This window comes from Rhodococcus sp. MS13 (assembly GCF_013277835.1).
GTDB classification, from domain to species: Bacteria; Actinomycetota; Actinomycetes; order Mycobacteriales; family Mycobacteriaceae; genus Rhodococcus_F; species Rhodococcus_F erythropolis.
On record NZ_VBTL01000006.1, the window covers coordinates 1 to 115,343 of the forward strand.

The window sequence follows — 115,343 nt, forward strand, 5'->3', positions numbered from 1 at the left end:
GGTGGCGTCATGGTTACACGTATGGCGGGCATGCCGGTGCTGCTGCGGCGGCGATGGCGAACCTCGACATTCTCGAGCGTGAGAATTTGCTTGGGGAGTCCAAGCGTCTGGAGGCGTCGTTGCATACGCATCTGCAGCCGTTGGCCGAGCATCCGCGGGTGGCGGAGGTTCGTAGTGGGCTCGGTGCGGTCGCTGCGGTGCAGTTGGCTGATCCGGCGGAGGCGTTGCTGTTCGTGAAGACGTTGCGTGAGCACGGTATTTCGGGTCGCGCGGCGGGTCAGGGTGCGATGCAGATTTCGCCGACGTTCGTGATGACCGATGATCAGGTCGCGGAGATGGCAGCAGGGATCCTCGCAGCCCTCGGCTAGGTACCTCGTTTTCCGTTGACAGACATCGTGTTACGGAATCATTAAGCCGAAGAAAATGTTTGGACCCTTCGCGGCGCGGTCCTCATTTCGGTCGAAACTGTCTCCAGCACTGACGATGACCCCTGCCCGCGTCATCTGCCACCATTGTTGCCAATCTCGGCGAGTGGGTTCTGGCAGATTGTCATCACGTCCAAATCTGATTGCTGCATTAGCGTTTCACTCCAGACACGGTGTTTGTGAGCTGGGGCACAAAGCATTTCGAACACCTTCCTCCTTCGCGAAAGGTCTCGTCATGCCGATCTGGACGTTGCACGGAGACGGAAAGAACATCGGACCCGGTGAAGTGGTCGCTCCCGGCGAGCGACTCAGTTGGGGAAGAACCATCGGGTTGGGTGGCCAGCATGTCGTGTCGATGTTCGGCGCGACGTTCGTCTTCCCGATCATCATGGGGCTCAATCCTCAACTTGCCGTGATGATGTCGGGCTTTTGTACGCTCTTTTTCCTCCTGGTGGTCAAAGGACGCGTCCCCAGTTACCTCGGTACGTCGGCGGCCTTCGTCGGCGGCGTTGCCGCTATTCGTGCTCAGGGTGGAACGACGGCGGAAGTGACCGGTGCGATTCTGGTGTCGGGGTTGGTTCTGGGATTCGTCGGCATCGCCATTCACTTTCTCGGCGGTGGCGTCATCAGTAAAGCGCTACCGCCGGTGGTCACCGGCGCTGTGGTGATGCTGATCGGTTTCAACCTGGCGCCCGTTGTCGCGGGGTTGTACTGGCCGCAGGACCAATGGGTGGCACTGATCGTGATGGTTGCCCTGATCGTGATGAGCGTTGCGCTACGCGGCTTCCTGGGACGTATCGCCATTCTCGTCGCGCTGGTTTTCGGCTACATCTTCTCGTGGGTCCTCGACCGGGTCTCCGGTCCGATCACGTCCGCCGGCGGTAGTGGAGCACCCACCGAGCACTTTCGTGTCAACTGGGATTCGGTGCACTCGGCGTCATGGTTCGGGTTGCCGCCGTTCTCGGACGAAGCCAACGGAATCGTCGGTATCCACGCTCCCTCGTTCAGCCTCACGTTCATCGTTCTGGTCCTTCCCGGTGTCATCGCACTGGTCGCGGAAAACGCCGGTCACGTCAAGGCCGTCGCCGAGATCACGGGCGACGATCTCGACCCGTACATCGGACGCGCAATTGCCGGTGACGGTTTTGCCACCGCCATCGCCAGCGCAGTAGGCGGCTCTCCCACGACGACACACGCCGAGAACATCGGTGTCATGGCGGCCACTCGGGTGTACTCGACCGCCGCGTACGTGATCGCGGGTGTCATCGCGATCCTGCTCGGCTTCTCCCCCAAGTTCGGGGCGGTCATGGCGGCGACTCCCGGCGGCGTTCTCGGCGGAATTCTTGTGGTTCTGTTCGGCATGATCGGTCTGCTCGGCGCCAAGATCTGGAAAGAGAACGGTGTCGACTTCGGGAATCCGCTGAATCTGATGCCGATCGCCGCCGGTCTGATCATCGGTATCGGCGACACGGCTCTGAAGTTCAGTGACACGTTCTCACTCGGAGGCATCGCGCTCGGCACCATCGTCTTGATCGTGATGTACCACTTCTGCCAGTTCGTCGGGTCCAGGAACCCCGAACTGAACAGGCCGGAGCCCGGCAGGCGACCGGGCTCCACGACGGGTCCGGATACGTCAGATGACGAACGGGAAGAGCCCGTGGCGCAGCTCACGTGATGCCAAGTTGAATGTATGCCAGGTATGACCCGTGACCGTTGTCACATCTGCACAAAACGTGAAGTGACTCATAGAGGCAGGATTGAGTAATGAAACCGTCGCCGCTGACTTATCACCGACCGTCCTCGGTCGAGGACGCGTGCCGAATCCTCTCCGAGGTCTCTCACGAGGGGAAGGTGCTCGCCGGTGGGCAATCGCTTGTGCCGCTGCTGTCCATGCGCCTCGCCGCGCCCGCCCACATCGTCGACATCGGATCGATCCCGAACCTCGCTTCGGTGACCTCGTCCGAAGACGAAGGAGTGCGGTTCCAGGCCCTGGCCACGCACTCGGTGCTGGCGGCCGACGAAGGTGCTCGTCGAGTTCAGCCTCTACTGAACCGTGCTCTGCAGTTGGTAGCGCACCCCACGATCCGTAACCGCGGGACGAGCGTCGGTTCCATCGTCCATGCCGACCCGTCGGCGGAGATGCCGGCAGTCCTGACACTGCTCGGCGGCAGCGTGACCGTCCAGTCGGTGCGTGGCACCCGCGAGATCGCGTCGACGGATCTCTTTGCCGGTCCTCTCGAGTCGAGCCTGGAATCGGACGAGATCGCGGTGTCGGTGTCGGTGCCCGGCGCCGAACCCGGAGTGGGGACCGCCATCGACGAGATCGCGCGTCGTCACGGTGACTATGCACTGGTCGGCGTCGTCGCCCGGATTCGCGTGGTCGACGGTCTGGTGGCCGAAGCGCACATGACGTACGTGTCCGCCGGAGAGCTGGGGCAGGTCGTGGACTACACGGACGTGCTGGCGGGGGCGTCCGCGACGGATCAGCGAGACCCGCGATGGCGCACTCTCGGAGAATGCGCCCGCGCGCAGATAGATACCGAGGCAGACATTCACGGGACGGCGGCGTACCGCTCGCAGTTGGTGTCCGCGCTCACGGCGCGGGTCGGCTTCGCGGCGGCAACGGATGCTCTCAGTGAGAACGCAGTACTGGCAGGAAAGTGGTGACAATGTCCAAAAACGATCGCTCCATCGATGATCAACTTGCCGAGTTGGCAGCAGACACCGGTGAGCACCATGTGGCCGTGACGTTCACGCTCAACGAGGTGACGAGCACCGTCGTTCTTCCCTCCCGCACCTTGGCTTCGGATGCCATTCGTCACCACCTCCGTAAGACGGGCACGCACGTCGGTTGTGAACACGGCGTGTGTGGTGCGTGCACCGTGCTGCTCGACGGAAAGCCGGTTCGGTCCTGCCTCGTCCTCGCTGCCAGCCTCGAAGGTCGATCGATCACGACCGTCGAAGGCCTCGTCGAGCCGGACGGTACTTTGCATCCGGTTCAGCAGGCGTTCAAGGATTGTCACGGTCTGCAGTGCGGATTCTGCACACCGGGATTCGTGACGACCATCGCGGCGTTTCTCGAGGAGAACCCCAATCCCACACGTGAGGAAGCAACCGACGCGATCGCGGGAAACCTCTGCCGTTGTACGGGATACCAGAACATCAGGGCGTCGGTTCTGCGCGCAGCCGAGATCAAGCGTGAACGGGCCGGGCAGTTCCCGCTCGGAATCGACGACGCGTCCACTCGGGAGGCGTTGGATCGCAAGGTGCGGGGAACGACGAATCCCGTCGGAGGACGGGCGGGTAAGGCATGAGTACTCCGGTCAAACCAGCAAAGCGCAACGGGGCGAAGCACCCGGCTTCCGATCATTCGACGGCCGATCATTCGGTTGCCGACGACGGCAAGTTCTTCGGTAAACCGATTCCGCGCGAGGAAGATACGCGTCTGCTCAGCGGTCAGGGGCGATACCTCGACGATCTGGGCCACAACGCGCTGATCGCGGCATTCGTCAGGTCGCCGCACGCTCATGCGCGAATCATCGACATCGACATCGACCAGGCGCTGGAAGTGCCTGGTGTGCATGCCATCTACACCTACGAAGATCTCCTGGCCGACACGCCGGAAATGGCGGAGAACCTGCCACTGCTCATTCCGCATCCGGGAATCATCGCTCCGCGCAACGGGTATCCCCTCGCGAAGGACGAGGTGAAGCATGTCGGCGAAGCCATCGCCATGGTGGTCGCCGACAACCGGTACATCGCCGAGGACGCTTGCGCGAAGATCGACGTCACCTACGAGGCGCTGAAGCCTGTAGTGGGGATCGACGTCGCTCGCACCGCCGCCAACGCCGTCCACGCCGACGTTCCGGACAACGTCGCCGCTCACCTGCAGCACGGGTTCGGAGATCTGGATGCCGAACTGGCCGCCGCGCCGCACCGACTGACGCTGGATCTCGAAATCGAGCGTTCGGCTTCCATGCCGATGGAGGGCAAGGGTGTCTACGCGCGCTGGGACGGCGACGAGAACACCCTCACGTTCTGGACCTCCACCCAGACCTCCACGTCCGCCCGCGCCGCAATCGCCGCGCGATTGGGGATGGCGCTGAACAAGGTTCACTGCATCGCTCCTGACGTCGGCGGTGGATTCGGCGTCAAGATCGTTCACCCGTGGCCCGAAGAAGTGATGATCACGTGGGCCGCTCGACGCCTCGGCCAGGCCGGCATCTCCTGTGAGGTGAAGTGGGTCGAGGATCGCCGTGAGCACTTCATCTCGAGCGCGCACGAGCGTGGGCAGATCCAGAAGGTCGACATCGGATTCGACGACGAGGGTCGCCTGTTGGCGTTCGACTTCACGTTCTGGCACGACAACGGTGCCTACCTGCCGTACGGGATCATCGTCATGATCAACACCGCGACGCAGGTTCTCGGGCCGTACAAGCCGAAGTCGTTCCGGGTCAACGCCTATTCGCTGTACACCAACACGGTCATAGTGACCCCGTACCGAGGTGCCGGACGTCCGCAGGCCGTGTTCGCTATGGAGCGATCCATGGACGCCATCGCCAAGTACCTGAACAAGGACAAGATCGCGGTGCGGGAGGCGAACTTCATTCGCCCCGAGGACATGCCGTACGACTTCGGCCTGATGTTCCAGGACGGACGCCCGTTGATCTACGACACGGGCGACTACCAGGCAGGCATCGACAAGCTCAAGAAGCTCATCGACTGGGACGGATTTCCCGAGTACCAGAGGAAGGCTCGCGCCGAAGGGCGGTCGGTCGGAATCGGTATCGGTGCGTACGTCGAGGGAACCGGCCCGGGACCTTACGAGGGTGCCCACGTCGTGGTCGAGACGTCCGGAAAGGTCAAGGCGGCAACAGGCTTGACGACGCAAGGCCAAGGCCATCAGACCGCGTTCGCCCAGATCGTTGCGGACGATCTCGGAGTCAATGTCTCCGACGTCGAGATCGTCACGGGTGATACCCGCCGGTTCGGTTATGCCGTAGGCACTTTCGCCTCGCGTGGGGCGGTCATGTCGGGTTCGGCCTTCCATGTCGCGGCGCAGATGGTCGCGGAGAAGGCGAAGAAGATCGCCTCCGGAATCTTGGATCTGCCGGAAACTGAACTGGAACTCCGGGAAGGCCACGTGTGCAAGATCGGCACCGAAGCCGGTGTGGAAGGTACGTCCGTACCGCTGAGTGTTGTTGCCGTGCTGTCGAACCCGCTACGATATGCGTTCGACCGTGAGTCGAAGCTGGCCACCGGTTTCGCCAAGACCGACACGGACATGTCGAAGCCGCCGATTCCCGAGGGTGAGCAGCCCGGTCTGGAAGCAACAGGCTACTACTCGCCGCCCAGTTCCACCTTCGCTTCGGGAGTGCACGCGGCGATCGTCGAAACTGATCCCGTGACAGCCGAGATCACGGTCCGTCGTTACGTTGTCATCCACGACTGCGGGAACGTGATCAACCCCCGCATCGTAGAAGGCCAGGTCATGGGCGCAGTTGCGCAAGGTATCGGCGGCGCACTCTACGAGCGGATCGTCTACGACGAGCACGGGCAGATGCTCAACGCGTCGTACATGGACTTCTTGATGCCGTTCGTCACCGAGATGCCGGATTCGCTCGAGATGGATCACACCGTCACGCCGTCAGGGCTCAACCCACTCGGAATGAAGGGTGCCGGTGAGGCCGGTGTGATCCCCACCAGTGCCGTCATCGCGGCCGCCATCGAGGACGCCGAAGGAATCTCGATCACGTCCATGCCCATTTCACCGTCCGAACTGTTCGAACTTCGACTCGCACATGCGGGTTCGTCATCAGAGGAGAATTCATGAGAATCGCCGGCACCGCGCAGTTGACGGCACCTCGCGAAGAGGTCTACGACAAGCTCCAGGACGGTCGTGTACTGGCCGCGACCATTCCCGGTGTGCAGTCGCTCGAGCAGCTCACGGACAATCACTACAAGCTCTCCATCATGGCCGGAGTTGCGTCGATCAAGGGCGTCTACGACGGCGAGGTTGTTCTGTCGCAACAGAATCGGCCCAATTCGTTTGTCATGACGGCTTCGGGGGCTGGTGCTCCCGGCACGGTGAAGGCGGACGTCACGGTCACCTTGACGGAGAACGAGGGTGGCACGCTGCTTTCGTATGACGCCGATGCCGTGGTCGGCGGGATGGTCGGCGGCGTCGGGCAGCGCATGATCACCGGTGTAGCCAAAAAGATGGCCGGGGTGTTCTTCAAGAGCATCGACGGCGTCATTGCCAACGGCATCCCCGAGAAGGTCACTGCCGCCGTGGCGGCGGCAATACCGGCAGTGGCGGTCGAAGGCGCGCCGGTGATTTCCGGAGCTGTTGCGGCACCGGCGGTTCTTCCGGTCGCTGCACCGACAGCGGGTGGCACAGATGCTCGCACGGTGATGGTCAGCGCCGTCGTCGGCGCAGCCATTGCTTTGTCAGGTGTTGCTATAGGCGGATTCCTGGCGCGTTCTGGTTGTCGCGAGTAGTTCACTCAGGTGTCAACAGCTGATTCACGATGAGGGAAACGCCCCGAACCGACCAGGTTCGGGGCGTTTTTCACGTCCGCGTAACCCATGGGGGCGCCGGCGAAGATCCGCTCGTGATCGTGCGCCGAACCTTGGTCCCCCGATTCGGCGAATTGTGACAAAGAATCCGCCCTTCTGAACCTGTGGAATAGCACTACACGTCAGGTACGAGCCACTCACCGGCTAGGCCGCAACCGTCGATCGGTACCAGACGAGACGAGCCAAAGATCTCAGGAGGAAGCGTGGAACCCAGGAAGATTCGGGTCGGTATCGATACCGGCGGAACGTTCACCGACATCGTGGCAGTGGACGACGAAACCGGCGCCATCGTCACCACCAAGACCCCGTCCACCCCGGCGGATCCCGCCGAGGGCTTTCTCGCCGGTATCGAGAAAGTGCTCGCCAAGCTCGGCGAGAGCGGCGACTCGATCGGTGCGGTCAGCCACGGCACGACCGTTGCGACCAACAAGCTGCTCGAAGGCAAGGTCGAGAACCTCGGCTTCATCACCACCGAAGGCTACGAGCACGTTCTCGAAATCGCTCGTCAGTCGGTGCCGGACGGCTACGGCAACTCGTACTTCTGGGTCAAGCCCGAACGCATCGTTCCCGCCGATCGTGTACGCACCGTCGGTGGACGGCTTTCCTTCGACGGCAGCGAGATTCGTCCGCTCGACGAAGAGAGCGTTCGCAGCGCAGCGCAGTTCTTCAAGGACCGCGGCATCCGGACCATCGGCGTCTGCCTCATGCACTCGTACGCCGATCCGACGCACGAGGAGCGCGTTCGCGACATCCTCTTCGAGGTCTTCCCCGATGCGACGGTGAGCATCTCGAGCCAGGTGCTTCGTGAGTACCGCGAATACGAGCGGTCCATCACCACTCTCGTCGACGCCGCGGTCAAGCCGAACATCCGAAACTACGTGAACAACATCGCGAATCGTCTGCGTGAGTTCTCGACCACCGACGGCGAACCCCGCGACATACCGTTCTACGTCATGAAGTCCAACGGCGGTGTCCTGTCAGCCAAAGAGGTTGTTCACCAGCCTATTACGACAGTCCTGTCGGGACCGGCTGCCGGAGCTCTCGGTGCTGCGCTGATCGCCGATGCGGCCGGCGTCGAGCAGGTGTTGACCTGTGACGGCGGCGGAACATCGACGGACGTCACCGTCGTGGTTCGCGGCGAGCCCGCGCTGACCACCGAAGGGCGAGTAGGCAACTACCCCTCGAAGATCCCGATGATCGACGTCGTGACCGTCGGCGCCGGCGGTGGCTCGATCGCGTGGATGACGCCGGAACGCACCCTCCGAGTCGGCCCTCAGTCGGCGGGCGCCGATCCCGGACCGTTGTGCTACGGCAAGGGCGGCAGCGAACCGACCATCACCGACGCGCACGTCCTGCTTGGCCGCATCCCACCCCATCTGCTCGGCGGCGAAATTCCCCTCGACACAGAACTGGCACGCAAGGGCCTCGAAGAGCTTGCAACACAGCTCAGTCTGGGCTTCGAGGAGTGTGCGGTCGGTGTCCTCGAGGTTTCGGCGTGGAACCAGGCCAACGCCCTGCGTCAGATCACGGTCAAGCGTGGCCTCGACGTTCGCGACTTCACCCTCGTGACGTTCGGCGGCTCCGGCTCCCTGCTCGCCTGCCGTCTCGTCGACATCCTGGGTCTGAAAGACGTTCTTGTCCCGCTCAATCCGGGTAACGTCTCCGCGTTCGGTCTGCTGACGGTCGATGTCCGCAACGACTACGTCCAGACGCATGTCAGTCGTCACGACCGGTTGAAGGCTGAAGACCTGCAGAGCCAGTTCGACGCGTTGGCCGGCGAAGCCGAGATCGCGCTCGCCGAAGAGGGTTTCGACGAGACGCAGCGCAAGTACTCCCGTACTGCGGATCTGCGTTACCTCGGTCAGGCCTTCGAGGTACGCGTCCCGGTGGCGGAAGGTACCGTCACGGCGCAGATCATGGACGACGCGGCCGAGGCGTTCCATCAGGCGCACCGCGAACTGTACGGCTACGACTTCCGGGGAGACCCGTCACAGCACGTGGAATGGGTCAACCTGCGCGTGAGCGGCATCGGCCCGATCAAGCGTCCGACGCTCAAGGAGATCCCCGCCGGCACTGGCGCCGACACCGCCCGAACCGGTTCGCGGCAATCGTATTTCGACAGCTGGGTCGAAACTGCTACCTACGACCGCACGCTGCTCGGTGCGGGTGACGTCATCGAAGGACCGGCCGTGATCGAGGAGTTCAGCTCGACTGTCCCGATCCACCCCGGATTCTCGGCACGTATCGACACCTTCGGGAACATTCGTATCTCGAAGTCTTCCGACTCGAACGGAGTGAAGTGATGACCGCCATTCTCGATGCTGCTGCTGCCACCGCGGCCAAGCCGTACCGACTCACCGCTACCGACGGCGCGTCACCTGATCCGATTCTGGTCGAGATCGTCGCCGGTTACCTCGCCAGCGTGGAAATGGAAGTCGAGACCTCCATTTCGCGCACCTCGCGTTCGCCGATGATCCGTGACGCTCACGATTTCCGCGCCGGTATTCACGACCGGAACCTCCGCAAGCTCACGGGCCGTTCGTATTCCGCCCTGGTTCATCCGATCGCCCGGGACTTCCCACTCGAGACGATGAAGCCGGGAGACGTGTATTTCCACAACGACGTCTACCTGTCCGAAGGTGGCATCGGCCATCTCCCCGACCTCTGCGTCACGGTGCCTGTCTTCGCCCGCGTCACTCCCGATGCCGAGCCGAAGGTTGTTGCGTTCGTTCAGGCATTCGGTCACCACGACGACATCGGCGGTTGCTGCCCCGGCTCCATGCCGTCCGGCGCCACCACGGTGTACGAAGAGGGTTTGATGGTTCCGCCGATCAAACTGTGGGACCAGGGAGTTCCCAACGAGGCGGCGCTGCGCATCATGACGCGTAACTCCCGCATGCCGGACGCTCTCGCAGCTGACCTCGACGCCGAGTGCTCGGCGTGCCTGATGGGTGCGCGTCGACTCACCGAATTGTTCGAGCGCTACGGCGTCGACACCGTCGAGTCGTGCTTCGACGCGATGATGGACGCGACCACCGAGACGTACCGCCGCGAGATCCTCAGCAAGATCCCGGTCGGTGAGTACACGTGGGAGGACTACGCCGAGCACGACGGCGTCGACGAGCCGATGCTCCACATCCAGCGCATCACGCTCACGAAGACGCGGCCGGAGGACGAGGGCGGCGAGCGACTCATCCTGGACTTCAACGGAACCGGACCGCAGGCAAAGGGCCCGATCAACCACTGCGGTGACTACGCGGACGGAAACTTCCTCATCAAGTGGTTGGCCCCGATTCTGCGTAACCTCGCGGACACCCCCGAGCGCATGGCCGAACTGGATGTCAACGAGGGCGTCGTACCGCTGATCGAGATGAAGTTCCCCGAAAAGGGAACATTGATCACCCCGATCTTCCCTGCCCCCACCAACGCTCGCACCTTTGTCATCCTCCGTCTGCTCGGAGTGCTGGCCGGCGTCGTCGCCAAGGCTGTGGACGGCAACATGCCCGCCGACCAGGAGACCATCAGGTACACCGGTGTTTACGGTGAAGACTTCGAGGGTCACTCGTACCTCATGCGTGAGGTGCTCGGCGGCGGTTCGGGCGGACGCTACTACGCCGACGGTGAGGACACGATTCACGTCGTTCCCGATTCACGGAACCTGCCGACCGAATTCACCGAGAGCCGTTTCCCCTTCATCGTCGAGAAGCTCGGTCTGGCCATGGATTCCGGCGGAGCCGGACGCTACCGCGGCGGCCTGGGATACGAGAAGCACATCCGGATGCTCAAGGATGCGCACTTCATGTCCATTGCGGATCGTTCGATCCTCGCCTGCTGGGGAGTCAAGGGCGGCAAGGCCGGTCGGCCGTTCTCCGTGGTCCTGGATCCGGGTGGACCGAACGAGCGTGAGTTCGACGCTCTGACCGATGCCGAGCCGATCAAGGCCGGCGAGGTCGTACGGATTCGCACCACCGGTGGTGGCGGTTGGGGAGATCCACTGGAGCGCCCGATCGAAGAGGTCTTGCGAGACATTCAGTGGCGCAAGGTTTCCGTGGAGGGTGCACGCGACGACTACGGTGTTGTCGTGATCGAGGGTGACGAGCCGTCGGTGGACGAGGCTGCTACCACGGAGCTACGGGATCAGTTGCGCTCGGAGCGCGGTGAGAACGAACCCTTCTTCGATCGGGGTCCGGGCTACGCGCAGCTTTCCGGTGGCGCCACCTCAGCGGTCTACGACTACGTCTAGGACGGAAAACTCTCATGGAGAACGGAATTGCTCGCGGCGCCGACATCGCGGTGATCGGTGCCGCGGGTAAGACCGGTGAGGCAGTCGTCGCTGCACTGCCGCCGAGCGTGACAGCTCGGCGACTGGTGCGAAAGGCGCGTGTCGACGGGGACTTCGAGGTAGAACTCGAAACGGGAAGAGGGCTGCGCAAGGCCCTCGCCGGGTGCCGAGGGGTGTACTTCATTGCTCCGAACGTCCATCCCGACGAGCCGGCACTGCTTCGCAATGCGCTGACGGCAGCGGCTTCGGCGGGGGTGGAGCACTTTGTCTATCACTCCGTTGCGTGGCCGTTCAGCCCGTCAATGCCGCATCACCTGGACAAAGCCAGGTGTGAGGACGAACTGCATCGTTCTCCCTTGAAATGGACTGTGCTGCAACCATGTGCGTACGCGCAGAATTTCGAAGCGGTACTCACGGGTCGGTCAGAGACCATCGTCGTGCCGTACAGCGCGGACACGAGGTTTTCGTTCGTGAGTCTGGCGGACGTGGCAGCTGTTGCCGCGGTCGTCCTGAGCGAGGGCCCGGGCGAGCATCACGGAGCGACGTACGAGGTGGGGGGCCCGCAAGCTCTGAGCGTCATGGAGGTGGCACAGATGGTGGAGAAGCAGACGTCACGTACCGTCGCGATAGAACAGATCAGCGTGGATCAATGGCGTGAACAGATCGGCAGCGGCCTGGATGTCAACGCCAGCTCACGACTGGCGGCGATGTTCGAGTTCTACAACCACCACGACTTCCTTGCGGGCAGTGCTGCCGTGGAACTGCTTCTGGGTCGCCGACCGATGGGCGTCGAGAGCCTGATTCGGTGATGCTTGCTACGCAATGCCTCCTGCCGCCCAGACAACCAGTGGGGGCAGGGCGGCGAGGATCAGGCAGACCGTTCCGTTGAGCCACTTGTGTTCCACCGTGACGGCGGCGAACTCGCGCAGAATAGCGCTCGGCAGGTAGTACCGGGCGGTGTGGGAACCGATGACTTCTGCGTCCAGATCGAGGCTTCGGGCAAACGTTGCGGTTCGGAGTATGTGGAAGTTGCTGGTGACCAGAACCATTCGAGGCTTCGTGGTGTCGGCGCGGAGAAGGTCCCTGGTGTACTCGAGGTTCTCGAGCGTGGTGGTCGAACGGTCCTCTAGCATCACGTTCTCGCGCGGGATCCCGTGATCGACGAGGTAGACGCACATTGCCTCAGCCTCGCTGACCACCTCGTCCGAACCCTTCCCGCCGCTGACGACCAACAGCGGTGAACGTCCTTCGCGGACCTCGGCGCGGAAGACGTCCGCGGCCTTGTCCAGACGGCTGGCCAGCAGGGGCGTCACGTCGGCACCCGAAAGCCCGGCGCCGTGCACCACTATCGCGTCCATCCCGGGCTGGTACTTCTGGCGTCCGTACACGTAGGAGTAGAGCAGAAAGCTCGTGAACAGAAACCCCAGGTACGACGCGACCAGGCTGAACGATCCGAGAACGACTGCGAGCCAATATCTCTGCGTCAGCAACGCTGATGCGAGCAGTACGTAGGGAACGAGCAGTCCGAGTCCGGCGACGAGGGAGAGCAGGTTCGCCACGCTGAATCCCTCGCGCCGCAGCATCGTGACCCCGTTGACGATCAGGAATCCTGCAAGCAGGAGCACCAGCAACGGCGAGAGCAGAGCGATCGTCGCGATGACGAACGACGGGATCTCCGTCCCCGGTGCACCCGACTGCAGCATCCACAGACCGGTGAAGATCACTCCGAGAAGTAGATAGACGCCGTTGCTCAGCCTCCGCCGATCCTGCCTGAACCGGTAGCCGCAGAATCCGAGCAGGGCGAGGCCGATGAGGAGAAGGATCACGGAGCCAGACTAGGCGAGGTGCCCACTACACGGGCGCCACCGTTTTGGACTGCTGGATCGCGGACAGCACCCTGGTACGGCACTCGATGAACAGTGGGTCCGCCTTGGTGGTCAGTTGATCTCGAGCTCCGGTCAACGGGACGTCGACGATGTCCTGCATCAATGCCGGCGTTCCGCCGAGTACGACCACTCGATCGGACAGGTACACCGATTCGTCGACGTCGTGGGTGACCAGGAGGACGGTGATACCAAGATCACGTTGAAGCGTCAGCAGCAGGTCTTCGAGTTCCGCGCGGGTCTGCGCATCGACCGACGCGAAGGGTTCGTCCATGAGGAGTACCTGCGGCCGATAGGCGAGAGCGCGAGCTATCGCTACTCTCTGCTGCATTCCGCCGGACAACTGCCAGGGGTAGGAACGCGCAGCGCCGCCTAGACCGACAACGGCGAGTGCATCGGTAACCCTCTCGTTCTGAACCTTCCGCGCCAGACTGTTGCCCCGCAGCGGCAGGCGAACATTCTCGCCCACTCGAAGCCACGGCATCAGTGTGCGTCCGTAGTCCTGTGACACGAGAGCCAGAGTGGCCGGCGGTGCATCGATCGCGATCCCGGCGATGCGGACCTCACCGGTGGTCGGCTTCTGCAGACCGGCGATGCAACGAATCAGCGTGCTTTTGCCGATGCCGGAATGGCCGACGATGCAGACGATTTCTCCCGGTGCGACCGTAAGGTCGATCCCGCGGAGCACTTCGCGGCCGGTGGGGCCGCCGTAGGTCACCCCGAGGCCGCTCAGTTCGACTGCGGGTATCGATGCCGCAGATTCTGTGGATGACATCAGTTTCCTTTCACTGCGAGAGCGTCGTGGGTCCGCGGCTGCCATCTGAGCAACCATCGTTCGATCACGCCGTATCCGAGGTTGAGCACGTATCCGATGATTCCCAGCAGGAGAATTCCGGACCACATGTCCGCGATGGCGAATGTCTGTTGCGCGACGATCACGAAGTGACCGATTCCTGCAGTGGAGACATACATTTCGCTGCCGACCATGATGACGACACCGATCGCGAGACTGGTACGGATACCGACTGTTATCTGCGGCATCGCTCCGGGGAGGAGTACCTGCGTCACCAGGAGGGGTGTACGGATCCGGTAGCTGCGCGCCACCAATCGGATACTCGGGTCGATGGAGCGAATGCCGTCGAGGGTGTTGAGGAGTATCGGCCAGACCGCGCCGAAGGCGATGGCGGCAACGTTACCCGTCGAACCGGTTCCGAAAACGATGAAGAGGGCGGGCAATACGGCCAGCGCCGGAATGGCGCGGAAGAACTGGAGAAACGGATCGGCAATATCGGCAGCCAGCGGGAACAGGGCCAGCAGGAGACCGGCGCCGATGCCGACCACCAGTGCCACGGCGAGACCGAAGGCAAGGTTGGTCAAGCTCGGTACGACGTCGTGGGCGAATCCCGGACCGAACCAGTTGTCCACAAACGCTTTCCAGATACGCGACAGTGGCGGGAAGTAGGGTGACTTGCTCGACTCCGAACCGAAGTACCATACGACGACGATCAAGATCGGCAGCCACAACTCCCACGCGAGGAGTCGAAGTCCTGACATCATCTTCACGTCGTCATCCTCCTCGGGATGTAATGCCAAGCAAGTAAACGATTCTCGATCGCCATCACGGCGAAGGCGAGCAGCATTCCGAGTAGTCCGGCGACGATGATCAGTGCGAACATTCGATCGGGGACGGATTGGCTCAGCAGGATCTCCTTACCGAGTCCCGGCACGCCGGCGATCAATTCTGCACCGATGGTCAGCAGCAAGCTCAGTGTTGCCGAGATGCGAATCCCGGTGAAGATGTAGGGCATCGACGCCGGTGCGACGACGAGAGCGAGTCTGCGCCACAGCGGAAGTCGGAAGGATCGTGCGGTCGCCAGCAGTTCCGGGTCGACGTTGCGCACACCGTGAATCGTCTGGAGCAGAATCGGCCACACACTTACTGCCACGATCAGCGCCACCGCCATCCGTTGCGTCGGGCCCATGATCAGCAGAAAGAGCGGAATGATTGCGAGCGGCGGAACGGTTCGGCAGAAGTCGATGACGAAACGGGAGGAGACCGTCAGGAACGGGTGCGCGGCGAGCAGCAGTCCTGCCGGGATCCCGACGACCAGGCACAGCGCCAAACCGATCGCTGTGGTGGTCACCGTTTGTCCCAGTGATGTCCACAACGAGGATGTGCCGAGTTCGTTCACAAGGGCCACTGCCACGTCGCTGAACTTCGGAATACCTTTGACGTCCTCGTCGCCGAGCATTCCGAAGATCTGCCAGGCGGCTGCCAACGCGAAGAGCGTCAGCAGCCGACCGAGCAGAACCTGCCTGCGGCGAGTCTGCAGGGTTGTCAAGGCGGACAACTCAGTTGGCCGGGGTCAGCAAGGAATCGGCCTCGACCGAATCCGTCAGTACCCCGTACTTGACCAGCAGTTCGATCTCCGTGCCGAGAGCACCCGGTTCCACTACTGCGACGAACTGAGGATTCTTGCTGTTGGCCAGCATTTCGAGCGGAATCTTGGCTTGTGTCGAGAGTGCAGCCTTGACGGCGCCCGGATTCTGATTGGCGTAGTCGACGGATTTGGCAAGCGCCGTGCGGAATTTGGCGAGTGAGTCCGGGTTCGCGTCGACAAACGATTCCGAAGCGACCAGCGAGGTCCCTGGCACACCGGGCGCGGCCAAGGGGAAGGGGTGGCCGAGGATCTTCAGCCCCGAGTCGGTTGCTTTGCTCAGGAACGGATCGATGAGGAATGCCGCATCGGCTCCGCCAGTGGAAACAAGGTCGCCGAGGTTGGGCATGGGCGCCTGAATGAACGAGATCTTGTCCGCTGCTCCACCGGACTTCTCCACCGCAGCAGAGATGACTGCCTCGCTGACGGACTTCAATCCGCTGATCGCAACGGTTTTGCCTTCGAGGTCACGGAAGCCGCTGATGGAACTGTCTTTGGCGACGACGAGGCCGGACTGGTCGACGCCGTCACTCGCGGCAAAATTCGTGAGTCCTCCGACGATGGTGACGGGCATGTTCTGGCTGCGTGCCTGAATTGCGGCGGCGGCGGTCGTGGCCGCCATATCTGCATTTCCGCTGAGCAGCAACGGAATTTGAGCCGAGGAACTAGCACCGCCCTCGACGAGTTGGATGTCGAGTCCTTCGTCGGTGAAGTATCCCTGCTCCATTCCGAGCCAGATCGGTGCGAAGTCTGCGATCGGCTGAGGTGCGATTCGAATCGTGGTGGTCTGGGTGCCCCCGTCGTCGGAGGCCGTGGCGTCGCTCGAGCAGCCGGTCAGTGCCAATGCTGCGGTCGCGACCGCAGCTAGGGCAACAACTCTGAACCGTGGTGTCGACCGAAGGGTATGTCCAACCGTCATGTCCGAAAGCCTCTCGCTGGGAAAGATATGACTTCCTTGCCGGTAATCCGGTGGGAAGGTGAAGACGCTCAAAGAATTCCGTACGCCGGAACGATTGTTGTGACTATAGTAATTTCCAAGACGAATGCCAAGGGTTTTCCAAGAACACGAGATTTCGGATCGCCGGGTACATCCACGGCACCGGGAGGGGATCGGATGACGAAGGGTTCTGCGTCCGCCGTCGACAAAGCGCTGGATCTACTCGAGGCCATCGCGCGCTCGACCACGCCGATGAAGCTCAGCGAACTGGCAGAAGAAGTCGGGATGCTCCGCCCGACTGCGCACCGAGTGCTCGGAGAACTCGCGAACCGTGGTTGGGTCTTCCGCTACGACGGTCGCTATCTCCCCGGACCGGCTGCACTGCAGGTTTCCCACGAAGCGGCAGCGCACTCGTTGGCGGCCTTGTGCGATCCGACCATGCGGGTGCTGTCCGAGAGCACCGACATGATGGTGAATCTGCAGGTTCTCGAGAGCGGCGGAACGCGGATCATCGCGGCGCTGCGTCCCGAGAGACTCAAGATGATCACTCGGATGCTCGGGGATCTGCTTCCGCCGCACCGGTTCGCGGGTCCGCTCGCGTTGGTCGCGGCACTCGAGGACAACACCCGGGCGCCCTACCTGGCGATGGTGGAGAAGAGCGGCTATCCACTGGAAGGCCCCACCGGCTTTCTCGCCGACATAGCCGAGACGCAGAAAACCGGATTCGCCGTTGTACACAAACGATCTCAGGACATCATCGGTTCGGTCTCGCGTGCAGTGTCTTCCCGCAAGGGATCTCCGCTCTGCGCGTTGACGGTGATCGGGTTCGATACCGACTTCGATGCGAAAACGACGCGAATGGTCGAAGAACACCTGCTGCGGGCCACCGATGAAGTGCAGCAACTCCTCACTGACCACACTTCGGGCAAGCGCCCGTCCGACACAGGAGAAGAAGGATGATTTCACGGACCGAGGGCTTCATCACCGTCGCAGACGGCGAACGGGTCTGGTACGAGACTGCCGGCGAAGGCCCGGATCTGATTCTCACGCACGGTCTCGGCGGCAACGCCGCGGTCTGGTACCAACAGGTACCGTACTTCGCTCAGCATTATCGGGTAATCAGCTGGGATCAGCGAGGATTCGGCCGGTCCACCAACGAAAAGGGCAACCACGGCCCGGTAGCGGCAGTCTCGGATCTGATCGAAATCATGAACCTGTTGGAGGTCGATCGAGCGCACGTGGTCGGCCAGTCGATGGGCGGTTGGGCCGCATTGGGGACCGCGATCGCTGTTCCGGAGCGGGTGGAGTCGGTAGTCCTGGCCTGCACGACCGGCGGCATTCCCGTCGGATTCGGTCCGGACGGCGCACCTCCCCTCACCGCGGCGCCCGTCACGGCGCGGCCACTGGGGGAACACCCCGCTGTGGGCGGACGGTTGCCGAGCTTGGACATGGCGAGGGCATACCTGTACCAAGCTCTCGGCACCTTCGGTCATCGCCCACCTGACACCGAGTTCTTCCGAATTCTCAAGGCCCACAACTACTCGCCGAGCGATCTTGCCGCGGTGACGGCGCCGGTTCTGCTGATCGCGGGTGAGCTGGACGATTTGATGACACCCGAGCGGATTCGCAGCGCCGCCGAGTTCCTGCCCCACGCCGAAGTGGTCGAACTTGCCGACCGCGGCCACTCCCCCTACTTCGAGGACCCACACGCGTGGAACGAGTTGGTGGCGCACTTCCTGGCCGATGTTCGTGCCCGCCCAGTGCGCTGAAACACCAACTCGTCACGCATATTCCAACTCCGAGGAGATCTAATGGATTCATCTCAGACCGTCGAGTTCATCCCACCCGCTTTCGATACGCCGTTCTCTACCGGAGTGCGCGTCGGAGACGTTCTGTATCTGTCGGGTCAGATCGGCATGCTCCCGGACGGGACTTTGGCCGACGGCTTCGAAGCGCAGGCTCGACAGACCATGGAGAACATCGTGGCTTCGCTGATCGCTTACGGTTCCGGCGTCGAAGCAATCTTCAAATGCACTGTCATGCTTGACGACATGTCTCGTTGGCAGGAGTTCAACAAGGTCTACCTCGAGTACTTCCCGGCGTCGAGACTGCCGGCCCGCAGTGCGTTCGGAACAGACGGACTGGCGCTGGGTGCGCACATGGAGGTCGAATGCATGGCGTACACACCGCGGGTCTGACTGCTCGCGGGCACTAGCCGTCCCAATCCACACGTTCAGCCAGGCGCAGCAATGTGCGTCGGCGCGTAGTGCTGGTTTCGCCGATGTGAGCGATCCGGCCGTAGATGTGGGCGCGGAAGTTCTCGATACCGTCCCGATTCTGTTCCTGCGCAGAAGTACTGGCGGCATTGTGCAGCAGGGCACGCAAGCGATCGTAGTCGTCACGCGGATACGACGGTTGGTCGTTGATCACCAATCCGGTGAGGTGTTGGCGTCGATGAGGGCGCATCACCTTGGTCTTTCGTGGATGGATGGCAAACCCTTCGTCCCTGGCGATCTGCTCGACCGTCCAGAGGAGGGTTCCGACGTCGGCTACTTCAATTCCGGAGAACGCGAGGTCGTCGGCGTATCGGGTGTAGGTGAGCCAGTTCGCTTGTGCGAGTCCACTCAAGCGGATGTCGAGTTTGCGTGCGACGAGATTCGCCAGTGCAGGCGAAGTTGGCGCGCCTTGCGGAAGATGCGCGGTGCGTAGCTGTGATGCCTGTGCATACGGTAGTCCGCGCAGGGTATCGGCAGGTGTTGCAACAGTGCACAATCCGGTGAGAACTCCTGCCACTGCGGGTGGATAGCCGAGGGCTGTGAAGACGGCGTGAACGCGGCTGCCGCTGATCGAGGGGAAGAACTGCGCGAGGTCCACACCGATCACGATTTCCGACTGTGCGTGCGGCGCTGCAAAAGTCAGAGGGCTTCGACCACGGACGAATCCGTGTGCCGCGTCGTGTGGGGGCACCAGGTCGAGTATGCGGCGCAGAATCTTGCGCTGAATTTCGCGCAATCGAGGTTTCGGTACCTCGAGGAGGCGAGCGCCGGTCTTCTTGCTGATCTGCATGGGCCGGTAGTGGCGTAGCGGTAGGGGTTTCGTGCGGAGCCATTCCCCTCGGTCGGCAAACCACTCGAGTTCGGAGATCGTCAGATCCAGTGAACGAGCCAGGTCCACACTGGTGTTGTAGCGGGGAACGTCGAACCGCCACACCGAAGATTCATTGGTGTCCAGTGAGAGAGGAACAGGCCGCAGGCGAGGTAGTTCGCGAAGCAATCGGTACAGCGTTTGCGGTTCGAACGGTGGGGCGGGCATGAGGTCGAGAACGCGCACGGCCAGGAGCGTCGGGGAAACGCCGAAGACGGTTCCGAATGCCTCCTCGAGGCCGCTGAGGGTCCACGGAGCGTCAGCAGCCGCAACGGCCAGACGACGCGCCAACTCGGGATCGAGCTCGAAGTCACGCATGATTCGACTCCGGGATGCGACGGGGCGGGGTGACCAAATCCTTTGTCCGGTGCGGCGGCAAGCACGCGGAGCGTGCCGAACGCCGGTGGACGCAGTATCCAATTCTTCTGGCCGACCCAGGGGTTACCCCTGAGACTGGTCGCGTGGACCAACTCTCACCCACGCGCCGCCGCATCCCTTCACAATGGCAGACCGTTCGGTATCTGTCACGTGTGAAGCGGATCTGTCAGGTGTGGGTTCTCAGATCGACGAACGATCCGAACCGACGAACTCGCTGATCCACGGCACGACTGCTTCGCGGACGGTGACCGCCTTCGGCAGTAGTCCGTTGCTCAGCAGGAGATCGGCCGCGCGCTGCTGCTCGTCGAGGAACTCGTCGGTGACCGGGTTGACACCGAAAGGACGTCCGCGCAGTGCAGCTTCCCAGGCATCGATGCTCGCGGACCCGCCACGCTTCTCGATGTCGTCGACGAAGATCTGCGCGGCTTCGCGGGGGTTGGCTTCGATCCAGGCGTCGGATTCCTGCAGGGCCTCGATGATCGCCTGGAGGGCTTCCGGGTTGGTATCCGCGAAATTGCGCCGGGTGAACCACAGTGAGGGGTGGCTGAAGAGTCCGTCGGTGGCGATCAGCGTGCGCAGTTCGTGGTTCGCTTCGATGTCGGTCAGCCCCGGGTACGCTCCTACCCAGGCATCGATGGTGCCGTCGACGAGGTCCGCTCCACCACCGCGCACGTCGGTATCGACGGGGACGATGTCGGACCAGGTCAGCCCCGCCTGATCCAAGGCGAACAACAACAGTGTGGTTTGCCACGATCCGTGCGCGATGCCGACGCGCTTGCCGCGCAGGTCCTCTACCGTGTTGATCTCGGACTCTGCCTTGACTACCAGGCGCCCGTTCTCCACGCGGGGGCCGGAGATTCCGATGTAGACGAGATCGCGGCCCTGAGCCAAACCGGTGACGGGCGGCGTGAAGCCGGTTCCGATCACGTCGTATCCGCCCTCCTCGAACAGCCAGTCCGAGTGCAGGGTCGGCAAGGCGTTTTCCGGGTTCACTGCAGGCTTGGCGGGAAGCTCACGCAGGTCCACCCACTCGACGTCCGGGAGACGACGTTCGAGGATTCCGGTGTGGCGCAGTACGAACAGCGAATTGTTGTGTGGGAAGTATCCGACGCGAACGGTCATGAGATCTACGGTTTCCTGTTCTGAATCAGTGATGGGGGTGGCTAGATGAGGCCGCGTCGACGCGCCTCGTCGGCGAGTCCGCTACGGCCCCACTGGACGGCGAGGTTGGACGGATCGAATTCGACCGAACCGCCGAGGGTTTCGGCGATCGCCTGGAACTGGGCGCCTTCCTCGAGGAGGACGACGAACTTCGCGAGGTCGAGCAACCCGCTGCGGCCGATGACGTTGACCCCGCCGTTGGCTTCGAAGATCGCCACCAGATCGGGATCGCGTTCGAGACGCTCGAGAATGAACTCGCCTGCAGACCGGGATCGATCGATGTGCGGCGGAATCTCTCGGGAGAGCGTCAGCCTCTGCGAAGCCGCATATCGGATGGGTAGCGTCCGGTGTGTCTGTGCCCAACCGCCGAGCCACGGAGTGTGGATGTGGACGACGCTGGTGATTTCCGGATGCTGACGGAAGACTGACGCGTAGCCGGTGACAAAACCGGCCGATCCGTTGCCGGAGAGCACCTCTCCGTCGAACGTAGCAACAACCGGTGACACCGACGGATCGTCCGCCCACGGTCCCGGGTCGTTCAGGGCGACCGCGATTTCGGTGCCGGGAACGCGTTCGACGAAGTTCACGGTCCCGTTGGCTGCAACCGTTCCGGTCTTGCGGAAGACGTCGAATGCTTTGTCTGCTGCTTTGCGCGCTTCTTCGACGAATGCTGCGGTATCGGCGTCGAGTCGAGTTTCGGTGGTGGTCATCGAGTCTCCAGTCCAGAAGGTGTGATCGGGGTGCGCTGCAGGAGGGGAAGAACTTCTTCGCCGACGCGGTATGCCTCTTCGAGATGCGGGTTACCCGCGAGGATGAAGGCGTCGACGCCCAGTTCGCGCAGCTCGTCGAGTCTTTCGGCGACCTGTTCGTAGCTGCCGACCAGTCCGAACGCCGGTCCGCCACGGATGAGGCTGAAGCCACACCACACGTTGGGCTGCACTTCCAGATCTCGGTAACCGGTGATGTGTTCGGGCACCCACCCCTTGATGCGGGCGGCGCCCACCGAATCGCCCTGCGCTGCGCGGTCGGCGGCCCCCTTGTCGACGAAGGCCCAGCCTTTCTCGATCTCGGCCCACGCGGCTTCTTCGGTGTGCCGGGCAACGACGTCGATGCGTACGGCGAACTTCGGGGTGCGTCCCAGCTTGGCCGAGTTCTCCCGCACGCCGTCGATCTTGGCTCTCAGATCGGCGTACGGCTCCAGCCAGGAAAGGTAGTAATCGGAGTGCAGTCCGGCGGCAGCGACGGCTGCTGCCGAAGATCCGGAGAAGTACACCTCGGGAAACGGCTGGCCGGCAAGTCCGGGTGGAAGTGCAGCGCCGTGGGTTTGGAAGAAGCGACCGTCGAAGTCGAAAGGTTCGCCGTCCCACACACCCTTGAGGACATCGAGGAACTCGGATGTCCTGGTGTAGCGATCGTCGTGGTCGACTTTGTCGCCCCACCACAGCTGAGGCGCGCCGCCTCCACCACTGATGATGTTGTAAACCAGACGTCCGCCTGTTGCTCGCTGCAGACTGGCCGACATCCGCGCGGCCTGCACCGGGTGAAGGAACCCTGGTTGGAACGCGACCATGAATCGGTACGTGGTGGTCTCGGCGGCCAACGCTGCTGCGGTCGCCCACGGATCCTCGGTCATCGGGAAGGACGGCAGCAGTCCACCGAGGAAGCCGGCGGACTCGGAAGCCTTTGCCACTGCGGCCATGTGGTCGATGTAGCTGTATCCGTCCAACTCACCGCCGCGGATCGCGGGAGCGATGTTGCCCGGCCCGTATCCACCGGCGTCGCCGCGGTTGTAGCGACGCGGAGTACGCAGCGACGCGTGGTCGCCTTCCATCCCGATCCGCCAATAGAAATCGATGCTCATGCGGTGGCCTTCTCTTCTGTGGTGGCCTTCTCTTCCTTGCGGATCCGACCCTCGGGATCGACCAGGTGGAGGAGATGCTCGCCCGCCCGGTGCAGCTCTTCGATGTGTGGTCGACCGGACAAGACGAAACCGTCCACGCCGAGATCGCGATACGACGACAATCGCTGCGCCACTTCCTCGTAGCTTCCTACGAGGCCGATACTGTGCTCGTAGCCGATGCGGTCGAATCCGGACCACAGGATGCCGCCCCGATCGATCTCGAGTGCAGCGGAATCGGCCTCTCTCAGTTGCCGTTCGACGCGAGCCCAGGCTTCGTCGGCTGTCTCCCTCGCGATGATCGGGATGCGCAGGACCTTCTCGACGGTCCTGCCGAGTTCGGATGCTCGGTCGTCGAGGGTGGTGATCCGTGTCGACAACTCGTCACCGGCAAGGGTGAACTGATGGACATCGGCATGGTGGGCCGAGAGTTCCAGAGCTTCCGGTGAGTCTCCGGTCAGATGTACTCGGGGAAAACGGAGTCCCGACAAGATGCCTCGGAATCCGCCGCCGAGTACGTCGTAGTACTCGCCGTCGAAGTCGTAACCCGTGCCGCCGAATCCGCCGGGGAGAATCTGTTCCTCGTTCCACACACCGCGTGCGACGGTCAGGAACTCCGCGGCGCGCGCGTAGCGGTCGGCACCTCGAACCACGTCTCCGCGAGTAGCGGCATCTTCGGGGTCCGTCTCTACCTTCACTCGCCATTCGAGACGACCTGCCGACAGGCGCTGAAGTGTCGCCGACATTTTGGCGGCGTAGACGGGAGTGCCGAAAGTGGGGTGAAACTCCACGACCACTCGCGAATGACGCGTCTGACGTAGGGCGGCGGCAGCAACGATCCAGGATTCTTCGCCATTCGGATCGTACGGTGCGACAACGCCGTCGACGCCCGACAGTTCGGCTGCGAGAACGATCTGTGCCAATTCGTCGAAGGGCCCGAAGTTTCCGGGGCGAACATCGGTCGCGACGGTAGTCGGTCGCTGTGGCCCGAAGCCGCCGCGACTGTTCAGCGCGGCCACTGCCCGGCGTCCGTCACCGCGCGAGGGCAGCTCCCAGTAGACGTCCGTCATTCTTCTGTGCCCTTCTGCGCGGCGACAAGTGCGCGTGCCTGTTCCAGTGGTTCGTGCGCCACCCAGGACTGCAGGTCGAAGTCGGCGGCAAGGAAGCCATGCGCATACAGGAATTGTTTCTGCACGCCGAGCAGGTCCACACGCTCGTCCGACAGGCTCAAATGCAGTCCGGTGTGGAAGTTCTCGCCGTAGGCTGCCACCACACCTTCGGGCCCGGATTGTGTTTCGGTCTGCAGCACGGCTCGGACCTCGTCGATGTTGGCTGCGGCCCAGTCCGCTGCTCTCAGGCTCTCGGCGAGGAAACCGACGACGATGTCCGGGCGCTGTTCGAGTAGGTCGGCATGAACCGTGATCGGTCGTGGGGTGCCGTTGTTGACGCGATCACGTAGGGATGCAGTGGAATCGAGATCGACGGCAACGGCGAGGCCGTGTTCGCGGGCAACTTCCTGGGCGCGGGCGCCCTTGACGTAGATGGCATCGACGTCGCCGCGGAGCAGGGATTCGACACCCCACGTCGTGTTGCGGGTGGACGAGGCGGTGCGGACCTCGGGGGCTGCGGTCGTCGCAACCTCGACGAGGGTGACGTCGGCAAAACTCAACTCGCCCAGTCGAAGTGCGGAGGCGAAGCCGTGCAGGGCCATGGCGCGAGGAAAGCTCCTGGCCTGATCCGCAGCCCAGGCCGGGATACCGATCCGAGCGCCGGCCAGAAGACCTGCTTCGCGGATGTCGGAGTCTCCGCGCACCAGGATTGCCTGGGCCTCGTCGATCCAGGTGAGCCCGATGAGCCTCGTCGGAGAACCACTGGCACGCGCGGCCAGTGCGGGGACGTTGCCGCCTTCGCGAACGAGTCCGGAGAGATGGTGATCGAAATGACGCACTGCCAATTCCGGTCCGGCATCTTGCAGTACGCCGAAACGCACTCCGGATTCATTTGCCGTCCGGTCGAGCCAACCGAGACTGTTGGCGAGACCGCTGGCGGTGGGAACGGGGCAGCGGGTGTACCAGAGTGTGTCGATTGCGGAATCAGCGATCAATGTCATGACTGTCCTGTCCGTCGGGGAAGGTGCGGCCGACACCGAGTTCCTTCAGGAAACTCGCTCGGTAGCGCAAAGATTCGGGATCGTTCCGATCGCGGGGGCGTGGCAGGTCGATGTCGACGTCCACGGCAAACCCGCCCTTGTCGAGGATGAGCACGCGGTCGGCAAGTCGTACGGCTTCGTCGACGTCGTGCGTGACGAGTAGTACGGCCGGACGGTGGCGGGCGACCAGATCGCCTACCAAGTCTTGCATTTGGAGCCTGGTCAAAGCGTCGAGGGCCGCGAACGGTTCGTCGAGCAGTAATAGTTCAGGTTCGCGAACGAGAGCGCGCGCCAATGCGACGCGTTGGGCCTCGCCGCCGGAGAGGGTGGCCGGCCAGGCACGGTGCTTGTCCGCGAGGTTGACCTCGGAGAGTGCGTTGCGTGCATTGTCGGTCACCTGACGTGACCGTTTCTGTCCGACTGTGACATTGGCCAGAACTCGCTTCGACGGTATCAATCGCGGTTCCTGGTAGACGACCGTGCGGTCGCGCGGAACCAGCACCTCGCCGCTGTCCGGTGCTTCCAAACCGGAGAGCACTCGCAACAGGGTTGTCTTGCCGGTACCGCTGGGGCCGAGGAGAACGACGAACTCTCCGCGTGTGATCTCGAGGTCGATACCACCCAGAACAGTCTTGTCACCGAACGACTTCCGCACTCCGGTGAGTGAGACTGCCACTGGTGATCCGGCTCGTCGTTCGGCCGCAGTGGTGCCGGTCCGCTCACGCGTTGCCAACGGCGGGAGAGGTGCTTCGGTGGTCGGCAGCGAGCCGACGGTCGTGTTCGTCATCGCGCCACCGACAATCTCCGCCACGGCATGGAGTACCGCTCGATCAGCCTGACGACGGCGTCGAAGATGAGACCCAGCGCCGCGTACATGACGATGCACAGAACCATGTAATCGGTGCGGTTGTATTCCTGCGCCAGAGTGACCAGGTATCCGATGCCCTCACGTGTGCCGACCTGCTCGGCGGCGATCAATCCGGTGATGCTGAGCGACAAGCAGATTCGAAGCCCCATCAGAACACCGGGGAGGGCGGTCGGAAGAATCGCTCCGAACACCAGTCGCCAACCTGTCAGTCCGAAACCCTGTGCCGCTTCGACCATCTTACGATCGACCCCGCGCACACCGAGGTAGGTGTACGCGTACATGGGGGCGACGGTCGCGACCGCGATCAGGACCACCTTGAAAGTTTCGTCGATACCGAACCAGGCGATGAACAACGGAACGAGCGCGAGGAACGGAACCGCGCGGTTGATCTGCATGGTCGAGTCGATCAGTTCTTCACCGAGCGAGGAGAGACCGGACAGAACCCCGAGCACCAATCCGACGATCACACCGACCGAAACACCGAGTGCAGCACGTTGAAGCGACGCGAGACCGAAGTCGACCAACTGACCCGACTGGTACAGCTCGGCGAATGCCGTCCACACCGCCGGAGGTCCGGCCAGGATCTCTTCGCGGATCAGTCCGGTAGCGGATCCGATCCACCATCCGGCAACCAGCAGCGCGGGCACGAGGAAGCGGAGGGGGATCGAGACCCACTTGGGCCTGCTGCGATTGCGCCGGTAGCGGGGCGTTTCGAGTTGCGGATGTTCCACTGACGGCGACGCCGTTCGTGCGGGGCGGGTCAGCGTCACCATCGGGTCACTTCCCCTCGGTGGTGGGCGCTGCCGCTGCCGAACCTGCCACAGCACCCTGGAGGTCGAAGATCACATCGCTGCCCTTGAGCGGCTGCTGGATCACCTTGTTCTCGGCGAACAGTGTGGAGATCGATTCGAGGTCGGTGGCATCCGCTGCGGTCGGATAGCGGAAGTTGGTGATCTGGCCGCCCAGGGTGATCGCGTCGTCGAGCCGCTGTCCGGAGAGTGCACGCGGACCGGTCTGTTCGAAGACGTTCTCGAAGGCTGCTGGGTCGGCCTGCTGCTTCGCGGTGAGTTCCTGGGTGACCTCGAGGAACTTCTGGACAACCTCGGGATGGGCTTCGAGTACTGCGGTGCGGCCGGCGATGATGGTGCTGTCCACGGAGTCGATGCTCGCCTCGGTTGCGATCTCGACCGCGCCCTTGGCCTTCGCCTCCTGATACGGAATCAGGAACGATGCCCACGCGTCGACCTGCCCGGTGGAGAACGCCGACGCCGCGTCAGCCTGTTGCAGCGGAACGCGTTCGACGGAATCGATCGGCACTCCGGCCTGTGTCAGGGCCTTGAGCGTGATGTACTCGCCCTTACCTGCAGGGTTGACGGCGATGCGCTTGCCGGCCAGATCTGCGACGGTCTTGATTCCGGATTCCGGAGTGGCGATGATGCCGGCCTGGTCTTTGTTGTACGGGTCGGACGTGGCGAAGATGCGGACACCTACGTCCTTGGACAGTGCGCCGACGACGGGACTGTATGCGCCGGTTTGGATGTCGAGTTCTCCGCTGTTGAACAGTTTGAGGTTGGAGCTGAATCCCGGTGTGGTCTTGACCCATTCGATCTTTGCGCCCAGCGGTGCCAGCGCCTCGTCGTAGGTTCCGTCACGCTTGCCGACGGCGATGGCACCGGAGTTTCCGGGATCGAAGACTTTGAGCGTGAAGTCGGCGCTGGAATTGCCTGCGGCGCTGTCGGAATCGGAAGACCCACACGCCACCGCCAACCCGGCCAGCGGGATCATGGCGAGCGCAGCGGCAGCTCGTGGCAGTCGGCGGAAGCGGGACATGTATGTGGCTCCTTCAGGCGTTGATTCGTCAGAACTGACGACGATGACGCTATTGGGTGCCTGTCCGTTTTACCCCCGTTTGTTTTCTGGAGATTGGAAATCTTGACAACATCGGAAGTCTGTTCATCTGGGCTTTTATGGACCGTCGTCTGGTTCCTTTCCACCTGATGGAAAGGATGGCCGGACTGCTGGGTCCGTGTTAGCGTCCGATTCTCAGGTCGATCAGGCCACAGCGAAAGGATCGTTCGTGACGGACGCACGCGGCGCGGGAGTTCAGACGGTAACCCGTGCCCTGACCATGCTCACATGTTTTCGCAGTGGCGAAGAACTGGGAGTCTCGGAAGTTGCGCGGCGACAAGAGCTTGCGGTCAGCACCACGCATCGATTGCTGCAGTCGCTCGTCGACGCGGGGTTCCTCGAGAAGGACGACGCAACCAGTCGGTATCGCATCGGCGCGGCGCTGGCGGCATACGGACAGGTCTCCTACCGGCAGCATCGGATCTATCTGTCCGAGCCCTATTTGGAGCAATTGGCCGCGACGACAGGAGCATCCGCCTCCCTGGCAGTGCGAAGCGGAAGTGAGGTGGTGTTGCTCGGATTCAGCCGATGGCGCGAGGCCGACGGGCACGTGCTCCAGGGTGTCCGCCTTCCCTTGCATGCGAGCGCACTGGGGAAAGCCTTTCTGGCTTGGTCCGATGTCGACGATTCCGAGCTCGCTGCGCTGCCACGTGAAGCGACCACTCAGCGTGCGATCACCGATGTTGCCGGTATCCGCCGGGAATTGGAACTGACTCGTGAGCGAGGATACGGATTCAACGACGAGGAGTTGACCCCGGATTACCGAACGATCGGAATTCCGATCATCGATGGATCCGGCACTGTGCGTTACGCTCTCGGGCTTCGTGGTCCGGTCGAGCTGATGATCGACGAACGGATTCCGTTCCTCGCCGACCTTGCCAAGGTGACTGCGCGACAGATCGGTGAAGTGCTTCTCTGAACTGGCGTGAAGCGCTTGTGGCAGATCCGGCCGAACGTGATTACCGTTGAAGTCGAGGGCGCGATTGCACAATGGCTACGCGACGTGACCGCGTCCTCGCGAGCGTGGAGACGAGTGATGACGACGATCGGTGTCGTTGCCCTGCTGCTGGGCGTCCTGTTGATCGTGGTCGAGGCGCATGCCCCAACCGCGGGGGTGCTCGGTGTGCTTGGAGCACTCATGATCGGTGCCGGCGTCTGGATGCTTTTCACATCCGACGGTATCGGCCAATTGATCGCGATCCCGGTGACGGCGGGAGTCGCGGTAGTCGGCCTGGGCGTGGTGGCGGTAGCGAGTCGAAAAGCGCTTACCGCGCGCCGCGCTCCCGTGCGTACGGGGACGGAATCTCTTGTCGGTTCCGACGCGACCGTTCGCAGTTGGACCGGCGCGCAGGGTCAGGTCGAGCTTGACGGCGGATTATGGAGTGCTCGAATGGAATTCGGGTACGACGACTCCGTGCCTGCCGTGGGCGAATTCGTCGTCGTAGAGCAGGTACGAGGCCTGACTCTGAAAGTGCGCCGTCGTGAACCGTGGGAGCTGCCGCTATGACCACCGTGCTTGTCGTGTTGTCCGTGTTTGTCGTGCTGATTGCAGTCCTTGTGGGAATGTCGGTGAGAGTTCTGCGCGAGTACGAGCGCGCGGTGGTGTTCCGCCTCGGCCGATTGATCACCTTGAAAGGCCCAGGCCTGGTGATTCTGGTGCCGGCGATCGATCGCATGGAACGGGTCAGTCTGCGAACCGTCACGCTGAAAATACCGGTCCAAGAAGTGATTACCCGCGACAATGTTCCTGTGAAGGTCACCGCCGTCACGTACTTTCGGGTCGTCGACGCTGACCGTTCGATAGTCGAAGTCGAGGACTTTCTGGCCGCCACCTCACAGATCGCCCAGACCACACTGCGCTCCATCCTCGGTAAAGCTGAGCTGGACTCGCTGCTATCCGAACGTGAACGCCTCAACGAGGATCTGCAGAAAGTCATCGACCAGCAGACCGAACCGTGGGGCGTCAAGGTCACGACCGTCGAGATCAAGGATGTCGAGATTCCAGCCAACATGCAGCGCGCCATCGCCAGGCAAGCAGAGGCCGAACGTGAACGTCGAGCCAAGATCATCAACGCCGACGCAGAGTTTCAGGCTTCGGCCAAGCTCGCCGAAGCGGCCGAGGTGATCAGCCGCAATCCGACCACCCTGCAATTGCGATATCTGCAGACACTTCACGAGATCGGTAGCGAGAACAACTCCACCGTTGTCTTCCCCTTGCCGCTGGATCTTGTCCGGCCCTTCATGGGCGGCCACGCGGAGGTTTCCACAGCCACCCAAGAACATGCCCGTTCTGTCTGGAATGCGAAAGTTGTTGATTAGCAGCTAGTTTCATCTCGATATTCTCTTGTATTCGAAACTGTGTTCGAATATGATTGCTGCATGGACAGTCGGGATGCGTGGCAACTGGATGGCGAGGACCTCAAGAGTGAGGTTCTCGATCTGGTGCGCGCCCGGCACGAGTTGCAGTCGCGGATGGTGTTGCTGATCGTGGAGATGTTTTCCCGGGAGGTTCTCGGTGGGAAGGGTTTTCGGGCGATCGCGCAGTGGTTGCATGGTTCGACGAATTTGGAGATCGGTGAGTGCAGTCTGCTGGTCGGGTTGGCGCGGTTGTTGATGCTCGAACCTGTTGTCGGCGATGCGTTTCATCGTGGTGATGTTGATGCGTTGAAGGCACGTCAGGTGGCGTCGTTTTGTCAGCATCCGCCGAAGAATATGACCCTGGCAGATGTGGACAAGGCTCGCGGGATCTTGTTGGGGTTGGCGTCGAAGAACATTGCCGATTGTGATGCGGTGCGGGCAGCGATCCGGCGGATCGAGAAGCAGTACGGCAAGCGTGAGGACGGTGTTCCGGTCGGCGAGGATTCCGAACGGAACGAGTTCTACGCCTCGAAAGGCTTGTACGGGCGTGTGTCTGTGAAGGGCGATCTGGATGCTGTGAACGGGGCCCGTCTGATCACGTTGTTGTCGAGTCTGTCGGCGCCGACACCGGAGAAAGACGGCGTCAAGGACACCCGCACGCCGGCGCTACGACGGGCGGACGGGTTTTGCGAACTGTTGCGCCGGTACGAGCGGGCGGGGTTGGGTCCGATCGAAGGGGGCGTGAAACCACACATCACGGTGACCGCATCGGCGAAAGACATGACGGACCTGCAAGCGTTGAAAGACCTCCTGCCGTCCACGGAGGAACTCGGGTTCGCGTGGACGGATTGGGTGGGCCCGATCAGTATCGATACCGCACGGATGCTGGCGTGCGACTGCACCGTCACCCGAATTTTGTTGGATGAGAATGGTGTTCCGCTCGACTGCGGTAAGGAAGCGAGAACGGCAACGGTGCCGCAGAGGCGGGCGTTGGCGGTTCGTGATGGCGGTTGTGCGTTTCCAGGGTGCGGGACTCCGTCGGGGTGGTGCGATGCCCACCATATTGTTCACTGGGGTGATGGTGGCCCAACAGATCTCGACAACCTGATCTTGTTGTGCGGTCACCATCATCGGACACTGCACCACACCGAATGGCGGGTCGAGATCGGCCCCGATCGGAAGACGGTGTTCTACCCACCGATGTCGATCGATCCGCACCAGCATCCGATCGGCGGGAACAGCCCACCTACAGCAGCCTGAACGGGCGCAACTGAATACGTACACACCGGGGCATAGCCATGCCCCGGTGTGTACGGCGTGTGCGGTCAGAGCATCGTCGAGATATGGTCCGGAAGCGCGACACCTGAGTCGAGATCCTCGGACGGGATCGGTTCACCGAAGTGCGTGGCTGCGGGAACTACTCCAGCCCAAACGGTTTCGACACCAATGTCGGCGGCATCGTCGCCGGGGCCGCCGGTGCGGGCCTTGACGGAAGCCTCGTACAACGGCAGGGCAAGAACGATGGTTGCCGCCATTTCCTTGCGCGTGTGATCCCGCAAGTGTTGGGAACGTCCGGGAACCACCTGGTCGACGATCAGATTCAAAGCCTTCACTCGCTCGTCGCCGTCGGTCACGACTCGAGGTGATCCGATGATGACGCCGCTGCGGTAGTTCATCGAGTGGTGGAAGCCCGACCGCGCCAACACGAGCCCGTCGAGGATCGTGATGGTGATGCAGATTTCGCTGTCCGGAGCCAAGCTTCGCGAGGCCACCGAGCCGTGAACATAAATAGACCCGCCGCGGTCAGGGCCGTCGAGGTCGAACCCGTACGCGGTGGGAAACACCATGGGAACTCCGCCGACGGTCACGCCCATGTGGCACAGCTTCGCGGACTGCAAGACGTCGACGAGTGCCGCGCGTTCTGCGACGCCGTGGTGGCGGGCGCGCTTGTGCGTCGTACGTGCTGTCGGAGACAGCGGAATAGGTGCAGTGGGGGCAGGAGCAGGGGCAGCAAAGACAACGGAATCTGTCATGCAGACAATGCTGGTGGCAAAGTGGCTTCAAGTCATGGTCCAATCAGTGGAGACTTCGATAGGCCACTTCGATTTTCCACTTCCGAGAGGGTTCTGAATGTTTCTTCCTTCGGCGGTAGCCGTCGTCCTCGACCGGACAGATCGGCGGGCGCTCCCGATCCAGATTGCCGACCACCTCAGAGCGGATATCCGCAGTGGTAAGGCGGCAGTGGGTCTGAGGTTGCCCAGTTCCCGGAAGCTGGCGGCGGAGCTCGAGGTGGCGCGGGGCGTCGTGGAACGGGCGTATGAGCAGTTGATCGCCGAGGGTTGGCTTGTCGCTGTGCACGGCTCGGGCACCTTCGTTGCCGAGGCGCCCTCTCCCGCGGTCACTCCCACGACTACACCGAAGAAGACCGCCGACAAGATGTCACCCAGGGTGCAGCTCCGGCCGGGCGTGCCGTGGACGCCGCCGCGTGCATCGGCAGCGTGGCGGCGGGCGTGGCGTGACGTCGGGTCCAAACCGCCACCATTCGAGGATCCCGATCCTGCGGGTGACTACGAATTGCGTTCGGCACTATCGGAATTGCTGGCAAGAGCCCGCGGAATGTCGGTTGAACCCGAGAGAATCCTGATCACCTCAGGTGCCACGCATGGTCTCGGCCTCGCCCTGTCGGCTCTGCGTACCCGTGGTGCTGTTCTGGCGATGGAAGATCCCGGATACCGGTATGCGTCCTCGGCCGCAACAGCCTGTGGATGGTCGCTGCTCGACGTGCCCGTCGACGCTCATGGTCTCTGTGTCGACCAACTCGAAACGGCGTCGGAGGGCGTCCGCGGTGTGTATGTGACACCGTCCCATCAGTATCCGACGGGTGGGCTGCTTCCGGTAGGTCGGCGCAACCAGTTGATCGAGTTCGCACGCGCCCGCGACGTCGTCCTGTTCGAGGACGATTACGACTCCGAATTCCGTTACGACGTAGCGCCTTTGCCTGCGCTCGCCCAGTTGGCTCCTGATCGGGTGGTGTATCTCGGAACGGTTGCCAAAACGCTCGGCGCCGGAATTCGATTGGGCTGGTTGGTAGCTCCCCTCGACCTGGTCGACCGCATAGCATTACACCGCAAGCGAATCGGCGACTTCCCGTCGGTTCCGCTGCAGCAAGCACTCCTGTCCCTGCTCCGTGACGGCGAATGGGATCGAGCGGTACGTACCGCCCGGCGTAGGTACCGCGAGCGCGATCGGGCGGTCGAGGAAGCACTGTCATCGTTCGGTGAACTGCGCGGACTCGGCGCCGGCATGCACACGACGCTCATGCTCGACGCGGATCTGGCAGCCACCGTCGCTCGCGAGGCACTTGAACACGGCGTCGAAGTGCCCACCCTGGTCGAGTCCACCCGAACGCACGGAGACCCCGGTGGATTGGTCATCGGCTACGGGCGAGTGGAATCCGCGGACCTCGAATATGCGCTCGAGGTGATAGCCGAGTGCCTCGCACGTCACAGCGCGTGAAGTCTCGTTGATCGGGAGTGCGGCAACGGATGGGCGTGGTCCAGTTCTAGCGTCTGCTCGTGACGATCCGAAGCCAGACCTTTCCGCACCTGCTCGCACCAGGCACCATCGGCCCGATGACCGTGCCCAATCGCGTGGTTCTCCCTGCGATGGACATGAACCTGTGTGAAGACGGGGAAATCGAAAAGGGCGACATCGACCACTTCGTGGCTCGTGCGGCCGGTGGAACGGGTCTGATCATCACCGGTTGCTGCGCTGTTGCGTACCCGCTGGGCTGCACCAGCCGCAAGGAACCAGGGCTCTCGGAAGACCGGTTCATCCCCGGGCTCAAAGCGTTGGCCGACGCGGTGCACGACGCAGGCAGCAAGCTCTGTGTGCAGATGACACACCACGGCAAGGTGGCGCGCATCGATACCCTCGACGGCCGACCGCAGCTGGTCCCGTCCACACCGAAGCCGCCGGGTGACATGAGTGCGATGGCCGATTGCACGCCCGAAGAACTGGGCAAGATGGCTGCCATCAACGAGGGCAAGAGGGCGACCTACCACGAGGCCACCAAGGAAGATCTTGATTGGCTCGTCCGCATGTTCGCCGAGGCTGCCGGACGAGTGAAGGCGGCGGGCGGCGACGCCGTCGAGATTCACTGTGCCCACAACTACGTCCTCGGAGCGTTCCTGAGTCGGTACACGAATCAGCGCAGCGATGAGTACGGAGGTTCCATGGAGAACCGTGCACGCCTGGCTTGTGAGGTTATTCGGGCGGTCAAGGAGGAGGTCGGCGGTGCGCTTGCCGTCATCGTGCGTCTGGCCGGTCAAGAGTACGGCGAAACCGACGGGCTGACCGTCGACGAGGCTGCTGCGGCCGCCAAGATGTTCGAAGAGGCCGGCGCTGACGCCATTCACGTCACCGGTACCGCGCTGAATGCTTTTGCCAACTTCACCGACGGCCCCCTGCCCGACAAGGTCGGCTACTACACGGACAACGCAACGCGAATCAAGCAGGTGATATCGATCCCCGTGATCACGGTCGGACGTATGCTCCCCGAGGTCGGCGAGAAGATGATCGCGGAAGGTCGCACGGACTTCGCCGCGATGGGCCGCCAGCTCCTGGCCGATCCACAGTTGGTGAACAAACTCAAAGACGGTGCACCCGAGCGGGTTCGGCCTTGCATCAATTGCTACGTCTGCGTGCAGGAGAACTTCTGGGACGAGACCCCGCTGTGCGCGGTGAACCCTGCCCTGGGCAACGAAGCGCTGCTCCCCTTCGTTCGGACCAGCACTCCGAAACACGTTGTTGTGGTCGGAGCGGGCCCCGGTGGTCTCGAAACGGCTCGCGTGGCCGCTGAACGTGGGCACCGAGTCACGGTGTTGGACAAATCCGATCGCCTTGGCGGCACCCTGTGGTTCTCGAGCCTCACTACCCCGGACAACGGGCGTCTGCTCAGCTGGTTGAAAGTGGAAATCGAGCGTCTCGGTGTCGATGTTCGACTGAAGACCGAAGCCTCGGTTGCTTCGATCCGGGCACTGAACCCCGACGCCGCAGTCGTGGCCACCGGTGCAGTTCGTGAGCGGCCTAGTGTTCCGGGCGGCGACTTGCCGCACGTGCACACCGGTGATTCGTTGCGCGCGTTGATGACCGGAGCGGGAGACGTCTCACAGGTGCCGCCGTTCCTGCGGACGATGGCCAAGTTGGGCAAGCTGTCCGGTATCACCAAGAGCCCCGCGGCGATTCGAGCTGTGACCCGCAAGTTCCTGCCCATGGGTAAGGACGTTGTCGTGATCGGTGGTTCGCTTGTCGGACTCGAGCTTGCGGAGTTCCTGGCCGAGCGAGGTCGCAATGTGACGCTGATCGAAGAAGGCCAGCAGTTGGGTATTCCGATGGCGATGCCGCGCCGCTGGACGGCTGTGCGCCACGCCAAGCATGTCGGTGTGGACATTCACCGCAATTCTACGGTGCAGCGAATCACCAAGGAGCACGTCGAATTCCGTTCCGGTGACAAGACACTGACCGCTCCAGCCGACATGGTTGTCGTCGCATCGGGGGTGTCAGCGCAAGCGCCGCTGGCCGACGCTCTGATCGGCGTCGTCTCCGACGTGCACGTGGTCGGTGACGCGGTGAACGTCGACTACATCGAAGGTGCGATGCACACGGCGTGGAAAGTTGCGATGGATCTTTGACCCATCCCCTAGGTAGCGCTTTGTGCCGCAACGATGTCCGGCCACCATCGGGCCGCGACATCGGGGTGCGCGCGTAGTCGACTCTTGAGGGCGTTCGCCCCGTAGGAATCGTGGATCGGGTTGTTCGCGTCCACGGTGACGCCGGTGGCGCGCGCCGCCAGCTCGGGTGGTAGGTCGAACTCCGGGATCTGCGCTGCGTAGTTCGGGTTGAAGAAGAACGGCACCGAGATACGTTCGCCGTCGCCCTCGGGTGAAACTACCCGGTGCACAGTCGCTTTCAAGTAGCCGCCGGTAGCGACCTCGAGAAGTTCGCCGATGTTGACCACCAGCGCCCCGTCGATCGGCGGTGCGTCGATCCAATCGCCGTCGTGCTCGACCTGCAGACCGCCCTTGCCCGGTTCGACATAGAGCAGGGTCAGCACACCCGCGTCCTTGTGCCCGCCGACGCCCTGGGAGCCGGCACCTTTCGGGCGGCCCGGGTAACGCACCACCTTGATGAGGATCGACGGATCGTGAGCGAACGCGTCGTCGAAGATGTTCGCATCCTGGCCCAGGGCTACCGCCCATTCGCGTAAGAGGCTCAATGCGATCGAGGTGAGTGTGTCGTTCCACTCGGTGATGACGTCGCGGAGTTCGGGAAGGGCGTCGGGCCACTGGTTGGGGCCCTGCAGGATCTCCCAGGCCGGTGAGGTGTCGGTGCGCTCGGCTGCGGGCTGTTCGGCGCCGATGTCGATCTGCTCGCGCCAGTCCTGCTTGCCTTCGGTCAGTTCGCCGCCGAGCCTGGTGTACCCACGGAAGTGCGGGCTGCGGACGTTCTCGATCGCGAGCTTCTCGGCAGTCGGTAGCGCGAAGAACTCGCGGGCGACGGCGAGGAGGCGTCGCTGCAGTTCGTCGGGAATTCCGTGGCCGACCAGGTAGAAGAATCCGACCTCGTGGGTGGCCTCGCGGAGCTGAGTGCGGAACTGCTCGGCGGTGTCGGGATTCTGCGCAAGCGACAGATCGAGCACTGGCAGCGACGTAATCGACATGGGGTCCTCGATCCGTGTGATGGTTCTGATGTCCATCATTCCACGCTGATCGGCACCCGGACCCGCGCAGCGATTCGGCAGCCGCAGGCGTGATTACCCGCGCGGATGCGGAAACACCCTGCGGATAACAGAATCGGGGCCTTGCGCCGTTGGCGCAAGACCCCGAATCAGCGTGAACCTAAATCAGGCCTCGTCGGCCCGGCGTCTAGCTACGCCTCATCGGCTCCGATGATGAACGCTTCGAGCTCGATGCGAGCCTTGTCGTCGGCCATCTGGACCGGCGGGGACTTCATCAGGTAAGCGGAAGCCGGGTAAACCGGTCCACCGATGCCGCGGTCCTTGGCGATCTTGGCTGCGCGGACGGCGTCGATGATGATGCCGGCAGAGTTGGGCGAATCCCAGACCTCGAGCTTGTACTCCAGGTTCAGGGGAGCGTCACCGAAGGCGCGGCCTTCGAGGCGGACGTATGCCCACTTGCGGTCGTCGAGCCACTCCACGTAGTCCGAGGGACCGATGTGGACGTTGCGGTCGTGAACCTTGCCGGCAAGTGCGCCGGTCAGGTTGGACGTCACGGCCTGGGTCTTGGAAACCTTCTTGGACTCCAGGCGATCACGCTCGAGCATGTTCTTGAAGTCCATGTTTCCACCGACGTTGAGCTGGTAGGTGCGGTCCAGCACGACGCCGCGGTCTTCGAACAGCTTCGCCATCACGCGGTGGGTGATGGTGGCGCCGACCTGGCTCTTGATGTCGTCGCCGACGATCGGGACGCCGGCGTCCTTGAACTTGGCAGCCCACTCCGGGTCGGAAGCGATGAAGACGGGCAGGGCGTTGACGAATGCAACGCCTGCGTCGATCGCGCACTGTGCGTAGAATTTGTCAGCGTCATCGGAACCGACGGGCAGGTAGGAGACGAGGACGTCGACCTGAGCGTCCTTGAGTGCCTTGACGACGTCGACGGGCTCGGCGTCGGACAGCTCGATGGTCTCGGCGTAGTACTTGCCGATGCCGTCGAGGGTCGGGCCACGCTGAACGGGAACGTCCAGGGGCGGGACGTCGGCGATCTTGATGGTGTTGTTCTCGCTCGCGAGGATCGCCTCGGAGAGGTCGAAGCCGACCTTCTTGGCGTCGACGTCGAACGCAGCGACGAACTGCACGTCGCGGACGTGGTACTTACCGAACTTGACGTGCATGAGGCCGGGGACCGTCTGGGTCTCGTCGGCATCCTTGTAGTAGTGGACGCCCTGAACCAGGGACGAGGCGCAGTTACCCACGCCCACAATGGCTACGCGCACCGCGGTGCTGTTCTCACCCATGGTCGGGTTCTCCTTCTTTCCGGGATGTTCCTGTTGTCGATTGCTCGGCTGCGATCAATTCGTTGAGCCAACGCACTTCGCGTTCACTCGATTCGAGTCCGAGCTGATGGAGCTGACGGGTATAGCGGTCCAGCGATCCGCTGGCCCGACCGACGGCCTCGCGGAGCCCCTCACGGCGCTCCTCGACCTGGCGTCGCCTGCCTTCGAGGATCCGCATCCGCGCTTCTGCGGGGGTGCGGCTGAAGAAGGCGAGGTGAACGCCGAAACCGTCGTCGGTGTAGTTCTGCGGCCCGGTGTCGGCGACCAGTTCGGTGAACCGTTGCCGACCTTCCGGAGTGAGCTGGTAGACGCGACGCGCCCGACGCTTGAGCGTGCCGGTGGCAGTGTCGACGTCTTCCGAGATCAATCCGTCGGCTTGCATGCGCCGCAGTGCCGGGTACAGCGATCCGTACGAGAACGCGCGGAATGCGCCGAGCAGACCAGTGAGCCGCTTACGCAGCTCGTATCCGTGCATCGGTGACTCGAGGAGCAGCCCGAGGATTGCGAGTTCGAGCAACTGACAAACCTCCCGAGTCGTTGAACCTAACCGCTTGATGCGATAACCAACTATATCGCGCCGATATATAAAACCACACTGCGGCCCGATACGTGTACCAAGGTGTCACGGCTAGATCAGGGGGTGAACGGGTAGATCGACATGATTTCCCCGTCGAGGCCAGCGGTCAGGTACCCGCTTTCGTCGAGGTCGTTGCCGACGTGGATCTCGATGGTCGGCACGGTTTCGGTGCTTCCGACAGAGACGTACCGAGTGGTCGGATTTTGCACCGACGTTGTGGTTCCGGCGCCGTCGAGCAGGGCGATCACGATGCGAGGATCGAGCTGTGTGACGTCGATCTGTGTCACGCCGGGTTCGCGCGATCCTCCCGAAGTCGTGTCCTCGAGGTCGCCTCGGTAGTAACTGTCGAGGCTCTTGCGCTGCGCAGCAGGATCGGCGCGCGTTACGCGTGCATAAGTGGGATAGATGGTCATCTCGTCGACCAGTCCGCTGCCGTACTCCGTTTCGATGGCACGGAACATCGCCCCCAGGCCGTCGACGGTGTGCAACTGTGGCTCGGGGCTGGAGAAGATCGTGACGTCCGACGCCACATATTTGATTCCGAAGCCGATTGCCGACACCAGTGACAGAGCGATGATCGCAAGGGCGATCAAACGCGTGTCGAGCGAAGGTTCTTTCCGGAGAACAGGCAGAGACGCTTCGGTCTGCAGATCGGACGTCAAATCTTCGAGATCGCCGAGAGTGACAGCCACCGCGGCGAGTTCGGTCAATTCGTCGTGCTCGGTCGCCGTGAGTTGCCCGTCGGCGAAGGCGGAGTCCAGCACCGCGCAGGTAGCCTCGCGATCGGCATTGCGAGCGCGGGTGGTCCTGGTCAGATCGTTCGGCATGTCCGGGCCTATCGAGGAGTGAAGGGAGACAAGCGGATCGGGCGTCCGTCAGGCGTCAGGTCCATCCACCCGCTCGCGCCGAGGTTGTTGCTCACGTAGATGGAGACGCGTGGATCATCGCTCGACGAACTCATGCTGATGTGTGTGATCTCGGCGTCGGGGACGTTGAGATTTGCGGACACTCCTGCCAGATATCCGGCGAGTTTGTCGATGTCGACGGCAGCGAGGTCGAAGGTGGCAGTGCTGGCCGCTCGAGTCGACGTGCTGTCACGTGGTGTGAAACCGCCTCGAAAGTCGATGTCCTCCTCCAGATTCGGCGAGATAGCGGCGGCGCGAGTAACGCTTGCATAGCCGTCGTAGAAGTTGACGGAATCGATTATCGTCGTGCCGTACTTGGTGCTGTATTTTGTGATAAATTCCCCGATCCCGCTTGCGGTGACGGTGTTCAGTGTCGAACTCACAATGGGGGCAAGCGGTTCGACGTTTTCGTCTGCCGCCGGTGGAGGCGGTGGGGGTGAATCGTCGGCGGACAAGGTGAGGAACCCGATCAGGCCCGCGAAGACAACCGATGCGGCCGCGAGGTACCAGATCTTGTCGATACGACGAACTTTGGCAACTGCGTTGCGCAGCGTTGCTTTCTGCAGATCGCGGACCAGTAGATCGAGCTGGCCGAGGGTGGTCGCGGTCATGGCCGCAGCCGTCCGGTTCGCGTGCTCGTCGACCGTGATCTGGCCGTCGGACAGAGCCGTATCGAGAACGGCGCAGGTATCGGAACGGTCGACGTCGCGCGCACGGGTGCGCGTAGAGGTAGTAGTCGGGGACCCACTCACCGGCTCACCCTAGCTCCCGTACGGGTAGGAACGAGAGATCTCGCCCCACGGCGTGACCTCGATTCGTCCTTGGTGGCCGAGTCCGTTCTCCGCATAGATCGCGATCTCCGGGAGGCCGTAGTTCGCGTCCACGATCAAGTGCGTGATCGTGGCGTCCGAAACATTGACGTAGGCGCCGATGTTAACCATGTACGGCGCGAGCTTGTCGATCTGGATGGAACCGAGATCGAAGGTCGGCTGGCCCGTTCGCCGCGGAATGGATGTCACTTCCCGCTCGAAGCCGTCGCGAAAACTGATGGACTCGGTGAGGGCTGGAGCGTCGGGTACCGCCCGGCTCACCAGGGAGAAGTCGCCGTGGAAGCTGGCGTCATCGATGAACATGTCGCCGAACTCGTCGCGATACTTCTCGATAAATGCGCCGATACCCTCGGGAGTCAATGTGTCGATGTGTGCGATCAGTATCGGTTCGACGGTCGGCTCCGGCACCAGGGTGGTGGTCGGCAACGGTGGCGCGAGGGAAGTAGTGCTGGCATAACTGGCGGTGATGTCTTCCGAAGGCGTCAATGGTGAGCGACTCCAGGCCACCGCGGCGACCGCGCCGACGACGATCAGAGCAGCGCCACCGATGTACACGGCCTTGCGCGTCACCGACGTCCGAGGCGCCGTTGTGGTATCGATCTTCGGCACCTGCAGATCGTTGACCAGGCGCGCGAGCTCGAGCAGGGTTTTCGCGGACCTCGCCTTTTCGGTCCGTTCGAAGTAGTCCTCCGCGCTCAACTGCCCTTCGGCGTACGCGGCGTCCAACACATTGCACGTTTCGACGCGATCAAGATCACGAGCACGCGTCATCGGGGAACGGGAAGACTTCACAGGAAGTGATCGTAATGGCTGGTCGCCATGCGTCCGGACCGCAAAATGTGTTCATCGTGACCCTCCCGAACCGTCCGTGGCGGCACGGACGCACGTACGCTGGTCAGGTGCGGATACAGCGGCAAGTTGTGGACTACGCGCTCGCGCGTCGGTCTGTGCTGGCCGAAGTGTCTGCGGGTAGGACCGACGTCAAGCAAGTGTGTGACGCCGATCCGTACCTACTCAGAGCCGCGAAGTTCCACGGCCGGGGCAGCGACGTCGTCTGCCCCATTTGCCGCAAGGAACAGTTGACGCTCGTGTCCTGGGTGTTCGGCGACAAGCTCGGTCAGGTTTCGGGATCGGCCCGAACCTCGGACGAGCTCGCTCGGCTTGCGGAAACAGCAGAGGAGTTCACGGTGCACGTTGTAGAGGTGTGCCGTACCTGCAGTTGGAACCACTTGGTGCAGTCCTATGTGCTCGGCGCAGTACCTGCGCCGCCGCGACCGCGGCGAGCACGCCCACCAAGCCGGCGCACCGCCAGCGAGTAACGCCACACCCGAAGAAGGGCCCGATCGAAGTCTGCACGTGATCGGTCCGTGACCACTGGAGATTTGATTCGTGAGTTCCCCCAGCAACAACAACCCGGGAGGCAACAACCCGGGTGGCCGTCCCGTCGGTCCCAACCGTCCCGCCGGACCTCCTCAGGGTCGTCCGCCGCAGGGACGTCCGATGGGTCCACCACCGCAGGGTTCACCTCCGCAGGGACGCCCTCCGATGGGTCCGCCCCCTCAGGGTCGTCCGCAGCAAGGCCGTCCGATGGGACCCCCGCCTCAGGGTCGTCCGCCTCAGGGTCGACCTTCGGGCCCGCCTCCTCAGGGCCGCCCCGCCGGTCCCCCTCCTCAGGGTCGTCCGCCGCAAGGCCGACCTGCCGGCCCGTCGCCTCGAGATCGCGCCGCAGGCGCTCAGGCAAACGAACCGACCCAGCGCGTCGCGGCAGCAGCAGCGACCACCCGTACCAACGCGGGCACCCGCCCGCCAGTCGGACCTCCGCCGACGAAGCCGCCGACAGGTGGCTCCGGTGGCGGTGGCAACGACGGACAACCCCCGAAGGGAAGAAAGAGCACCGTGAAGAAGAAGTCCAAGTGGCGCACAGTTCGCCGCTCGGCCTACGTCTTGGTGGCGCTCGGTCTTGTTCTGCCCGTCCTTGCCTTCATGGCGGCGTACATCGTGCAGGACGTCCCCAAGCCAGGTGACCTCAAGACCAATCAGGTGGCGACGGTCTTCGCCGCCGACGGCACCACGGTGATCAGTACCGTCGTCCCGCCGGACGGCAACCGCGTCGAGGTTTCGCTCGATCAGGTACCGCTTCACGTTCGGAACGCCGTTCTGGCCGCAGAGGACCGCGATTTCTACTCGAACCCGGGCTTCTCGATCTCCGGTTTCGCACGCGCAGCCCGAGACAACGTCCTCGGTCGCGACAGTGCCGGTGGTGGCTCGACCATCACGCAGCAGTACGTGAAGAAGGCGCTCGTCGGCTCGGAGCGTTCGCTGACGCGAAAGATGAAAGAGCTCGTCATCTCCTCGAAGATGGCCAACGAGTGGTCCAAGGACGACATCCTCGCCGCGTATCTGAACACCATTTACTTCGGTCGCGGCGCATACGGCATCGGCGCAGCATCCAAGGCTTACTTCGGCAAGCCCGTCGACCAGCTGACCATCGAAGAAGGCGCCGTCCTGGCATCGTCGATTCAGCTTCCGTCGCTCCTCGATCCCGAGACCAACCCGACCGGCGCGAAGTCCCGTTGGGATTACGTGCTCGACGGCATGGTGTCCGCCGGCACGCTGGATCAGGCCGCGCGCACGCCGATGCAGTACCCCGCCTACATCCCGCTCGCCCAGGTCGACAACAGCAGCCAAGGCTCGACCGGACCCGAGGGCCTGATCAAGCGTCAGGTGCTCAAGGAGATCGGCGACGCCGGAATCAGCGAGCAGTTGCTCAACACCGAGGGCTTGCAGATCACCACGACCATCGACCCGCAGGCTCAGGCCGCAGCGGTCGAGGCAGCCCGTTCCAACATGGAGGGTGAGCCGGAGAACCTGCGCACCGCCGTTGTATCGGTCGACCCGAAGACCGGAGCCGTCAAGGCGTACTACGGCGGTGAGGACGGCGCGGGATACGACTTCGCGAATGCCGGACTTCAGACCGGTTCCTCGTTCAAGGTGTTCGGTCTCGCAGCCGCCCTGGATCAGGGAATCCCGCTCTCGCAGATGTACGACAGCTCGCCGCTGACCGTCAACGGCATCTCCATCGGCAACGTCGAAGGTGAAAGCTGCGGCACCTGCACCATCGCAGAGGCGCTCAAGCGTTCGCTGAACACCAGCTTCTACCGCCAGATGCTCAGCCTCGACGGCAACGGCCCGCAGGCAATCGCGGACATCGCACACCAAGCAGGCATCCCGAAGGACATCCCGGGCGTCGGCCCGTCGCTCACCGAGGCTGACGGTTCCGGTCCCAACAACGGCATCGTGCTCGGCCAGTACCAGGCCCGCGTGCTCGACATGGCGTCGTCGTACGCGACGCTCGCCGCATCCGGCACGTATCACGCACCACACTTCGTCCAGAAGGTCGTTGCCGCCGACGGCACCGTGCTGCTGGACCGCGGCGCACCCGCCGGTGAGGACCGCATCGACGCTGCCGTGGCGGACAACGTGACGGCTGCGATGCAGCCGATCGCGGCGTACTCGCGCGGTCACAACCTGGCCGGCGGACGTCTGTCGGCGTCGAAGACAGGTACCGCGCAGCTCGGTGACACCGGAGCCAACAAGGACGCATGGATGGTCGGCTACACGCCGTCACTCTCGACCGCGGTCTGGGTCGGAACTCCCGACGGTGAAGCGATCACCAACTCGGGCGGCGCGATGATCTACGGCTCGGGTCTGCCTTCGGACATCTGGAAGGACACGATGGACGGCGCCCTCGACGGCACCGACAACGAGAAGTTCCCGACGCCGGGCAAGATCAACGGCCAAGCCGGTGGTGTTCCGGAGTACACGGCACCTGCACCGCCCAAGACGTCGGCGCCGCCGACCACCGCACCGACGACGACGGAAACCACTCCGCCGCCCGTGGTGACGACGACGCAGGTCGAGGTTCTGCCAGGCATCACCATCCCGATTCCGGGCATCTCCCGGCCGACGACAACCACGCCGCAGGTACCAGGGGCAGGCGAGACCACCGAGGAAGAACCGGCAGGTGTGAGCCCCGGCCAGTAGTTGGAGGGTGGTCGGTTCGAAAGACGGTAACCTCGCGGAGTGGCCGCGAATGCTGATGATGCCGAACCGACCTCCCCAGCTCCGCTGGCCGAAGATCTTCGTTCGGCGGATTGGCGGGACGTTCCCAGTCGCAACGACGCGATGGTGTCTGCGCTGTCGGGAACCGTCGGCGGTCCGGTAGGTCGTCACGCACTGATCGGACGCACTCGCTTCTTCACACCGATGCGAGTGATCCTTCTGCTCGCCGTGGTGTTCTTGGCTTTCGGCTGGTTCGCGAAGGCCGGCTGTATTCAGCAGGCGCCGGTCGGCGAGAGCGGGCAGGTCGGCCTCGACTGGAGTGGCAGCCGTCAGTACGTGGCCATGTGTTACTCCGACACCGTTCCGCTGTACGGGGCCGAACGCCTCGATCAGGGAGCATTCCCGTACAAGACGTCGTGGGAAGAAGTACGCGGCGACGGTTCGATCCAGATGCGGTACATGGAGTATCCGGTGATCTCGGGGCTCTATCAGTACGGCGCGATGAAGGTCGCCAAGGCGTGGGATTCGATCACCTGGCTGCCGGGCGCGATTCAGGTGGCGCTCTATTTCAACGTCGTGGCGTTCGGGTTGGCGTTGGCGTGGCTGGTCACCGTGTGGGCGAGCACCCTGCTGGCCGGACGACGAGTGTGGGACGGCGCGCTCATCGCGTGTTCCCCGTTGGTGATCGTGCACGTGTTCACGAACTTCGATCCTCTGGCGACGGCGTTCGCGGCTGGCGGGTTGTTGGCGTGGGCACGCAAGCGGCCAGTGCTCGCGGGAATCCTGCTCGGCCTGGGCGGCGCCGCGAAGCTCTACCCGCTGCTCCTACTCGGACCGCTTTTCGTCCTGTGTCTGCGCGCGGGCAAGACGAGGGACTGGCTGGTGACCGCACTCAGTGCCGTCGCGGCATGGCTTGCGGTGAACCTGCCCATCGCCGCGCTGTACCCGCATGGTTGGTACGAGTTCTTCCGGCTCAACTCCGAGCGCGGGGCCGATCCAGATTCCCTCTACAACGTGATCGCGTCGTTCACGTCGTGGAAGGGCCTCGACGGTCCTCTCGCACAGGGCGAGTCACCGTCGAATCTCAACGCCGTCTCTCTGCTTTTGTTCGTGGCCGTCTGCATCGGTGTCGGATACGTCGCCCTGACGGCGCAGCGTCGTCCGCGCGTTGCGCAGTTGTGCTTCCTGTTGGTGGCGGGCTTCTTGCTCACCAACAAGGTGTGGAGCCCGCAGTATTCTCTGTGGCTGGTGCCGCTGGCCGTGTTGGCCTTGCCGCACCGCAGACTCCTGCTCGCGTGGATGACCATCGACGCCCTGGTCTGGGTTCCTCGAATGATGTATTACCTCGGGGTGTCCAACAAGGGGCTGCCCGAGCAGTGGTTCACCGGAACCGTCGTGATCCGGGACATCGCGGTACTCGTTCTGTGCGCGCTGGTGCTCCGTCAGATCTACCGGCCGTCGGAGGATCTCGTGCGGTACGGGTTCATCGACGATCCGGCGGGCGGTGTTCTCGATCAGGCTCCGGACAAACAACCTGCCTGGCTACCCGGTTGGTTGAAGCCGTCCAAAGCGAAGGAACCGGAAACCGTCGCGGTCTGAGGTCACCACTCGTCGAGGGTGGTGTACCCGTCCTGGACCGCGCGGGCGAACAACGCTGCCTTCGTGGGAGCCGGCCGCCCGACGTCGCTGTACTTCGTGCGTACCCGAGTGATGTGTGTGTTGACGGTGCAGACGCGTAGGCCGAGTGTCTCGGCGACCTCGGACTTGGAATCCGAACGAAGCCAGGCGAGAAGTACTTCGATCTCGCGGACGCTCAGCTTCGGCTTGTGCTTGCCGTGCTTGGGGTTGCCGACTCGGGACACGTTTGCCTCGATCTTCGGAGAAAAGCCGATTGAAGACATGCGCGCAGCGCCTTTCGACGGAGGGAATGGGCGTCGACTGCCGTATTTGCAGAAGGGCTGCTGAGATGGGGCGCGACTGAGAACGAGTATTTCGATCTAGGCGTCTCAGTGGAACGGACGCAACTCTCTCGATACAGAGTCCATACAACGGACAAATCTCCTACCTGCTCCGATAGAGTGCCTCGCTATGAACTCGAAGGCGGAAGCCGGTAGGCGCAATCAGGTCGATCCGGGCCAGATCGAGTCGCGTGGACAGTTTGCTGAGGCGCTCACGGCGTTGCGGAAGGCAGCCGGACTGACGGTCCGCGAAGCCGTCGAGCGTTCGGGTGGTTTGCACGGAACCGTCAGCGGATGGTTCGCCGGCCAACACCTGCCGACGCCGGCGAGTACCCCGATGTTTTTTGCGCTCCTCGAGGCCTGCGGTGTCGACTCCGAGGATGAGCGGCAGCGCTGGATCGGTGCGGTGCAACGAGTGAGGCAGCTGACGGCCAGACGACGCGGCGACGCCACCGTTCCGTATCGAGGTCTCGAATCTTTCCGACAAGAGGACGCCGAGTGGTTCTTCGGTCGAGACGAACTCACTGCCAACTTGGTCGAGCGGGTGGCGTCGGCGATACGAGGTGTCGGCCGCCGTCAGTTCATGGTGATCGGTGCTTCCGGATCGGGTAAGTCGTCGTTGCTGCGGGCCGGGCTCGCCCCCAAGGTTGCCGAGGGCGATTCGCGGTTCGACGGCTGGCGGGTGGAAATCCTGCAGCCGGGTACGGGAGGAATTCCGTCGTCGATTTCCGACGAACCAACCGTCTTGATCCTCGACCAGTTCGAGGAACTGTGGACGCAGTGCGACGGTGATCGGCGCGAGGAAATACTGCGGACTCTCGCGGAACTCGGTGAGAACACCATCGCCGTCATCGGAATGCGCGCCGACTTCTACGGGCTCGCGGCGGAGGAACCGCTTTTGGTGCCGCTGCTCGACGATTCGCCGATGGTGGTCGGGCCACTGACCGACGAACAATTGCGCGAGGTGATCGTCGAGCCGGCGATCAAGGCCGGGATGACCGTGCAGAGCGAATTGGTTCAGGTTCTGGTATCCGAGCTGACACCACGCGGCTCGCGTACGGCGAGCGACCCCGGAGCTTTGCCCTTGCTGTCACACGCACTGTTGGGGACCTGGCAACGGTCGACGCGTAAAACTCTGACCGTCTCGGATTACTACGCCACCGACGGGATTGCCGGAGCCGTCCAGCAAAGCGCGGAGGAAGTGTACGGCGAGCTCACAGAGCGGCAGCAGCAGTTGGCGCGCAGGATCTTCCTGCGATTGGTCAACGTCGACGAAGTGACGCAGACGCGTCGGCGTGCACCGCGCACCGAACTCTTCCTCGGTGACGACGTCGACGACGTGAACACCGTCATCGACCGGTTCGCCTTACGGCGCCTTCTCACCGTCGACGAAGAGACGGTCGAGGTTTCGCACGAGGTCTTACTGTCAGCGTGGAGTCGGCTTCGCGATTGGATCGACTCGGACCGCGCCGGCCTGGCGGTGCATCGCCGGTTCACGTACGCGGCGCAGGTGTGGGAAGACAGTGGACGCGACCCCGGTGCGCTGCTCGGACCCGCACGTCTTCACCTGACGGAAGAATGGCTGAACTCGGGTGAACTCGGTCTCCCACTGGAACCGAGTCGGACCCGCGCCGCCGACCTCAACGCCACCGAGCGGGAGTACCTCGCTGCGAGCATCGAGCATCGTGATCAGCAGGAATTTGCCGATCGCCGACGTACACGCGTTCTGCGACGGCTCGTGACTGCGTTGGCAGCCGCGTCGGTGATCGCTCTGGTGTTGGCGGTGGTTGCGACCGTCGCCGGTATCGGAGCGAATCGTCAACGTGTCCAAGCAGATACCGCGCGAGACGAGGCGATGTCGCGTCAGGTGGCCACCGAGTCGATCAGGATGCGCGAGCGGGATCCGTCGCTGGCGTCGCAGCTTGCTCTGGCGGCATTTGCGGTCAACGAAACGACCGAAGCCCGCTCGGCATTGCTGGATGCGTCGGGCGTTCATTCGGCTACTCGCATCATCGGACCGCCCGGCGCGATGAAGGCCCGGATAAACCCAGCCGGAACTGTTGTGGCGGTGGGTGGTTCGGATGGGAAGGTCAGACTTTATCCGATGGTCGACGGTGTGGCCTCAGCTGTTCCGCAGGCGGAGTTCCTCGGAGTCTCGGAGGGCACGGCCCTCTTTGCTGTCGCCTACAGCCCGGACGGACGGCTGCTTGCGACTGGTGGCGCCGGCGGCGCTGCGCTGTGGGACGTGTCGGATCCCGAGAATCCGGTCCGTGGAACTCTTCCCGTCGACGGTGAACGCGTAGTGCAGGACATGGAGTTCAGTCCAGACGGAACCAAGCTGGTCGCCGGTACCTCGACGCCCGACGTCCTGCGATGGAACATCGACGTTTCCGCGAATGCCGTTGCTTTGCCTGCTCTTCCGCACCCAGCTGACGGCATCGTCACCGCGACGTTCAGTCCTGACGGACGTTTCCTCGTGGCAGGCGGGCGTCAATCGACACTTCGTGTGTGGGACGTCGCGAAGTGGGGTGAGGAATCGGCGCCGATCTTCGCGACCGAGCCGAACGGCACCACCGTCCACTACCTCGGTGTCGCCTTCAGTCCGGACGGACGCGAGCTTGCGGCGGGAACCACTGGCAGGGAGGTGGTTCGGTGGGACATGAGCGATCCGGCGCGCCCCACTCCCCTGCCGGCACTGACGGGATTTTCCAGCTACGTCAACGAACTCAACTACGGCAAAGACGGAACACGTCTTGCCGCAGGAAGTTCCGACAACTCCGTGCGCGTGTGGGACCCACGAACCGGGGCGTTGATCGAAACACTTCCGGACAGTGGGGCGGTGACCACCGTCGACTACAGCGACGACGGCCGCAACCTGGTCACCGGAGGACTCAACGGTGTGACTCGCGTGTGGGCTCTACCGGGTCCGGTCTGGGCGGGACCTCGGGACACGATTTTCACCAGTCCCTTTGCCGCGGACGGCTCGCGTCTGGTGGCCGGCGTCGGGGCCAGGGGTGGCGCGATGTTGGCGTGGAACACCGAGGATCTCGATCGCCCCGCGGTGATGCCGGAGTTGAAACCGCAAGGGGACGACTCTTTCAGCGGTGCGTCGGCGGTGTCGGCAGACGGGAACCTGGCTGTGAGCGGCACCGGCGGCGGCGGTGCATATCTTTGGGACCTGAGTGATCCGGCGTCGCCACGGATCTACAGCGAACCCGCGGTGTACGTGAAGGGCATCGTGGCGGTCGTCGCGTTGAATCCCGCCGGAGATCTGCTGGCGGTGTCCTCGCAGGACGACAACAGCATTGCGTTGGTCGACGTTTCCGATCCATCGGAACCGAAGCTGCTGTCGTCGACCGATGTCGGCTCTTACCCGCAGATGATGGCATTTCAACCGGGCGCCGACATCCTAGCGATCGCGAACGCCAAGAACGAAGTGGATCTGTGGGATGTGTCGAACCCAGCGTCGCCCCGGGTGGCGGCGACGGTGGGTGGATTCGAAAGTTACGCACTAGCAGTGTCTTTCAGCGCCGACGGGACGTTGTTGGCCGCCGGAAGTGCGGATCACAGGGTCGCCGTGTGGGACGTACGCACACCGTCGGCACCCGAGGAGCTCGCTCGTCTTCTCGGTCCCGAGGGCGCAATCTATTCGATCTCGTTCAACCGCGCCGGTGATCGGCTCGCTGCCGGTGTCGGCGACGGAACCGTCTGGCTCTGGGATATCGAGACCCCCTCGCGGTCAACACGATTTGCGACGCTGTCCGCCTACCCGGGTCGCGTCAACGACGCTCAGTTCGCCGGCGAGAGTGACATGATCGCGGGCAGCGGGTCGGACAAGACCGTTCGCTTGTGGGGAATCGACCCCGACAGCGTCGTTGATCGATTGTGCCGCACCGCAGGATCTCCCATCACGGAAGCCGAATGGGAGCGTTACCTGCCCGGTGTTCCCTATCAGGATCCGTGCGCCGGCTGACGTGGGTCAGTTCATCCAGAACTCGAGCGCCGGTTCCCGACCCAGCTCGCCTCCGCTGCCGGTGATCACCAGTCCGGCGGAGGTGAGCTGGTACGTCACGTCCTTGTTGGTGACGGTGAATCCGTTGCCGGTGGGCGTCGGATCGTCGAGTTCGATGGTGGCGCCGTCGCTCAGCCGTTGACCCTTGTAGTAGTAGCGGCCGACTCCCGTTTCGCAGATGACGATTCGTGATCCGGTCGTGACGGCGATGGCGACGGCAGGATTGGTGGAGTTGCAACTGGGGCCGCCGGAGATGAAACCCTGACGGTCGGTGCCAGAGACGGTCGGCGCCGGACCGATCGAGGTTGTGACGCGTGGTGGCGTCGTCGTTTTCGGCGCTGTGGTGGGTGCACTCGGTGCCCGAGTCGTGGTCGTGGAGTACGAGTACGGCGTCGTGTAGGTGAAACTCCGCGAACTCGCGTCATTGGCGGCGTTGCCGAAAGCGGCGGCGAGCAGCCCGAAGAACGCGATCCACACGATCACGGCCAGGATGCCGAGTGCGGTGAAGATGTAGCCGATGATCAGTCCGGCAAGGGCGAGTCCGTCGCCTTCTTCGCCGGTCCGTTTGATCTGGCCGCGAGCGATGTGCCCGAAGACGATCCCCAACGGCGCGATGAGGAACGCGAAGACGAGGGCGAGCACCGCGAGTGTGTTCGTCGGGCGCCTGCCGTACGGATCGGGCTGCCCGTACGGAGCCGGTTGCCAATTCTGATTGCCCTGGTACCCGTACCCACCCTGATCGCTCATGAGGTGAATCTTGGCATGGACTTGGCCGAAGAGTGCAGGTGATCGCTAGTTTCGGGTACGTGTCTCGAGCTGAGGTGCGATGGTCGGCCAGTCTTCGTCGGTCATCGCGAACAGCGCTGTTGTACGCCAACTGCCGTCGACGCGGCGTCGGTGCTTGCGCAGCAGGCCCTCGAACTGAGCGCCGAGCTTTGCGATCGCTGCCCTGGACTGTTCGTTGAACTCGTCCGTGTGCCACTCGACGCGTACGGCCTCGAGCTGGTCGAAGGCGTGGCGAAGCAGGAGCAGCTTCGATTCGGGATTGATCCCGGTTCCCTGAACAGATCGCGACAACCACGTGTATCCGATTGCAAGACTGCGGTTTACCGGGTCGATCTGGTACATGGACGTAGTGCCGACCACGGCGTTCGTCGCGATGTTCACCTGCGCGAAGGCGATCCGATTCGGGTCGTCGAGGGCTGCAGAGATGTACCTCTGTGCCTGTTCCCGATCGGTGATGGGCGCTGCGGTCCAACGAAAGATCGCCGCGTCGTCGGCCGCCGCGAGCAGAGCGTCGGTGTGCGCGAAGCCCAGGGGTTCGAGTCGGACACGATCACCGGTCAGCGTCGGTGATTCGAACCATGATGCAGTCATCAGGCGTGCTCCCGTGAGTGAGTCGGAAGGTTGTTGTCGGAGTTCGCAATCTGATCGGTCCCACCGGCAAGCGGATACCGCAGTGGGACTCGCAGGAACAAGAAGAAGAACACGGCGAGCAGGACGACGTGGCCCCACACACTCGCCTGGACGACGGCTTCGTACTTGCTCGGATCGAGATTCATGTCCAGTTGGTAGAAGTACCGGAAGATGCCGATACCCAACGCCGCGTCGGCGATCAGATAGGCGACGATCCAGAACCACCGGATCTTGAACAGTACGAGGAACGGCAGGATCCACAGTGTGTACTGCGGTGAATTGACCTTGTGCAGCAACACGAATCCGCACAACATCGCGGCACTGACTGCAATCCACGGAAAGTAGCCGTCGCGGACGTATCGTCGCCAACCCAGATACATCGCGAGCGCGAACGAGACCAGGATCATGACCGGAGACAGGATGCTCACCAGTGCGTCGTAGTCGGCGTTGAGTTCGCGAACTCCGAAACCGTAGAACGGGCGCAACCCCCAGAACCACACCGAGTTGGTGGTGATGTCGGCGCTTCGCTTCTCCTGGAAGCTGAACGACGCGCGCCAGCCTTCGTAGGAAATGAGGGCGAACGGCAGGTTGACGAGGACGACGGTGACGATCGCCGCGCCCGCCGTCATCAGCGCCCCACGAACGTCGTAGCGCTTGCCTTCGGTGCCGCGTAGGAGCACATAGGCCATGAGCGGCAGCACGAACATTCCCGGGTACAGCTTCAAACAGAAACCGATCGCCAGGATGACGGCCGCCAGAACCGCGCGAGTTCGCAGTGGAATCCGCTCGAACGTCATCAGGAAGATCGCGCCGACGCTGGTGGCCACCACCGGGAGCTCCCAGTTGTGGAATGCGTACAGAACCAGGGGCGGAGTCGCCGACCACACGAGCGCGTACGCGCCGCTCATCTTGCCGAGCATCCACGCCGTGAGCAGTCCGAAAGGAGCCAGGATCAGTGCCGAGTGCAGAAGGAAATCGGTGTCGGTGTGTGAGCCGATACCGCCCAGCCACATCAGAATTCCGCTGAGCACCGGGTATTCGACGGTTCCGCCGGTCAGGAATCCTTCGGGCGTTATCCCTCCGGTGACAAAGGGGAACAGATGTTGATCGATTCCTCGTCCGAGCCAGAGCAACTGGATATCGGAGTAGCAGACGTCGATGTTCTTGTTGACGTCGAAGTTCAGGCTTCGGCCGTCGGGCGCGAACGGTGCACCGCCGCATCTGGCCTTGTTGAAATAGCCCAGCGCCATCGTCAGCCCGCACAATCCGACGACCAACGCCAGGATCGACGCCGGGGTCTTGCGGTCTGTTCGCATGATTCTCACCCTAGGGGGCGCAGTGGCTCGCGGGGTGATGCGTCTGCGCCACGCGTCGCGCATCGATCTGGTGGTCTTCCCGGAGGGCCGGGACGATTTCCCTGGTCAAGGCCCCTCGTGTAACCTACGAGGGTTGCTGACGCAACGACCCTCCTGCCACGGATAGTCCGTGGCCGTTTTCACTTAGTCCACAGGAGGTGATGAGGTCTTATGCGTCATTACGAATTGATGGTCATCCTTGACCCCAGCCTGGACGAGCGCACTGTCGCTCCTTCACTGGATACGTTCCTCAATGTTGTGCGCCAGCACGGCGGCACGATCGACAAGGTCGATGTCTGGGGTAAGCGTCGTCTCGCCTACGAGATCCTGAAGCATGCTGAAGGTATCTACGCGGTGATCGACATCAACGCCACTCCCGCCACCGTCGCTGAGCTCGATCGTCAGCTCGGTCTGAACGAGTCGGTTCTGCGCACGAAGGTTCTGCGCCACAACAAGTAATTACTGTCGGTAGCGAGCTCTACTCTCGCGCCCAACGGTCTTACATCAATGCAGGAGGAACCACATGGCTGGCGACACCATCATCACCGTCATCGGAAACCTGACGGCTGATCCTGAACTTCGTTTCACCCCGGCGGGTGCCGCGGTTGCAAACTTCACGGTTGCTTCCACGCCCCGCACCTTCGACCGTAATTCCAATGAATGGAAAGACGGCGATGCGCTGTTCATGCGTTGCAACATCTGGCGCGAAGCAGCCGAGAACGTCGCGGAGAGCTTGACCCGTGGTTCACGAGTAATCGTGAGCGGCCGGCTCAAGCAGCGTTCGTACGAAACTCGCGAGGGCGAAAAGCGAACTGTCGTCGAGCTCGAAGTCGATGAAATCGGTCCTTCACTGAAGTACGCCACGGCAAAGGTCAACAAGGCCAACCGTGGTGGCGGCGGTGGAGGCGGCAACTTCGGCGGTTCCTCCGGCGGATCGGGTGGCGGACGTCCGAGCGCTGCACCTTCGGGTGGAGACGATCCTTGGGGCAGTGCGCCTCAGGCTTCGGGCTCCTTCGGTGGTGCGGGCAGCGACGAACCGCCCTTCTGATCCGTACCTGATCAGGAACATCCAGAAAAGAGCAAAGACATGCCGAAGCCGCCCTTGCGCGACAAGGTTATGAAGAAGAAGGTCTGCACCTTCTGCAAAGAGAAGAACACGCAGATCAACTACAAGGACACGACGTTGCTTCGTAAGTACGTCAGCGATCGCGGAAAGATCCGTGCTCGCCGTGTCACCGGCAATTGCGTCCAGCACCAGCGCGACGTTGCCATTGCCGTCAAGAACTCACGTGAGGTAGCACTGCTGCCTTACGCCACCGTGGCTCGCTAAGGAAAGGGAGGAAAGAACATGAAGCTCATCCTCACCGCTGACGTGGACAACCTCGGTGCGCCTGGCGACACCGTGGAGGTCAAGGACGGCTACGGCCGTAACTACCTGCTCCCCCGCGGACTGGCAATCGTCGCCACCCGTGGCGCCGAGAAGCAGGTCGAGGGCATCCGTCGTGCACAGGAAGCGCGCGCTGTGCGCGGCCTGGATCACGCCAAGGAGCTCAAGGCAGCTATCGAGGGCCTCGAGTCCGTAACGCTGACGGTCAAGACCGCCGGTGGCTCGGGCAAGCTCTTCGGTTCGGTTACCGTCGCTGACGTCGCTGCTGCGATCAAGGCTGCCGGTGGACCGATTGTCGACAAGCGCTCCATCGTGTTGCCGAAGGCTCACATCAAGAACACGGGCAAGCACGCCGTGGTCGTGAACCTGCACCCCGATGTGGTTGCCAAGTTCAACCTGAACGTCGTCGGCGCATAGTCGACTGTTCGTCTCGTCGGGCCCCGCACACTTCGGTGTGTGGGGCCCGACGTTTTGTTTCGGGGTGCGGTGTGCCGCCTGACAGCGTCCCGAATCGGACCTGGGGATAACTCTCACACTGTGATGTTCGACTTGGTGATCAGTGACGAATCGGGCGAGGCAACACGCCCGACACGCCGACGCGCCGACTGTGGAAAAACTATTTTCATCAACAGGCCTGTGAAATTGTGGATAGCCATCTACCTGGTCTTTTGTGGTTGCTAGGCAAAGTAGTCCCCAAATGCTCCACAGGCGGTGCACACCGTGGGGCGGGAGTTTCCACAAAGCATCCACAGGTTTATCCATAGTCCGGTTTGTATGCGGACCTACTAGTCCCTAACGTCATCTCGGCGTCTATCTACAGCCCGGCCGAATGCGGCTAGGGGATGTCGGTGGGGGCAGGTACAAATGATGAGGGCGCTGCGGTTTCTGGCAGTGTCGTCGAGTGTTTTACGGGAAGGTCTCGCTTGTGGCTGTTGTAGATGATCGAGGACCTTCCGACTTCTCGGGGCCGGACTACCCGGGCCCTCCCGAGGCCGAGCCCGACCAGGAGTTCGGACGCCAGCCACCTCAGGACATGACTGCCGAGCAGTCGGTGCTCGGCGGCATGCTGCTGAGCAAGGACGCCATCGCTGACGTCCTCGAGGTACTGCGTCCGGGTGACTTCTACCGGCCCGCCCACCAGTCCGTCTACGACGTGATCCTGGACCTCTACAGCCGTGGCGAGCCCGCCGACCCGGTGACGGTCTCCGCCGAGCTCGACCGTCGAGGTGAGCTCCGCCGTATCGGTGGTGCTGCCTACCTGGTGACGCTGACCCAGACAGTGCCCACAGCCGCCAACGCCGCCTTCTATGCCGAGATCGTGGCGGAGAAGTCCGTGCTGCGTCGTCTCGTCGATGCCGGTACGCGCATCGTCCAGTACGGCTACGCCGGCACCGAGGGTCAGGACGTGGCCGAGGTTGTCGACCGCGCGCAGGCCGAGATCTTCGAGGTCACCGAGCGTCGGACCACCGAAGACTTCGTACCCCTCACCGAACTCCTCCAGCCCACGATGGACGAGATCGACTCCATCGCCAGCCGCGGCGGAATCTCCCTCGGTGTGCCCACCGGATTCAAGGATCTCGACGAGATCACCAACGGCCTTCACGCAGGTCAGATGATCATCGTCGCGGCTAGACCTGGTGTGGGCAAATCGACCCTTGGAATGGATTTTTTGCGTTCCTGCTCGATCACGCACGGCATGGCCAGCGTCATGTTCTCGTTGGAAATGAGCAAAACCGAGATCGTCATGCGTCTGTTGTCCGCAGAGGCAAAGATCAAGCTCGGTGACATGCGTTCCGGCAAGATGACCGACGACGACTGGACCAAACTCGCGCGTCGTATGAGTGAGATCAGTGAGGCGCCGCTCTTCATCGACGACTCCCCCAACCTCACGATGATGGAAATTCGCGCAAAAGCGCGGCGGCTCAAGCAGAAACATGACATTCGCCTGATCGTGATCGACTACCTCCAGCTGATGAGCTCAGGTAAAAAGGTCGAGTCCCGTCAGCAGGAAGTCTCCGAATTTTCCCGTAGCCTAAAGCTTTTGGCGAAGGAGCTCGAAGTTCCGGTTGTCGCGATCTGTCAGCTCAACCGTGGCCCTGAGCAGCGAACCGACAAGCGTCCCCAGGTCGCCGACCTTCGTGAGTCCGGATCGCTCGAGCAGGACGCCGACATGGTGATCCTGCTGTATCGCCCTGACGCGACCGAGCGAGACGATCCGCGTGGCGGTGAAGCCGACCTGATTCTGGGTAAGCACCGTAACGGCCCGACCGCGACAATCACTGTGGCGCACCAGCTTCACCTGTCCAAGTTTGTGGACATGGCCCGGGGATAGTGGCTGCCTGTAGATTCCGGATCTAAATGACAGATTCCGGACCTATATATTCCGTATTTGGCATAGTTACGTCCTATATGTCATTTTGGACTTGTTTTGGTAACGGTCGCGAAGCTCTTGCCGGCATGCAGTGCCGTTGTGTAGCGATAAACATCAGGTGGCTCGGTTGCCTTGGTTTTGCATCCGTGATTGGGGATGTCCGGTTGGGTGTGTTTAATCATCGGTGGTCGCATGCATGCCAGTGTCTGGAGAACTCAATACAGACTGGATCGGCGACCGTCAGGTTCTGTGGGCGACGCAGTGACCTCGAATGGCGATGGATGAACCTCCAGGCTTGCGCCGAATTAGCTCGCTATGCCGAAGCAAGTTTAGAGCAAATTTCGAATCAATTTGTTGCGCGCACTTGTCAATTACTTGCTTCTGCAACGCAATAAAGTCTATCGACAAGTGAAATGTCCCTTCTATCATAGGGATTGCTGAGTTCGGGTCGTGAATTTTGTTGGCCGGCTTGCTGAGTCGGCAGTATCCGGCATGATGATTTTTCTGGTTTAGGCCCAGATGGTGTGCTGTAATTGATTACAGCGAGGCTAGTCATGGACGGGTACGGCGGCGATCCAATCATTCGGATCTTGGATGGCGATTCGATAATTGAGTCGCCGTTGAGTTGTGTGTCGGTAGACGAGATTGCCGCCGCGCGCCCCATCCGCGCCTTGTCGTGGTACTCCGGTCAGCGGAGTTTCCCGGGGTGGTATTGGTCATCGACGGTGGGGGAGCATGTTCCGTACGACTCGCGTTTGGAGCTCGCACGGCTTTTGCTAGCCGACTTCGATTGCTCTGTGGAAATCATTGTTGCGCAGCCCTTTCAGCTTGTCGGGGAAATTGGGTGCAAGCTGTGTCGGCATGTCCCTGATTTTCTGCTGGTACGTGGGGATCGGACTGTCACGGTAGTGAACGTGAAGACTGCGATGGCACTTGAAAAAGCAAAAGTACGAAGAACATTCGAGTGGGTTACGAGAGTCTTGTCCGGACGGGGTTGGGATCACGAGGTGTGGACGGGAAGCAATTCGACGTTCCTCGCGAATGTGCGGTTTCTCGCAGGGTTTCGCCGCGAGCACTACCCGGTTGCCCTATTGGAGGCTATCGAAGGCGGAGCCCCAGGCCACAATTTTCCTGAAGCCGAACTGGCGGTCGCCCCTCGCTGGGATCGGAGAGAAGTGCGTGCAGCGATCCTGCACCTTCTTTGGTTGCACAGGCTCGTAGCCGATCTGGATGTGCCCTTGTCGACCCGCACTGTTCTGGAGGCGCCGCCATGATGGTCAGTACAGCTGCCTTGAGGATCGGAACGAGGATTCAACGGGATGGCCAGTTGTGGACTGTGGGAGAGTTGCATGCGAATCGTGTGCAGCTTCGATCCGGGTCTGCGGCGATTGTGGTCTCGGTCGATGAGTTGGTTGATGATCCGCATACCGGATTTGTTGATTGCCAGTCATTGGCGAGCAACGATATTGGCGCAACAATCGATGACCTGACCGCCGCGCAGAGGCAGCAGTGGCTGGAGGTGGTCGGTCACGTACACGAGGTGCTCACTGGATTTCGATCGGGCGAGGCCGCGGATGCTCGCGCTGGTGAACCCCGCAGTTGCTACCTCCCCGACGTCGAAATGGATGTAAGATACCGGGCGAAGGCCGAAGAGATCGGAAAATCAGTCAGGACGATAGCTCGCTGGGTGCACAAATATCGGTGCGAAGGTTCCGGCGCACTCGTCGATCACCGTCGCACCCGAGCGAAGGGGGTGCTCGACTCCTGCGATCGGCGTTGGGTAGAGATGTGCTCGACTGTCAGCGCGGAGTTGATCTCCGAAGCCAGTCATTCGAAATCCTACGTTCTGCGTATTGTCCAGGGCCGCTTGATCGACGAGTTCGGACCCGGCGTCGTGACGGTCCCGAAGAAGACAGCCGCATATCGCGCCCTTGATGAAATAACCAAGGGCACCAACATGTTCCGCGGAAGCGCGAGAGGTCGACGAGAGATCGCCACCCGCCCTGACGGGGTATACGGTCAGCTTCGAGCAACTAGGCTCGGTGAGTACGTCATTCTCGATACGACTCGTTTGGACGTATACGCCATGGAGAAGGTCACCTATCGCTGGGTGAATACCGAACTCACGGTTGCGATCGACCTGTACGGGCGGATCGTGTGCGGACTTCGGCTCGCGCCCATATCCACTCGCAGTATAGATGTCGCATCCGTGCTCTACGAGGTGATCTGTCCGCGCTCCGAGTCGGATCCGAAGGTCATGCCGTACATAGGGTTCCCCGAGTCTCTGCTGGTGCCGACTAGTTCCGAACCCGATCCTCCCGGCGCTGCGTCGATACCGATCGAGTGCGTCGTCATCGACCATGGCCGCGTCTACATGTCCCAGCACGTCAGGTCGGTCTTGGAGCGATTCGGTATTTCGATTCAACCGGTTCGTCTCTACCAGGGGTCGGACAAAGGACCATTGGAACGGTGGTTCCGCACATTGAGGGAAGGCTTGCTCGAACACCTCGACGGATACAAGGGCCCGGATGTGTACTCGCGAGGCAAGGACGCCGAAGTGGGTGCCTTCTACTTCGTAGATGAACTCGAGCAGATCATCCGGAACTGGATCCGCACCGTTTATCACCGACGCCCTCACAAAGGGCTGGTCCTTCCCTCGGCTCCGCGGCTGGAGCTTTCCCCCGAGATGATGTACGAGATCGCGATATCCACCACCGGGTTCCGCCGAATACCGACCAGTCCCGACGCCGTGTACGACCTACTCCCCATTTCATGGCGCAAGATCCATCACTACGGAATCGACTTCCACAAACTTATCTACAACGACGCTGTCCTCGTCGACTTCGCTAACGCGACAAGCCCATTTCGGGGTTCACATCCCGGCAAATATCCCATCCGATACGACCCCGGCGACATCAGCGCTATCTACTTCCAACATCCGCATCACCGAACTTGGCATCGAATCGAATGGATACACGCCGCCTCTGTACGGGCGCCGTTCAGTCTCGATGCGCTCGACATCGCACGCAAGTTAGCTACCCGCCGCCATCCCGACAGGTTTCCCGACGACAAGTTGGCGCTCACGGAACTACTGAGACGGTGGAGTCGATCAACAACGACAGATCGACGTGAACGCAAAGTTGCTCTGCAACAGTACGACGACTACGCGAGCCTACTGCGTCGCGATCTGGACACCCGCGACGCCGCCGCGTCGCCCATGCCCACAATCGCCGAGCAAATGGGCGAGCAGGTCTCAGACGATGACGATGCCGCAGACCTCGACGAAGAGAAGCTAAGCGAGGACGACTACTACCTCGACGCGATGGAGATCCTGGAATGAAAACCCAACGCAGACAGCAGCAAATAGAGCCACAAGCAGACCCGTCACCATTGTGCAGGAAAGAAGGATGGTCCCGCTGGGCCGAGGCGCCGGCCCCGAAGAAGCCACCGGTGTTGACGACCTCGGAGCTCAAAAGCCTGAGCAGCGACGAATTGTTCGAGTACGACGAGCGACGAAGAAATTGGCACGCGAATATCGGACCTCTGGCCACACCGCAAATGATCGAGGCCCATGAGTCTTTATGGGAGATCGTCGACAGTAACAGGCAAAGCGCTGGCCATCCGCGAGGCGCAGTCGCTATCGACGCGTATCCAGGTCTCGGTAAGACCACGATCGCTGACAGCTTCGGCTTCGAGTTCCACCGCATCCTCAAACGCCGCCATGGACCCCGCACGGATGCAGGGCACGACCGCATTCCGGTCTGCTGTATCGGTCTGACTTCGAACACGACCATGCGCCAGCTCAACGTCAAGCTGTGCAGATTCTATGGACACCCTGGAAAGACTGGGAGTGCATACGCTTTCGCCGATCAAGCATTGGACTGCATCCTCTCGTGTGACACTCGACTGGTCATCGTCGACGACGTCCATTTCCTCAACATGCGAAACAAGGACGGACTGGCGATCGTCAACCACTTCAAGTCGCTCGCCAACGAATTCCCGGTTACGTTCTTGTTCGTCGGAGTGGACCTGCGCGGCCGCGGGCTGATGACCGAAGGTCTCAGCGCTGCCGGGACTTCTCGCGCGCAAACCGCGCGCCATTGGACACGCATCCCCGTGCTGCCCTTCGAGATATCGAGCCAGGTGGGCCGCAAGAACTGGCATCGTCTGCTCTTGGGGATCGAGAAGAACATCGTTCTGTCGAATTCGCACCCCGGAATGATCGCGGACGAGTTGTCCAACTACCTCTTCGCTCGGAGCACCGGACACATCGGATCGTTGATGACCCTCATCACCAGAGGCTGCTACCGGGCCATGCAGAGCGGGGAGGAAAAGTTGACCGCCGATCTCATGGACCATGTCAAGAATGACGAGGCATCGGAGCAGGCGCGCCTTCAACTCCAATCGTCCTTCGATCTGGGGTTCTTGACTACGAACCCAGTTCAGCGCGGTCGTACACACCGACCTCGCCGCGGACAGCGAGGTAACGCAGCGTAAGTGCCGAAACGAAAAGCTCATGACTGCAATACCGCGCACGATCCCCATCCGATTCCAGCCCGTAGTAGGGGAGTCCCTCGAGAGCTGGTTGTGGGCCTACGCCCATCGACTGCGGGTCAAGCCAATCGAGTTGCTCGACGCACTACAACTCGTACACTCTCGCTTGAATACGTTCCCCGACTGCACAGTACGGTTGCTCCCTTCTGAGCTCAACGACCTGTCGACGATTACCGATATCGATGCCGGCATCTTCCGCGCAATGACTCTCGATCGATTCCACAAGCGGGTGCTGTTCGTGCGAGAGGACAAACCGCGATCCATCGACCGCTACCACCTCTGGGCTCGTCCCACCGGATCTCGATTCTGTCCGTACTGTCTGGCCGACTCGGGTGGAAGGTGGCAACTCGCTTGGCGACTTTCCTGGACATTCGCCTGCGCCGAGCATCGGTGCCTGCTCCTCGACCGGTGCCCGTCGTGCGGGGCCATCCCGCGTGGCTACCAGGGGGTCGGGTATCTCGTCGCGCCCGGTTTCTGCACTGCCAGGCTTGCCGGACAACATCGCTCGGCACGGTGCCGAACAAATCTGAAGAAAGTGAAGGCGCCGATCCTTCGCAGCGGGAGAGTGCTTCGCGCACAGGACTGGATCAACACACGAATTGACGGATCAGAGCCAGACTCCGCGGTTCGCGACGCACTTGTCGATCTCAGTTCGATAGTGGGAAGGATCTTCAACCAGCATCGCGCGGACCTGCTGTACGGCATCGGGAAACGGTTCGGTGACGCGTTCACCAATGCCGAGAAGTCCGGGAATATCAAGCTCCATCGGTCCACCTTTCCCATAGTCGATTCGACCCTGACAGCCGGTGCCCTCACCGTCGCCGTCGAGGCACTCGACGTGATCGATCGAGGAGAGACGTCGCGCGCGGTCAAGTCGATCGTCGCACGCGACCACGAGAGCCGGTGGGGCACCGCTCCGAGCAACTACTTCACGGAATGGAACTTCGGATCAGAGCGCTTGCGTACAGCAGTGATACAAGCCCACTCGGCGCGATTCACCAACGTGGACGGACTGCGCTATCGCATCGCAACTCCCACGCCACGCGTTCCCCGAAGTAACCGAGAATTCGCTGCCCGGCACATCAAGATCCCGCAGATGTGTTGGCGTAATACAGCACTCGCACTCAATCCAGGCGTGAATCCGAAAGTGTTCCGGCCCGCGCTGAGCGTTGCGCTGTTGCTCCCGGGTAGTCCTGGGCGCGATATCGCGCCGTTGTCGGCGAAACTAGAGAATCCTTTCGCCAGACGTGTCAGCCAAGTGCTCCGACAATTGAAGAAATGCACAGGCGCCGCCGGTGTGCAAGCGATCTGCGCGTTGGCCGACTACTTGGATTCGATCGAACCGATCATCGACTATCAACGTCGACGTCGACTAATCGGACCGAACTTGCTCCCACCAGGGAGGTGGAAACGATTGTGTGGCCGAGTCGGTTTCGAGTCAGGCGGTGACAGGCGAGAGAAACTCGCCCGCTCCTACCTCTACTCGCTACTGAGCGGCAACGCTCTGGATGCCGCTCCAGAGCCGTTCGGGTTCGCGAGACCCTACGAACGGGCGGGATACAACACCTTCGTCTATTGCATGACGTCGGAAATCTATGCAGCACTCAATGAATACGCAAACGAGTACCTTGTTGATCGCGGAATCGACGGCGAACCCCTCACATGGGAGCCGCCTTTCGAGGTTTTCTCCGGTCTCGCACTTCCCGGCCCCGGACCCGGCTCGCTCGACTGGCACACGGTGCACGAGCAGATCGACAACGGCGACCCAACCTGCTCGGTGCTCGCACACCGTCTCGGTACGAGCGAAGAGCACGTCCGCTGTCTCCTGGCCGATCATCCGCGTCCCCCGAAGCCTCCGTCGCCGAGGACAGTCGCATCTGCCTCCGCCCGCTACATCGAGGTGCAGAACGCGCTACCGCCTCGAGTGTTTGTCGACCTCGCACAAGACGGATGCACGTCCGTTCGCGGGATCTCGGCGCGCACAGGTATTAGCCGCCAACTAGTCGCGCGCAGGATGCGTGAGATCGGAATCGCAGTTCCTGAACCAGGAGGCCGCGCCAGAGTGATCGTCAACCGAGAGTGGTTGTGGCGGAGATACATCGACGATCATCGCACCACCGGGCAGATCGCGACTGAACTTGGCGCCACACCGTCAACGGTACAAAGGCTCATCGCCTCGCATGAGGTCCCGATGCGGCCACGCGGAGCGGCGAGCCATATCGAGCATCTCCGAATCCGCGACGATGCACCCCGGGGCTATCCCGAACCGCTCCGACTCACCTTGACCGGGGAAGGCGCGTGGACCCGGCTCGCACGGTTGGATGCCGTTGCGCGCTGTCGCTCATTCAGAGGCGCAGCGGCAGCCCTCAAGGCCGATCAAAATGTGTTGTCGACGCAAGTAGCACGACTTGAAAAGGAGACACGGTGCAAACTCCTCGAGCGCAACAACGGAATTCACTCCGTGGTTCCGACACAGAATGGGCGGAAACTGCTTGCACAGCTTCACCAATTTCGGCCCGACAGAAGTAGGCCTTGCGAATCGATCACGCAAAGTGTCTAAGCGCCGTCGTCAACTAGTTGCTAACAGGTTCGTCGACATCTGTGAACAGTTGATGCATGCGATGCCTGTGTCGCTGACGCGAGGCGTCCTCAAGAGGTATCAAAAAGAAGACCACACAGTCGCGATGCCGGCACGCGCAACGATCGTCCAACGTGTCCGCGCCGATTCTCCCAACGAAGACGCCGGTGAGTGGTTTGGTGCACAAGTCAGCGGCCGCGGCGGCGTCACTAGCTTCGATCTCTGACTACGGGCGGACGCCGATGCCGTGCTCCTCCAGGTAGTAGTCGAGTTCAAGGAACTGGAGTACTTGTTTGCGGATCTGCTCAATGTTCATGCCATTGTCGGGCCGGGCCGCGTACTCGACACGGTCCGCCATCGTGGAGATGCCTGTCAGGTCGGCCAAGTTGCAACCGGTGGCCATCGCGACGGCGAGTAACTCGTTCGCCTTCGCAGGCCGCGTGCCGGCGATGATGCGGGAGAGGGTGGCGTGGGAGATGCCGGCCTTGGCAGCGAGTTGACGTTGGCTTGTGAAATGAGCGGCGCGCCTTGCCTCCTCGATCCGCTCGCCGATCGAGAGTGTGGTCATGGCGGTAGCCTCCTCAATTAACTAGTCGGCAATCGAGTTCAGGGTAAGCGCACCGATGTCATCACGGCAAGAAAACGTGCGCTCCCCATCACGCGACTGTCCTAGGGAGACGTCAGGCGTCGTGGATCGTAGTGCAACTAGCGGATCGGGCGGTGCTGTTGGGGCCCGCCTCACGAAGGCCGCCACAGCCCCCAGCGCGGTGTGGCGGCGATGAACACCCGCCGACAGTTCCCCGAGGCCGAGACAACAGTCGCGCTATGTCACCGATGACAGCCTCAAATGGGACTGCCGCTTGCGGCAATATGTAGCGGTGCGCATATTTCGGGAGCTCCATCAGAACGACGACGATCCCTTCCGCCGCGAGACGAGGCGAAATCCGTCGCCGACGAAGGATGAGGGTGATCTGTTCATCCACCGACCGAGCCCGCGCAAGCTCCGGATCCTCGTGGACGTTGAACACCTTCCCGCGGATACTTCCACGCCTGTGGGGTTGTTCGAAACACTGGTCAGGCATCGACGAATCTTCCACCTCGATATCGCGGCCAGTTCGATTACTTCCACTGCTTGGTCGTCGTCGGTCGAGCCTGGGCGGATCAGTGTCCGTGACACGACCGCGAGTGCCGGAGCCTTCAGCTATCCAGGGCCGCAGTACAGTTGGTCTATCGACGACGAGGACGCTCATCCAGATGGATCTTCGACGTTGGGTCATCGAGGCTCGACTCATCCGCTCAAACAGATATGGGACACAGCGGAGGTCTACCGGAAACTCCCTCTTCGGGACCGCATCGAGTTCAGGTTGAAGGACGCGGTCACACTGACGATCATGGCCGAAATCGTTCGGGATGCCGGCTTCGACATCCTCGTTTCCGAGGCGCCCGCGGCACGCTGTGGAATGTTGCCTGTCCACGACCGGGCCGTGACGCTGTCCCGTGCCGAAGCGGTCCCAGTCATCGCGCATTATCTGCGGCGCCAGCACATCTTCCTGTTCGATCCCCACTCGAATGCGCATTATTCGCGTCACGACTTCTATCAGCAGTCGGTCCACACGCTGGCGCCGGCGTTGAAGGGTTGGGAAGAGCGCTTCGGCTTCGAGACATCAGGTGTGGGTGCGGATGTGAGGGCGAGGTACCTCACTGCAGTTAACCGCCTGGCTCGTGCACTAGAGAGTCGCGACGACATCATCTGGAGCTTGGGTAGCCATCTCGTAGAAGCGGTGCGCGAAGACTGCCTTGACGACTTCGACCATCTGTTGCTCATGCTGTGTGGTGGTGTGGATGTGATGGCGCGAGCGTTGCATTTTGCGCTCGGATTGGACGTGGAGAAAGTACGTTCGGCCAAATTGCATGTTGTCTCCGCCGGCTCCTGGTACGCGAGCAATATCGTAGAGCGCTACGGTTCAAACCCCGCCGAGCGCAATACGTTTGCGGAGCTAAGCCGACTTCAGGCTGACCTGCAGGTGATTTTCGAGTTGCGAAACTCGGTCCACAATGTGCGGATCCGGATTGTGTATGCCCTCTTCCTCGGGGCCAGGTCCTCGACGGATAAGGGCGGATCGCCGTACTCCGCTCATATCATGGCGGACATCGTAGACAGGATCAAAGCGATCGGACCCGACGTTATGTCGGAATGGGGGCTCCAAGAAACCGCTGATCGAGGCGCAGTGGCGGATCTATGGGAGCTGGCGGACAAGGCGGTAAGGACGGCGTTCAGTTTCTTGGATCTACTGAGCAGTATCGTCCTTCGCAATCCGCTGCCTGTATCGGCGTCGACTTTCTTGTCCGGGCCCGCTTTGGCCTCGCCTCGACCAGGGAACTATCTTGAAGCTGCCGGAGAACATCTGCCAGTCCTGCTCGGATTTTCGAATGTTCGTCGCGGCGCTATTGACTTGTCGTCGCAACCCCGCGTCGACGAGGGCGAGAACGTAATTGGAGAATCATCAGCCGCCGAATCTGTTGTAGGACAATCGGGCAGCCTCACAGTTCTCAGCGTGCAGGAGACGTGGTGGAGGGCCCATATTCGGTTATCGATCGCCACGCTTCGTGGTGCACATCGGATTGGGTCTCCGGATATCGAGGGAGCCTCATGGGCTCACGAGGAGTGGATCAATGATGCTCTCGAAGCTGAGAGGCGTCACAGTGGACGAGAGTGGCCCGATTCGATGACAATCGCGCGGACTGTTATCACTAGTTACTCGACAGATTTCGTGTGATTCTGACTGAGTCCACTGATCCCCGTGATCCGTGAACTTCGTCGTTCTGGCCATCGAGCTTGCAGTGGGTTCTGTCGGCGAGTCGACAGAGCCGAAGTGCTGCAATCTTTTCGCCGGCGAGTGCAAGTTGGATGATTTCTTCGGGGTCGCCTGCAGTGGATGATGCGAGTGTGAGTGAGAGGCTCGGTCGTTGCAGATCGCTGCGACCGATGTCGGGGAGGTGGCGTTCTTTACAACGGCTACGGATCCCTCACCCTGATCGCTTCCGTCTAACCGCCCCCCGACGGGTCCATGCACTCCACTACCCGCCCCCAACGACGCGATCCTCGACGGCGGCTGGACGCCACCAGCTGTGCGCCGCGCCGACTGAGCTAGACGCTTCGCGTATTCCGGCACGGAGTGCTCAGAAGGAATCGGAGCCGTCGTTCAGAAATAGTGCTGCGAGACGGCGCGCCAATATTCCCGCTGCCGGCTACTCCGAATGAGTGAAAAGCGAAGCAAGGAAGAAGATTCCTCTACCGGATTAGGATCATCCTTGTCGTTGCGATGTCAGGAGAGGGCGCACAGGGCCTTGTGAAAGTCGTTTGACCAGCGTGGTTCCGTACCTGCTGACCGCGATCACGGTCACGGTACCGACAACAGCCCCGACGAGGAGACCCGCGGCGACGTCGTGCGGATAGTGGGCACCTACGTAGACGCGGGAGAAACCCATGATCACCGCCGCCGCGGTAGTGACGAGCCCTAGGCGTCGATCTACCAGGAAGAATGCGGCCGCCATCGCGGCTGCGACCGCAGCGTGATTGCTGGGAAAGCTGTAGTCCGTGACGGGTGGACATTGTTCGAGCAGAAATGTTCCTGGAAGTGCATAACAGGGACGTTGTTCCGAGACCAGCCATTTGATGCCGTCGTTAACCAGGTAGGCGCTCACGGCGGCGATCGGGACACCAATCGCCGCGGCCATCACGGATGGCGCGGACCGCCGGCCGATCCACCATGCGGTAAGGATGAGGACTGCGAACAACACCATGCCCGCACTCGAGTAGTCCACCATCGGGGTGTTGAGCCAGGGTGTATCCCGTGCGAATGTGGTCACGTCGGTGTACCAGGCGTCGTCGATCCTGGATTCGCTGAGAGCGGCAATGTGACTGATCATCTCGTGTTTCGTCTTTCCCTCGACTACTGATGCTTGTGCGTATCAATCGGTGTGGGTGCACGCCACGGCGTGGTGACGGCACCGAGGAGGAAGGTAATCACCGCGAGGGCGCCGAATCCTGTTGTGAGCGTGGCTGCTGCGGCCACCCCGGCAACGAGTAGCGGTCCTCCGGCATCGCCCAGTTCACGCCCGAGTTCGGCGGCTCCCATCGTCTGCCCCATCCGTTCCTCGGGGGTTGAGGACGCCAACGTCGCGAAAGCCAGTGGGGTGATGATTCCGGTGCCGATTCCGATCGCGACACCGGCAAGGAGGACACCTGCCAATCCGGGGATCATCGCGCACGCAAGACCTACGGCGGTCAGCGTCAACCCTGCTGCGACGCCCACGGGTCCCGAGATCCTGCCCGCGTCGAAGGCTCGTCCGGCCTGTGGCTGGGTAATCGCGGCGCACAACGCGAGTACAGAGACCGCGGCTCCTGTCGCTACCGGTCCGAGACCTGCGGCGGCGCCGGAGACCGGGAGGAATCCGACTCCGACCGACAATGCGGATGTCGCAGCGGCGAGTGCAGCGGTCGGGCGCAGAAATCGTCGGTCGCTCAACCGTCGTGCGAGGTCGACAACCGTCTGCCGTGACCGAGGAAGCGGCGGTAGTCCTGGTACGACCGTGTGCGCCCAGATCGCGACGACCAGGGCGAGGACGGCCATCACGGCAAACAACAAGCCGAGGCCGCCGGCCCACATCACCGCACCACCAAGTAGCGGCCCGAGGGTATAGCCGAGACTTTTGTAGAACCCGTAGGTTCCGAATGCGCTGCCGCGCCGTTCTCTCGGTGTCAGCCGGGCGACCAGCGAACTGGCAGCGGGTGAGAATGCCGATGCTGCGGCGCCTTGGCCGAGGCGAGCGAGCCACAGCCAGTTCGTGTCGGCGACGAGGACGAACAGCACTGATGCTGCAGCGAAGCCGATCAACCCGCCGAGCAGGACAGGTTTCGCCCCGACCTTGTCGGCAAGCGTCCCGAACACCGGCTTGAGGAGTACTTCGGCGCCGTCGTAGAGGGCGAGCAGAAGACCGAGGTAGAGCAGCGAGTTCGCCATGTCGTCGAGGTCGAAGGCGAGGTTCGCCGCGACCGCGTGAGCACCGAAGGCGGTGGTGAACCCGGCTGCGTACAGCGGCCACATCCGCCAACGCTCGACCCCAGGATCCGTCTTTGCGGTGCTCATGGCCGATCGCCCTCGTCGCTGGAGGGGCCGTGCAGTGCGGCGATCACACGTTCGGAGTAGTCCTCGAACCGCTGCGTGCACTGCTGCAACGCCGCTGTCGCCTGCTCGGAGTTGCTGGCGCCGAATACATCTCGCGCTTTCAAGTCTCGATGCCATCGCCGCAACCGGTCCAGGCTCTGGTCTTCTTCTTCGAGTTCGGCCAGGGTGAATTTGCGGATCCGGATTTCCTTGTCGAGTTCTGCTTCGTATTTCGTGCAGTCGGAGAGGAATTCGGCCCAATCGTCCTCGCGTGCTTCCGTGAACATCGCCTCGAATCGGGCGCTGTCCGCTGCCGTGGCACCGGCAGCATCAAGGAAGATGATCACCCCGTCTGCCCGTTCGACCAGGGCGGCGGCTTTGTCGATACCGACCGCGAATGCTGCGACGTTCGGAACAGCCCACACGCCTTGGCCGATCGACAACGCACCGATCTTGCGTAGTTCGCGCCACACTGCGACTCGGTGGCGTGACGGTTCGGCGGGGATCTTGATCAGAACGATCCGCCAGGTGGTGGTCGCTTCTCTTGTTTCCACCAGTAAAATGTATCAGTCGTTACATTTCACGTATAGTCAAGTGTTACTTCGGGCGAGCGTTCGCCGCGATTGACCGGGTAGGCCCCGGCGGCCGGGGTGACAACTTCATCGGTGACCAATGCTGGGCATCGAGTCTTTCCGGAAACGCCGCAGGACTTTTTTTATCGGACCTGTCGACTGTGGCCCACCATGAGTTCGGCCAGGCGTTCGTGCGTGACCTCTCACGATTGGTGAACGGGCGTGTGCGATTTGTGATGTCCTGTGCGGGTACGCGCCCCTATTCATGTTTATGTGAATTTTCGTCCCGCATTGTATCCGGCGCTGTGTAGGTGCGGAAAGAATCGTCGCGTGGTGCGTATGCGGTCTCCCGACAGCAGGTCACAACTCTCGTAACGCGGTCAGTGGTGCCCGGCGAGCGAGGTGACTGGTCGTTGCCGCGACGACGACGACCACCACGACGAGTGTGGAGCCGACGGCGGCGAGATACGTCCACGGCACCGTGAGCGATGTCGGCGGCGGGTCGAATACGCCGGTGAGCACTGTGACGAGCATTTGCGAGAGCACCCAGCCGGTCAGACTGCCGGCGAGCAGACCGCCCACAATGAGGACACCTGCCTCGGCAACGACGAACGACCGCAGCTGTCGGGCACTGCCGCCCAACGCACTCGCAATCGCGAAACCACGTCGCCGCTCGGCCAGCCCCAGCGCCAGTACCAGTGCCCCTGCGGCGGCAGCGAGGACGAAGCCGTAGCCGAGCTCGATTCGCGTCAGACCGGCGAGGTTCACTGAAGTGAGGCTGGATCCGACTTCGCCTCGTGTGGTGGTGATGTCGGTGACCGTCGCGCTGGTCCCGACGACTGCTCGGATGCCTTCGGCGACCGCGGGGGTGTCGCGTCCTCCCGCGTCGACGAGGAAGGCGCCGACCGCATCGCTGCCCGTCTGTACGGCGATGTACGACGCGTTGGCGACGAAGAAACTGTCCTTGGGGGCGGTCGGGAACTCGGCGACCACTCCCACGTAGTGGAACGGCACGGTGACCAATTGGTGGGTGCGCTCGTCCTGCAGGCGCAGATTGACGGTGTCGCCGGGGGAGAGCTGAAAGTCGTTGACTGTTTCGGCACTGACCAGGATCGAATCCGGTTGAGCGCGAAGCCTGTTCATCAGGTCGGTGGCGGTACCGCCGCGGAAATAGCTGTCGCGCACTGTTGTGACGGTGGAGATGCTGGACGGGTTCACTCCGTAGAGGTCTTGCAGGTCGGCGCCGATGTACGCGAAGCGATGCTGGATCGGTTCGACCGCCCGGACGCCCGGGACAGCCGACAGTGCGGTCCCGGCAGTGGGGGGCACCGGGTTTCCGGGCGATTCGGTGACGGTGACGTCGGCACCGTTGGTGAGCTGGGCATCCGCTTCGGCTTGAGCCCGGTAGGTGGCATTGAATGTCGCGGTGGAGAATGCGAATGCCAGCGCAAGGCCAATCAGTACGATCCCTTGAGCGAGTGGACGTCGTTGACGAGCAACGGAATTGGCCACCGTTTGCGACAGTGATCCAGCGTACGGATGCAAGGCGGTCCCGACGATGCGGCGTCCGCGACCGAGTATCAGGTCGGACAGCCGCCAGATCAGCAGTGCGGCGCCCGCCCAGAGCAGGGCGGGGGCGGCGAATGCCCAGTAGGACACCGAGATGGTGGGCACGCCCTCTGGCGCGAGAACGAGTTGGTAGCCGTTTCGGCTGGTCAGCCAGAACAGCACACCGGATGCGGCGAGCAGCACGATATCGACCTTGAACCGGGCCCATGGAGGGGAGGTGGGGGCGGTGACGGTGGCTCGACCCGCAGTGACGCTCATCCGGCGTAGGTCCCGCCAGACCGGCGCCAGCACCGCGGCCGCAGCCACTGCCATTCCTGTGGCAGCGGCCGCCGCGGCCCATCCGGCGGCACCACTAGCGGTGGCGCCGAATCGTAAGGATCCGAAGGTAGCCCAGCCTGCGAGGGCCGCGGCGATGAGCCCTACGATGCTCCCGCCGACGCCGACCACGACCGCTTCGACGGCGGCCAGTCGAACCAACTGGCTTTGGGAGGCGCCGCGGGCGCGAAGCAGCGACTGCTCCTGCCGGCGGCGTACCTGTCCGGTCGCAACGACGGTGGCGGTCAACAGGCCTGCCAGCACTGCTGCGGGCAGCCCGAGGAACAAGAACAGGACCTGCGCGTAGGCGGCGTCCGAGCGGGCGGCGCCCAGACTCGCGCCGAGGTTGTCTCCGACCTGCGCCGTGCCGGCGCTGCGGGCTTCGAGATTGTGCGCTGCCGCGGTCACCGCGCCGTAGGCGGACGCGGGATGGTTCGGTAGCAAGTGGTCGAGTGCGGCATGTATTTCGGTGGTGACGAGGTCGGGACGTGCGGCGGCCAGCGGGTCGAACAGTGTGTGCCATCGCCCCTGGTCGATCAGGATCACGTTGTCCGGCGGCGCGACCGGTTGCGCGCCGGGCGGGGCGCCGATGGTTTGGAAGAGTGAGTTCGCCTGAGGCAGGTCCACCACTGCGTCCACCACGACCTGCACGGAGGGCAGACCGGCCCGCCCGATCTCGACGGTGTCGCCGCGGGTGACGTGCAGGTTCGCAGCCGTCTGCTGCGCGAGGAGGACCCCGCTGTCCGTGCCGGTCAGAGTGCGCAGGGCGCCGGCGAAGTCGGTGCGGTATCCATCGGGCAGCCCCAGGACCATGCCGGGCCCGGTGGTCGTTGTCGTGTCGTCGGCGGCGGCGGAGAATCCGCTCGAGTGGGCGAACCCGACCGGGACCGCGGTCCGTACTCCGTCGGTGGCGCGCACCAGGTCGAGGACACCACCTGGGGCAGCGGGGGGTTGGACCTGCACCTGCCAGTCCACGACGACGCTGCGGACGGCGCGATCGGTCATCGAACTCTGCGCGGAGGCGAGGAAGATGCCGATGCCGGCGAGTAGAGCGACGGAGGCGGCGACCCCGACGGCGGTAGCGGTCAGTCGAGCGCTTCGCCGACGCAGCAGTCCTCGTGCCCAGATCCCGATCATGGTGTGTCGCCGCCGACATCGATCGCCTCGGCCCGCAACCCGGCTCCAGGGCTGTTGATTGCGCTGCCGGTGTCGAGTCTGCCGTCGCGCATCGTCCATCGAGCGGTGAGACGGTCCGCGACGGCCGGGTCGTGGGTGGCGATGATCACGGCTGCATCGATCGCGTCGGCAGTGTCGAGGAGTACGGCGATGGTCCTGGATGCGGTGTCGTGGTCGAGTTGGCCGGTGGGTTCGTCGGCAAGGATCAGCTTGGGGCGGGCTGCGAGGACCCTGGCGATCGCGGCCCGCTGGGCTTGCCCACCGGAGAGCTCGTCCGGCAGCTTGTCGGCGAGCTCGCCGATCTGCAGGAGGGTGAGGGTGATGGCCGCGTGCTGCAACGCCTGGTCCTCGGACTGGCCGGCGAACAGGAGCGGCAGTGCGACGTTTTCGGTCACGTCCAGGGTGGGAAACAGGCTCGGGCCCTGGAAGACCATCCCGACCTTGGTGGCCCGGCCCCGGCGGATGTCACGTAGTGCCGGCCATCGGACCGTACCGGTGGTGGGCGTATCGAGACCGGCGATCAGATGCAGCAGTGTGGTCTTTCCGGATCCGGAGGGGCCGACCAACGCGACCCGTGCGGAGGCGGGCAGCGCGAAGCTCACCTCGCGTACCGCCGTCACTGCTGCCTCGCCGGCGTCGTAAGTGCGGCCTATCCCGATGCACTCGACCACGATGCGCGACGCGCTCGGATCAGGTGCGGCGCCTGGGCTGTGTCCGGTCATGGGCGCACCCGCCCGTCTTCGAGGGTGATCACCCGGGTCGCCGCGCCCGCCACCGCGGCGCTGTGGCTGGCCACGACGATCGCGGTGCCGCTCCCGGCGGCATCGGTGAGCAGGTCGAGGACCGCGGATTCGGTGATGCTGTCGAGTTCGCCGGTGGGTTCGTCGGCAAGTAGGACGGTCGGTGCGTTGGTGAGTGCGACCGACAGTCCGGCGCGGGCCAGTTCGCCGCCGGAGAGTTGGCTCGGGTAGGCCGCGGCGCGGTGGGCCAGTCCCAGTTCTCCGAGCACGTTCACGGTGTTCACGCGGTCGCGGCGACGGACGAGGCCCCGTACGAGATCGATGTTCTGCGCCAGAGTCAAGTGTTGGAGGAGATTCGCGCCCTGGAAGAGCATCCCGACATGACAGGCGCGTATTCGTGCCTGCACGGGCGCGGGTTGGTGGCTGATCCGCCGGCCGGCGATGCGCACACATCCCCCGTCGGGATCGTCCATTCCGGCCAGACATGCGAGCAGGGTGGACTTTCCCGACCCGGACGGGCCGGCGACAACGATGAATTCGCCGTGCCGGGCAGTGACGGAAACCCCTTGCAGCGCCAGGGTTTCCTCGTCGCCGGCCCGGTAGAATCGATACAGCGACGATGCCTGCACGGCGGGTTCGGCGGCCATCACGACCACTGCAGCGAATCGGTCACGGCGCGCCACGGGTCGACATTGTCGGCGCCGCGGGCCCCGGTCAGTGTCAGGACCACTTCGTGGCCGTCCCGCCAGAATTCGTAGCGCTCGGCTGCCTCGTCGACGGACTTTCCGGTCACGGGGTCGGCCGTCGAGGTTGCCGTGTAGGTGATCAGAATTGCCTGTCCCGCATTGCGCTGGACCGCGGACACCGTCCCGGGGATGTAGCCGGGGGTCGTGGCTGCGATCGGGGCGAGTTCCTCCGCGGCCGCCGTATCGACCGTTGGTGCATCGGCGCGGGCGGCGGTCTGGACTCTGATGGAGTTGAATTTGTCCGAGAAGACAGCGTCGGCGCCGATCGTGCTCCGCGGCCAGCCCTCGGGAACGGATACGGTGAACAGATTGTCGGGCGAGGTGAAGGTCACGTACACCTGGTTGTCGGGGATGTCGCCGGCGGGGTTGTCCTCAGGAGCCGCCCTGGGTACGGACGACGAGGAGCTCGGGACGGTGCCGGTCGTCGACGGGCCGTGGCCGCAACCGCCTGCCACTGCTGCGGCCAGGAGTCCCGCGATCAGGGTGACGCGGCTGCTGTGAAACCTCATGGTGACCTCCGCGATGCACTCGGGAACTGTTGATTTCGTGGACGATCGACGATCAAACGGGTGATGCACGTCGGTCCAGTGCTTTCGGGCCGAGGCATTCTGGTGCCGCCCCGTCTAGCGCCGCGAGCAGGACTTCGGAGGACCACGGCGGACAGGTGGTTCTCGGCCGGTGCCGCACGGAGCCGGACCTGACAATCGACGAGTCGGTTTGTGAGTGCGGGCATGAGATCACCTGGTCGATTCCGGCCGAAGTCCGTGGCCGATCCCTTGATTCCACTGCGCGGTATCCGGACTCACCAGGCAAGGACGGTCGGCGATTGTCCTGCGAAAGGAGATCGTCGGTGGGGACAAAGGCGGCCGGCAGGTGCCTGACCGTGAAAACCTTGGCAACCACTGACGCGGCAGTAGCGACCGCCGCGCCGAGCAGCACGCCAGCGAACACATCGGTCAACCAGCACGCGCCGAGGTAGAGCACAGTCCCTGTGACAACGGTCACCACGAACACGACCGCAGCCCCGACACCAACGCGGACAGAAGTGGTCCGCACACGAGCGCCGTACACAACCCACAGCGCCCCGGCAAGGGCAACGATCCCGGTCACATGCTCCGACGGATACGACCAATCGACCCCGGTGACGAGTTCGGCAGTCGCTGGTGGCCGCGAGCGCCCGACGATCATCGTCGTGATGGTGCTTGCCGCCGCCGCGGCCGCCACCGTGCCCACGATGAGTATCCCCGGTGCCCACGATCGCCGACGCCACGACACCAGAGCCGCGGATGCCACTGCAATGACCGCGAGCCCGAGCGGACTGGCGGGCTGGGTGATCACCACTGCCACCAACGTCACGGCGCCGAACCGATGCGCGAGACTCCAATCGAGCGTCGCAGCGTCCGCCCCGGTCAACCAACCCGCTGCGCTGGCCTGAACCGTCACGAGGGCGAACATCGCTAACAACGCCGCGAACCGCATTGCGCCCCAACCGTGTGCCGCCGAGAGCGCGTCAGCTCCGCGCGCGCGGGCTTTCCGGCCTGCGCCCACTGCACCGACGTACGCCGCGACCGAGATCGAGATCGTCCAGAGCGCGACCTCCGCGGTCGCTGACTCGGTCCGAACTTCTGTCACGAGCACACGCACCGTGTCGAGGGTTCCAGACATACTGCCAGTCTTCGCCGTGGCAGCTGTGAAAACGTTGAGAGCCATCTGATTACGTCGGGCAGGTTTCCCGCGGACTTGCAGACGCAATGGAGTGACGAGGCGATGTCGAAGGTTTGAATGAGAACTCAACAATCGGCCGAGGTGCTTGTCCAGGGCTGCATGTCTGCTGTGGAGCTGCTGGGAATCGGTCGTGCCGTTGGAGAGCTCCGAGTTCCGCGATCGCGCTGCAATCTTGGAGAGTTCTCACAGCGGACGTGGCAGGCTCGCAGGTATGGGCACGAAACCACGAATTCTTCTTGTCGAGGACGACCGGCAATTGGCTGGCATGCTCGCGGACCTCTTCGAGGAGGAAGGGTACGAGGTCGACGTGGCTCACGACGGACAAGTCGGTCTGCATCTGGCGTTGACTCGCACCTACGATGCTTTCGTTTTCGATCGTGGGGTACCGGTCATCGACGGCGTGGAGTTGCTCAGAACCCTTCGGGCGAGGGATTGCTCAGTCCCGTCGTTGATCCTCACTGCTCGCGGTTCGGTTGCCGATCGTGTGGAGGGACTCGATGCCGGTGCCGAGGACTACTTGGTCAAACCATTCGAGATTCCCGAGTTGTTGGCTCGAGTACGTGCCCTGTTGCGTCGCCGAACCGCCGTTGTGTCGACCGTGGTCGGTAGGTGGGAAATCGATCGTGCGAACCGGACGGCTACCGACACCGAGTCCGGATCGGTGACCTCGTTGTCCGAACGAGAGAGTGAACTGCTCGGATTTCTGTGCGCATCGCCTGGGCAAGTTTTTTCTCGGACTCAGCTTCTGGGACGTGTGTTCGGAAGTGCAGATACTCCGGGCACCGTTGACACCTATGTTCATTATCTCAGGCGGAAACTGGGCAGGGATGTCGTTGCCACGGTCCACGGACTCGGCTACCGGCTCGGATCATGATTGTCCGCAGCAAAATCACGGACGGGCCGTCGTCTGGGATCGGGTTCGGTGACGAGGCGCGTCTGCGGCGAGCCGGACGTTCGGCTGCGGTACAGGCGGCCATTGCTCTCGGTGCCGTGTTGCTGATCGTCGGAGCGGTGTCCTATGTCGGTTATGCGCGGGCGCAGGATCGTCAGATTCGTTCTGCACTGACCGAGGTCGCAGCCACAGCAGATGATGCTGACGATCCGCCACCCGGTATGTCGCTGGCCTTTCGTTCCAATGGTGGCGTGGAGACCGTGAGCGTGCATGCCCCCACCGGGACCGCAGATCTTTTGGATTCGCCTGCTGGGTATTCGGATTTCACCGATGGTGACAGTAACTTCAGGGCCCTCGTGTCCGACGGTGCGGAAGGTCGCGTCGTCGTGGTCGCGGCACTCGAGCCCTATGAATCAGGAAGGCAGCGATTACTTCTTGCTCTCGGATTTGCCGAACTCACCGGAATTGCTGCATCTGTGGGCGTGGTGGTGTTGTTGTCCCGACGTGCGATTCAGCCGCTGACGCAGGCGCTCGAGCTGCAACGTCGTTTTGTCGCCGATGCGTCGCACGAACTACGTGCGCCGTTGACCGTACTGCACACCCGTGCACAACTTTTGGCCAGGCGAGGAGACTCGCTCGAGTCGTCTGAGCTTGTTTCGCAGCTCAACGGGCTGGTGGATGACACTCGGGCCCTCGGCGAAGTCATCGAGGACCTGTTGATGGCCGCATCGATGGACGACAGCGGACAACCCCGGAATCGGGTGGACATGGCGGCAGTGTGTGAGAAGGTCCGTGACAGCGTTGCCGATCATGCTCAGAAATCTGGCATTGCTGTCGACGTGAGTAAGGCCGGGACTGGAGAGCCAATGGTCTTGGGGATCGAATCGGCTTTGCGCCGAGCGGTTCTCGCGCTTGTCGACAATGCGCTTGCTCACGAGCGTCCGGGAGGGCACGTCCTTCTCCGCGTCGAACGAGATCGCGACCACGTCAGAATCCGCGTGAGCGATACGGGAATCGGAATCGAACCTGAAGCGGTTCCGGTTCTGTTCGACCGATTCTCACATGGCCCGACTCAACCCGTCGGTAGCCGGCGATATGGCATCGGATTGTCCTTGGTTCGCGAGATCGCGCACGCGCACCGAGGGAAAGTCTTCGTCGAATCGACACCGGATGTCGGCTCGTCCTTCGAGATTGTGCTGCCGGTGGCTCGTTGACACCGAGCACGTTCGAGCAGGGTCCCAGAACTCTCCAAGAAATTCTGCCTACGTTGGTCGACATGGGCCTGACCACGATCGGCGGACTACCTGCCCACCCGCTTCTCGTTCATTTCGTTGTCGTGTTGGTTCCGCTCTCGGCGGTTCTGGTTCTCTGCTCCGTTCTGTGGCCGAGTGCCCGGCGTAGGCTCGGGATTTTTCCACCGGCCATCGCCCTCGTCACGTTGATACTCGTACCGATCACCACCGATGCAGGTGAATGGCTCGAACACAATTCGCCTCACAGCGAGTTGATCGAGATTCACGCCGAGCTCGGTGATCAACTTCTGATCTGGTCCATTGCGGTGTTCGTGTTTGCGGCGACGTGGTGGGTCCTGCATACCAATAGATTCTCCGAGTGGCGAAGCGCACGAACTTCACTGTCCGACAGTTCGACGCTGCTCCGAGTCGTGACAGTTGCGATAGCGGCGATGGCAGTTGTCGCGGCAGTGGGTTCGATGGTTCAGGTCTATCGGATCGGTGAGAGCGGAGCGAAGGCAGTCTGGCAGGAGCAGTCGTAGACATCCACCGAGTAAGTCCACGGCAGGAGCGCAGTGTGATGATTCGATTTCCCGGTGTCTATGCGCCTCAGAGCGATACTCGTCTTATCTCTGACGCAGTACGCGCCGAGAAGTTGGATGCGTCTTCTCAGGTTCTCGATTTGTGCTCCGGTAGTGGTGCGCTGAGTGTGTGTGCGGCCAAGGCCGGGGCGGGAACGGTTTTCGCCGTGGATATCTCACGACGTGCCGCGGTGTGCACCTGGATGAACGGGCGACTCCGCGGTCACAGAATCCGCGTTCGTCACGGAGATCTCCTGGCCCCGTTTCACGGTCGTCGATTCGACCTTGTCGTCTCGAACCCGCCTTATGTTCCTACTGAGGGCGATCGTGCGCCGCGCTCCGGCCGTGCTCGTAGTTGGGACGGTGGCAACGACGGGCGCCTGTTGCTCGATCGCATATGTGCGGCGGCACCGGGTGTCCTGCGGAACGAGGGCACGATATTGCTGATCCAGTCCGCACTCAGCGGCATCGATCGCACCGTCGAACTGTTTGCCGACCACGAACTCGAGGCATCGGTAGTCTCGAGGATCTCGATTCCTTTCGGCCCGGTCTTGCTGTCGCGCAGGCGATACCTGGAGTCGATCGGCGTCATCGACCCTGACCAGGTCACCGAGGAGATCGTCGTGATCCGAGCGAGACGATGACGCCGTTGACAGCCGCACAACGCTCGTTGTGGTTCGCTCAGTCCCTTGACCCGGCGACGCCGTTTGTCATAGCTCAGTTCGTTGATCTGAACGGTGAACTGGACGCATCTCGGCTGGAATCATCGACAGTCGCCGCGCACCGTGAGTTCGGCGTTGCGGGCCTTCGTCTGCGTGTGACGGATGGAGTGCCGGAATTGGACGAAGACCCTGGTAAGACACTGGTCGGCGGAAGGCTGGATTTTCGTCGATACGACGATCCCGTCGAGGCAGCGATGACGTGGATGAATCGAGAGTGGTGCACGGCAACTCTCGATTCGGATACTGCCCTCGCCGTCGCAAATCTGTTGCAGGTCGGTCCTCATCGCTGGTTCTGGTACTACCGTGCGCATCACATCGCACTCGACGGTTACTCCGCTGCACTTCTGATGCGCCGCACCGCCGAGATCTATCTGTCCGCTGGTCCGGTGTCGCCGGATCAGGTCGACTCGGTTGTGGCGGATCGCGCGGCGGCGGTTGCCCGCCAGGAAAGCCGATACCGAGAATCACAACGCTGTGTCCGCGATCGAGAATTCTGGCACGAGAAACTCCGGTCAGTTCCTTCACCTCCGTCCTTGAGCACGAGTGTGATGGGCACTTCTCGGGGAAGTACGCTGCGAGCGAGTGGCACAGTGCCACTGTCCGATCTCTCGGCAGCAACCGTGATATCGGCGTTCGCGTCATACGTCGCGCTGATGTGTGGTGTCGACGACCTGTGTTTGTCGCTGCCGGTATCCGGACGAGTGACTGCTGCGTCGAGATCGTTGCCAGGGGCGATGTCGAACGTGGTTCCTCTGGTACTTCACGGAGTGGGTGCATCGACCCCCTCCTCGGCGGTATGCGTTGTCGAAAGCGCACTGAGCGAGGCACTTCGGCACCAACGTTACCGCCGGGAGGACATCTCCGCTCTGACTGACGGCCGAGGGCAGTCGAACGTGCAAGCGTTCGGTCCGGTCGTCAACATCATGTTGTTCGACAGGACCCTGACCTTGGGCGCGGTACGAGGTCACGTCGAGATACTCACGACCGGACCGGTCGACGATATTGCGGTCAACGTCTACCCCGGTTGCACAGGGAACATTCGAGTCGATCTCGAGGCCAACGGTGCGCTGTACAGCTCTGCCGAACTTTCTGCGCACCATGATCGATTCGTTCGGTTCCTCGAGGCCTTCGTCGACACGCCGCCGGATCATCCTGCTCCGCCTCTGTGGACGGATATCGAGCTGGGAGCCACGACGCCGGCGCGTGGCGAGCTTTCGGTCGAGCCCAGAAGTCTTGATTCTCTTCTGCGTTCCGCAGTGAACCACGCTGCCGATTCGGTTGCGATCTCCGACAGTGATCGGTCATGGACCTACCGGCACCTCGATCGGATGGCGGAGATCTGGAGTCGGCATTTGAAGTCCGCCGATGTGGGCCCCGATGATGTTGTCGTCGTGGCGATCCCGCGATCCATCGAATCGGTCCTGGCAATGTGGGCTGTGGCGCGAGTGGGAGCCACATACGTACCGATCGATCCGGCCCACCCCGCCGAACGGGTCGTGGACATGCTCGGTGTATGCAAACCGAAGATCGGGCTCACGACTTTCGGGCTGCGAAATTCGTTGCCGTACGACCTCGAGTGGCTGTTTTTGGACCGTCACCCCGATGCTTTCGGGCCGTCCTTCGACGCCGAGCCCGCACATGCCGATCATCGGGCTTACATGATCTTCACCTCCGGCTCCACGGGCCAGCCCAAAGCGGTGTCGGTCACTCACCGTGGCCTGGCCAATTTGGCTACCGACATTAACGAGAAATACGAGCTCGATTCACGCTCTGTCGTAATGCATTGTGCTTCAACCAGTTTTGACACCTCTGTCGTAGAGATGCTCGCTCCCGCTCTGTTCGGCGCCTCGTCGGTGATCTGCCCACCCGAGACCGTTGGTGGATTCGAGCTGGAAGACCTCATCCGCCGTCATGCCGTGACACATCTACTCGTAACACCTTCGGCGCTCGCAACATTGGCTCCGGAACGGGTGCGCTGCTTGAAATTCCTGATAGTCGGTGGCGAGAAATTACCGCACGACCTGATGCGCCGGTGGGCGCCGTTCGTGCGTGTTCGAAGCGCGTACGGCCCTACCGAGGCGACATGCAGTGTCACCATCACCGACGTCTTGAACGTCGACGATCGTGTGACACTCGGGCGGCTCATGCACGGAGTCGAGGCGGTGGTTCTCGACGCATCGCTCGAGCCGTTGTCCACCGGGGCCGCGGGGGAGCTCTACCTGTCGGGGCCTGGTTTGGCCAGAGGATACGAGGGGAGAGCGGGGGAGACGGCTGCGCGTTTCGTTGCGTCCACACTTTCAGCGGGGCAGCGCATGTTCCGAAGCGGCGATCGGGTCCGATGGACAGACGACGCCCAACTCGAATTCCTCGGCCGCACAGACGATCAGGTGAAGGTGCGTGGGCGCCGAATCGAACTCGGTGAGATCGATTCCGTCCTGTACGCCCACCCGTCGGTCGAGTTCGCCACGACGTTAGTCCGCGATCTGGCCAACGGTTCGCCGGCGCTGGTGAGTTACGTGAAACTGCACTCGGGAATCATGGACTCGGACGCGAGTATCGAACGCCTTCTGACACAGAAGTTGCCGGAATACATGATCCCGGTAGTCATGATTCGCATCGACGCGGTTCCACTCACCACGAACAAGAAAGTCGATCGGGGCGCGCTCCCCGCTCCTACCTTCGAGCGGAGAGAAGCGGTACGGGTCGCAACACCGATCGAGTCCCGCATCATCCGTACCTTCGAGGAAGTGCTCACGGCCACCGAGATCGGCCACAACGATTCGTTCTTCGATCTCGGGGGAGACTCATTGTCTGCAACGCGAGTGATCGGCCGCCTCAACGCCGATTTCGGCATAAACCTCGGTGTTCGTGATCTGTTCGACTCACCGAGCGCCGCCGCGCTCGCGAGTTCCTTCGGCCAACACATCGGACGGGTGCCACCACTGGAACAGGCCGTCGACGCCTCGACGCCGCTGCTTTCACCCGCACAGGAATACATCGGTCGAGAACCCACCTCTCCTGCTCTGTACAACCTGCCCTTCACAATTCGCGTGCGCGGCAGACTCGACCACGACGCATTGGCTTCGGCCGTGCATGACGTAATGGTCAGGCACGAAACACTTCGAACCGTGTATCCGGATGTCGCGGGTTCGCCCAGCCCGCTAGTAGTGAATCCGGACCGGATTCCGCGTGGACTTCCAGTGGTCGAAGGGAATTCGAGCGATGCAGAATCGATCGTTCACCAGACGCTCTCGGAGGGTTTCGATGTGCGGTCCGAGATCCCCATTCGCTTGATCGTATGTGCATACGGTCGCGACGATCATCTGTTGGCGGCGGTTATCCATCACATCGCGGCAGATGGATGGTCCCTCGCCATCCTCGCGCGCGACTTGTCCATCGCATACGAGGCTCGCGCGCGGAACACGCACCCGACGTGGCCGGAGACCGCGGTGCGGTACTCGGACTACGCCAAGTGGCGCACGGCAATTCTGGGGGCGCAAGAGGCGCCTACCGACCTCACTGTCGGTCAACTCGAACACTGGGCGACCGTTCTCGACGGGGCACCGAGCGAGATTTCCCTGCCACTCGACCACACTCGACCCTCGATATGGACGTTCGGGGCCGGGCGAGTCGAATTCTTGCTCGATCCCGAGACTCATCGCGGGCTGACGGCGTCTGCAAAGCGAGCCGAGACCGGGATGTTCACGGTCGTTCACGCCGCATTAGCGGCGACACTGAGTGCTCTCTCCGGTGACCACAACATCGTCATCGGAAGCCCGATCGCCGGCCGGGGCCATCCGAAACTCGACGACCTCGTGGGCATGTTCGTGAACACACTCGTGCTTCGCACCCACGTCGACGTTACGGCGGACTTCGACTCACTTGTAGCGCAGTGCCGCCGAGTAGAACTGTTGGCCCACGACCACAGTGACATCCAGTTCGAGCGACTGGTCGACTACCTCGATCCTCCTCGCCACGCGTCGCTGCACCCGTTCTTCCAAGTCGCAATGTCGTTCGAAAACTTCCCCGCCGCAGTGCTCGAATCCGACGGGCTGACCTTCGAGGTCACGCCGCGGCCACTCGACATCGCCAAGTGTGACCTTCATTTTCACTTCGCCGAAGTGTTCGACGAAACCGGTGAACCCGCCGGGATCGAGGCGGCACTCGTCTACTCCGCCGATCTCTTCGACGCAGCCACCGCCACCCTCTTCGCCAAGACCCTGTCCGCAACCGCAGATGCTCTCGTGGCCAGCCCGGACACGCCGCTGCTCGCGCTGGACACGAGATCGTGACGGTCAGCGTGCGGTGTGTTCCGGAATGCAGACATGTTTGTGGATTTCCCGCGAGAGCTCCGCGACGGTCTCGGTCAGGGCCGTGTTCGCCTCGATCAACTGTCGGAGTTGATTGGTGTTGTCGAGTGTGTGAATCGCAACTTCACTACTGATGGCATCCGCCCGTTTCGCCGAGATCAACAGAATCGCTCCCTGCATGCCGGCAAGCATCGACAAAAACAGATTCAGCAGAATGAACGGGTAGGGATCAAAACCGGTATTGCCGTTGAACCCTGCCCAGATCCCCATGATCGCGACGAACACGAAGACAAACGGCCACGACCCCATGCCGTTGCGGACCACATCGGCCGCACGCTCTCCGCGGGTCAACTCCGAACCCGTTCGGACTCCAGGATGCAGATGCCACCGATTCTTGCTTCCACGATTCATAGTTCGTCATTGTGCGCCTGTCAGTTCGGATTGCTCGCTCAGGACGGGCGGAAGCAGACGATCGAACACTCGAGGTCGATGTAGCCGGCATCTGTGCCGGACTCGAATAGGCGCCATCCCCTTTTACCTCGTCGAATCAGTGCCGCGGCACGATGCGATCACCAGAACGAATTCCCCATTACCAACAGGGAGATCCTTTGCTCATACGGCAGGGCTGATGCGCACGGTGCGGCCGGGTCCGTATCGCTCGACGAGAGGGGGTAAGAACACGGACCCCACCACGGGGGTTGTTCGTGATTCGGACAGAAGCGTCGATGCGTCCGAATGCGCCACGTGCAGAACCTGTATCGCGACTTGCATGGACGTGGTTGCTCGCGAGATGACTGCAGAAGGGGGCGGATCACGTTCATCGTCATCGTGAATATTTGATGGATTCTGTTGCGACCCATACGTGATACCCCGATTTGGCGATTCGAGCCCTTAGGTATCGGCCCTTAGGTGTACGCTCCGACAGGATCGAGTGAAATTCAGCCCCGAGGGACGATGTGGGAACGCATTGTTCTGAGGATCGTTGAGGCGATGACTTCGAACCAGAACAACAATTGGCAATTCACGAAAGCCGTTCTTCGAGTGTGAGGTCGTCAGCGGAGACAGGCCAAGACCCGGCCGCGAGACATCCACCGAATACTTCTTTTTGCGTGGAACTTCAGAGACATTCCTCAGGTCTGTAGGCCGCGCCGCCGAGCGACGGCGGCAAACCGATCGGCGGCCCGAGCCCAGACGTCGCGACCCTCGAAGTCGCCAGCCAGCGCGCATATGGACGTCTCCCGAACCTACGGCTCCGAGATGATCGTCCCTCAACATCCCCCTGGATCGCTTCCACCGAAGATCCCGACCTGGGTGATGGGTGCATCGAACACTGTTACGGAAACCATTGGTGCGTCCACACCGCCACGCCAGTACCAACTGTGCATCCCCGCCGATCGCTTCGCGCCACACGGCATCATTCCGTCGATATCCTCGTCCAGGGGCAGGTGCGCTTCCATCCATCGCACCGCCTCGTCGAAGCTCATTCCTGGAAGGTCGAAGCTGATCGATTCGGCACCCATGTGCGTTGGATTGGTGGCGACTCCTGGCACCAAGATCCCGTACTTCCCCGAGTCCTGCATCTCGGGGGTCGCCAGGGGCGATGAGGGAGCGCTCGAGGTTGGCTGAGCGGGGATCGTGGGTGCATCGGTCGATCCGCATCCGGCTACAAGTGATGCACAGACCAAGACGAGTGCCGAGGCATAGGCCTTGTTCATCTCCACATCAAATCAGACCAGAAGCACGAAAAACGTTGTTTCCGAAAGACTGTGACGTGGTGAGCTGTCGGCATGGCTCACCAGTCGTCTCACCCCATCCGAGGGACGTTGCCCGGCAGGTGGTGCCGGTGTGATCACTGATCTCACCTCGCCCGAACCCCGAAGCAGGTGGTGCACCCAACCCTCTGAAATTGGGTGCACCACCCGCCAGCGGCTCATCCTCAGTGAGTTCGACGAACCAGTGCCGACGCTACGCAGCTGCTTCTGAAGGAACGCTGAATGCCAGGGGCGCGCAGTTCGATGGCACGGCACTTGCGTGAGGTCTCCGGTCCAGTCTGGCGTCTTCTCCGTGCGCGATTCGTGGCGGTGCGAGGTCGGCGGAGAGGTCGCGAGGGCGCCTCGATGGCGCATGCGGTGGCGAGATCTTCAGCGAGGCTTCAGGTTGCCGGGCGCAGGATGAAAGGAGGCATCGGGGCAGTTAGGAACAGTGATGGTTGTCCTGCGAACGAGAGAGCAGTCGGGTGGAGCTACGCGACCGCGCGCGGGTCGGATCCGCCGGGCCGCGAGGATGACGGGCATCGTTTTCGCGGTGACGCTCGCGTTGCTGTCGATGTCCTACGGCAGGGCGTTGCTCGCGCCCGGATATGCCACATGGACGGACAAGACGTCGTCCTGGATCAGAGACAACGGTGGTGGACGCCTTCTCGATGCCTACGAGAATTGGCGATATGCAGCGCCGCCGAGCGACAGTCAACCCGACCTGCATCAGTACGTTGCCCCAGTTGCGATTCCGGGTGGTTCCGATACGACGGCGATTCACCTAGCGGTGCTTCCGTCGGTGCCTGGGCAAAGCGCACCGGTGTGGACCTCGGGGCGTGCAGACGTCCACGGGGTCACCAGGTCGTACACGTCGGTATTTCAACCCGATCCTGAACATCGAAGCGTCGTGGCCGGCGTGGCGATCGTTGCATATGCCGCGGTGAGCGCGCATCTTGTGCCCGGCACGAGCCAACCCGGTGGTGATGCCCCGGGCGATGCGCACGTGCCAGCCACTGACATCCCGAGTTTGGTGGCGGTGTTCAACTCGGGATTCAAGATGAACGATATCGATGGCGGTTTCTACCTCGATGGAACCGCGTATCGGCCACTGCGTGATGGGCAGGCGTCCGCCGTTGTAGACAGTGCCGGCCATCTGAGAGTCGAACAATGGGGGCGTGACGACGCAATGGGACCCTCGATCAGCGCGGTTCGTCAAAATCTCGCACTGATCGTCGATCACGGTGCGGCGGTGGAGGGTTTGGATGTCAACAGTGACAATCGGTGGGGCTCGGCACAGAATCAGCTGCAGTACACCCAGCGCTCGGCCCTCGGAACCACTGCTTCCGGTGATCTGATCTACATCGCCGGTGGCGCGATGAACTTGTCGACTCTTGCCCGCGCACTGGTGGACGCCGGCGCCGTCACCGGTATGGAACTCGACATCCATTCCGGGATGACGATGTTCTCGTCGTGGGTGCCCGACATGTCGGGTGTGTTGGCTCCGACCACCCTGATGCCTGATATTCAACAAGACCCGAATCGGTATCTGGCGCCGGACCGTCGCGACTTCTTCTACATCACGTTGTCGGAGCCGACTCCGCAACAGTCTTCGGTCTTTTCGCTGTCGGTTTCTTCGATGACGACTGCGGCGAAGTTCGACGGGTCGTGAACGCCATCCGCGATACGTACCACGGACGCCGACGGGCGAATTCAGCTCGGCGACGCCCACGCGGTGCACCACGGCTTGCTGTCGACAGTGGGCTTCCGTCACCTCGAGCGATACGTTCGTGAAAAAACAACCCGCGTCGTCGTCCGCAGAGGTCGAGATCAGCGCGGTTCGATGAGTGCAACAATGGCCGCTTCGGGGCGCTCTACGCGTGCTTTTGGCGCGGTGGTGGGCTCGGCCCTCACCGATCACAGCGCCGATACGCTCCTGTTGACGGTGAGAGCTGTTGTGTCAGTGAGGGAACAGTATGTAATCGCGGTCTGCTACCTTCCATGTTCCGGTAGCTGCCTCACTGGTGGTTACCAACTCGGCGGCGATCGGTCGCGGGGGAGGGTTTCCCAGCTGTCAGCGGTCCGCGTGGCGAATTCACGTTGCGGGGTCATGTCAGTGTCATCTACATCCCTTACAGTGGTCGCCGCGAACGGATGCCGGAACTGCAGGAGTGATCGTGTTGCTGGACATATCGCTGATCGACGGACCCGTTCGGATACTTATTCTCGCACTGGGATGGTCCGCGTTGGTGTGGCTGCTGAGCGGACGTGGACGACGGTGGTGGCTCGCTCGTGTGCCGTTGAGCTTAGGGATCGGTGTTGTTGCGGCAATCGCCTTGTCGGTGGGAGTGAACACGATCTGGAAGCCGTTTCCGGACGCTGTTCCTGCTGTTGCGTTGTTGTGGGTGGGGATTCTCTTCGCCGCCTGCTCGCTCGCACTGCTTCGCCGAACGTCGTGGGCGATGAAAGGCCTCGCAATGGTCGCAGTCGGTGCGATAGCAGTCTGCGGCGTGGCGCAGGTCAATCAAGAGTTCGGAACATACCCGACCATGCGCGGCGTTCTCGGCGTCAGCCTTGCTGACGAAATCGACTTCGACCACGTCCCCGGCCGCACTGAAACCCTCGTCACCGCGAGTTCCGGTGCATCGCTCGGCGCAGTGTGGTCCCCGCCTTCGGACATGCCCGAGAACGGCGTGGTCACTACCGTCGAGATTGCGGGAACGGTCTCGGGATTCCGCGCCCGCGACGCCTGGATTTATCTTCCGCCGGCATACTTGGCCACCCCACGGGCGCAATTGCCGGTACTCGTGTTGGTGCCCGGCCAACCCGGAACTCCACGAGATTGGTTCGACGGCGGGCGGCTGAACGAGGTTGCAGATGCCTACGCGCACGATCATTCAGGTTTGGCGCCTGTCATCGTGGTGGCCGATTCACTGGGCGATCAGTTCTCGCAACCTCTGTGCATGGACTCGCCCACCGCGAACGCCTTCACCTATCTCAGTGTCGACGTCCCCGCGTGGATCGAAACGAACTTACAAGTCGACCCCGATCACGGTCACTGGGCAGTCGGAGGATTCTCCGCGGGCGGAACGTGTGCGCTCGTGCTGGGGGTGAACGCGCCTACGGTCTATCCGACTTTCGTGGACATCACCGGAGAAGACGAACCCAGCCTCGGCTCGCGTGAGCTGACCGTGGATCGCGTGTTCGACGGAAACGGTGAGGCGTTCAGCAAATTCAACCCTCTCGATGTCCTCAACCGCGAAGACTTCAAGACCAGTACCGGCACAATCGTTGCAGGAGAGGAGGATCCGGACCTTCCCCAGGCTCGTCATGTGCTTGACGCGACGACCGCTGCCGGTATGGCCGTTCGGTATCTCGAACTTCCCGGCGGGCACTCGTGGTACGTGTGGGGGCCAGGGCTGGAACAGTCCCTTCCATGGTTGGCGACGCGTGTGGGCTTGACAGCCTGAACAATCCTGCGCCACGGGAGAAGCCCGCCCGACCTTCGGCACCCGGACGGGCTTCTGAGCGGGCGCGCATGCGTGTGAATGCGGAGCGCGACCGCCGTCGACAACGATGCCAGTCTGCTCCTGAGAAAACCCTGAACGCGTAGCCGTGCAGTCGATCAGCACCATCTCTGGAAAGTTCGCTCATTGATCGACGAGCCCGTGAAATCAGCTGCTACGGACTCCGGGGGATTCGCCGCGCGACAAGGACGAGAATCCTCGTCGTGCGCGTATGAAACCACGCGTGACGTGAGGCGTCCTCGTCGTGACCGTTGTCGAGGCTCTCAGCATTCCTGCTCCTTCTCGGGCGGGAGACGTTGACGCGGAGCTCCTTTGACTGTGCTCTTGTGGACCGCCGACTGCGGGGCTACGTGTGCAGCGTGTGGTCGTCTACTGAAGTTCGGTCAACAATGCGGTGAGAGTTCGGGTTTCGTTAGTCGGATCGGGTGTGCTGGCCCGAACCGATTTGAGGACGCTGTCGATCCGGCCGTCGAGTGCACCCCAGACAGTCGCGTCGAGGGGGCGCAGAGATGTTTCGTCGTCGTCCCATGCGGTTTCGAGGTCTTTGATCCGTGCAACTGCGCCGGTGTGGTCACCGGCTTGCACCTTTGTCAGCGTGTCCTGCGTGATGGCGCGGAAGTTGGCGATGTCTGTGGATGGGAACACGGCGCTGACCTGCCCCGGCGTGAGGGTCGCGCTCGCCGCGGTCGTGCCGGTTTCCTCTTCGCTCGCCAGGGCCTCGTGCGGCTGGGCGGAGGCCCAGACGAGCAGTGCACCGGCCGCGACGGCGACTGCGGCGTAGTAGCCGAGCATGATCCGTTCGCGTCCCCGAGGCGGCGTGTCGGCGGCAGGGCGTGCGGGTTCGGATTCGGGTTCGGTGACGACGTCGCGGCGGGTAATCGTGAGATAGACGACCGTCGCCACAATCGCGAGGAGGAAAATAGCGCTGGTGAGAGCTGTACCTGCACCGAGACCACGATCGGTGGACGAGGACGCAACCCAGTCGCCGAGGTTGGCGCCGAGCGGACGGGTCAGCACGTACGCGAGCCAGAAGGAGAGCACTGCGTTCGCGCCCAGCCGCCAGCCGATCACGATCAAGACGATCAACCCGGCAGGCAACAGGACCGAGATGCCGGGCCCCCATCCGGTGATCTCGAGTGTCCAATCACCCGCGGCAGTGCCGAGGGCGAACGTGACCAGAACAGCAAGCCAGTAGAACAACTCCCGCGGCACCGAGACGATGCTGTGAATCGACAAGGTCCCTTCACGGGCGAACCAGACACCGAAAACCACAGCCAGGGCCGCGGCGAAGACGCTCGTACTCACCGCAAGTGGCACACCCAGATCGTCGGTCAGGATGTCGGTGTAGAGCGTGCCGGCGACGCTGAGCACCACCACCGCCAGCCAGTAGACGAACGGCACGTAGCGGTTGAGGCGCAACTGCCACACCAGGACAACGGCAAGTACCACCGTGAAAATGAGGGCGGTCGCGTTCAGGCCTAGACCCAAGGTCATGTTGATCCAGTCGGCGAAACTTTCCCCGACAGTGGTGCACAGGATCTTGATGACCCAGAACCAGACCGTGATCTCGGGGACCTTACTCAGCATCACTCGCCGGGTCGTGGCAGCTTCAGATCTCGTTGTCTCACTCACAGATCCGACCGTAGAGAGACGATGCTGAAAACGCCCTGAGAGAGGCCGCGCACCTATTCGTGCCGACAGTCCTGCCCGGCCGGAAGGGCGTGATCGGTGTCCCATTCTCAGCGGCTCCACAGCTGCCGACTTCGATACTGATGGGGTGAAAGAAGTGGAGCCACATTCGCTGTCATTGGTATCGGCGGCGGGGCACGGTGCGTCGGTCCGTATGAACCTGGTCGGGAGGGCCCACGATTTGGTGTCCGGCATACATCAAGGCGCTGCAGCCGCGATCGCTCTGGCCGTGTTGGTCGGGGGAGTGGCGCTGTTTTCGGGTGCCTCGCTTTGGCGGAGCCTGCCAGGAACTCGCCGCTCGGCCGGAACGGCGCTGATCTGCCTGCAGGGCGCCGGATTGGCGGCGGCGTTTGTCGCGCTGGCGTATCAGGTAAAAGCTGGAGACTGGTTGACCAGCGCGGACCCGGCGGTCTTGGGTTGGTTCTCCGGGCGCCGCTCGGACTGGGTGACCGGGCCGGCTATCGCTGTTACCGACGCCGGCGGGCCGGTGGGCACTATCGTCCTTGCGGTCGTGATCGGTGCGGTGCTGTCCCGGCGAGCCCGCTCGCCGATCCCCGCGCTGATTCTTATCGGGACGGTCGGTGCGGCTGGGCTGGTCTCGACCGTGACGAAATCCGTTGTCGGGCGGGCTCGTCCCCCGATCGCGTCCCAGGTCCTGCTCGAGACGGACTATTCCTTTCCGTCCGGGCATGCGACGGGGGCGATGGCGTTGTTCATGACGGCCGCTCTCCTGCTCGGGTATGCCTGGTCTCCGGCCCGGCGGGCGTTGTTGCTGGTGACGGCCGCAGTCGTGGCGGTGGTGGTGTCGGTGACTCGCCTGTACCTCGGTGAACACTGGCTCAGCGATGTGATCGGCGGCATGCTCCTCGGCGGCCTCGCCGCGGTGATCGGCGGCGCGATCTACACGAGCTGGATGGCCCGCTCCCACGACCGGCGCACCAGAGCGTTGGACCCGAGGAGCGCTGCCCGGGACCGCAACAACCCGACGACGATGGGACAACCAGCATGAACGTGGCATTGGGGCCTGGAATATTGGACGCTTCGACACTGCTGGGCACCCTGGGGTTGCTCGGCGTCCTCGGCGCCGTCGTCATCGAAACGGGCCTGCTCGTCGGGTTCTTCCTGCCGGGCGACTCGTTGCTGTTCACTGCCGGAGTCTTCGCCGCGCAGCCGCATCCGTTCGCCCCGCTGTGGTTGCTGCTGCTCACCATCCCGATCGCTGCGATCGTCGGCGATCAACTCGGCTTCCTGATCGGACGGAAGGCAGGGGCGGCAGTATTTCATCGGCCCAGTGCCAGACGGATCGGCCCGAAACAACTCGAGCAGTCGCGGCGGTTCTTCGACCGCTACGGCCCGCGCACAATTTTGTTGGCCCGCTTCGTCCCCGTTGCCCGCACGATCGCGCCGGTCATGGCCGGCGCATCGGGGATGAAGTACCGCACCTTCGCCGTCTACAACGTCATCGGCGGCACCGTCTGGGGAATCGGGGTGCCGACACTGGGGTACCTGCTCGGCGGAATCGGATTCGTCCGTAGTCACATCGAAGTGATTCTGATAGTGATCGTGTTCCTCTCTGTCGCGCCGCTGCTGATCAATGGTCTGCGGTCACGACGGCAGAGAACAACCCAGCCGGCCGGCCAACAGGCCAACGTCTCGACCGCGGACGGTGAAGAGCTGATGCACATAGACAGCGACCTGTGACGGTGAACAGCGCGAATCCCCAATCGACAACCTGCTCGTCAACGCCTTCATATGGCCGTCGAGCTATCCGGCCGGAATGCGCGTTCTGTGACCGCGCTTAACCGTCAGATATTCGCCGATCGGATTGTTGTCATCGACGCCGCAGAGGACCGCGCGAGCGGATGATGACCGCATGAGGTCGGTACCCGAATGGCTCAGACCCTCGGTGTGGGGACTGGCGATCCGGTCTGCACTGGCTGCGGCCGGTGTCGTGACCATCGCCCTGGCGCTCGGGGCGGCGGCGTTGCTGTTCGTACTGGACCGGGCCCTGCTCTCGGCCCTCGACGACGCCGCGACCATCCGAGCCCAGGACATCACCACCAGCCTGCAGTCGGACTCACCCACAGACCTCGACAGTGAGTTGTTCGGCACCAATCAACGCATCGTCCTCGTCCAAGTCATCGATCCGACAGGGCAGGTCGTGCGGACATCGGACCCCGACCCCGGCGCCCCGGCGACCGATACGCGCCCGCCCACTGGTGGGCCGCCGGCGCGGGGACTGTCCGGGCCGACCGACCATGGGACAGATCTCCGGATCACCGCGCAGGGAGCCTCCAGCGGCGCAACCGATTACACCGTCCTCGTCGCGGTGAGCGCAGAATCGGTGGAAGCCACCGTCGCCACCGTAGGTGGGCTCCTCGCCCTCGGTGGCCCGGTCATCGCTCTCGTCGCCGCAGTAGCGACCTACACACTGGTACGGCGTTCGCTGCGATCGGTCGAACACATCCGCACCCAGGTCGCCGCCATCTCGAGTAACGACCTCGGTGAACGGATTCCGGTGCCCACGCCCCGCGACGAGATCACGGCGTTGGCCCGGACCATGAACGACATGCTCACCCGAATCGACGCCGGCCACACCGCGCAACGCCGATTCGTCGCAGACGCGTCCCACGAGCTACGAAACCCATTGACCACCCTCACCCTTGCCTTGGAGCTGGCGGACGCCCGCCCAGAACTGCTCGATCACGAACTCGTACGCGAAACATTGCTACCCGAGGTCACACGCATGCATCTACTGGTCGACGACCTGCTGTTGCTCGCACGCGCCGACGAACACGGTCTACCCCTGCGTCTCGGCGACGTGGACCTCGACGACGTCGTGGACGCCGAAGTCCACCGCGCTCGCGGTGGGACCGAGAAGACGATCACGGCCGCGTTGAGCCCTGTGCGGATCTGCGGCGACCGCACTCAGCTCGAGCGAGTAGTGCGCAACCTCATCGACAACGCCATCCGATTTGCGGCACAGACTGTCCATGCGCAGGTAATGCAGTATGGGGACACCGCGCAGGTCATCGTTTCCGACGACGGCCCGGGCATCCCGCAGCCAGATCGGGACCGAGTCCTCGAACGGTTCGTGCGACTCGACAATTCCCGTGAACGCAACCTCGGCGGTTCGGGTCTCGGCTTGGCGATTGTTACGGAAATCGTTGCCGCCCAACGAGGTTCGGTACGGATCGGTGACAGCGGACAGGGCGGGTGTCAGGTCGTGGTCACACTTGCGGCGAGTCCGGTGACCCCGGCCGAGGAGTCCTGAACCGATACTCGGCGCGGCAGGGTGCGCGTTGGGGGCGTGTGCACCAAGGATGATCGCACCAAAGATGATTCTGTCTCCGGCTGGCTTCGCACCGTGAGACCGACCAGGCAGTCGATTGGGCATCAGAGGTGGGTGTACCAGCACGCCGGGCGAGACTAGGGGCTGCGTCTTGAAGATGGGTCCGTAGTTGCGGTCCTCCTCCGGATCCCTGATGCGTTCGGATCTGAGGCGGGGTATGTCACGGCGGGGCCGGCGACTCGGATGCCGACGCGGTCTCCGGGAGTGAGAGCGGTGGCACCGAAACGGCGGACCGTGACTCGTTCGGCGTCTGTTCCGCTTGCGGTGTCCAGGCGGATGCCGAGCAGCATCTCGGATCCAAGGTATTCGATGTCGACTACCGTCCCGGATATGCCTGCGCCGTCCGGGGTGAGTTCGATTTGTTCCGGCCGCACCATGATGCGGGCGTCGCCGTGGATGCCAGTCGGCGACACAGCGATATCGCCGAGCGCAGAGTGGGCTGTGCCTTCCACGACCTGTGCCGGCAGAACGACGGCGTCACCGATGAACTGCGCGGTGGGGACATCGATGGGGGTGGAATAGATTTCGCGTGGGGTACCGATCTGCGCGAGGCGTCCGGCGCTCATGACCGCCACACGATCAGCGAACGAGAGAGCCTCGGACTGATCATGGGTGACGAGGATGGTGGTGATTCCGGCCTTTGCCAGGACATCGGCGACGATCCGCCGGGTAGTGGCCCGCAAGCCGGCGTCGAGCGCGGAGAACGGCTCGTCCAGCAGCATCAGTTCCGGTTCGCGGGCCAGTGCCCGCGCGAGCGCCACGCGCTGTTGCTGCCCGCCGGAGAGCTGGTCGGGTCGCCGGCTCGCGTAGGAGGCATCGAGCGACACCATCTCGAGCAGTTCGGCGACCTTCGACGCGGTCCGGTCACGGCGGGGCAACCCGAACCCGACATTGGCGCCGACAGTGGTGTGCGGGAACAGCGCTCCGTCCTGGGCGACGTATCCCACCGACCGTCGGTGCGCGGGCGTCCAATTTCCGCCTGCGACGATACGGCCGGCAAGGGCGATGGTGCCGGCGTCCGGTTTCTCGAACCCGGCGATCAGGCGGAGCAACGTGGTCTTCCCGCAGCCTGACGGCCCGACAATAGCGGTGGTGGATCCGGCCTCGACGCCGAACGCGATCTGGTGGAGGACTGCCGCGGAGCCGAACCTCTTGTCGAGCCCTGCCACTTCGAGTGCGTTGGTCATAGTCCGGCTACCTTTTTCGACTGGGTGAAGAGTACGTAAGTCATGGGCAGCGACAGCACGATCATGATCAGCGCGTACGGTGCTGCGCCGGCGTAGTCGATCTCGCTGCTCAGCGACCAGAATTGCATGGACAGGGTGCGGGTGCCGGTCGGCGCCAGCAGCAGGGTGGCGGTCAGCTCGTTCACGATCCCCAAGAACACCAGCGCTCCGCCCGCCGCCGTGGCGGGGGCTGCCAGCGGCAGCGTCACCCGGAAAAATGCTGACAGTGGCGAGACACCGAGCGACTGCGCGGCTTCCTCCAGGCCGATGGGCGCTTGCGCGAACCCCGCTCGCAGGTTCACCAGCGCGCGCGGCAGGAACAGCAGTGCGTAGGCCGCGATGACAACGGTGACCGTTTGGTAGAGCGGATGTAGGTAATGGATGGAGACGGTGACGAACGCCAGTGCCACCACGATGCCGGGCAGTGAGCTCGAGATGTACGTGCAGCTTTCCAAAAACCGGCTGAATCGCCCGCGGTGGCGAATCGAAATCCATGCGATCGGAAATGCGAGAACACACGTCACCACGGCGCCGGCGATGCCGAAGCCGACGGTCTGGACCAGCGCGGAGCCGACGGTATCGAGCTTCCAGACCGCCGCCCCGCCGATGACCAGCCAGCGTAGGACACTGATCACCGGGACGCCGACGGACAGTACGATCAGCACTCCGAGGAAGAGCAGGACGGCCAGCGAATTCCCCCAGCCGAGTTCGGCGGGCACGGCGGGCCTGGCGGCTCCGGCGCCGATGCGGGCGTACCGCGCACTGCCCCGGACCACAGATTCGATCACCAGCAGAGTGAGGCAGAGCAACACCAGGACACCAGCGAGCATGGTGGCCGCAGCTCCGTTGAACGTCGACTGGTATTGCTCGAAAATCGCGGTGGTGAACGTATCGAACCGGATGAAGACGAACGCACCGTACTCGGCGAGCAGGTGCAACGAGACCAGCAGCGCTCCTCCAGCGATGGCCAGCCGCAGCTGAGGTACCACGACGCGGAAGAACACTGCCCACGGCCCGGCACCGAGCGCGCGCGCCGATTCCTCCACGGCCGGATCCAGCCGCCGAAGTGTCGCGGCCGTGGGGATGTACACGAGAGGGAAGTACGACAGGGTCGCGATGAGGACGCCCCCGTGCAAACCGCCCAGGGAGGGAATCGTGGTCACCCACGAGTAACTGTTCACGAACGCGGGAACGGCCAGGGGCGCCGCGAGCAGGACCGCCCAGACCTTCGCCCCGAACACCCGGGTGCGTTCGACGAGCCAGGCGGCGATTACGCCGGTCACGATGCAGATCGGCACCGTGACCACGACCAGCATCACCGTGTTGGTCAGCAATTCCCGGACCCGAGGTCGAAACAGCAGCGCCGATGCGGTATCCCAACCCGTGTCGAAGCTTTCGACGATTACGTACCCGAGCGGGATGATCGATGCGGCCACAACGATGAGCGCGGCAACCGCCAAGGGGAGTGGCATCGGCGTTCGGGCGGTCGGGGGACGCACTGTGTTTGCGTGCCCCGACCGCCTCCGACCGATCAGTGCGAGATTCAGAGCAGGCCGGCTTCGGTCATGAGCTCGGTGACCTGCGGGCTGTTGAGCTTCGCAGGGTCGACCTGTGGAGCCTGGAGTTCGGTGAGGGGAACGAGCTTCGGGTTCGCTGCCACGCCGCTGCCCACCGTGTATTCGAACGATGTCCCGGTCTGCAGGACCTCCTGACCCTTATGGCCGGTGACGAACTCGAGGAACTGTTGCGCCGCATCCTGTTTCGAGCTGGACTTCAGGACGCCACCACCGGAGACGCTGACGAATGCACCGGGGTCCTCGTTCTTGAAGTAGTGGAGTGCGACGTTGTTGCTGTTCTCACCGGTCTTCGCCTGATCGCCGAACCAGTAGTAGTGGTAGATGAGACCACCGGGGATTTCCCCGGCGTTGACTGCCTTCATCACCGTGCTGTTGCCCTTGTAGGTGCGGACGTTGTCCTTCATTCCCGCCAGCCACTGCCGGGTGGCGTCCTCGCCCTTGAGTTCGAGCAGCGCACTGACGATCGCCTGGAAGTCTGCACCCGAGGGCGAAGCGGCCCACCGGTCCTTCCACGCGGGATCCTGCAGTTCGAGCAGCGACTTCGGCAGCTGATCCTGATTCAACATGTCCTTGTTGTAGGCGAAGACGGTGGAACGGGCTGCGATACCGGTCCACTTACCGCTCGACGGCCGGTACTGGCTGGGCACCTGATCGAGGACGTTCTGGTTCACGTCGGCGAACAACCCGGCATTCTCGACAAGTGTCATTGCGGGCGAGTTTTCGGTGAGAAACACATCTGCCGGCGAGCGGTCGCCTTCGGCGACGAGCTGGTTGCCGAGCTCGGTATCGCTGCCGTTACGAAGTTCTACTTCGATTCCGGACTCCGCGGTGAAAGCATCGGCCCATTCCTGCGTCAATGACTCGTGCTGCGCGTTGTACACGGTGATCTTGGTGGCCGTGCCCGGGTCCGTCCCGCCGTCCGAACCGGAATTCGAGCACCCCGAAATCGTCAGCACCGCTGCGGTGGCCAGTGCGACCCCCGACATCAGTCCGATTCGTATCCTCATCGATTGTCCTTCTTTACCGCAGCGGGACCTTTTCCAGCCGTCTTCAGGGGAATGATGGTACATACAGGATTGGCAAACCTAATGATCCGTGTCGCCGCTTGCTGTGTAGCGGCGGTGGCTGGTGGCGGGTCCACTGGGTGAGAGAGGGGATGTCCTGATGCGGCACCTGTGGAGCGAGGCGACGACGAAACCGGTACCCCTCTGGTCTATTGCAGCAACGGCGGATTGGTTGCAGGGGAACGGGTTCAGGCCGATCGCAGGTATGTGTCCCGAGCGCAGAGTGCGGTTGTCGCGGCGAAATGCTCGCTTCTGTCTCCCGGGCTCTGGGCTGTGGCCATATGTTCAGGCCATGCGCGAAGGAAGCGAGTCGGGTTCGAAGGACAGTGACGCTGGCCGCTTCAGTTCGATGTCAGTGAGTACCGGTTTTCTGCATATGCTCGTGCATGTCGGTTCCGGCGAAGGCGAGCAGCACGCCGAGTACAACCGCCAACGTGAGCACTGCCGCCGAGGTGATTCGAGGGTGTTTCCGAGCCAGCGCCCCGCAGGCGAAAAGCAGACCGACCAGGGCTGCCCACATGGCATGAACGTGGTCGCTGAGTGAGCCGTCGACGACTGATGTGCGTTCTGGTGGCGTATCGGTGGGCAGGTCCTGCACCAGAAATTCGAGTTCGTGGCGAAACCGACTCGCGTACAGCAACTGTGAGCGTTCGTCCACCTCGGCGAGGGTGAGCATGCCGGCAGAAGCGGCGGCATGGAGGGCGGCGGCCGTCCGCTCGCGGTCGGCGTCCGAAGCTCGAATTCCGGGCGCGATAGGTGCGGACTGTAGGTCGGTGGTTCCCATGAAGTCTCCTGTGGTTGGCCGTGATCTGCACGCCACAATGACCCGCCGCTGCTGAAGAAACACTGAAAGCGATCGCCAGCTCAAAGAAACGCTGGTATTCGGTTTCGGCCGAATTCAGCGCAGTGCGTGAGGTACTCGAATCACGGCGGGGAGACGGATGTGAGTGGCTCACGTGATTCACGCATAAGTTTCCAGCAGAAGCGCACCTCCGCCAGACGGTTGACCTCTCCCCTTGAACGCCGCGAGCTGGTGTCGGTTACATGCCGACCGGTGGGCGGGATTCGGACTGACGACAGACCAGCTCGTCACGGACGATCTGCAATCGGAGCTCCTCGCACCGACCCAATTCGTTCTGACTCTCGAGCCTGTTCAGCTCCGCGACCAGCTCCGTATCGGTCATGGCGCGCCGTACGTCCTTCATTTGAGATGCCTCTCGATCCGCAATGTTCTCGTCTCGGCATACCCCCGACCAGTCGACCGGTAATCAGGGAGGGGGCCGGCCAGGGATGCACCCTCATCGACCAAAACACCCTGGCCGGCCCCTTGAGCGGTGAGGATACAGGCGCTGAGTGACGATAAGGGTGTCGAACGTGGGCTTGCCGCTCGAAAGATGAGCGGCAGTCGGACGACGCCGGCTTCGGTGGCCGATTCTCTGTCGCCGGGGAGGGCGGGAGGCTCAGTCCTTGGTCGGGCGGTCCCAGATCGCGTGGTGGACAGCTGGCCAGAACTCGAACCCAGCGGTTGCGAGGCCGCCGACGCCGATGACGCCTATCGCGGCGTCGACGCTGATGCGTCCCTCGTTGGCCCAGTACACATCTTGCAGATCGAGAAGCAACGCCAGCTCATCGACGATCAATGCTGATCCGGCGCCGTAAGCAATTGCGGCCGCGGGATGGCGACGGTGCCGTTCAGTGCCGCGCAACGCGACGGCCCCGAGGCCGGTGAGCATGCCGATCCCGATGTTGTAATGGTGGAAATGCTTGCCGCCGATACTCATTCCCCCACCGCTGGGACCGTGCCCGGCCCTGATCCAGTGAGTCAGCACACGCACACCGCCAAAGGTCACGGTGAACGCGGTCCACGCCCACACCGCAGAGCGTTCGCCCGGGTCGAGGTTGTTCTCCCACGCTTCCCGAATCTTTGTCCACCGTCGGCTCGAGAACCGCGGTGAACCGTTCGGTAGCGACACATCGCGAGATGCGTTCTCGGGTGTCGGATTGTACAGGTCGGCCACATCGCCCATAGTGGCACTGGAATCGGTGAGTGCGCGGCAGTTTGCCTGGATGCGGTTCTGACAACGATTTACGCTCGACAGATGACGGGTGACCGTCGCTGCTGCCCTCAGCCTGCTCGACGAGCTAGACCCCACCGATCGCCCATCGCGTTTGATGCGGCCTGCACGCGATCGTGAAACGCGCCGCTCAGTCCGTGCCCCTCGGGCTGCCCTGACGAATTCACTGGACGACGGTGGCCCCGACCGCTGGAACCCCAGCGGTCGATCGGGTGGGCCAACGATGCTGCGCGTCTGTCCCTGACAGTTCGGATGCGCACCGCCCGCCGAAGTCGCGTTCACCCGCAGCGTTGGCGGGGTTTTCTGAGCAGCGCGTTCCCTGACACACGACCCGCAGATTCCGGCGGGCCACCTTTGCGAAACTCTCAGCTTCCCTTCAGTTTCCGCCCTTTATAGTTCATCCTCGCACTGCCATCCCGACATGGCAGCGCTATCGCTCGCTGCGGAGGTGTCCGACACCGACCAGTGAGCTGCCCCGTCTGCGTACGTCCCCGGACTTCAGTACGCAGAGGCCCGCCAGGCATGACACCTAACCCCAGCCTGGCGGGCCATTCGGCAGACGAAAATCCGCTGAACAGTGCGAGAAGTTCCGCCTCGCACTGAAACTCGAAGCCCTGTTCAGTGTTCCTTCAGGAACCGACACGTAGCGTCGGCACTGGTTCGTCGAACTACTGGAGGGTGAGCCACTGGCAGATGACGCCCCGACTTCTCGAAGTCGGGGCGTCATCGGATTCTAAGGTTTGGGACTGCTGGTGCAGAGGTACAGGGGCTTTGCGGGGAACGGTTTCGGGGGTGCCGCACCGGGAACCCACTGATCGATAGCAGACCCGGCAGGGGTTGCCTGATCTGCGCATCGGAAGAGTGCAACAGTTTGGTGCGCACGGCTCACCGACGACGTCTCGCAGTCGGCTCGTCGGTGAGCCCCCGAAGGCGAATTTGCGCCGCACTTATAGGTATGCGACATCGACGAGCACTACTTTTTCGTGTCGTGCACCATGTTGGCGGTAGGTCGAGCTGGATATCTTGTCGTTGGCGCACTAGATCTTCGGGCGGTGTCTGGCGCGCGGCCCGCCTCCAGATGTCGCTCCCTGGGACACGGGCCCCCGAGGGCGGGCTCGTTTGTCCTTTCGACGGATTTCAGTCCGATTCGTCAAGTGCTCGAGGATTGTGAGCCAGGGGCGAGGAGCAGGGGCAGGGGCAGGGGCAGCGAGGGTTCGCCCTGCGCAGGGGTCACCGTGTCATGTGCTTGGCGCGGTGGCGTTCCATCGCCTCCGACTCTCCACTGGTCATCGGCCTCATCAACACAAGTCCGCTTAGAGCGAGTAGCGGTGACCCAACCCGGCGTATCCGGTCCTGTAGGCGACAACGGAGGACAGTATTAGCGTGGCCACACCCGGCTGCGTGCTTTGCCCTGACCGGTCTGCCCAGACGTATTCCGCGGGCGACGAACAGCGCGGCGACTGCAAGGGCAACGATCCATTGGTGGTGGTGGTCATCGAGGTGCTCGACGGTCCCAAGCACAAGCACAAGCACAAGCACAAGCACAAGCGCGACGGCCGCGACGAGGAGAAGAACCATCCTTCCGGTATGGAGGATCAGGCTTCTTCGACCACTGTCTCCGCCGGAATGCAGGTCATCGGATGGAGATGCGTGTTCAGGGTTCCCCTTCACTTGAACATCCCTCCGAGCGGTTCTGCTTTGCCGGTGCGAATTGGTTCGGTTGACGGCAAATAGGAGATTCGTACGGAATGCGCCTCGCGTTACTAGCTTCCACCGGACTGGGAGACCCTACCTTCAGCAGGTCGAGACGACCTCCGACCAAATCAGGATGCCACTATTCGACTCAGATGCGACACCGCTTCCCTTCGGTGGCGAAAACCTGTCACCAAAACGGTATGGGCCCTTCAACTTTCCGTTTGGTAACAGTGTGGCGTGGGTATTTTGATGCTGTTATCTGGGTACTTCGAATGGGCTCTCGGTCGACGTCGGCGGCGAATTCGTTCGTGCCGCCGCGACGGATTCCGATCTCGGAAGGCGTGGGGGGTCGGCGGCAGGGCCACAATTGGATGGATGGTGCTTGTGTATGAGGGTTTCACGGGTCGGCGGAGCAGTGGGTACCAGGTCGAGGATCGGTGCGGTTGGGGTCGCGGCTTTCCTTGCCATCGTGCTGAGTAGCACCACGGCGTCGGCCGGTGTCGACAACACCAGTTCGATCGTCGATTCCAAAGGGCACCGGATAGAAGTCCTGCAGATGGATACTGTCATCCGTACTGTTCCGCCGCTCGACAGTTCGCCGCTGAGTGTCGAGTTCTTCCACGACGGCGTTGCCAGCGTGAAGATCGACGGTCCGGGTGCCGACGGTTTCACCGGTACCAAGCTGACGATCGGCTACCAGATCGGTTACCCCATCGCTCTGACCGGTGGGACCGTCACACTCAATTCGCCCAACCTCGATTGGGCCCTGACGAGTGATAACCATCTGAATGTCGGAATCGTGCCGAATCCGACGCTTGACCTGAATGTGGGCGGTACGGCAGGGATCGGTGGCAACATCATTCCGTCACAGCAACTCGATATCAATTTGGCTCCGGGCGGAATCACCGATGCGCCGCTGCTGACGGACCAGTCGTTCGACGGTCCGCAAGCAACCGTGCGACTAGCCGGGATTCACGGATATGTGCAGGGGACTGTAGGCCCGGTGACTATCCGACCATACGCGAAAGCGGTGACGTCCAGCGGTGACACAGTGATCACTTACGGTGTCCCACAACGACTCTGACGTGCGCTTACGATCAGGCTTTCGAGTGTCGTTGGCCGTCCTGTGCTGCGGCGAGGAGACTATTCCTCGTGGGTGGCGGACGGAGTGTGGATCTTTTCTCGGAGTTCGAGGCTGCTTTGGTACTCGGCGTGCCAGCGCGGTGTGTGCGGCACAGGCCACGTCCAGACGTTCCTTCTTCGCGCCGCGGGCTGGTGTGGGGCTGCCGATCTCGGCTGAGAAGCTTCCGGTCCCTTTTACTGCCCAGTGATGTTCCGATAGCAGGACGAGGTGCGGTTGGTGTCGATGGTGGCTGATGTGGCGAAGGGTTTCGGCTCGTTGGTAGGTGTTCGCGGCGGCACTGAAGAGCCTCGCTATGACGTCCTGGGGAAGATTCAGGGGCTCGAGATCCGCCGGTACGGTCCGCGTATCGCAGACCGGTACGGTCCGCGTATCGCAGCCGAGACCACAGTGCCGGGGGATGAGGAGAGCGCCCGTAATGCAGGTTTTCGGCGTCTGGCCGGCTACATCTTCGGTGCCAACATGAGTAAGTCGAAGATCGCGATGACCGCGCCGGTATCGCAGGTACGAGGTCCGGGCGACTCGTGGATAGTCCAGTTTTACATGCCGTCGCACTCGACGATGAACACTCTGCCCACTCCCGAGGAACAGGGCGTGGAACTCGTGGAGGTTGCTGCCGAGACGGTGGCGGTGCTGCGCTTTTCCGGTGACCGTAGCCGGGGGACGGTCGCTGCGCGAACCGCCGAACTGCTCCGCGTGTTGGAGAAAACTGCGTGGGTTCCGAACGGCGAGCCGGTCGCTTGGTTTTACGATCCGCCCTGGACCATTCCGTTTCGTCGTCGTAATGAGGTGGGGGTCCCGGTGATGGCGCGGTGATCCTTCGTATGCTGGATGGGCGCTCATGTCGTGCAACCACGGCACCGAAAACGCGCTGAGGACCGTCCTGAGGGTTCCGGTGTGCGTTTTTAGCTATCGCCCACTATGGGCGATCCGGAGTCGGCGCCTTCGTCCACCCAGGCGATGACAAGGCTCGACATCATCCTTCCCTCCACACCGGTCTGAACAAGACACTCTCATACGCCGTCGTAGGAGTGCGACAATGCGCTGATCGTCGCGGGCGGGCCCTTCACTTGATTGGGGATCTGCGCTCCGCTCGGGAACCATCACTCATGGGTTCAGGGGCTGAATTTGGAGGACCGTCGCGCGTTCAGTAGCGGCGCGGACATGGACTTGTACTTCTACCCCGCTGGTGGGGCGCTCTCGCGAATCGACGTGGACAGGCAGATCGGTGTTGTTCGCGGTGTCTGTGTGTGGCGTCAGTTCTCTTCAGTGGACGAGAAGCCGGTGGAGCGGGTACGTGTGGGTAGTGTGTTGAGTTCGCCGCGGCCGGTGGTGTCCTCGGTCGGCTGGTGTTGCCCGAGGCTGTCGCGTAGGGAGTCGTAGATTGCCAGGCCCTGCCCGACGAGTCCGGTGGCGATCTCGCCGAGTCCGTCGGCGCCGTTGAGGACGGTCAGGTTTGCCCCTGACAATCCTTGGGCGGCCTGTTTGACGATCTCGGGGAGCTGGTCGATCAACAGGCGATCGAGGGCGACACGGTTGTGTGAGGCTGCCGCTTCGGCCTGGATCTTCATCTTCTCGGCCTCGGCCAGCGCCAGGATCCGCACTCTCTCGGCCTCTGCCTCTGCGGGCTTGACCACCTCGGAAACCAGCTCTTGTTGCCGGAGCTCGGCGGCCCTCTGTGCCAGCTCGGTCTGCATTGCGAGCACTTCCCGTTGTGCTTGTGCCTGCGCTAATGGTCCTGCCTGCGCTGCTTCGGCCTGCGCCTTGTCGACTTCGGCTTTGTATTGGGCCTGCACGATCGCAGTCTGGCGGGCGTACTGGGCCTGGTTCCGTTGTGATTCCTGCTCGGCCTCGGCGGCGGCTTGGTTGGCTTTTGCCTGGGCGATCTGTGCTTGTTGTTGGATTGCAGCGTTGTGTGGTGCGGACATCGCGCGGATATAGCCGAGGGAGCCGTCGTCGATGGACTGGATTTGTAGTGCGTCGACGGTCAACCCGATCTTGACCATCTCTTCCTTCGAGCCGTCGAGGACTTCGGTCGCCAGCTTTTGGCGTTCCTTGATGATCTGCTCCACGGTCATTGATCCGATGATCGATCGTAGGTGGCCGGCGAAGATTCGACCGGTGAGCACCGACATCTGGTCCTGGTCGGAGAGGAAGCGTTGACCTGCGCTGATGATGCTTTCGGTGTCATTGCCCACTTTGAACGCGATGACTGCCCGTACGTTGAGGCTGATCCCTTGTTGGGTGACGCATGTTTCCTCCACCTCTGCCTCGCACATGGCCAGTGTGAGGAACCGGACTTTGCGAAGGAGCGGCATGATGTAGGCGCCGTGTCCGGTGACCACACGGAACGGTGCCTCACCTTTGCTTCTGCCTCCGGAGATCAGCATTGCTTCATCTGGTGCAGGCACTCTGTAGCCGAACATGTTTTGGCTCCTCAGGTCGTGTTGTTTGCGGATCGAGCGTCACATTTTGAGTCCGGGCCAGGGTTCGACCTGGACGGTCCGCGCTCCGAGGATGTCGATCACCAACACCTCGGTGCCCTTCGGCAACGGCTCGTCCGACCACGCCAGGTATGCCTCTTTCGATCCGCGCACCGCCAGTAGTACCTCCCCGGCGCCGGCAGATCCGCGGGTCGCCACCATCAACGAACCGAGGCAGCCGATCACCGAAAAATCATCCATGTCATGCATAATCCTCCGCGTGAGCCCGTCGCGCACTTGGCTGTGTCGGTACATCGCATAGGCCGCGAAAGTCCTTCGTTGTCTGGTGTGAGAATGCCCGCGTAGAGGTGCGTCGAACCTTTGCGCTGCCGAATTGGCTGGCCGCATTTGCTCTCGCACGACTCCTGGTAGATCTGACCTGGAATGAGGACTCGGGCGAAATAACGCCTTCGGCATCGCTGTGAACCCGTTCGGTGAAAATGTGCGATGTCGTGAGGCCGCAGACGCGAATGAATTTCAGATATTCACCCGCCTACGGATGCTGCGGATACGACGCCCATGATCCGCTATCGGGTGGGTCGCTTACCTCGGTTGCGAGGTATTCGACCAGTCACTGGTGCGAGAATTGGTGGCATGTACCAAAATCGTCCGGCGCGTGTCGACGGTGTACTTGCACTGTCAGCGGGCACCTTCTTTGGTGTGACTACTGGTGTCACGAGTAGCAGCGTGTGGGAAGGAATTTCCACAGGTACTGCTATCGCGGCGGCTTTCATCCTGGCGCGTCTGCTCATCCGAGGCTGACTCGCTCTATCGTTCGACGCTCTCGGGAATCGACGATGGCGACTGTAAGCGTCGCGAGGTCTCGATGGGGGTGGTCGGTCTCACGGTGAACGCCACTGAAGGCAACGATGCACTGGAATGCCGTGTATTCGATCTATGTGAAATCGGTTCCGTGGCAACCGAGCACTCCCATTGTCGTCGTGAGCAGTGCTGTGCAGTTTGAGCAAGGTTTGAAGGATGGACTTGCGTTCCGTGGCCAGATACTTCCTGTGTTGAGCCCGGGGTACGAGGTGCCAGCTGTGGTTCGGAAGGGTTGTGGGTGTCTGGTTCTCGCGGGTCGATGGCACCGGTGCACCCGTTGGGGCAGTCCACGAATCCTTCTCGGGTGGGGTCGGGTGTCGGGTGCGGGTCGTTCGAGCATCGTGATCGTCAGGGTTTGGCCGCATCGGATGCAGTTGCGGCCGTGTTTGGTCACGACGACGGGTACGGTGCTCATGGTCGGGTGGTGGGCGGACCGACGACAGAGGAGATAGAGGCCGCATTCTTAATCCCGAGAGCCACCATGTCGCAAGGCATCAGCAAATGTATTCCGGCGCAATTCAGAAGAACTGAGGACCAGATGACCCCTGATCAGACCCCAGCCGAGGAGTACCGCGAACTTGCTGGCCGCTTCACCGAAATCGTCGAAGGTGTACCCGATCAGGCAGCCTGGAACAGGGCCGCGCCGGTCGAGGGTTGGAATGCCCGCGACGTTGTTCGCCACCTCGTCGAATGGTTTCCGCCGTTCCTTCAGGAAGGCGCCGGCATCACATTGCCCGCCGGTCCGGACGTCGATGACGATCCGGCAGCCGCGTGGCGCATCTTCAACGACGGTGTCCAAGCGGTGCTCGATGATCCGACTGCCGGGGACAAAGTCTTCTCCCATCCGAACACCGGTCAGGCGCCCTTGCCTCAGGCTGTGGCGCAGTTCTTCACCGCCGACGTGTTCATGCACAGTTGGGACCTGGCGCGCGCTACCGGTCAGGACGAGACCCTCGACCCTGAACGCTGCGCCATGATGCTCGCGGGTATGGAGTCCTGGGATGAGGTGCTGCGATCCAGCGGCCAGTACGGGCCACGGGTAGATGTGCCTGACGGCTCCGACGTTCAGACTCGATTTCTGGCCTTCATCGGACGTGACCCACGACCGTGAGGTAACCAGCGACTGGGGACGCCGGCCACCCGGATCATGTTGCTCTGCAACAGGAACCTTACGAAGCTTCGACCGCCGTGAACAGTCCCCGGGAACAACGACCCGACCGTGCTCGAACCTCTCCGCTGACGTCCCGGGCCGTGGTGTGACGTCCGGGACGGAGCTCGAGGGTCAGAATCCGGAGGGTGGTCAAGCGTCGCTGAGCGCGTAGAGCAGCCCGCCGAGTATGGTGACGTTTTTCTGAAATTGAATGCGTTGCATTGTGTGGGCGGCAGGGTCTTCGATTGTCGATCGAGGTCGTTGGTTTACCCGCAGCGATCAGTGCGGGACACTCGACTGGTGTTGGGCGACAGCGAGAAAGCTCACCTTCCGCGTTCGGTGCTATTCGTGGACGCGGTGGAACTGTGCTGGGCAGATCCGCTGAAGCGGGTCGTCATGATCGTGGTCGTCGTTCTGGTGGCCTCGATCGGTGTGGCCTATCTGTGGTTCGCGTCCAACTATCATTCGGTGACCTGGCCACTGCATACACCGGAGCGGATGAGAATGCACGGGCGCGACTACCAGCGCAACCTCTTCCCCCCGGTTGGGCGAAGTTCCGGAACCGGATCGACAGTCGGAGATCGACACGATGATGCCCTTCGGCTATCCGGTCATCGGATACACCGGTTACGAGACCAGTACCGTCATTTATCTGCGTTGGCGAGATGGCGAGTACTACGGCTACTCGCTGCAGGGAGGCCCCTGAGCTGTCGACCTGCCGGTGTCCGTCACTGGAGCGGCCGCGTCACAAGGACCATGATCATTGCGGCGAAGGCCACAGAGATGGCGACTGGATTCGTCATCGGCGGCAACAGCTTCCATTCATCCCAGGTGCCGTTTCTTCGTGTGAACGCCAGCATCATCCGGACAATGCTCACGATGATGGCGACACCTGTTAGGGCAGGGACGGCACTGAGCGCGAGGACGTGCTTCTTCGTTTCATCGAGCGACTGAACGCACAAAGGTTCCAGGGGAGGAAGTCGGCGTGCGGCCGAATCATTCGCATTTTCTTCCTCCGCCCAGCGGACGTGTGTGAAGTTGAGCTCGGCGACACTTCCGCATGGGTACGCCGCATCGCTGACGGGGCGGACGGTGACAGCGACAGGCTCTTGGAGCGCTTGAATCGGACCCACAATGGAGGATCCGAGCAATACGAGAAGTGTGGTAGCAGCAGGAATTCCGAGCCGAGTGAACGCATGTCCCGCCTAGAAGTCATGGGTGGCTGTCGTGCCAGAAGCGGGCACCGATGCGGTTGTCATTTGTCGGCGGGGGTGGTGCGATCTGTGGTCACCCGGTTGGTTCCGCGGAGTTGTTGTCAGGGCCCGCCTTGGAGTGTGTAGGGGACGAAGGTTCCGTTCTCGTCTCGCGCGAGGATGGTGACGGGCTGATTAGTGGTGACGGGTTGCCCCGGTGAAACTGCGGCGTACAGGTCGATGTTCTCCTCGTCGAGGTGGTCGACTTTCGAGTAGTCGTATCCACTTGCAGATCGTGGCATGTCGGCGACGGGGTCGCCGCTGCGGTTGTAGTGCCGGTGAAGGTAGGTGAGACTGATCGGAAACCCGTCCGCGGGTGTCCGGTGACGCGAGTAGTAGAGACCGCCGTAGATGGACATCACGACGAGTATTCCGGCGATGACAAGCAAGACGAACCCCGCGGCGGCGTTCGTCGGCCACAGTCGTCTTCCTTTTCGCATGCACGATTATGGCCAACAGTTGGTACGTCCGTCGGGACGTGGCCGGGGCACTGCTAGGTGTGTTGCGCGCGGTTCGGTGCCGGGCCTCACTGTGATCACTTCGAGAGGAGGGTGTTCAGCGCATCGAGTAATGCGCCGTCTGCGGGAGTCCGGGTTGAACTGGCCGCTTGCAGTGAACGTGTCACGGCCGGCTCGGTGGGCAGATATGAGTATCAACTCTCGTCGTGGGCGCTCCATCCCGCGTCCGGCTGTGTGGATACTCGATTGTTGTCTGCGCAGTGGCGCGAAGTTGGGGATGCGTGGTCGTTGGATTCGGTGTACAGATGTAAAGATGTTGGGTCTCATAGGTTTCCTAGTGGTTGTGTGGCTGGTTTTCGTGGTCGTGGGCTTGGTTGTAAAAGGCTTGTTCTGGCTGGCGATCATCGGGATAGTTCTCCTCGTCGCGACTGCTGCGTGGGGATGGATCAAACGCAACGCTTCCACCTGAACGCAATCCGTATCGGAAAGAATTCGACTTCTACGTCGGCTATTCGTGCGGCGCGGTTCGACTGGCGGGTGATCGTGTATCCATCCTCAATGACGTTGCTTTCCAGCCTGTTACGTGGGTCGAAGGACAAAGCGGTTTCGAACGGCGCCGGTTGCTTTGTGCCGGTGTGTTGGCGGTGGTGTGATGCGCTCCAGGCGGCGCCGAGGGAGAAGTGGCTGACGACGCCGTAGTGGTTCATCGCGTCGGCGACTCGGCGGCGACCGGTTCGGGCTGTCACCCCGAGTGTGGTTGAGTCTGATTCCATCGTCATGCCGGAGTTCATCAGGTGCAAAATGGGGTCCTAGGGGTTTTCCGATGGCTGGTCGTGCGCGGTGACGGGTACTGCTTCCTCCCAGATGCGGTGATAGATCCAGGTCATCGTCTGCGCGAGGGTGGGGGAATCGATAGCCATGATGCTGCTTGGCCATGCTTGTCCCTAAGTGCGGGGGATTCCGATGCGGGTGTGGTCGAGTATCCAGAAGAAGCTCGGTGGGTTTGGATGCATCCGAACGTGTGAGCCTGCGTTGATTTCGTGGGCAATTTGGTTGCGTCCGAGATCGGAGTTCGCGTCGGCGGTACTGACGATCAGGCGGAAGTCGTGATCGGGTGCGGCGTTTTTCTCCCTGTAGGATCCGGGTTCCTGTTCGAGAAGCGCCGTGTACAGGGGTGTGGTGTCGGGCATGCATGCGTAGGAGGTGCGGGGTTTCGCTCGTGAGGCTTGCAGTTTGTACATGTCTGCGGCGGCGAATGGGCCGTGCATGACGGCGATGGGCAGACCGTGGCTTTTTGCGGCTTGGTGGGTTGCCGACCACATCATGTTGCAATCGTTGCAAAGCGCCAGTGGGTGTTTCGTTGCATCAACGACGGCTGAGGTTGGAAACGACATGGACGATCTCCGCTGGCAAAGTATGTAGGGGTGGGTGTTGCCCCTTGGAGCGCTCGGGATGGTCGTGGGAAGTCGCGGCCACACCCGTTGTCGCCGAACCATGGCGATCGGTCACCTGTCGAGTTGGTGCCTGGTGCTGGAAAGTTTCGAACCTAGTCAACAGTTTCCATCGGCAGTTACTCCCGGTCGTCGACACACTGGTGAATCCTGACACCCCGTGCCTTGTTCGTGGCTCTGTTACTAACGGTTTCATCACGTCGAGTCAAGGGAGAAGGGGCAGTGTTGACCGACTGCTGGTGGATTGTTCTCAGCTGTCGAAAAAGGTCATCTTTACCCGGAATTTCAGCGACAACTGTCGCGGAATTTTTCGAAAGTCGCCGGTTGATCTGACAAATAGATCCGGAATCTACACTGCCGCCATCGTCTGGTGATGAGACAAAAATCGGACATCATGAGATTTTGAGACAAACACCTGCAGTTTTGTGAATTTGAGACAAATGCAGGCTGAGTACACTCTCAACTTCTGAAGGTTGGAATTGCTGCGAGGCAGAACACTGTTTCCTGCACACAGCGACGCCTTGCGGGCAAATGCGAACCGCAAGGCGTCGGTATCGTTGGGGGTTTAGGTTGGTCGGGGTGGTTCGCAGCTGGCTATCTGCCGGAGGCGATCGATGTTCGCCCGCGCGAGGTGGTACAGCGACGTGCCGGTCGGTGTGAGTTGGCGTGGCCCGTGGCTGGTATCTCGTGTGAAAACGTCGGTTCCGAGTGCCTTGGCAAGGTAGGTGTATTCCCGGTGTATCTGGGTGGGTCGGACCCCGAACATCGCGGCAGCGTCGCCATCGAGCTTGCAGTGGGCGCTGTCGGCGAATCGGCAGAGTCGAAGTGCTGCAATCTTTTCGCCGGCGAGTGCCAGATGGACGAGTTCTTCGGGGTCGCCTGCAGTGGATGCTGCGAGTGTGAGTGAGAGGCTCGTACGCCGGAGATCGGTGCGACCGATGTCGGGGAGGTAGCGTTCTTCGCGTCCGAAGGGTGCCCATGCCCCGGTATTCATGCTGAATTGTGGTGTGTAGCTTGTTGGCTCACCGATTCGGTGCTTCAGTAGAAGGCGTTGGGCGACTTCGCCGGACTTGTCTTGGAGGTCGACCGGCATCGTCAGGACGAATTTGCGGTAGCTGTAGGCGGCGGGGCCGTGGAGCAGAGCGGCTCCGTAGGTCACGAGCGGGTCGCTGCCGGTCAGGAGCTGCCAGATATAGCGTTGGATCTTCCACGTGAATGCGGTGGTCAGGTAAGTGTTTGCTGCTCGGGCGAGAAGTCTGGTGTGGTTACGTCCGATGTCAGATGGCGCGGGGAAGAGGTGGCGCCGCCTCCGGTAGTCGATCGGTGGCGGGCACGACAGCAGATGCGCGTGCAGGTTTTGAAGGTAGTTGAATATTTCGTTCCCATGTTCGTTGCTGATGAGATGGTTTAGCGCATAGCGGATTTCGTCGGCGTTGTAGTCAAGGCCGAATTCCTGGGCGAGTCGTTTGTAGTCTGGTTTGCGTCCCATTGAGGCGAGTGCGATCGGTGCGGTGAGGGGGAAGAGTCGTGTGACTCGGTCGGGGAGTTCGGGAGCGTTGTCGCGTACCTGCCTCCAGATGCAGGAGGGAAGATTCATCGCGTCGATCGCTCGTGTGGTGGCGTTTGTCAATGCCTTCGCGGAATGCTGTGGTCGGCGACGTCCGAGCCGGTCGCTCAAGACGGTTCCGGTTTGTGGCGGTCGTCGCCAGCTGAGTAACCGTTCGAGGTGGACGGTGCAGGTGGCGTGGTTCGTTCGTCGTAGATGGTCGATGATGTGTGTGATTCGCGATGGTGACAACCAGGTATCAACTAAGTCTCTGCCGCTGGAAGCGGTGGTGAGGATGCCGATCGCCGCGGTTTGTGCGATGAGAAACTGTGGGGTTGTCACTTCGGATACTCCACTTCGGCCCATGGGTGTGCTGACGAAGTCCGACTGACTCAGTTGTTGAGTCCACGCTCCTGGGTCCGGGCTGTCGGGGATGGTTCCGACGCCGTCGACGTAGGTCATGGCGTTGAGAGCGTGCCGGGTCAGGAGCGAGGCGTCTGTGAGGATGCTTTCCGCGCTGAGGAACTCGCCGTCGGTGTATGCGCATGAAGCGCCGTTGGTGTGCAGAATTCTGGTGAGCGATGAATGCGCGTCGTAAGCGGCAGAGTGGATTTCGATTGTGTGCGCTGTGTTCTGGGCCAGGATTTCGGTGGCACATCCGTGAATGCATCTTCTCAGGCGCCATGCGGATATCCGGGAGCCGGTAGTGCGTGGGTGGTGTGTGCGCGTGTCACGCGCTCTCGATCCGCACGCGGGACAGTTGTCTCTCAGCACTGTGTGGTGTTCCTCGCAGATGTTGATCCAGCGCAGGTGCCAAGGCAATTTCCAGCGGAGATCGTCGTCGATGAGACATGTGGGGCAGTAACCGGTTCCGCGTACCTGAGACCATGAGCCGGTCGATGAATCACGCGTGACGTTCGCGAGCCCGACGGGCTTGTATCGACGTAGTGTCGCCTCGGCCAATCGGTCAGGGTCCACGCCGGTGCACTCGGAGATGTAGAGGAGCGAGGGGTCGTCGACGGACCTGGTGAGGGGTAGGGCTTTGTCCTTGTTGATGGTGTCGTTGCGGCCTGTGATGTGGCGTGGGCGGCACCCGTTGAGATCGGCGAGAAGTTCGATCCAAGAATCGAGTGACTCGTCGTGAAGAAGATCGGCTTGGATTGGAATCATTCGGCGGCCTTTCTCTTGGATTCGATTATGAGGTCATTGACTGTGGGGCGCCGGCGGTGGGTAATTGCGGCGATAGTGGCGTCCTTGAGTAGCTCGAGGGACAGGCCTGTTCGGCCGCCGGACGCGTGAAAGAGGTTGGCGGCGAACGTCGCGTCACGGAGTTCGCTGCTGTCGAGTCCGTCTATGAGTTCTAGTCGGCTGATCAGTGCACCGATGCGTCGATGCCAGGCTCGCATTTGAGTTTTGTCCGTGTCGACGAACGGCGTCAGATCGCGACGATACATTCGACCAGCGAGCTGTACTGCTGCGGAGTATTCGTCCGCTGAGCGATCCGTCCGTTTGAGGAGGGCGCTGTTTTCGAGTCCGGCTCCGACGAAGACGAAACTGACAGGAAGCGCGTCGACCGTCATTTTCAGGTTGTCGGTCAGATCACGAGCGGCACCCACGCGGCGAAGCATGTGCGCGTCATCGACGACGATCATCCGAGTTCCGATGCTGGGCAGCACTGTTCGTAGTTGTCGGAGCATGTCGGCCCCCGTCGCCAGCCTGGTGTTCGGTACGCTGGCGAATGCGCCGATAGCTCGTAGGAGTGTCGGCCAGCTTGCGCCCGCATCGCTGACGAAAACTACCGGTATGTGTTCGGCTCGAATACCTTTTCCTGGATCGTGAGGATGTTTGAGTAGGTCGTCATGTATTCGGAGCATGGCGGCCGTGGTCGCCTGTGTTTTTCCGACGAGTGATGGCCCGTTGATCGCGACCCATCGACGACCCGCATTCACCGAAGTGGCGTTGTGGTCGAGCAACTTGCGCATGTCGCTTTCGATCGTTTGGATGTCGGAGGTCTCGATGGGGCCGATCGATCTGATCCATCGGGCGAGTGTGATCCCATCACCGTCGATCCCGCACGGCGGCGCATCGGCAGAGTCTCGCCGCCGCAGTCGAGGCCAGTCTGCGCGGTTCTGTAGGACGGGTGGCTGATCTGCCATGAGGGAACGAATGGCAGATGTTGTCTGAATTGCCATGGGTCACCACACCTCGTCGGTATCGGCTGGCTCGAGATCCCAGATCGCGAAAGTGTCCACGTCGACTGGCGGTAGTGCCGGCATGCCGATGCCGCTTGTCTCAGTCGTTCCGGGGTTCGACTGCGGGACCGGAGCTGAGTTCGCGACACGGGCGCGGTCAAGGGACCAACGTTTGCGTTCGTGTTCGGCTAATTCGTCAGCGAACTTACAGAAGGCGACTTCGGCGTTGTCTCGCTCTTCGCGGGTCAACCGATTGCCCCCGAGGAACTGCGAAAAGTCATCTGCGACAAGGTCACTGAACGGAGGAAATGTCGTGCCGTCGTCGTGGATGGCGGTGAGGGTGTGCCAGCGCCCGTCGAAGTCGTCTCGAAAGAACATCCGAGACCTGTCGTAGCTGTCGTAAAAGAACCGGCGCTTGCGTCCAGGCCGAGCCAACGGCGAGATGGACCCTCTCCGAACTTCATTGAGTATCGGTCCATCGTAGCGGAAGTCTCGATAATGAACGCCGTCCGAAGACACTGCAAGGTCGGCACAGTCGAGGAAACCGAACACGTCATCGGGTGGGGAGCCACGTGCAGATCACCACCCCGAATCAAGCATTGCTCATACCGCTGGGCCGGAGTCAAAAAGTGCCCCTTCTTGGTTGCAGACGGTAGTC

General features: G+C 62.4%; 97 protein-coding genes (1 of these 97 running past the window's edge). 47 read left to right on the top strand and 50 right to left on the bottom strand.

Annotated elements, in window-relative coordinates; translation table 11 throughout:
* The 9 genes from FEZ59_RS13700 to FEZ59_RS13740 form a co-directional block, all read left to right on the top strand.
* Positions 1-368, top strand: a 368-nt coding sequence (locus FEZ59_RS13700) for an aminotransferase class III-fold pyridoxal phosphate-dependent enzyme (RefSeq protein ID WP_172932783.1), incomplete at its 5' end; no start/stop codon positions are given.
* Between the two features lie 292 nt (positions 369-660).
* Complete coding sequence (locus FEZ59_RS13705; protein WP_020909747.1) at positions 661-2,100, top strand: solute carrier family 23 protein; 1,440 nt, start codon at positions 661-663, stop codon at positions 2,098-2,100.
* An 89-nt stretch (positions 2,101-2,189) separates the two neighbouring features.
* Positions 2,190-3,092: an FAD binding domain-containing protein gene (locus tag FEZ59_RS13710; RefSeq protein ID WP_019746091.1), complete on the top strand. Its 903-nt coding sequence runs from the start codon at positions 2,190-2,192 to the stop codon at positions 3,090-3,092.
* A 2-nt stretch (positions 3,093-3,094) separates the two neighbouring features.
* Positions 3,095-3,739 carry a (2Fe-2S)-binding protein gene (locus FEZ59_RS13715; protein ID WP_029256750.1) on the top strand — a complete coding sequence of 215 codons (645 nt, stop codon included), beginning with the start codon at positions 3,095-3,097 and terminating at the stop codon, positions 3,737-3,739.
* On the top strand, positions 3,736-6,258 hold the full coding sequence (gene cutA, locus FEZ59_RS13720; RefSeq protein ID WP_172932784.1) for an aerobic carbon-monoxide dehydrogenase large subunit: 2,523 nt from the start codon (positions 3,736-3,738) through the stop codon (positions 6,256-6,258). Before FEZ59_RS13715 ends, cutA begins: the two co-directional genes overlap by 4 nt.
* Positions 6,255-6,926 carry a carbon monoxide dehydrogenase subunit G gene (locus FEZ59_RS13725; RefSeq protein ID WP_020971403.1) on the top strand — a complete coding sequence of 224 codons (672 nt, stop codon included), beginning with the start codon at positions 6,255-6,257 and terminating at the stop codon, positions 6,924-6,926. Before cutA ends, FEZ59_RS13725 begins: the two co-directional genes overlap by 4 nt.
* A 281-nt stretch (positions 6,927-7,207) precedes the next feature.
* Complete coding sequence (locus FEZ59_RS13730; RefSeq protein WP_019746087.1) at positions 7,208-9,307, top strand: hydantoinase/oxoprolinase family protein; 2,100 nt, start codon at positions 7,208-7,210, stop codon at positions 9,305-9,307.
* Positions 9,307-11,247: a hydantoinase B/oxoprolinase family protein gene (locus FEZ59_RS13735; protein ID WP_003946069.1), complete on the top strand. Its 1,941-nt coding sequence runs from the start codon at positions 9,307-9,309 to the stop codon at positions 11,245-11,247. Before FEZ59_RS13730 ends, FEZ59_RS13735 begins: the two co-directional genes overlap by 1 nt.
* Positions 11,248-11,261: 14 nt before the next feature.
* The gene (locus tag FEZ59_RS13740) at positions 11,262-12,095 is read left to right on the top strand and encodes an NmrA family NAD(P)-binding protein (protein WP_020971400.1); all 834 of its coding nucleotides are present in this window, start codon (positions 11,262-11,264) and stop codon (positions 12,093-12,095) included.
* A gap of 6 nt (positions 12,096-12,101) precedes the next feature.
* Here the strand turns inward: FEZ59_RS13740 and FEZ59_RS13745 are convergent, their stop codons facing one another.
* Genes FEZ59_RS13745 through FEZ59_RS13765 form a run of 5 tightly spaced genes read right to left on the bottom strand, consistent with a single transcriptional unit; the run spans position 12,102 to position 16,526 of the window.
* Positions 12,102-13,112 carry a YdcF family protein gene (locus tag FEZ59_RS13745; RefSeq protein ID WP_019746084.1) on the bottom strand — a complete coding sequence of 337 codons (1,011 nt, stop codon included), beginning with the start codon at positions 13,110-13,112 and terminating at the stop codon, positions 12,102-12,104.
* Positions 13,113-13,137: 25 nt separating this feature from the next.
* The gene (locus FEZ59_RS13750; protein WP_069145278.1) at positions 13,138-13,944 is read right to left on the bottom strand and encodes an ABC transporter ATP-binding protein; all 807 of its coding nucleotides are present in this window, start codon (positions 13,942-13,944) and stop codon (positions 13,138-13,140) included.
* Positions 13,944-14,726, bottom strand: coding sequence for an ABC transporter permease (locus tag FEZ59_RS13755; RefSeq protein ID WP_202022878.1), 783 nt, complete (start codon positions 14,724-14,726; stop codon positions 13,944-13,946). Before FEZ59_RS13755 ends, FEZ59_RS13750 begins: the two co-directional genes overlap by 1 nt.
* 2 nt (positions 14,727-14,728) lie before the next feature.
* Positions 14,729-15,511, bottom strand: a complete 783-nt coding sequence (locus tag FEZ59_RS13760; protein ID WP_170320388.1) for an ABC transporter permease — start codon at positions 15,509-15,511, stop codon at positions 14,729-14,731.
* A 10-nt stretch (positions 15,512-15,521) separates the two neighbouring features.
* Positions 15,522-16,526, bottom strand: a complete 1,005-nt coding sequence (locus FEZ59_RS13765) for an ABC transporter substrate-binding protein (RefSeq protein ID WP_029256745.1) — start codon at positions 16,524-16,526, stop codon at positions 15,522-15,524.
* Between the two features lie 195 nt (positions 16,527-16,721).
* Between FEZ59_RS13765 and FEZ59_RS13770 the strand changes: the two genes are divergently transcribed.
* The 3 genes from FEZ59_RS13770 to FEZ59_RS13780 are packed head-to-tail and all read left to right on the top strand — an operon-like array spanning position 16,722 to position 18,742.
* Complete coding sequence (locus tag FEZ59_RS13770) at positions 16,722-17,504, top strand: helix-turn-helix domain-containing protein (protein WP_019746079.1); 783 nt, start codon at positions 16,722-16,724, stop codon at positions 17,502-17,504.
* Positions 17,501-18,313 carry an alpha/beta hydrolase gene (locus FEZ59_RS13775; protein ID WP_020909738.1) on the top strand — a complete coding sequence of 271 codons (813 nt, stop codon included), beginning with the start codon at positions 17,501-17,503 and terminating at the stop codon, positions 18,311-18,313. The genes FEZ59_RS13770 and FEZ59_RS13775 overlap by 4 nt, the downstream gene beginning before the upstream one ends.
* A 42-nt stretch (positions 18,314-18,355) precedes the next feature.
* Complete coding sequence (locus FEZ59_RS13780; protein ID WP_003946047.1) at positions 18,356-18,742, top strand: RidA family protein; 387 nt, start codon at positions 18,356-18,358, stop codon at positions 18,740-18,742.
* A gap of 13 nt (positions 18,743-18,755) precedes the next feature.
* Here FEZ59_RS13780 and FEZ59_RS13785 read toward each other — a convergent pair whose 3' ends face one another.
* The 9 genes from FEZ59_RS13785 to FEZ59_RS13825 all read right to left on the bottom strand — a co-directional run bounded on the left by FEZ59_RS13785 (position 18,756) and on the right by FEZ59_RS13825 (position 27,971).
* Positions 18,756-20,006 carry a reverse transcriptase family protein gene (locus FEZ59_RS13785; RefSeq protein ID WP_081328905.1) on the bottom strand — a complete coding sequence of 417 codons (1,251 nt, stop codon included), beginning with the start codon at positions 20,004-20,006 and terminating at the stop codon, positions 18,756-18,758.
* A gap of 240 nt (positions 20,007-20,246) precedes the next feature.
* The gene (locus FEZ59_RS13790; RefSeq protein ID WP_172932785.1) at positions 20,247-21,188 is read right to left on the bottom strand and encodes an ABC transporter substrate-binding protein; all 942 of its coding nucleotides are present in this window, start codon (positions 21,186-21,188) and stop codon (positions 20,247-20,249) included.
* 41 nt (positions 21,189-21,229) lie between these two features.
* The gene (locus tag FEZ59_RS13795; RefSeq protein ID WP_172932786.1) at positions 21,230-21,937 is read right to left on the bottom strand and encodes a class II aldolase/adducin family protein; all 708 of its coding nucleotides are present in this window, start codon (positions 21,935-21,937) and stop codon (positions 21,230-21,232) included.
* A complete protein-coding gene (locus FEZ59_RS13800; RefSeq protein WP_003946051.1) occupies positions 21,934-23,088 on the bottom strand; it encodes an LLM class flavin-dependent oxidoreductase in 1,155 nt (384 codons plus the stop codon). The genes FEZ59_RS13795 and FEZ59_RS13800 overlap by 4 nt, the downstream gene beginning before the upstream one ends.
* Positions 23,085-24,194, bottom strand: a complete 1,110-nt coding sequence (locus FEZ59_RS13805) for an LLM class flavin-dependent oxidoreductase (RefSeq protein ID WP_172932787.1) — start codon at positions 24,192-24,194, stop codon at positions 23,085-23,087. The genes FEZ59_RS13800 and FEZ59_RS13805 overlap by 4 nt, the downstream gene beginning before the upstream one ends.
* Complete coding sequence (locus FEZ59_RS13810; RefSeq protein WP_172932788.1) at positions 24,191-25,234, bottom strand: ABC transporter substrate-binding protein; 1,044 nt, start codon at positions 25,232-25,234, stop codon at positions 24,191-24,193. Before FEZ59_RS13810 ends, FEZ59_RS13805 begins: the two co-directional genes overlap by 4 nt.
* A complete protein-coding gene (locus FEZ59_RS13815) occupies positions 25,218-26,060 on the bottom strand; it encodes an ABC transporter ATP-binding protein (RefSeq protein ID WP_031332129.1) in 843 nt (280 codons plus the stop codon). The genes FEZ59_RS13810 and FEZ59_RS13815 overlap by 17 nt, the downstream gene beginning before the upstream one ends.
* A complete protein-coding gene (locus FEZ59_RS13820; RefSeq protein WP_019746071.1) occupies positions 26,057-26,914 on the bottom strand; it encodes an ABC transporter permease in 858 nt (285 codons plus the stop codon). Before FEZ59_RS13820 ends, FEZ59_RS13815 begins: the two co-directional genes overlap by 4 nt.
* Positions 26,915-26,918: 4 nt before the next feature.
* Positions 26,919-27,971, bottom strand: coding sequence for an NrtA/SsuA/CpmA family ABC transporter substrate-binding protein (locus tag FEZ59_RS13825; RefSeq protein ID WP_019746070.1), 1,053 nt, complete (start codon positions 27,969-27,971; stop codon positions 26,919-26,921).
* A gap of 247 nt (positions 27,972-28,218) precedes the next feature.
* Here FEZ59_RS13825 and FEZ59_RS13830 point away from each other — a divergent pair, with 247 nt between their 5' ends.
* From FEZ59_RS13830 to FEZ59_RS13845, 4 genes are all read left to right on the top strand, one after another.
* Entirely contained in the window at positions 28,219-28,968 is a 750-nt protein-coding gene (locus tag FEZ59_RS13830; protein ID WP_020971387.1) for an IclR family transcriptional regulator, read from the top strand.
* A gap of 117 nt (positions 28,969-29,085) precedes the next feature.
* Positions 29,086-29,556 (top strand): NfeD family protein, encoded by a 471-nt coding sequence (locus FEZ59_RS13835; RefSeq protein ID WP_080910792.1) that lies wholly within the window; start codon positions 29,086-29,088, stop codon positions 29,554-29,556.
* Complete coding sequence (locus FEZ59_RS13840; protein ID WP_172932789.1) at positions 29,553-30,368, top strand: slipin family protein; 816 nt, start codon at positions 29,553-29,555, stop codon at positions 30,366-30,368. The genes FEZ59_RS13835 and FEZ59_RS13840 overlap by 4 nt, the downstream gene beginning before the upstream one ends.
* Before the next feature lie 60 nt (positions 30,369-30,428).
* Positions 30,429-31,667 carry an HNH endonuclease signature motif containing protein gene (locus FEZ59_RS13845; RefSeq protein WP_172932790.1) on the top strand — a complete coding sequence of 413 codons (1,239 nt, stop codon included), beginning with the start codon at positions 30,429-30,431 and terminating at the stop codon, positions 31,665-31,667.
* A 65-nt stretch (positions 31,668-31,732) separates the two neighbouring features.
* On the opposite strand, the gene FEZ59_RS13850 is transcribed toward FEZ59_RS13845, so the two are convergent.
* A complete protein-coding gene (locus FEZ59_RS13850) occupies positions 31,733-32,440 on the bottom strand; it encodes a pyridoxamine 5'-phosphate oxidase family protein (protein WP_019746065.1) in 708 nt (235 codons plus the stop codon).
* 97 nt (positions 32,441-32,537) lie between these two features.
* Here FEZ59_RS13850 and FEZ59_RS13855 point away from each other — a divergent pair, with 97 nt between their 5' ends.
* Together FEZ59_RS13855 and FEZ59_RS13860 are read left to right on the top strand one after the other, a co-directional pair.
* Entirely contained in the window at positions 32,538-33,923 is a 1,386-nt protein-coding gene (locus tag FEZ59_RS13855; RefSeq protein ID WP_172932791.1) for a PLP-dependent aminotransferase family protein, read from the top strand.
* Positions 33,924-33,982: 59 nt separating this feature from the next.
* Positions 33,983-36,100, top strand: a complete 2,118-nt coding sequence (locus FEZ59_RS13860; RefSeq protein ID WP_172932792.1) for an FAD-dependent oxidoreductase — start codon at positions 33,983-33,985, stop codon at positions 36,098-36,100.
* Between the two features lie 8 nt (positions 36,101-36,108).
* Here FEZ59_RS13860 and FEZ59_RS13865 read toward each other — a convergent pair whose 3' ends face one another.
* The 6 genes from FEZ59_RS13865 to FEZ59_RS13890 all read right to left on the bottom strand — a co-directional run bounded on the left by FEZ59_RS13865 (position 36,109) and on the right by FEZ59_RS13890 (position 41,563).
* Positions 36,109-37,167, bottom strand: coding sequence for a 2-oxoglutarate and iron-dependent oxygenase domain-containing protein (locus FEZ59_RS13865; RefSeq protein ID WP_019746062.1), 1,059 nt, complete (start codon positions 37,165-37,167; stop codon positions 36,109-36,111).
* A 170-nt stretch (positions 37,168-37,337) separates the two neighbouring features.
* Complete coding sequence (locus FEZ59_RS13870) at positions 37,338-38,441, bottom strand: inositol-3-phosphate synthase (protein WP_003945979.1); 1,104 nt, start codon at positions 38,439-38,441, stop codon at positions 37,338-37,340.
* Entirely contained in the window at positions 38,434-38,997 is a 564-nt protein-coding gene (locus FEZ59_RS13875) for a PadR family transcriptional regulator (RefSeq protein ID WP_003946014.1), read from the bottom strand. The genes FEZ59_RS13870 and FEZ59_RS13875 overlap by 8 nt, the downstream gene beginning before the upstream one ends.
* A gap of 116 nt (positions 38,998-39,113) precedes the next feature.
* Positions 39,114-39,884 (bottom strand): DUF1707 domain-containing protein, encoded by a 771-nt coding sequence (locus tag FEZ59_RS13880; RefSeq protein ID WP_069145287.1) that lies wholly within the window; start codon positions 39,882-39,884, stop codon positions 39,114-39,116.
* Positions 39,885-39,892: 8 nt separating this feature from the next.
* Complete coding sequence (locus FEZ59_RS13885) at positions 39,893-40,714, bottom strand: DUF1707 domain-containing protein (RefSeq protein WP_134999340.1); 822 nt, start codon at positions 40,712-40,714, stop codon at positions 39,893-39,895.
* A gap of 9 nt (positions 40,715-40,723) precedes the next feature.
* Complete coding sequence (locus tag FEZ59_RS13890) at positions 40,724-41,563, bottom strand: DUF1707 domain-containing protein (protein WP_053062083.1); 840 nt, start codon at positions 41,561-41,563, stop codon at positions 40,724-40,726.
* Between the two features lie 128 nt (positions 41,564-41,691).
* Here FEZ59_RS13890 and FEZ59_RS13895 point away from each other — a divergent pair, with 128 nt between their 5' ends.
* The 3 genes from FEZ59_RS13895 (at position 41,692) to FEZ59_RS13905 (ending at position 46,453) form a co-directional block, all read left to right on the top strand.
* Positions 41,692-42,111, top strand: a complete 420-nt coding sequence (locus tag FEZ59_RS13895) for a DUF5318 family protein (protein ID WP_042448217.1) — start codon at positions 41,692-41,694, stop codon at positions 42,109-42,111.
* A 577-nt stretch (positions 42,112-42,688) separates the two neighbouring features.
* Complete coding sequence (locus tag FEZ59_RS13900) at positions 42,689-44,836, top strand: transglycosylase domain-containing protein (RefSeq protein WP_019746057.1); 2,148 nt, start codon at positions 42,689-42,691, stop codon at positions 44,834-44,836.
* A 39-nt stretch (positions 44,837-44,875) separates the two neighbouring features.
* Positions 44,876-46,453 carry a glycosyltransferase 87 family protein gene (locus FEZ59_RS13905; protein WP_029256732.1) on the top strand — a complete coding sequence of 526 codons (1,578 nt, stop codon included), beginning with the start codon at positions 44,876-44,878 and terminating at the stop codon, positions 46,451-46,453.
* Between the two features lie 2 nt (positions 46,454-46,455).
* Here the strand turns inward: FEZ59_RS13905 and FEZ59_RS13910 are convergent, their stop codons facing one another.
* Positions 46,456-46,755, bottom strand: a complete 300-nt coding sequence (locus tag FEZ59_RS13910) for a LuxR C-terminal-related transcriptional regulator (protein WP_020909716.1) — start codon at positions 46,753-46,755, stop codon at positions 46,456-46,458.
* A gap of 187 nt (positions 46,756-46,942) precedes the next feature.
* Between FEZ59_RS13910 and FEZ59_RS13915 the strand changes: the two genes are divergently transcribed.
* A complete protein-coding gene (locus FEZ59_RS13915) occupies positions 46,943-50,785 on the top strand; it encodes a helix-turn-helix domain-containing protein (RefSeq protein ID WP_172932793.1) in 3,843 nt (1,280 codons plus the stop codon).
* A gap of 6 nt (positions 50,786-50,791) precedes the next feature.
* Here the strand turns inward: FEZ59_RS13915 and FEZ59_RS13920 are convergent, their stop codons facing one another.
* From FEZ59_RS13920 to FEZ59_RS13930, 3 genes are read right to left on the bottom strand one after another with little or no spacing between them, the layout of a single operon-like run.
* The gene (locus tag FEZ59_RS13920) at positions 50,792-51,571 is read right to left on the bottom strand and encodes a DUF4190 domain-containing protein (RefSeq protein WP_020971364.1); all 780 of its coding nucleotides are present in this window, start codon (positions 51,569-51,571) and stop codon (positions 50,792-50,794) included.
* Positions 51,572-51,616: 45 nt separating this feature from the next.
* A complete protein-coding gene (locus tag FEZ59_RS13925; protein ID WP_069145291.1) occupies positions 51,617-52,201 on the bottom strand; it encodes a GNAT family protein in 585 nt (194 codons plus the stop codon).
* Positions 52,201-53,556 (bottom strand): hypothetical protein, encoded by a 1,356-nt coding sequence (locus FEZ59_RS13930; protein WP_080910772.1) that lies wholly within the window; start codon positions 53,554-53,556, stop codon positions 52,201-52,203. Before FEZ59_RS13930 ends, FEZ59_RS13925 begins: the two co-directional genes overlap by 1 nt.
* Positions 53,557-53,766: 210 nt before the next feature.
* On the opposite strand from FEZ59_RS13930, the gene rpsF reads away from it, so the two are divergent.
* The 9 genes from rpsF to FEZ59_RS13975 all read left to right on the top strand — a co-directional run bounded on the left by rpsF (position 53,767) and on the right by FEZ59_RS13975 (position 64,467).
* Positions 53,767-54,054 carry a 30S ribosomal protein S6 gene (gene rpsF / locus FEZ59_RS13935; protein ID WP_003941237.1) on the top strand — a complete coding sequence of 96 codons (288 nt, stop codon included), beginning with the start codon at positions 53,767-53,769 and terminating at the stop codon, positions 54,052-54,054.
* A gap of 64 nt (positions 54,055-54,118) precedes the next feature.
* Entirely contained in the window at positions 54,119-54,643 is a 525-nt protein-coding gene (locus FEZ59_RS13940; protein WP_003941248.1) for a single-stranded DNA-binding protein, read from the top strand.
* Between the two features lie 39 nt (positions 54,644-54,682).
* Entirely contained in the window at positions 54,683-54,925 is a 243-nt protein-coding gene (rpsR, locus tag FEZ59_RS13945) for a 30S ribosomal protein S18 (RefSeq protein ID WP_003941245.1), read from the top strand.
* A gap of 18 nt (positions 54,926-54,943) precedes the next feature.
* The gene (gene rplI, locus FEZ59_RS13950) at positions 54,944-55,399 is read left to right on the top strand and encodes a 50S ribosomal protein L9 (protein ID WP_003941243.1); all 456 of its coding nucleotides are present in this window, start codon (positions 54,944-54,946) and stop codon (positions 55,397-55,399) included.
* A 508-nt stretch (positions 55,400-55,907) separates the two neighbouring features.
* Positions 55,908-57,314 (top strand): replicative DNA helicase, encoded by a 1,407-nt coding sequence (dnaB, locus tag FEZ59_RS13955; protein WP_019746049.1) that lies wholly within the window; start codon positions 55,908-55,910, stop codon positions 57,312-57,314.
* A 593-nt stretch (positions 57,315-57,907) separates the two neighbouring features.
* Complete coding sequence (locus tag FEZ59_RS13960; RefSeq protein WP_050656542.1) at positions 57,908-58,627, top strand: TnsA-like heteromeric transposase endonuclease subunit; 720 nt, start codon at positions 57,908-57,910, stop codon at positions 58,625-58,627.
* A gap of 593 nt (positions 58,628-59,220) precedes the next feature.
* Positions 59,221-60,693, top strand: coding sequence for a Mu transposase C-terminal domain-containing protein (locus FEZ59_RS13965; protein ID WP_172932794.1), 1,473 nt, complete (start codon positions 59,221-59,223; stop codon positions 60,691-60,693).
* 110 nt (positions 60,694-60,803) lie between these two features.
* A complete protein-coding gene (locus FEZ59_RS13970; protein ID WP_346343233.1) occupies positions 60,804-61,850 on the top strand; it encodes an AAA family ATPase in 1,047 nt (348 codons plus the stop codon).
* Between the two features lie 19 nt (positions 61,851-61,869).
* Positions 61,870-64,467 (top strand): TniQ family protein, encoded by a 2,598-nt coding sequence (locus FEZ59_RS13975; protein ID WP_172932796.1) that lies wholly within the window; start codon positions 61,870-61,872, stop codon positions 64,465-64,467.
* A 244-nt stretch (positions 64,468-64,711) separates the two neighbouring features.
* Here the strand turns inward: FEZ59_RS13975 and FEZ59_RS13980 are convergent, their stop codons facing one another.
* A complete protein-coding gene (locus FEZ59_RS13980; protein ID WP_050656547.1) occupies positions 64,712-65,053 on the bottom strand; it encodes a helix-turn-helix transcriptional regulator in 342 nt (113 codons plus the stop codon).
* Positions 65,054-65,876: 823 nt separating this feature from the next.
* Here FEZ59_RS13980 and FEZ59_RS13985 point away from each other — a divergent pair.
* Positions 65,877-67,262, top strand: a complete 1,386-nt coding sequence (locus FEZ59_RS13985; RefSeq protein WP_207105597.1) for a hypothetical protein — start codon at positions 65,877-65,879, stop codon at positions 67,260-67,262.
* 529 nt (positions 67,263-67,791) lie between these two features.
* On the opposite strand, the gene FEZ59_RS13990 is transcribed toward FEZ59_RS13985, so the two are convergent.
* The 8 genes from FEZ59_RS13990 to FEZ59_RS14025 all read right to left on the bottom strand — a co-directional run bounded on the left by FEZ59_RS13990 (position 67,792) and on the right by FEZ59_RS14025 (position 76,436).
* Positions 67,792-68,415 (bottom strand): phosphatase PAP2 family protein, encoded by a 624-nt coding sequence (locus tag FEZ59_RS13990; protein ID WP_042922033.1) that lies wholly within the window; start codon positions 68,413-68,415, stop codon positions 67,792-67,794.
* Between the two features lie 23 nt (positions 68,416-68,438).
* Positions 68,439-69,635, bottom strand: a complete 1,197-nt coding sequence (locus FEZ59_RS13995) for an MFS transporter (RefSeq protein ID WP_238588017.1) — start codon at positions 69,633-69,635, stop codon at positions 68,439-68,441.
* A complete protein-coding gene (locus FEZ59_RS14000; RefSeq protein WP_042922035.1) occupies positions 69,632-70,207 on the bottom strand; it encodes a Chromate resistance protein ChrB in 576 nt (191 codons plus the stop codon). Before FEZ59_RS14000 ends, FEZ59_RS13995 begins: the two co-directional genes overlap by 4 nt.
* Before the next feature lie 378 nt (positions 70,208-70,585).
* Positions 70,586-73,246 (bottom strand): ABC transporter permease, encoded by a 2,661-nt coding sequence (locus FEZ59_RS14005; RefSeq protein ID WP_172932797.1) that lies wholly within the window; start codon positions 73,244-73,246, stop codon positions 70,586-70,588.
* Positions 73,243-74,007: an ABC transporter ATP-binding protein gene (locus tag FEZ59_RS14010; RefSeq protein ID WP_050656550.1), complete on the bottom strand. Its 765-nt coding sequence runs from the start codon at positions 74,005-74,007 to the stop codon at positions 73,243-73,245. The genes FEZ59_RS14005 and FEZ59_RS14010 overlap by 4 nt, the downstream gene beginning before the upstream one ends.
* Positions 74,004-74,708 carry an ATP-binding cassette domain-containing protein gene (locus FEZ59_RS14015; protein WP_338012247.1) on the bottom strand — a complete coding sequence of 235 codons (705 nt, stop codon included), beginning with the start codon at positions 74,706-74,708 and terminating at the stop codon, positions 74,004-74,006. Before FEZ59_RS14015 ends, FEZ59_RS14010 begins: the two co-directional genes overlap by 4 nt.
* Complete coding sequence (locus FEZ59_RS14020; RefSeq protein ID WP_050656570.1) at positions 74,672-75,280, bottom strand: hypothetical protein; 609 nt, start codon at positions 75,278-75,280, stop codon at positions 74,672-74,674. The genes FEZ59_RS14015 and FEZ59_RS14020 overlap by 37 nt, the downstream gene beginning before the upstream one ends.
* Positions 75,281-75,332: 52 nt before the next feature.
* Positions 75,333-76,436 (bottom strand): phosphatase PAP2 family protein, encoded by a 1,104-nt coding sequence (locus tag FEZ59_RS14025; protein WP_172932798.1) that lies wholly within the window; start codon positions 76,434-76,436, stop codon positions 75,333-75,335.
* A gap of 271 nt (positions 76,437-76,707) precedes the next feature.
* On the opposite strand from FEZ59_RS14025, the gene FEZ59_RS14030 reads away from it, so the two are divergent.
* The 5 genes from FEZ59_RS14030 (at position 76,708) to FEZ59_RS14050 (ending at position 84,215) form a co-directional block, all read left to right on the top strand.
* Positions 76,708-77,370 (top strand): response regulator transcription factor, encoded by a 663-nt coding sequence (locus FEZ59_RS14030; RefSeq protein ID WP_172932799.1) that lies wholly within the window; start codon positions 76,708-76,710, stop codon positions 77,368-77,370.
* Entirely contained in the window at positions 77,367-78,602 is a 1,236-nt protein-coding gene (locus FEZ59_RS14035) for a HAMP domain-containing sensor histidine kinase (protein WP_050656552.1), read from the top strand. The genes FEZ59_RS14030 and FEZ59_RS14035 overlap by 4 nt, the downstream gene beginning before the upstream one ends.
* Positions 78,603-78,664: 62 nt before the next feature.
* Positions 78,665-79,162, top strand: coding sequence for a DUF2231 domain-containing protein (locus FEZ59_RS14040; protein ID WP_050656572.1), 498 nt, complete (start codon positions 78,665-78,667; stop codon positions 79,160-79,162).
* 35 nt (positions 79,163-79,197) lie between these two features.
* Complete coding sequence (locus FEZ59_RS14045) at positions 79,198-79,845, top strand: HemK2/MTQ2 family protein methyltransferase (RefSeq protein ID WP_050656553.1); 648 nt, start codon at positions 79,198-79,200, stop codon at positions 79,843-79,845.
* Complete coding sequence (locus tag FEZ59_RS14050; RefSeq protein WP_172932800.1) at positions 79,842-84,215, top strand: non-ribosomal peptide synthetase; 4,374 nt, start codon at positions 79,842-79,844, stop codon at positions 84,213-84,215. Before FEZ59_RS14045 ends, FEZ59_RS14050 begins: the two co-directional genes overlap by 4 nt.
* Before the next feature lie 3 nt (positions 84,216-84,218).
* Here the strand turns inward: FEZ59_RS14050 and FEZ59_RS14055 are convergent, their stop codons facing one another.
* Positions 84,219-84,644 (bottom strand): DUF1003 domain-containing protein, encoded by a 426-nt coding sequence (locus FEZ59_RS14055; protein WP_172932801.1) that lies wholly within the window; start codon positions 84,642-84,644, stop codon positions 84,219-84,221.
* An 857-nt stretch (positions 84,645-85,501) separates the two neighbouring features.
* Positions 85,502-85,948 (bottom strand): hypothetical protein, encoded by a 447-nt coding sequence (locus tag FEZ59_RS14060; RefSeq protein WP_128637924.1) that lies wholly within the window; start codon positions 85,946-85,948, stop codon positions 85,502-85,504.
* 568 nt (positions 85,949-86,516) lie between these two features.
* Between FEZ59_RS14060 and FEZ59_RS14065 the strand changes: the two genes are divergently transcribed.
* A complete protein-coding gene (locus tag FEZ59_RS14065; protein ID WP_050656556.1) occupies positions 86,517-87,656 on the top strand; it encodes a phosphodiester glycosidase family protein in 1,140 nt (379 codons plus the stop codon).
* A 505-nt stretch (positions 87,657-88,161) separates the two neighbouring features.
* Positions 88,162-89,454 carry an alpha/beta hydrolase-fold protein gene (locus tag FEZ59_RS14070; protein ID WP_042922099.1) on the top strand — a complete coding sequence of 431 codons (1,293 nt, stop codon included), beginning with the start codon at positions 88,162-88,164 and terminating at the stop codon, positions 89,452-89,454.
* Positions 89,455-89,880: 426 nt separating this feature from the next.
* Here FEZ59_RS14070 and FEZ59_RS14075 read toward each other — a convergent pair whose 3' ends face one another.
* A complete protein-coding gene (locus FEZ59_RS14075) occupies positions 89,881-91,143 on the bottom strand; it encodes a hypothetical protein (protein WP_050656558.1) in 1,263 nt (420 codons plus the stop codon).
* A gap of 145 nt (positions 91,144-91,288) precedes the next feature.
* On the opposite strand from FEZ59_RS14075, the gene FEZ59_RS14080 reads away from it, so the two are divergent.
* The 3 genes from FEZ59_RS14080 (at position 91,289) to FEZ59_RS14090 (ending at position 94,474) form a co-directional block, all read left to right on the top strand.
* Complete coding sequence (locus FEZ59_RS14080; protein ID WP_238588018.1) at positions 91,289-92,209, top strand: phosphatase PAP2 family protein; 921 nt, start codon at positions 91,289-91,291, stop codon at positions 92,207-92,209.
* Positions 92,206-92,901, top strand: a complete 696-nt coding sequence (locus FEZ59_RS14085; RefSeq protein ID WP_082239162.1) for a DedA family protein — start codon at positions 92,206-92,208, stop codon at positions 92,899-92,901. The genes FEZ59_RS14080 and FEZ59_RS14085 overlap by 4 nt, the downstream gene beginning before the upstream one ends.
* A 172-nt stretch (positions 92,902-93,073) precedes the next feature.
* On the top strand, positions 93,074-94,474 hold the full coding sequence (locus FEZ59_RS14090; protein WP_172932802.1) for a HAMP domain-containing sensor histidine kinase: 1,401 nt from the start codon (positions 93,074-93,076) through the stop codon (positions 94,472-94,474).
* A 155-nt stretch (positions 94,475-94,629) separates the two neighbouring features.
* Here FEZ59_RS14090 and FEZ59_RS14095 read toward each other — a convergent pair whose 3' ends face one another.
* The 5 genes from FEZ59_RS14095 to FEZ59_RS14115 form a co-directional block, all read right to left on the bottom strand.
* Positions 94,630-95,739 carry an ABC transporter ATP-binding protein gene (locus FEZ59_RS14095; protein WP_082239165.1) on the bottom strand — a complete coding sequence of 370 codons (1,110 nt, stop codon included), beginning with the start codon at positions 95,737-95,739 and terminating at the stop codon, positions 94,630-94,632.
* Complete coding sequence (locus FEZ59_RS14100; protein ID WP_172932810.1) at positions 95,736-97,250, bottom strand: iron ABC transporter permease; 1,515 nt, start codon at positions 97,248-97,250, stop codon at positions 95,736-95,738. Before FEZ59_RS14100 ends, FEZ59_RS14095 begins: the two co-directional genes overlap by 4 nt.
* Positions 97,251-97,321: 71 nt before the next feature.
* Positions 97,322-98,362, bottom strand: coding sequence for an iron ABC transporter substrate-binding protein (locus FEZ59_RS14105; protein ID WP_042922050.1), 1,041 nt, complete (start codon positions 98,360-98,362; stop codon positions 97,322-97,324).
* 409 nt (positions 98,363-98,771) lie between these two features.
* A complete protein-coding gene (locus FEZ59_RS14110) occupies positions 98,772-99,203 on the bottom strand; it encodes a DUF1707 domain-containing protein (protein WP_051649579.1) in 432 nt (143 codons plus the stop codon).
* A 676-nt stretch (positions 99,204-99,879) separates the two neighbouring features.
* Positions 99,880-100,392, bottom strand: coding sequence for a hypothetical protein (locus FEZ59_RS14115; RefSeq protein ID WP_042922105.1), 513 nt, complete (start codon positions 100,390-100,392; stop codon positions 99,880-99,882).
* Positions 100,393-101,877: 1,485 nt separating this feature from the next.
* On the opposite strand from FEZ59_RS14115, the gene FEZ59_RS14120 reads away from it, so the two are divergent.
* From FEZ59_RS14120 to FEZ59_RS14130, 3 genes are all read left to right on the top strand, one after another.
* On the top strand, positions 101,878-102,228 hold the full coding sequence (locus FEZ59_RS14120; RefSeq protein WP_042922051.1) for a hypothetical protein: 351 nt from the start codon (positions 101,878-101,880) through the stop codon (positions 102,226-102,228).
* A 349-nt stretch (positions 102,229-102,577) separates the two neighbouring features.
* Positions 102,578-103,273, top strand: coding sequence for an MspA family porin (locus FEZ59_RS14125; RefSeq protein ID WP_050656563.1), 696 nt, complete (start codon positions 102,578-102,580; stop codon positions 103,271-103,273).
* Between the two features lie 267 nt (positions 103,274-103,540).
* The gene (locus FEZ59_RS14130) at positions 103,541-104,146 is read left to right on the top strand and encodes a heme-binding protein (RefSeq protein WP_082239170.1); all 606 of its coding nucleotides are present in this window, start codon (positions 103,541-103,543) and stop codon (positions 104,144-104,146) included.
* A gap of 440 nt (positions 104,147-104,586) precedes the next feature.
* On the opposite strand, the gene FEZ59_RS14135 is transcribed toward FEZ59_RS14130, so the two are convergent.
* The gene (locus FEZ59_RS14135; protein ID WP_082239173.1) at positions 104,587-105,756 is read right to left on the bottom strand and encodes a flotillin family protein; all 1,170 of its coding nucleotides are present in this window, start codon (positions 105,754-105,756) and stop codon (positions 104,587-104,589) included.
* 39 nt (positions 105,757-105,795) lie between these two features.
* Positions 105,796-106,014, bottom strand: a complete 219-nt coding sequence (locus FEZ59_RS14140) for a hypothetical protein (protein ID WP_042922052.1) — start codon at positions 106,012-106,014, stop codon at positions 105,796-105,798.
* Between the two features lie 1,159 nt (positions 106,015-107,173).
* On the opposite strand from FEZ59_RS14140, the gene FEZ59_RS14145 reads away from it, so the two are divergent.
* Complete coding sequence (locus FEZ59_RS14145) at positions 107,174-107,746, top strand: TIGR03086 family metal-binding protein (RefSeq protein WP_042922110.1); 573 nt, start codon at positions 107,174-107,176, stop codon at positions 107,744-107,746.
* Positions 107,747-108,513: 767 nt separating this feature from the next.
* Here the strand turns inward: FEZ59_RS14145 and FEZ59_RS14150 are convergent.
* Both FEZ59_RS14150 and FEZ59_RS14155 read right to left on the bottom strand, forming a co-directional pair.
* Positions 108,514-108,663: a hypothetical protein gene (locus FEZ59_RS14150; RefSeq protein ID WP_172932803.1), complete on the bottom strand. Its 150-nt coding sequence runs from the start codon at positions 108,661-108,663 to the stop codon at positions 108,514-108,516.
* 437 nt (positions 108,664-109,100) lie between these two features.
* The gene (locus FEZ59_RS14155) at positions 109,101-109,478 is read right to left on the bottom strand and encodes a hypothetical protein (RefSeq protein WP_050656565.1); all 378 of its coding nucleotides are present in this window, start codon (positions 109,476-109,478) and stop codon (positions 109,101-109,103) included.
* Between the two features lie 331 nt (positions 109,479-109,809).
* Between FEZ59_RS14155 and FEZ59_RS14160 the strand changes: the two genes are divergently transcribed.
* Positions 109,810-109,965 (top strand): hypothetical protein, encoded by a 156-nt coding sequence (locus FEZ59_RS14160; RefSeq protein WP_172932782.1) that lies wholly within the window; start codon positions 109,810-109,812, stop codon positions 109,963-109,965.
* 475 nt (positions 109,966-110,440) lie between these two features.
* On the opposite strand, the gene FEZ59_RS14165 is transcribed toward FEZ59_RS14160, so the two are convergent.
* The 4 genes from FEZ59_RS14165 to FEZ59_RS14180 form a co-directional block, all read right to left on the bottom strand.
* Positions 110,441-110,821 carry a hypothetical protein gene (locus tag FEZ59_RS14165; protein ID WP_172932804.1) on the bottom strand — a complete coding sequence of 127 codons (381 nt, stop codon included), beginning with the start codon at positions 110,819-110,821 and terminating at the stop codon, positions 110,441-110,443.
* 691 nt (positions 110,822-111,512) lie between these two features.
* Positions 111,513-113,663, bottom strand: coding sequence for a TniQ family protein (locus tag FEZ59_RS14170; RefSeq protein WP_172932805.1), 2,151 nt, complete (start codon positions 113,661-113,663; stop codon positions 111,513-111,515).
* Entirely contained in the window at positions 113,660-114,685 is a 1,026-nt protein-coding gene (locus tag FEZ59_RS14175) for a TniB family NTP-binding protein (protein WP_172932806.1), read from the bottom strand. The genes FEZ59_RS14170 and FEZ59_RS14175 overlap by 4 nt, the downstream gene beginning before the upstream one ends.
* Before the next feature lie 245 nt (positions 114,686-114,930).
* Positions 114,931-115,343 carry the 3' portion of a DDE-type integrase/transposase/recombinase gene (locus FEZ59_RS14180; protein WP_172932807.1) on the bottom strand. Its footprint extends 1,351 nt past the window's final position, so 413 of the gene's 1,764 nt are visible here — the last part of the coding sequence; the start codon falls outside the window, past its right edge; it ends in the stop codon at positions 114,931-114,933.

Coding starts and splice junctions, on each gene's coding strand:
- FEZ59_RS13865 (WP_019746062.1), bottom strand. CDS start 37,167: ATGATGGACATCAGAACCATCACACGGATCGAGGACCCCATGTCGATT.
- FEZ59_RS13985 (WP_207105597.1), top strand. CDS start 65,877: ATGGCCGAAATCGTTCGGGATGCCGGCTTCGACATCCTCGTTTCCGAG.
- FEZ59_RS14020 (WP_050656570.1), bottom strand. CDS start 75,280: ATGAGGTTTCACAGCAGCCGCGTCACCCTGATCGCGGGACTCCTGGCC.
- FEZ59_RS14100 (WP_172932810.1), bottom strand. CDS start 97,250: ATGCCACTCCCCTTGGCGGTTGCCGCGCTCATCGTTGTGGCCGCATCG.
- FEZ59_RS13840 (WP_172932789.1), top strand. CDS start 29,553: ATGACCACCGTGCTTGTCGTGTTGTCCGTGTTTGTCGTGCTGATTGCA.
- FEZ59_RS13850 (WP_019746065.1), bottom strand. CDS start 32,440: ATGACAGATTCCGTTGTCTTTGCTGCCCCTGCTCCTGCCCCCACTGCA.
- FEZ59_RS14065 (WP_050656556.1), top strand. CDS start 86,517: ATGACGGGCATCGTTTTCGCGGTGACGCTCGCGTTGCTGTCGATGTCC.
- FEZ59_RS14035 (WP_050656552.1), top strand. CDS start 77,367: ATGATTGTCCGCAGCAAAATCACGGACGGGCCGTCGTCTGGGATCGGG.
- FEZ59_RS13910 (WP_020909716.1), bottom strand. CDS start 46,755: ATGTCTTCAATCGGCTTTTCTCCGAAGATCGAGGCAAACGTGTCCCGA.
- FEZ59_RS14165 (WP_172932804.1), bottom strand. CDS start 110,821: ATGATGTGGTCGGCAACCCACCAAGCCGCAAAAAGCCACGGTCTGCCC.
- FEZ59_RS13995 (WP_238588017.1), bottom strand. CDS start 69,635: ATGAGCACCGCAAAGACGGATCCTGGGGTCGAGCGTTGGCGGATGTGG.
- FEZ59_RS13780 (WP_003946047.1), top strand. CDS start 18,356: ATGGATTCATCTCAGACCGTCGAGTTCATCCCACCCGCTTTCGATACG.
- FEZ59_RS13785 (WP_081328905.1), bottom strand. CDS start 20,006: ATGCGTGACTTCGAGCTCGATCCCGAGTTGGCGCGTCGTCTGGCCGTT.
- FEZ59_RS13800 (WP_003946051.1), bottom strand. CDS start 23,088: ATGAGCATCGATTTCTATTGGCGGATCGGGATGGAAGGCGACCACGCG.
- FEZ59_RS14160 (WP_172932782.1), top strand. CDS start 109,810: ATGTTGGGTCTCATAGGTTTCCTAGTGGTTGTGTGGCTGGTTTTCGTG.
- FEZ59_RS14105 (WP_042922050.1), bottom strand. CDS start 98,362: ATGAGGATACGAATCGGACTGATGTCGGGGGTCGCACTGGCCACCGCA.
- FEZ59_RS14140 (WP_042922052.1), bottom strand. CDS start 106,014: ATGGATGATTTTTCGGTGATCGGCTGCCTCGGTTCGTTGATGGTGGCG.
- FEZ59_RS14155 (WP_050656565.1), bottom strand. CDS start 109,478: ATGCGAAAAGGAAGACGACTGTGGCCGACGAACGCCGCCGCGGGGTTC.
- FEZ59_RS13980 (WP_050656547.1), bottom strand. CDS start 65,053: ATGACCACACTCTCGATCGGCGAGCGGATCGAGGAGGCAAGGCGCGCC.
- FEZ59_RS13940 (WP_003941248.1), top strand. CDS start 54,119: ATGGCTGGCGACACCATCATCACCGTCATCGGAAACCTGACGGCTGAT.
- FEZ59_RS13825 (WP_019746070.1), bottom strand. CDS start 27,971: ATGTCCCGCTTCCGCCGACTGCCACGAGCTGCCGCTGCGCTCGCCATG.
- FEZ59_RS13710 (WP_019746091.1), top strand. CDS start 2,190: ATGAAACCGTCGCCGCTGACTTATCACCGACCGTCCTCGGTCGAGGAC.
- FEZ59_RS13880 (WP_069145287.1), bottom strand. CDS start 39,884: ATGCCGAACGATCTGACCAGGACCACCCGCGCTCGCAATGCCGATCGC.
- rpsF (WP_003941237.1), top strand. CDS start 53,767: ATGCGTCATTACGAATTGATGGTCATCCTTGACCCCAGCCTGGACGAG.
- FEZ59_RS13815 (WP_031332129.1), bottom strand. CDS start 26,060: ATGACGAACACGACCGTCGGCTCGCTGCCGACCACCGAAGCACCTCTC.
- FEZ59_RS13795 (WP_172932786.1), bottom strand. CDS start 21,937: ATGACCACCACCGAAACTCGACTCGACGCCGATACCGCAGCATTCGTC.
- FEZ59_RS14170 (WP_172932805.1), bottom strand. CDS start 113,663: ATGATTCCAATCCAAGCCGATCTTCTTCACGACGAGTCACTCGATTCT.
- FEZ59_RS13820 (WP_019746071.1), bottom strand. CDS start 26,914: ATGGTGACGCTGACCCGCCCCGCACGAACGGCGTCGCCGTCAGTGGAA.
- FEZ59_RS14110 (WP_051649579.1), bottom strand. CDS start 99,203: ATGGGAACCACCGACCTACAGTCCGCACCTATCGCGCCCGGAATTCGA.
- FEZ59_RS13810 (WP_172932788.1), bottom strand. CDS start 25,234: ATGACATTGATCGCTGATTCCGCAATCGACACACTCTGGTACACCCGC.
- FEZ59_RS13765 (WP_029256745.1), bottom strand. CDS start 16,526: ATGACGGTTGGACATACCCTTCGGTCGACACCACGGTTCAGAGTTGTT.
- FEZ59_RS13735 (WP_003946069.1), top strand. CDS start 9,307: ATGACCGCCATTCTCGATGCTGCTGCTGCCACCGCGGCCAAGCCGTAC.
- FEZ59_RS14055 (WP_172932801.1), bottom strand. CDS start 84,644: ATGAATCGTGGAAGCAAGAATCGGTGGCATCTGCATCCTGGAGTCCGA.
- FEZ59_RS13890 (WP_053062083.1), bottom strand. CDS start 41,563: ATGACGCGTGCTCGTGATCTTGATCGCGTCGAAACGTGCAATGTGTTG.
- FEZ59_RS14040 (WP_050656572.1), top strand. CDS start 78,665: ATGGGCCTGACCACGATCGGCGGACTACCTGCCCACCCGCTTCTCGTT.
- FEZ59_RS14060 (WP_128637924.1), bottom strand. CDS start 85,948: ATGAACAAGGCCTATGCCTCGGCACTCGTCTTGGTCTGTGCATCACTT.
- FEZ59_RS14090 (WP_172932802.1), top strand. CDS start 93,074: ATGAGGTCGGTACCCGAATGGCTCAGACCCTCGGTGTGGGGACTGGCG.
- FEZ59_RS13990 (WP_042922033.1), bottom strand. CDS start 68,415: ATGATCAGTCACATTGCCGCTCTCAGCGAATCCAGGATCGACGACGCC.
- FEZ59_RS13750 (WP_069145278.1), bottom strand. CDS start 13,944: ATGTCATCCACAGAATCTGCGGCATCGATACCCGCAGTCGAACTGAGC.
- FEZ59_RS14005 (WP_172932797.1), bottom strand. CDS start 73,246: ATGATCGGGATCTGGGCACGAGGACTGCTGCGTCGGCGAAGCGCTCGA.
- FEZ59_RS13835 (WP_080910792.1), top strand. CDS start 29,086: ATGACGACGATCGGTGTCGTTGCCCTGCTGCTGGGCGTCCTGTTGATC.
- FEZ59_RS13855 (WP_172932791.1), top strand. CDS start 32,538: ATGTTTCTTCCTTCGGCGGTAGCCGTCGTCCTCGACCGGACAGATCGG.
- FEZ59_RS13960 (WP_050656542.1), top strand. CDS start 57,908: ATGGACGGGTACGGCGGCGATCCAATCATTCGGATCTTGGATGGCGAT.
- rpsR (WP_003941245.1), top strand. CDS start 54,683: ATGCCGAAGCCGCCCTTGCGCGACAAGGTTATGAAGAAGAAGGTCTGC.
- FEZ59_RS13740 (WP_020971400.1), top strand. CDS start 11,262: ATGGAGAACGGAATTGCTCGCGGCGCCGACATCGCGGTGATCGGTGCC.
- FEZ59_RS13925 (WP_069145291.1), bottom strand. CDS start 52,201: ATGACTGCATCATGGTTCGAATCACCGACGCTGACCGGTGATCGTGTC.
- FEZ59_RS14175 (WP_172932806.1), bottom strand. CDS start 114,685: ATGGCAATTCAGACAACATCTGCCATTCGTTCCCTCATGGCAGATCAG.
- FEZ59_RS13920 (WP_020971364.1), bottom strand. CDS start 51,571: ATGAGCGATCAGGGTGGGTACGGGTACCAGGGCAATCAGAATTGGCAA.
- FEZ59_RS14025 (WP_172932798.1), bottom strand. CDS start 76,436: ATGTCTGGAACCCTCGACACGGTGCGTGTGCTCGTGACAGAAGTTCGG.
- FEZ59_RS14135 (WP_082239173.1), bottom strand. CDS start 105,756: ATGTTCGGCTACAGAGTGCCTGCACCAGATGAAGCAATGCTGATCTCC.
- FEZ59_RS13975 (WP_172932796.1), top strand. CDS start 61,870: ATGACTGCAATACCGCGCACGATCCCCATCCGATTCCAGCCCGTAGTA.
- FEZ59_RS14010 (WP_050656550.1), bottom strand. CDS start 74,007: ATGACCGGACACAGCCCAGGCGCCGCACCTGATCCGAGCGCGTCGCGC.
- FEZ59_RS14145 (WP_042922110.1), top strand. CDS start 107,174: ATGACCCCTGATCAGACCCCAGCCGAGGAGTACCGCGAACTTGCTGGC.
- FEZ59_RS14095 (WP_082239165.1), bottom strand. CDS start 95,739: ATGACCAACGCACTCGAAGTGGCAGGGCTCGACAAGAGGTTCGGCTCC.
- FEZ59_RS13870 (WP_003945979.1), bottom strand. CDS start 38,441: ATGGGTGAGAACAGCACCGCGGTGCGCGTAGCCATTGTGGGCGTGGGT.
- rplI (WP_003941243.1), top strand. CDS start 54,944: ATGAAGCTCATCCTCACCGCTGACGTGGACAACCTCGGTGCGCCTGGC.
- FEZ59_RS14085 (WP_082239162.1), top strand. CDS start 92,206: ATGAACGTGGCATTGGGGCCTGGAATATTGGACGCTTCGACACTGCTG.
- FEZ59_RS13715 (WP_029256750.1), top strand. CDS start 3,095: ATGTCCAAAAACGATCGCTCCATCGATGATCAACTTGCCGAGTTGGCA.
- FEZ59_RS13790 (WP_172932785.1), bottom strand. CDS start 21,188: ATGACCGTTCGCGTCGGATACTTCCCACACAACAATTCGCTGTTCGTA.
- FEZ59_RS13915 (WP_172932793.1), top strand. CDS start 46,943: ATGAACTCGAAGGCGGAAGCCGGTAGGCGCAATCAGGTCGATCCGGGC.
- FEZ59_RS14050 (WP_172932800.1), top strand. CDS start 79,842: ATGACGCCGTTGACAGCCGCACAACGCTCGTTGTGGTTCGCTCAGTCC.
- FEZ59_RS13770 (WP_019746079.1), top strand. CDS start 16,722: ATGACGAAGGGTTCTGCGTCCGCCGTCGACAAAGCGCTGGATCTACTC.
- FEZ59_RS13930 (WP_080910772.1), bottom strand. CDS start 53,556: ATGCGAACAGACCGCAAGACCCCGGCGTCGATCCTGGCGTTGGTCGTC.
- FEZ59_RS13805 (WP_172932787.1), bottom strand. CDS start 24,194: ATGACGGACGTCTACTGGGAGCTGCCCTCGCGCGGTGACGGACGCCGG.
- FEZ59_RS13725 (WP_020971403.1), top strand. CDS start 6,255: ATGAGAATCGCCGGCACCGCGCAGTTGACGGCACCTCGCGAAGAGGTC.
- FEZ59_RS14125 (WP_050656563.1), top strand. CDS start 102,578: ATGAGGGTTTCACGGGTCGGCGGAGCAGTGGGTACCAGGTCGAGGATC.
- FEZ59_RS13775 (WP_020909738.1), top strand. CDS start 17,501: ATGATTTCACGGACCGAGGGCTTCATCACCGTCGCAGACGGCGAACGG.
- FEZ59_RS13705 (WP_020909747.1), top strand. CDS start 661: ATGCCGATCTGGACGTTGCACGGAGACGGAAAGAACATCGGACCCGGT.
- FEZ59_RS14030 (WP_172932799.1), top strand. CDS start 76,708: ATGGGCACGAAACCACGAATTCTTCTTGTCGAGGACGACCGGCAATTG.
- cutA (WP_172932784.1), top strand. CDS start 3,736: ATGAGTACTCCGGTCAAACCAGCAAAGCGCAACGGGGCGAAGCACCCG.
- FEZ59_RS13755 (WP_202022878.1), bottom strand. CDS start 14,726: ATGATGTCAGGACTTCGACTCCTCGCGTGGGAGTTGTGGCTGCCGATC.
- FEZ59_RS13845 (WP_172932790.1), top strand. CDS start 30,429: ATGGACAGTCGGGATGCGTGGCAACTGGATGGCGAGGACCTCAAGAGT.